The organism is Maritalea porphyrae (genome assembly GCF_030159895.1).
Classification (GTDB): Bacteria; Pseudomonadota; Alphaproteobacteria; order Rhizobiales; family Devosiaceae; genus Maritalea; species Maritalea porphyrae.
In genome coordinates this window covers 406,523-518,154 of record NZ_BSNI01000001.1, presented here as the reverse complement: position 1 = coordinate 518,154, position 111,632 = coordinate 406,523, and the positions used below count along the sequence as shown (strand labels likewise).

Below are 111,632 nucleotides of genomic sequence, written 5' to 3'. Positions count from 1 at the left end.
ACGCGCTGTGCGCGAGGGGGAATTGACAGAAGAGGATGCGCAATCAGAAGAGCGCCGCGTCGAGCTTAATACCAAGATGGCAGACAAAGACGTGCCGATGTGGGATGCGCTGCCGGCTGAAATGCGCGCGTTGATCGACAAAGCGGATTCTTTAAACAAGCGTATTCAAGCACTTGATGCGATGGAACGCGGCGGTGCGGTGGCCGAAGAAGAAAAGCTTAACCCAGTAAATAGCCACCTTGCGCGTTTGCGCAGTGCGTTTGGGGCTAAGACTGAAAGCTAGTTGATTTAGCACGTCAGAATGGACAACAAAAAACCCGGCCAATGAGCCGGGTTTTTCAATTCTATAGAAAAGCAAAGCTTTGGGTCTATTAACCCAAGATGCCTTTATACTTGTCTTTAAAGCGAGACACGCGGCCGCCACGGTCCATCAACTGACCTGAACCACCAGTCCAAGCTGGGTGAGTTTTTGGGTCAATATCAAGTTGCATTGTGTCGCCTTCAGAACCCCAAGTTGAACGTGTTTGGTATTCTGTGCCGTCTGTCATAACCACTTTGATCATGTGGTAATCTGGATGAATGTCTTTTTTCATCTGGTTGCGCCTTCAATTCAAAAAACTAAGATTGGGCAATCAAAAGGCATAGAAAACCTACTTGTTGCCCACCTCATGGAAAACAGTTGGGCGGGTTCTACCCGACTTTTCCTTAAACTGCAAGTGTTCAAAGCATTTGGTGAAATGAATCTGGGCGATTGTGCATAGCGCCTATTGAGTTCATTGGTGTCAGTACCTATTTTAGCGCAACGATTTGCCGTTCAAAGGTTTCCAATATGTCAGATTTGTCCAGCCCCGAGGTGAAGGACGCAAAGGCACGCGATAACAAATCGCGTCTTGAAAAAGTCATTCTTACCTCAGACCGAGAGGGCGGGACCAAGTCGTCGGAGCCTTTGAAGGCGCTTCTGCCGTTTTTGCTGAAATATCCATATCGATTGGGCTTCACTGCACTGTTTTTGTTGGTTGCGGCTTTTGCAGCTTTGGCGATTCCGTTTTTTGCTGGCAACATCATTGATGAAGGATTTGTCACCCAAAATTTAGGCGTCGTGAATTCTTATTCTCTGGCGATCATTGCAATTGCAGGTGTCTTGGCTGTTGCGTCCGCTGCACGGTTCTATTTCATCTCGGTCATTGGCATGCGGGTGATCACCGATATTCGGCGTGCCGTATTTGATCATTTGATGAATATGGATGTGGTGTTTTTTGACACCAACCGCACCGGTGAATTAATTTCGCGCATCACATCTGATGTGTCGATTGTGCGGGGCGCGCTTGATAGTTCGCTACCCGTCGTGTTGCGCTCTGGCGTGATGTTGGCAGGCGCGGTGATCATGATGTTTGTCACCTCATTCTATCTGGCTTCTGCGGTTGTTATCATCATCCCAGTTTTGGTATTCCCAGTTGTTTGGCTTGGCAAATATATCCGTGGATTATCGCGCAAGCAGCAAGACAAAATTGCCGATCTGGCCGCGCTTGCAACCGAGACTTTTGGTGCGATTAAGACCATCAAAGCCTTCACGCGCGAAGATCAACGAAACGAAGAATATGGCGAATATGCCGAAGCGAGCTACCAATCAGAAGCATCGCGGCTTTTGGTGCGCGCTGGCATGATTGCCTTTGTGATTTTCCTTACCGCCTCTGGAATTGTTGGTCTGATTTGGTTGGGTACTCAGCTCGTCTCAAGCGGTCAGATTACGGTTGGCGAGCTTGGTCAATTCCTAATCTATGCAATGATGGCGACGGGTACGCTGACGGGTATTTCTGAAATTCTTGGCACGTTACAAACGGTTGCAGGGGCAACGGAGCGGATCACCGAGATTTTGGCCACCGAGCCCAGCATCGATGCGGCTGAAAATCCAATTGCGCTGCCTGTGCCAAGTCCTGCAACCGTAACTTTCGATGATGTGCATTTCCAGTATCTCACCCGCGAAGATGAGGCAGTGCTAAATGGGATCAGCTTTGATGTGAAGTCGGGCGAAACCATTGCGCTGGTTGGCCCATCGGGTGCAGGCAAGTCGACAGTGTTTTCGCTGTTGCAGCGTTTCTACGATGTTAGTGGCGGCTCGATCCGCGTGGACGGCGTTGATGTGCGCGAAGCTGAATTTACCGAGTTGCGCAAGCGCTTCGCCTATGTGGAACAAGATGCGATCATGTTCTCTGGAACCATTGCTGAAAACATTCGGTTCGGCAAACCAGACGCCAGCGACGAAGAGGTTAAAGAAGCAGCCCGCATTGCATTGGTGGACGAGTTCGTACAACGCCTAGAACATGGCTATGAGAGCATTGTTGGGGAGCGCGGTGTGATGTTGTCTGGTGGGCAGAAGCAACGCGTAGCGATAGCGCGTGCGCTGCTCAAAGATGCGCCCATCTTGTTGCTCGACGAAGCGACAAGTGCGCTGGATGCGGAAAGCGAAACCAAAGTGCAGCAAGCGCTGGAACGGTTGATGGTTGGCCGCACCACTTTGGTTGTGGCGCACCGCCTAGCAACGATCAAAAATGCTGACCGGATTTTGGTGCTTGAAGGCGGCAAAGTGATTGACGAAGGCACCCACGATCAGCTTGTTGAAAAAGGTGGACGATACGCCGAACTGGCGAAACTCCAGTTTCAGCAGTAGGTTCTGACCTTGCCTGGCCCCGCATCAAGTGCGGGGCGGTGCAGTGCGATTCTTTCTCTTGAATTCCTGTTGATGCGATCCTTGGCTTGACGACACAAGCTTGCTTGGTCGCGCACCAAGCGCAGCACCCGTATCGACGTTTCGCCTAGGCATTTACTGATGCGGCGTTTGGATTGACGGTCTTTGTTACCCCCTCGCACCATCCCGGACTTGATCCGGGATCACTATGTGGCGCGCGTTGGGTTGTGTCGCAATCAATAAGCTACAAATCAATCGGTCAACTTAAACTCAATCCGGCGGTTGCGGCGATAGGCTTCGTCGGTATCGCCATTGTCGATGGGCTGGAACTCACCGAAACCTGCCGCCACGAGGCGTGTGGGTGAAATGCCTTGATCCACCAAATATTTCGCCACTGAAATGGCGCGGCTGGCCGACAATTCCCAGTTGGATGGGAAGCGCGGTGTGTTGATCGGGCGTTTATCGGTGTGCCCTTCGATTTGAAGGACCCATGGAATTTCTGGTGGAATTTGAGTTTCAAGCTGTTTGATGGCATTTGCCAATGCTTCAAGGTCGGCCAACCCGGCACCCGCAATTTCTGCGTCGCCCGCGCTGAACAGAACTTCTGACTGGAATACAAAGCGGTCGCCTACAATGCGGATATCGTCACGGTCGGCCAAGATCTCACGCAACTGCCCAAAGAAATCCGAACGGTATCGGGACAAATCTTGCACACGCTGGGCCAATGCCAAATTGAGGCGGCGGCCCAGGTCGGCGATGCGGGTGCGGCTTTCAGAATCGCGAGCTTCGGAGGCACCAAGCGCTGCTTCAAGCGCTGCGATTTGTGAGCGCAGGGCAGATAATTGCTGGTTCAATAGTGCAACTTGCGCAGCCGCTTCAGCGCTGATTTCTTTTTCAGATGCCAAGTCATTCGATAGTTGAGCGATTTGGCTGTCTTTTTCGGACGTGCCAACGCCCAATCCTGCAAGTTGTTGCGAGAGGCTGTCACGCTGGGCTTCTGCGCCCGCTAGGGTGGCAGAAAGAGATGCGATAGTGGTTTCTAAATCTTCTGAGTTGGCGCGTTCGAGTTGCAGCAATTCTGTAAGTTCGGCGATTTGGCTGTTTAGGCGCGTCAGCGCGCTATCCTTGCCTAATATCTCTTGGCTGAGGAAAAACTGCGCCAGCATAAACACTGACAAAAGGAAAATGATCACCAGCAGCAAACTGGCCATGGCATCTACGAAGCCGGGCCAATAGTCTTGCCGTGCCTGCCGTCTTGCGCGCGCCATATGTTATTTGCCCTTGCCGGTTTTTGGCTTGTCCGGCCCGTCGTCATGTTCAACACTGTTGAGAAGTGCATCCACCAGTTCACGCATCTTTTGGTTGTTTGCCGCTTGGTCGGTAATGTGGGTGCGCAAATCGTCTTGCTGTGTGCGGATCAGCTTGGTCAATCCATCCAAACCATGTGCAAGTTCGGCCATGGCGCGAATTGCGTTTTGGGACGACGAGGAATTTTGCATGGTGGCACCCAACTGGGCGACCATTTCTTGCATGCCCGCGCCATCAACGCCCATTTGATCCACCTGCATTTGGGTCATCGGGTGGTCAAGTTCGGTCATTGAAGACATCCAGTCTTCCAAATCGGTGAAAAAGGCATTTTGCGCTTGGCTAGCCTGCAGGTCCAAAAAGCCCAAGATCAAAGAGCCGGATAGACCAAAAAGCGATGAAGCAAACGCGGTGCCCATGCCAGAAAGCGGGGCTTCCAATCCCTCTTTGAGGTTGGTGAATAGGTTGCCTGTGTCCCCAGCGGTAATGTCGAGCGATTGGATCACATCGCCCACCGAACTAACGGTCTGCAGAAGGCCATAGAATGTGCCCAACAGGCCAAGGAACACCAAAAGACCTGTGAGGTAGCGTGACGTGTCTTTGGCTTCGTCTAGGCGATTCCCCACCGAATCAAGGATGGAGCGCAACGAAGCAGGGGTGATCATTGTCTCCCCCAAATTGTCGCGCAAGATAACAGCCACTGGCAGAAGCATTGTTGGTTGGCGCACATTGGCGTCGATATTGCCAGATTGTAGCGAATTTACCCATTTCACTTCCGGGAACAATCGCATTACTTGCAGGAACGACAAGATGATGCCGATGCCCAAGGCGCCAAGGATCACGATGTTGATGAACGGGTTCGCCCAAAATGCTTCGATAAGTTGTGGGGCGATGATAACGGCCACCATGCCAACGATGATCAGGAAGATGATCATCTTCACAAGATAAACGGTTGGACTTGCAAGATGATATGGATCGTATGACTGCGCCATTAACGAGTTGTCCCTCAAAAAATCGTTTGCTCCCAAAATCTGATTCTAGTCAGAGCAATTGAGTGTGACAATATTTAAATCAAATTGTTGTGGTGATCATGTGGCGGGGGTGAGAAGCGATTTCATATTTTGAGTTTGGACAACGTCAATGTGGATTTGGTTTTAAACGTCAAAATGGAGTTGTCATCTGCGTGCGGCTGCAGAATCTCCTTGAGCTCATTGTCAAACTCTTCAAGGCGCTGTCCTAGCTTTGATATGGCAAATGTGTCACGAGAATGCTGGCAAGCTATGAAGTCATCTATCGATTGTGTGAATGGCTCTGAGATAATTTCAATCTCTTCAATCAAGTGAACATGGTGTTGGTAGCGTGTCATGAACTCGCGGTGGCCTTCAACAAATTGTTTGCCCGTTACTGCCGGTACCCATTTTTCTAAAAATGAAATCTCGCTTGTTCGCCAAGGAGGATTGTAGGCGTCATCGCCTTCAATGACTGCAAAAAGGTGGTTTGGGCTAACATGTTCGGCTAGCCGCACAAACAGTTTTTCATGATCCATCCAGTGGACGCTCAAAGCTGCTGTGATGAGGTCAAACTTGCCTTTAAGTGGTGTTGTTTCGGCCAACCCTTCTAACCAGCGAAGGTTTTTGGCGTTACCGTTTTGCAAAGATTGTCCAAGTTCAATCATGCGTTTGGACGGGTCAACGGCGAGGACTTCGGAGAATTGATCAACAAGATACCGCGCAATCTTGCCATGCCGCATCCGAGGTCCAGAAGCCGGTTGTAGGCGGGAGCTTTTTCAATCAGAAGATCATAGAGCTTTGTGGGGTAAGGCGGGCGATAATTGTAATGATCCACCGTCTCCGCGTTCTCAAATGAAGTCCCAATTCGATCATTCATGTCGTTTTCCTTCCCAACCACGTTTTTTGTAATATTGGCCGGACAGCTGTGACTTCAATAGACATGCAAAAGCAACCTCGGTATGGCCGCCGAGGCTTTTGTGATTTGTTCGATCTGGGGCTTAATTCGCTTTGATCGCTTCTTGGCATTTTGTAAGGGGCGTGTCCCCTTTGGTTGCCTGCCAATACAACAGCTTCTCACCAAGGGCCGTGAAACTCACCGTCCTGATCAACGCGGGCAAAGCCGTGTGCGCCAAAGAAGTCGCGTTGGCCCTGGATCATATTGGCGGTGCCGCGAGGTTGTCGGATTTCATCATACCATGACACGGCAGAGGAGAGCGCTGGCACGGGCAAGCCTGCCAATGTGGCGGTTGCCACCACACGGCGAAGTGCGCCGATATGGGTTTTTAGAAGAGTTGCGAAGTGATTGGAAAGGATCAACCTGCCGTGGGGCAGGTCGCTTTTGAATGCTGTTGAGATATCGTCGAGCATCGCTGAGCGGATGATGCAACCGGCGCGCCAAACTTCGGCAATTTTTGAATATTCAAGGTTCCAATCGAATTCGTCGGAAGCAGCTTTTAGAATGCGAAAGCCTTGCGCATAGCTTAGGGCGCGGCCCACCAGCAATGCAGATTCTAGGTCACTTTCTTCAAACGCTATTCCCTCGGGCACGTCGCTGCCCAGAATGTCGCCAGCAGCTTGGCGCACTGTGCGTTCAGAAGAGAGAACTCGTGCGCCGACCGCAGCCTCAATAATTGATGCAGACTGGCCCATTTTGATCGCTTCAATCACTGTCCAACGGCCAGTGCCTTTTTGGCCTGCTTGGTCAACGATGACATCGAGCATCGGCTTGCCTGTTTCTGGGTCAACGGCGTCTAGAACCTTTGCGGATATCTCGACCAAATAGCTTTGTAATGGGCCTTCATTCCATTTGTGAAACAGTGGCGCAATTTGCGCTGGCGTGCGGCCTTGGGCGTCGCGCAGCAGGCCATAGATTTCGGCGATCATCTGCATGTCGGCATATTCAATGCCGTTATGTACGGTTTTTACAAAGTGTCCGGCGCCGTCTGGTCCTAAATGAGCAACGCAAGGCTCACCATTGAACTTCGCTGCTATAGCTTCGAAGATGGGGCGAATGGGCTCCCACGCAGTGGGAGAACCGCCGACCATCATAGAGGGGCCATGGCGAGCGCCATCTTCGCCGCCGCTGACGCCGACGCCAAGATATTGCAGGCCCTCTGCTTCCACGCGTTTGGTGCGCTGTTGAGTGTCTTTAAAGTCAGAGTTGCCCCCATCAATGATGGTGTCGCCGGGCTCAAGATGCTTCACCAATTCGTCGATGGTAATGTCAACCGGCGCACCAGCTGGCACCAACAAAATGATGGCACGTGGTGGTTTCAGCGCTTCTACGAGTTCTTTAATGTCCAGCGTTTTGCTTAGACGTGGCGCCAATTCGCCAGCACGGTCAATCAGCTCATCGATGGTTGTTGGGTCAAGATTGTAAAGGGCTATGTCATGGCCATTTTCAGCAATGTTGAGCGCTAGTGCGCTGCCCATTGTGCCAACGCCGATCAATCCAATTGATGCAATGTCCATGTTTTCTCGCCTTCAGTGTAATCCATTTCAGCGCTAGATCACCTTTTTTGCGCCCAAAGGCAAGTGGGCTCGCCAAATTGTCAGACGAACATGCGAAAAAGCCCCGGCATTTCTGCCGAGGCTTTTTGAGAATCAGTCGATTTTAGTTTTTTCAAAAGCATTTCGTCATTGAAACCGTTCGGTGAGCTTGGTTTTCCGGCTAAAAATGATGAATGAATCTAACGCGAGCAAGGCCGGTGGTAAATAAACTGGCAGTGCTGCAAAAATCTCGCCCATCCACATTGTCTCTTCTATGCGGCCCAAAACTCCAACCGCGATCATAGTGGTCATTATCAACCACCAGAATTTTAGTTGGAAGGAATTGTAGCCGGCCTTGAATAAGATAATTGTGGCTCCAACAGCTGCTGCATCCATGATAATCCAGTCATAAGCTTTCAGTCTTGGATTTAAGATTACAGCGACGATTACCCCAACAAAGACCAGGAATTCGAAGCGGAGCCGTTCGTCGTCGATTATGTGTGCGAGCTTTCTTGTAGCGAAAAGGGTAAATCCGGCAAATGGTAAAAGCAAAGCAAAGTGCAAAAGGACAGCGCTAACACGCGGAAGTCCAGCAACTGTTCCGAGATAGTAGTAAAGCCCACGGCCAACATCTCGTCCGGCACCTGCCAGTTCATTTGTCCCTATTGCTTGAGTTTTCAGAGCAGATAGGAATTGGCCAACAAGGTCCGGCATTGCAAGATATTGTAAGGCAAACAGAATAACGGGTACACCGGCTGAAATGCCAGTCATTGTTATCAGTCGAATGCTGATAATCTGGAAAAAAAAGGGCACAACCAAATAGGCGAGATAATAGGGCTTGATCAATGACGCGATGGCGACAATCACAAGAAATGGGATCAGGTTCTCCCCCTTGTTTGTGTGCAGCAGGGCGAAAATGATTAGGATATGCAACGGTGCCGTAATGTTCCCGGTTTGAAACGCATAGAACTGCGGAATTTGTGGGGAAATGAAAACAGCGGTTGAAATAGCAAGACCCCAAAATAGATTATGCATACCGCGATGGGCGAAACTCAATAGAGCCCCAAAAATCAAACCACACAAGATGATGCTAAGGTATGGTCCAAATATAGCCATAGCCGTCAATATCAGCGGCGGATATACGAATTTTAGCCCATCAATATCTGTGTAGGCATTGCCGCCATTCAAATGTATGTCGACCGCGCTTTGATAGACGGCGAGGTCCCAAAATACGGTCCGATCAAAAGTCACATAAATAAGGTTTAAGCATAGGAGCGCTAAGCCCACATACAGGGGCCATCGGATAGAGTTATTCATATTTTAAGCTTCTTAAAAATCGGTTCAGGAATTGCGCAAATGATCAGCATAATAAGCCGCCAAATGGGCCGAACAAAGATGACGTTCCTTTTCCGCTCAGTGGCGCGCCAGATTGCCTGAGCAACCTCTTCTGGTTGTGCGGTTAGCTTTTCAGGCAAGTCCAAGCCTTCAGTCATGCGGGTGGCCACAAAACCGGGGAGGACAGTAAGCACGTGAACGTTTTTGGATGCCAGTCTGTTGCGCAAGCCAGACAAGAATGCAGTGAACCCAGCTTTTGCGGACCCATATACATAATTGGTAGCGCGCCCACGGTTCCCTGCGACCGAGCTTATGCCGACCAATGTGCCATGGCCCCTCTCTTCAAACAGATTTGCAAAGGCGGATAGCAACAAGGATGGGCCCTCAAAATTGGTCCGCATGACGGTGCTGGCACTTGAAAGTTCTAATTCGTTCGTTACTTGATCGCCCATAAACCCAACAGCGCACACAACAATGTCAGGCAGCGGGCTTAGGCCTTTCGCAAATCCTTCAATTTGCTTCGTGTCAAGGATATCAAGCTGTTGAGTTGTAACCTCTGTCTCGTATCGCACGGCGATATCTGACTTGTTTGTTTCAAGGTCGGCGGTGTCTCGCGCCGCTAGAACGATGTTGTAGCCAGCTTTGGCAAATTGGTGTGCCGTTGCGTTTGCAATGTCAGAGGTTGCCCCAACGATTAGGATTGTCTTTTTTGTCACAGGCCCAGCCTTTGTGATTGCACGGATTGAAATGTTGTATTCAGGCCATTTTCGGCCCGCCATGTAGCGAAGTGTTTGCTGCGATTGTCTGAACTGTCCAATGTTGCCGCACTCATCCGGCTGTCTTTGGCCAGATAGAACCGTCCGCCATATTTCAGCGTAATCTCATCGAGTTGTGACATGAGTTCAATGGTCTTCTTGCTAACGGGAAAATCAAGGGCGAGCGTATAGCCTTCCATCGGAAAAGAGATGCCCCCTTCCTGCGCGCCAAATCGCTTAAGAACGGATAAAAATGACCCTGAACCAGTTGACGAGATTTTGCCGAGAATTTCGTGCAAGGCTTCACGCGAACTGGCCAGCGGGAGTGTGCATTGGAACTGCATGAAGCCCTTTCGGCCATAAATCTTGTTCCAGCCGTTTATGGCATCTAGCGGATAGAAATACTTATCCCAGCTCAGCAACTGTTCGCCGATTTGCCACTTGAGATTTCGGAAATAAACACTGTTGAAAGCGCGAACTGAAAACTGGTTTAGCACCCAGCTGGGGAAATGAAACGGTACCGATAGTTTGCCCTTTGTTGCTAGAGCATGCGGCCGGCGACGGGTTTTGTCGTCCAAATCGTTCATTGATGCATGCTCGCCCAACATGATCACAGATCGCCCCGCTTTGTCGGCAGTACTCAGACAATCGATCCACGCGACAGAGTAGCTGGCGTCGCTGTTGTCCTCAAATATGTCGATTGCGGCATCAATGTTTTCTGCAACGATTGTGCGCTGTTTTATCCAACCTGATTCAACCGGCCGAAGACGGATTGCAGCGCGCACAATTATGCCTGTGAGCCCCATGCCGCCAACTGTCCAGCCAAAAAGCTCTTCATTTTGCGTTGGTGAGCAGCGCACAATCTCACCAGAGGGGCCCATAACCTCAAGCCAATCGACGAAATTGCGCAAACTGCCATCTTTGTGGTGGTTTTTGCCATGAACATCTGCAGCAATTATGCCGCCAACGGACACATATTTGGTCCCAGGTGTTACATAAGGGAACCAGCCTCGGGGCAAGAAAGCATCAATGATATCGCTCAAAAGCACGCCGGCTTCCGTTTCAAGAACACCGGTTTGGGCGTTGAACGCAATCATATGGTTGAAGTGGCGCATATTGATGGTGGTGTTGCTGCCAATTGCGCTGTCGCCATAGGCGCGACCGTTGCCGCGTGCGATAGCATTGCCATCGTGCACTGCATCTACAAGCTGTGTGATAGACCTTGGGGCAACAAGTCGTGTTTCGTGTGAGGGGAAACCACCCCAACCGGACAATTTCATTTTTGGCTCTCCTGGGAGAAGTCCGTAAAGACAAAGCGCCGATCAAGGTTGTATTTCACAATATAGCCGATGGCTAAACCAACAATGGCACCGATTTCGCGAAGGATATCCGACTTCCAAATCAGCCAAAATGCGGTTTCGGTTCCCCAAAATATGAGTGTGGTTACGATTCCCATAATTGAATATAGGATGAATTGTTTCCCGTTGGTCCTAACGCCTTTGGAATTATCAAAAAATATCCAATATTTATCGAGATAGAACTTGATCGCGAGCCCGACCAATGTGCCTACACCAAGTGCTGCAACAAACCCGGCCGTGTTGTTGTCGATTGACAACACAAGGCGTTGCGCCAATAGATTTGCGAGTGTTGCGATGATGGCGAAACAGGTGTAGCGCAAGATCAGGGTCTTTTTTGTCAAATGATTGCCCCACCGACAACGATTAGCAGTATCAAGCCAAAACAAACCTGACTGGCCCGGTCAGTTACAGCAAAGACCAAAGGGTCGTCATGCATTTGCCCACGCTGCGTGACCATGACCATTTTGGTTATCCAATATAGTAGAATGGGGCAGATCCCCCACAGGGCGATGGGCGATTTATATAGAACCAAGATTGCCGGCGAATTAACATAAAGCGCCATCACCAGCACCGACAAAAATCCTGAACTGATGGAGATTTGCGACATGAGGTTCAAATCATCAACATGGTAGCCTCTGCCGGTTGCTGCCAATTCGTTTCGGTTCTTCAAGTCGACGAGTTCGGCTTGGCGCTTGATGGCAGCGAGTGAGAAAAAGAAGAAAATTGAGAATGCCAACAGCCAAACAGATAGTGGAATTTGCGTGGCAGCTCCGCCTGCAATTATGCGGAGCGTATAAAGACCAGCAAGCACGCATATGTCGATGATGACACGGCGTTTAAGGTCGAGGGAATAGGCAAAGGTGACAGTTAGATAGAGCACCATGACCGCAAGGAAAGTGGTGCCCAATTGTAGGGACACCAAAAAACCAGCACACAACAGTCCAATCGACAGCAATGTACCGTGACTTAATGGTATGCTCCCCGATGCGAAGGGACGCGATCGTTTTCGTGGGTGAGAGCGGTCCGCGCTCAGGTCGAGCAAGTCATTGGTGATGTAGACACTTGAAGCTATCAGGCTGAACGCAACAAATGCCGCGATTGCAGAAAATATGTTCTGAACAGAAAAACTCTGTGATGCAAGAATTGGGATGAAGACCAAGCAGTTCTTTAGCCACTGATGCGGACGCAGTGCTTTAACATATGACTTTGTGTCAGCTTTGGCTGTGCCAATGTGTAAGGCAGTGCCAATTTCTTCAACTTTGCGCTTCAGAGACGTGCTTGCGTTTATAGTGATTATGTCGCTCGCTTCGCGCCAAACCGATAGGTCAGCATGTGAATCGCCAACATAGGCGAAACCGTTTTCACCAAACCGTTCTCTTAGGAAATTTGCCTTTGTGATCCCCTTTAAGTTCGCTTCGCCATTTGAGCCGTGAGTTTCATCAAATAGTCCAAGATGCTCAGCGATCTCCTTGGTGACTTTCTCGTCCGATGCTGAAACGAGCGCAGTTTGCCCACCTTTGGCGCGCCAGTCTTTTATGTATTGGAGAACGTCTTGATTGTAGGGGAGCGTGCTCACATCAACAAATGAGTGATCAACCAGCCATCGTTTTAGTCGCGCTTTTCCCCCAAGAGCAGCCGACACTGCCATGAAGACATTTGTCCACTTAGTGGAAACAGAATTCCAGAATGTCTCAAAAAGCATGTCAGATTTTAAAAGCGTATCGTCAAGATCAACGATTAAAATTGGCATTTTGCCATGAACGGGCGGCATACGAATTCCAAAATGTGAGTATGTGTAGTTCTTGCATATCAGACCAACACAATGTGGCAAGTGACAACAGAACCGAGTTTGCTTTTTGGCGAACTGGCGTCCGGAAAAATATAGCCGTTCTATCAAAAAAGCCCCGGCAAATTGCCAGGGCTTTTTAAGAAGTTTTCATTTTGAAATCTGCAGTGTTTATATCGCTTTTAGCTCTTTTAGGAGTTTGGCGTGCACTTTTTCATTGCCCGCTAGCACAGAGCCGCTCTCGGGTTTGATTTCTTTGCCTTTGATGTCGGTGATCAAGCCACCGGCTTCACGGATCATCAACATGCCTGCGGCAATGTCCCACGGCTGAAGGCCGATTTCCCACATCAGATCAAAGCGTCCGGCGGCGACCCAAGCCAAGTCAAGCGCAGCGGAACCGGTGCGGCGGATGCCGGCTAGTGTGTTGTTCAGCTTGGCGACTTGAGCAATTGTTTTGGTGTCGGCAGCAACATCGCTGGTTTGCTTGATGCCGGTAACCGCCACGCAATCTGCAAGGTGATTGCGGCCCGCAACGCGCAAGCGACGGTTGTTGACATACGCACCGGATCCACGTTCTGCGGTAAACAGTTCTTCGGTGATTGGGTTGTAGATAACACCCGCGACCATCACGCCATTGCGCTCAAGGCCGATGGATACAGCGAAGGCTGGAATGGAGTGCAAGAAGTTGGTGGTGCCATCAAGCGGATCAATGATCCAACGGTGCTGGCCGTCAGTGCCTTCAATCGCGCCGCGTTCTTCCATCAGGAAAGAATAGGTCGGGCGCGATTTGTGCAGCTCTTCAAAAATCACTTCTTCAGCGCGTTGGTCGGCAGCAGATACAAAATCCGCTGGGCCTTTGCGCGAGACTTGTAAGTTTTCTACTTCACCAAAATCGCGTTTGAGCGAGCGCGCAGCCTTGCGAGCCGCAGCGGTCATGATGGTCAAAAGGGCAGATTGTGCCATGACATTTTTGCCTTAAAATTGGTGCGGATTAGTCAGCGCGTTTTGAATAGGTGACTTCGGTGGTGTCGACGACGATTTTTTCACCTTCGCCAACAAATGGGGGCACCATAACTTTGATGCCGTTTTCCAAAATTGCTGGTTTGAATGAGTTCGCAGCGGTTTGGCCCTTAACAACAGGCTCAGTTTCCTTGACCTCAAGTGTCACGAACTGTGGCAACTTAACGCCCAAAGGCTTGCCTTCGTAGCTTTCAACTTCCACCATCATGCCGTCTTGCAAAAATGCGACGCGGTCGCCCACAAAGTCAGCCTGCAGTTCAAGCTGCTCGTAGCTTTCCATGTCCATGAACACCAAATCATCGCCTTGTGCATAAAGGAACTGATATTCCTTCTGCTCAAGCTGAACACGTTCAACGGTTTCGGCAGCGCGGAAGCGTTCGTTTAGCTTGGTGCCAGAAACAATGTCTTTAAGTTCAACTTGGGCAAAGGCGCCGCCTTTACCAGGTTTTACGCTTTGTACTTTCACTGCAACCCAAAGGCTGTCTTTGTGCAAAATTACATTGCCGGGGCGGATTTCGTTGCCGTTCAGTTTCATTTTCGTTCGATCTTTCCGGATTGGTCGTGTTTCAAAAGCGCGCTTTTGGGCAAAGCGTTGCGCGTTCAAAATGCTGTTGCGGTGCCTTTTGCCTCAATATTGCGCCAAGCGCAAGACTATTGGGCGTTTGCGGCACTGTTTGCATCGCTCATGATTAATCGAGGAGTGGATTTTCTGGCCAACTACTGGCGCGCTGTTCGGCCTCTCGTAGGTCTTCTGGCGACAAGCCAAGCAGCATTTCGCCAAGTAGCTTGTCATCAAGCCCTTGCTTGCGCGCCAGCGCACGCCACTTGGCCGCCTCGATCAAGTCTTTTTTCACCCCTGCGCCAGTGGCGAGTAAACGACCAAACCTTGCTTGCCCAACCGGGTTGCCCAGTTCGGCGGCTTTTTCGTACCATTGTGCAGCGGTTACAAGGTCAAGCGGAACACCTTTGCCTTGGGCAAGAAAGGTTGCATATTCCACCATCGCAGCAACGTTTCCGTTGGTGGCCGCAAGGCCGATATAGTAGACACCATCTTCAATGTTCGGGGCCACGCCCGCACCAGCGATCAACACATTGCCATAGTCATATTGTGCGTCCGCTATGTTAGCGTCCGCCGCTTGTTTAAACAGTTTTGCAGCAAGACCTAAATTGGGCTCTACGTAACGCCCTTCAACGTGCAATTGCGCCAAATTATAGACCGCGGCCATGATGCCGCCATCGGCCGCTTTTTTTGTAAGTTCAGCGGCCTTTTGTCGGTTCTTTGGCACGCCTAGACCATTTTGATAGAGCAATGCCAATTGGAACGTGGCGTTTAGATCGCCGTTTTTGTCGGCCAACGCGTACCAGGACGAAGCGCGCGCGTAGCTTTGTGCAACGCCCAACCCGTTGGCATAGAGTTCTGCGATCAAAGTTTGCGCTGCGGCATCATCGTTTTGAGCACGGGGCAGGGCCAATTGCAGAGCGGTCAGATAATAGCCTGTTTGAAAGGCACCATAGGCTTCATCAATCGGGCGTTTTGGGCCAAGGACGGAGCGGGCAATTTCGGCGGCTTCTCTTGCCTGTTGTTCGGCAGATGCATCTTGGGCGTATGATGAGATTGGGCCAAGCACAACACAAGCGCTCGACAAAAGGAGCGTTGGCAAGAACTTTGTGATGTGTCGGCGTTTAATCATCTAGCTGTTGCCTTTGGCGATGATGGCAAGCGTTTGGGCCGGCTGATCCGATTGCCAGACCTGCTCACGCAGCGCGCGGAATTCAAACTTGGTATTTAGGTCCGTGTTTTCTTGATCAAAGCAGACGGCAGGCACTTCAAAAGTCTCTGCCCACCAAATGGCAAGCTCTTCGGCTGAAAACTCGTCGTCGGTTTTGCCCAAAGGCAAATGGCCAAAGAAAACATAATCGACGTTCAGCTCGCCTTTGGTCATGGCATCGTGCTTTGAATGAATGCCGCCCGCACCAACGATTGAGTTGGGCTTCAGGTCTTTGACCACCTTCGCAATGTCCTTTGCAGCGCTAGTCATATGCACGCCATCGGCGTTTGTTCTCTTTACCGCTTCTGGCATATTGTCGAGCAGGGCGGCAGCACCTGCCTTTTGGGCAATCGGAATTAGCGCATTGGCCACGTCCACATAAGCGTCATCTTCGCGCTCGCCGCGTTGAATTAGAACCGCCGCCACTTCTGTCGTTGCAAGGACTTGGCCAAGCGTGTGGGCAAAGTCCGGTCCAACATCGGGTGGGGTAATGAGATAGAGCTGCGCGTTCATGACGTTCCTTGAAGTTTTGCCATTAGGCTAATCGCCTGTAATTTGGGCAGAAAATAGATGCCGCGCAAGTTTTTGCAATTAAAAAAGCAAAAACGGCGCATCGGGAGACCAATACGCCGTTTGAAAATGAAGTGTTGTCTGTCGTCTTAACTAGCCAACTTTTGGATCAAGCTCGCCGCTTGCATAGCGATTGGCCATGTCTGCCAATGGGATGATACGGCCGATTTTGCCAGCTTGGCCGGCTGTGTTGAACTGCTCTAGGCGCTCAATGCACAACTTGGTCATCGCTTCGCGCGCCGGCTTTAGATATTTGCGCGGATCAAATTCACCGGGGTGCTCTTGCAGGATGCGCCGGATCTGGCCGGTCATTGCCATACGGTTATCTGTGTCGATGTTGATCTTGCGCACGCCGTTTTTGATGCCGCGCTGGATTTCTTCGACAGGCACGCCCCAAGTTTGTGGCATTTCGCCGCCAAACTGGTTGATGATGTCCTGTAGTTCTTGCGGCACGGAAGATGAGCCGTGCATCACAAGGTGAGTGCTTGGCAAGCGACGGTGGATTTCTTCGATCACGTTCATCGCCAAAATATCGCCATCTGGCTGGCGGGTAAATTTGTACGCGCCGTGTGATGTGCCCATCGCTATAGCAAGTGCATCAACTTTGGTTTCTTGCACGAATTTTACGGCTTCGTCTGGATCAGTAAGAAGCTGTTCCGTAGACAATTTGCCGTCAAAACCGTGGCCGTCTTCTTTTTCACCTTCGCCGGTTTCGAGTGAGCCAAGAACGCCCAATTCGCCTTCAACAGAGATACCACCTAGGTGCGCTGTGTCGGTCACTGTTTTGGTGACGCCCACATTGTAATCCCAATCGGCAGGTGTTTTTCCATCTTCTTCGAGCGAGCCGTCCATCATCACGGAGGTGAAGCCAGCTTGGATCGCGGTCATGCAAGTTGCAGGGCCATTGCCGTGGTCAAGGTGAATACAAACAGGGATGTGCGGATAGATTTCAATGATCGCGTCCATCATGCGCTTAAGCATCACATCGTGCGCATATGAGCGCGCGCCGCGCGATGCTTGGATGATAACAGGAGAATCTGTTTTGTCGGCCGCCTCGGCGATCGCCAAAGCCTGTTCCATATTGTTGATGTTGAACGCTGGAACGCCATAGCTGTGCTCGGCTGCATGGTCGAGCAATTGACGAAGGGTAATGCGGGCCATTTGAAATGTCTCCAAAAATGCTTGTGATTTACCCGGTTTCTGGCCCTTAGAGCGATTTTTGTCGAGTTAGACTTTGGGGTGACAAAGGTATGTTTTTGGTATTTATAATTCTCGTTATCATGTTGAAATATAACAATTTAAATTGCAGACCTGTCGCTAACCATAGTTGTGGAATGTGTGGATGATGGCGTGGCTAGGACGCTTAGAGACGATTTCAAGGGCTTGAATTGAAGCAATTGCCCCCAATTTCAATTGTACGACAAATTCTGCGATTAAAATGCCATTGTGCAATGGTGCTTTTTTGGAGGGGCAAATGGGCGACAAAATGCAAGCGATGACCAGCCGTGAATATGGCGGTCCCGAGATTATGAAACTTGAAGAACTGGATCGACCTGTTCCTAAGGACGATCAGGTATTGATAAAGGTCGCCTATACTTCGGTTAACCCCTTCGAATGGCACCATCTGCGCGGCGAACCGTGGTTGATGCGTATGGCGAACAAAGCACTGCTTAAGCCCCATGTGCATATTTTGGGCGCCGATGTGTCTGGCGTCGTGGAAGCCGTTGGTGCAAAGGTTACCCGGTTTAACCCTGGCGATGAGGTGTTTGGTGACATTGGTTTTGGTGCTTTTGCGCAATATGCGGTGGGCGCTGAAAAGAAGTTGGCACACAAACCCAATGATGTGAGCTTTCAAGATGTCGGTGTTGTTGGCATTGCGGGCCTGACTGCATTGCAGGCGGTGCGCGATTGGGGCGAAGTCAAGCCAGGGCAGAAAGTGCTAATCAACGGCGCTTCTGGCGGTGTCGGGACTTATGCGGTTCAAATCGCAAAAGTTTTCGGGGCAGAAGTCACTGCCGTTTGCAGTGGCAAAAATGCTGAACTTGTCAAAGGTTTGGGCGCTGACCATGTGATCGACTACAAGAAGGAAGATTTCACCCAAAACGGCAAGACCTATGATGTGATCATCGACCTAGCTGCCAGCAGATCAATCAAGGAGACAAAGCGCGCAATGGCGCCGGTATCACGTTGGGTGCATGTGGGCTTTAACTTCAAGAATATGATTTTGGGCGGCCTGTTTGGGCGTTGGCTGTTTTCTGATTCAGGCAAGTCGCTTGTGTTGAAAATAGCGGACGTCAACGTGGATGATTTAACAACTCTGGGCGACATGTTGGCTTCTGGAAAAATACGTTCCGTAATTGACCGGACCTATGAGCTGAAAGACACTTCGATTGCGGTGGAGTATGTGGAAACCATGCGCGCCAAAGGCAAGGTGGCGATTGAGGTTAATTGAAAAAGCCCGCCAATTTGGCGGGCTTAAGATCGGAACTACTCGGCGAGTTTAGAACGCCATTTTTCTAAGTTCACGCCTTTAAATAAGAACCAAATCGCAAGGCCAAGTTCGCCCACCGCGGAAGCGCCAAGCAGTATGTTGGTTGTAAGCGAATAGGGCGCGAGTTCCATCAGCCCGAAAATGCGACCAAAACTATCAAACGCGTAGCTTGGGCTGCCAATGATCAACGCAAGGCCGATAAAGCGGGGCAGGTAAGTGGAGTTGAAAACCAAGATACCAAGCAGCAGCATGTGCAGGGCAAAGAACAGTTGCCACGCAACGGTGCCAAAATTGTGCGTTTGGAAGAAGAACAATGCCAAGCTGTCTAACTGATCGGCGCTAAAGCTAGCGAGATAATTTGCGCCGCTTGCTGCTTCGGCCATCATCAATAGCGGTAGTAGATTGATCGCCATCACAACTGTCATCGCCAATCGGGCAAAGCTGGCCATTAGTGTGGTGGCGTGGCCTGCAGGTTTCATCAAAACATATAGTAGGCCGGTCAGCACAATCTCGGTGAAGATGATCACCACTTGCGCAACAACGCCGAGGTAGAATGTACCAGAATTGGTGCGCATATTCTGTGCGGTTTGCGTGGCGTCACCGGCAACAACAATCTGCTCGGGCATATACATCAACCCGATGGGGCCAGCGACAAGTAATATGACATAGCATAGGGCCGCAATGATGGTGAGTTGACGTGGATTATTCAAATAGGACGTTGCCATTTTACTCTCCTGAAAGTTGGGTGATGGCGTTTTTGAGACGGTGCAACTGTTCCCAAAGCCCTAAATGAGCTTCTAGGGCCGTTGCACATAGATTGATGAATGGCTTCAGGCTCATTGCTCGTTCCATTCTTGCGGGTGGATTACGATGCACCCTTCGCGGACCTTGTTTTCATAGGCCCAAGCCGCATCAATCGCCTGGTTCATGGGATAAGTGTGCGAAACGATTGGCTTTAGACTGCCATCTGCAAGTCGCGTGGCAATTTCAGCAAGCTTGTCGTCTGACGCCGGGGCCAGGACACAAAGCTGTTGTTTGCCGCCTTTGCCTTTGGTTTGTTTTTGCTTCCACAAATGAGAGAAGCCGAACATGGCCAATAGGTGACGCCCTTTAGGTGTCAGCACAGGTTCCACTTTGTGCCAAGGCAAAAAGCCCGCGCAATCGATGATCACATCGTATTTCTTGCCGTGCTTTGTGAAGTCGGTCTTTCGATAGTCGATGGTCTCGTCTGCGCCTAGTTTTTTCACCAAGTCTTGGTTTTGCGCAGAGCATGTGCCAGTGACATGTGCGCCGAGCGCTTTGGCCAATTGAGTGGCAACGCGACCAATGCCGCCTGATGCGCCATTGATCAGCACTTTCGTGCCAGAACCAATTTGAGCCGTGCGCACAAAATGCATCGCTGTTTGCGCATTGGAGCCACCAATGGCCGCGCCAGCGTCGAAAGAAACATCGTCGGGCAGCAGCGCAATTGGCGCAGTTTCTGGCAAACTGACAAACTGGGCATGGGCACCAAACTGCATGTCGGTGAAGCCAAACACGCGGTCGCCAACCTTATACTTGGTCACCTTGGCGCCAACGTGCTCAACAATGCCGGAAAACTCACCACCGGGAATTTTGAGCTTTGGTTTGAAAAAGCCCATCATGATTTTGGCTGGCAATTTCATCAAAGGCCAAGGTGAGTTGCCGGTGCGGGCCACTTGGTCACCATTGCCCATATGGGCCGACATTACCTTGATCAGTACTTCGTTTTCCTTAGGTGAGGGGACGGGCAGATCGCGCAGTTGCAGCACTTCTGGCCCGCCGAAATTCTCTTGGTATAGTGCTTTCATTGTTTGCTTTGTCATTTCAATTCTCATTCTGCTGGTTTTTGGGCCGCGATGAAGGCGCGGCAATCTTGGTCTGGTTCGTTTTGCGCACCCAGGATTTTGAAACTGCGGTGCTCAAGTTCAGCGTTTGGTTCGCCAAATTTGTAGACGTGAATAAAGGGGGCTAGCCGCAAGGCGCTTGCTGCAAGGATCAGTTGGCGTTTCCACCAGGTAAACTCGCCAAGGCATGGGGTTTCGACAAATAACATGCCGCCTGGTTTTAGAAGTGATTTGATCCGGTGGATCACCTCATCATGATCGTGCACCAAATGCAGCACATTGAAGGCGAGGACCGCATCAAAACTCTCTGGCTCCAATCGGGCGTCAAAAATGTCGGTTGCGAGGAAGCTTGCATTGTTGATGCCGCGCTTGTTCGCTTTTTCCGTCGCAATGCGGATCATTTCTGATGCGGGATCGATGCCCTCAATTGAATTGACGCGCGCTGCAATATCCAACGCAATCTCGCCTGAGGCACAGCCAAAATCGAGCACGTTTGCATCTCGATGCAATAGCTGTGTGATCTGGGTCAATCGCATTTCATAGCGTTGATCGTGATCGGAAATCGCTTTGTCGTAGCGGGTTGCTTGCCGGTTCCAAAAACTACTCTGCTGGGGCATGACGCAGTGCCTTTCTAGGTATGTAGTGGCTGCGCAGGATCATCTCCCCGATAATGACGTTGATTAAAAAACCAGCCCAAACGCCGATTTCGATCATAAGTATGCTCATTTCGCCGGTAGCGAAGTAGATTGGGAGTATAAGCAGGCGCTGCGTGGCCGGGCCGAGCCCGATCATTACCGCGCGCATCATCCATTCATTGTGGCATTTCACGTCGCGCTTCAAAATTGCGCGTAGGCCCAAGATAAGTGATGCCATCATGCCGAATGAGAAGATCAGCACCGCTGCATATTTCCACCCCGTGCCGAAGGCTGGGAAATATTGGTTCATATACATTCCAGTGCCAGCAGCACCCAAGCCTGCAACAAATAGCAGACGGCCGGACCAACGGTGAAATTGCGGGGCGCGTTTGCGAAAGCCGGGGACGAATTGTAGCGGCGCCATAATGTTGAAAAAGATACCGCACACGATATGGGCCACCACGGGCAGGGGCGTGATCAAATATTGTGGGGACGTCATTTCACTGATTGAGCCATCGGCCGCAGGTCCGGCTGCAATGGTGGTAAGTTGGATCGTGCCAAAGGCGATGTTGACCAACCCGAAAAGGAACAAGAACAGCGGCACGCGCCAGTTCGAAATTCTTGGTTTGCTTTGAATTTTGGGCATAGGAATAGCGCTTTCAATCTTGAGGTTTTCAAGTGAATTCAAAAGAAGTTTTGGATTTTGGGGGTGAGGCGCAGCCCTTGGTTGCGCCTCGATGCTATTTCTTGGGCGGAGCTGGTGTGTAGCTAAACACTTCCTCTAGTGGCGTTTCAAAAACATTGGCAATGAGAAACGCCAGTTCCAACGATGGGGAGTATTTGGCTGCCTCAATGGCGACAATGGTCTGTCGCGATACACCCACCGCTTCGGCTAAGGCCTTTTGGCTCATTTCATTATGGTGAAACCGCAGCGTCCGAATATTGTTTTCAAGCTGTCCTTTGGGTTTGGCCATGATTAAAAGCCCATCCGGTATAGATAAAGACGCACAACGCTTTCAATGATGGATGAAAACCACATCGCATAGATCATCCCGACAAGTGCCAGCGCTGGGGTGAGGCCAAACATCAGCCACAAGAAAATGCTGATGAACATCACTGAGAAAGCAATAAAGGCCACCTTCATGCCGATCAGGTCGATCTGCTTGTCGCGCTCATCGCTTGTGTCCACATCAGTTTCTTTTGTGATGATTGCATTAATGATGGTGACGATGATGGTCACGATAATGGTGGCGATGATGGAGCCGCCGATGAGTTTGATAACACTCCAGCCAATTGTTGGGCCGGCATCTGGTCCCTCTAGCAGGCCGGCTTCGATGATGCCTTGCATATTGAGGGTATAGACCGCCATCACGATGATGCCGGTGATGACGTAAACAACGATGTTTCGTTCGTGGTAAGACATGTTTGCCTCGCTTCTCTTGTCGTAAATCTAATAAACTTGGTCGTGTTTGTTGTACACTATGTAATGTATATACGACGATGTGTCAATTATTTTTGACACATAGACAAGCTAAGGCGACATGGTGGTTAAAATTGTGGACATGCTAACGCGTATCCTTTGGCTCCGCCGTAGGTCGCTCGATCCACTAAATTGTTGATATAAATGGCGTTTAGGAAACTTTGATCACAACTTTGCCGTGGGCATTTTGATCACCCACATGTTGCAATGCCTCAGGCGTTTGTTCAAAGGGAAAGATCTTGCCGACATGTATTTTGATTTTTTTGTCGATCACCAATTGCGCTAAATCGAGTAAATCCTTGTGGTTGACGCTCCACATAAGGATTTGGAATTTCTGAACTTCATCGGCATTTTTCCGGCTCGCCATGAAGGCGCCGATAATTGCGCGCATTTTGCCGCCCATCATTACAAATGTGCCGGTTGGGCTTAGAACGCGCCGATAGGTTGAGGGCCATTTGTGCGCCACAGCATCGATGATCACATCAAATTTTTGATCAAGCTTTGTATAGTCGGTTTGCTTATAGTCATAAACATGATCAGCGCCAAAACTGCGCATGGTATCTTGCTTTGCCGCGCTATCGACGCCGGTGACTTCTGCCCCGTCTAGTTTAGCAACTTGGCAGGCGAACATGCCCGCGCCGCCACCTGCGCCATTTATCAAAACCTTGTCGCCGGGTTTGACTTTGCCAAAGGTGCGCACGCCTTGATAGCCAAGCATCCCCGCTTGTGGAATGCAGGCTGCTTGTTCAAACGTTAGTTCCGCTGGTTTTTTGCAAAAGTCTTCTGCCTTGCCGCACACAAATTCTGCAAAACCGCCCCAGCCACTATCGGACACGTCGCCAAAAACCTCATCACCAACTTCGAAGTTGGTCACTTCTGTGCCGACTGCTTCAACTGTGCCGGATAAATCTGCCCCAAGGATTTTGTAAGGAGGGCTAAACGGACCGATCATTCGGATGATTGGTGCGCCTTTCATGATGTCCCAGTCCCAGCTGTTCACGGAAACGGCTTTGACCTTGATGAGGATTTCATTTGGCTTAGGGGAGGGTTTTGCAATCTCTTGCAGCGTCAGTCGATCGGCATTGCCATATTTGGTGCATATGAACGCGCGCATATTGTTCCCCTTTGTCCCTTGGACGCTGAAAGTGGGGCGCATAGCTTACAATTTCAAGCTCTGTCTTTTAGCTTATGCCCAACTTCAACGATGGCTTGAAGCGCTGGGATTAGCTCGCGCCCAATGTCGGTGAGCTGATATTCTACCGATGGCGGTGAGGTCGGTTTGACTTCGCGCACAATAATCCCGCGTTCCTGCAATTCCTTAAGCCGGGCGGACAACACTTTCGAGGACACCGGCGGGATGTCGATTTTTAACTCGTTGAATCGCCGCGGTCCGGCGCGCAAATGCCAAATCACGTTTGGGGCCCAAGCGCCAGCCAGCATCGACATACATTCGGTCAAATCGCAGCCAATCGGTGGGGCAGGGCTTTTGTTTTTCGTGACTTTAAGCGCCATGCTTTGTTTTCTCTTCTTGTTGTAGATTGCAACGCCGGAAATCATTTTGTGATCGTACGATCTAGAGAATGCACTCACCCGCCACGTTTGCCGGTTTCTCCAAGGTAACCCAATAGTGAAGGTTACGGATGGTAACTTGCTTGCTATTGGAAATCAATTGAATAGGTTTGGGTGCGAGTGGTTGCTGCAAATTTCTTAGGAGAAGTAAATGAGTGCGCAAATTGAAATTGATCAACAGGGGACGGGTTTTGCCGGTTCGTCGGCAACGACGCGCGAAGATTTTTCAGGTGTGGTGAGTGTCGTCCATCAATATTTGGATGGGCTTTATCAATGTGACGTTGAAACATTCAAACAAGTTTTTCACCCGCAAGCGATCTACGCGACAGCCGATGAGGCGCCGCTTTTGTATCGACAAATGGATGAGTATTTTTCGATTATCGCGAAGCGCCAATCACCGGCATCGCGGGGCGAAGTGCGCAACGAAGCGATTGATGATCTTCAGTTTGCCGGTGAGAATACAGCCTTTGCGCGGGTCCGCTGCGCGATTGCCGAAACCCAATTTGTTGATTTTCTGACCCTCGTTCGCACGAACGGGCGTTGGCAGATCATGTCCAAAATCTTCCAAATCAAACAGGGAAATTAAGCAATGCCATATGTGAACATCAAGGTGACTGACGAGGGTGTAACGCGCGAGCAGAAAGCTAAACTGATAAAGGGTGTCACAGATCTTTTGGTTGATGTGCTTAATAAGGACCCCAAAACGACCCATATCGTGATTGATGAGGTGCCATTGGAAAATTGGGGCTTTGATGCCATCCCAACCGATGTGCATCGCGCCAAACAATCTGCATAGTTCTTGCCCCGGCGCTATGGCGTCGGGGCTTTTTGACCAAAATGCCTACGATGTGAGGTCTTGCGCCAGCATCATCGCGTTGCCGTCCGGGTCGTAAAATGTCGCGGTTGAGACCATGCCTTCTACCGTGTCGGTTGGGCCGTCAAACTTTACACCTGCGCCTTCAAGCGCCGCCCTGGCACTAGCAATATCTGCAATGCCAAACACAGGCACGCTGTTGCCAGGTTGCGGCTCCGCCTGTTCGCCCAAGCCTAGAGTTACACTTTCGGTTTTGGTGCTTAGCTCGCTCCAACCCGCTTCGTCCGCATGGTAGATAATTTCGAACCCCAGCATTTCCTCATACCATTTTGCACTGGCATGACGGTCTTTGACGGAGATCGCCAAAGTAATCGTATTTTCTAGTGAAACAACTGACATAAATCTTTCCTTTGTCAAAAATATTAGTTACTATACTTTATGGACATAGAAGAGATTGTCAAGCTGTCAGCGAAAAGCTGGTCGATAAAAATTTTAGCGTTGATGCATTCGGGTGTGCCGGGAAGGCAAGCGCCGCTGCTGGCGGCATCTGGTGCTGGGCGCACAGCTTTTGGCCAGAGCCTTCAATATCTAATTGAAATTGGCATGGCGGAACGTAATCCCGGCCATGGTCATCCGCTGCGGCCAGAGTTTAGATTGACCAAAAAGGGGATAATCGCGGCAAAAACGGCGGCGGATGTTCTAAATTGTTTGGATGAAAATGACGATGGTTTTGCGCTGATGCGCAAAACATGGACGTTGCCTGTGGTGGCGCTGATTGGCAAACCCAAAAGATTTTCTGAGATCAAGTCGATGTTGCCTTCAATTACTGATCGGGCGCTGTCTCAATCCTTGTTGCAACTTGAGGAAAGCGGCTGGCTGCAACGCGAGATTGTTATTGAAGGTCGTCACCCTTATCCCAGTTACCAAGCGAGCGGCATCGGCATAAAAATTGAGCAAGTGCTCAACCAGCAATTTTAGAGATGCTTCATCTAATCCAGTGACAATATTGCCAAATTGGCCCGAAACTTTTAGTGTGAAGTACAATTTTCAATTGAATTCATCTAATAGTCGGCTGTTGTTTCACTATGCAGTTGCAAAAATGAAAGTGGAACTATGAAGTCGAATTTTGTTCGCGCAGCCGCGGTATTCGCAATTGCGACAATGAGTACACAAGCCTTTGCATCATCGTGCAACGAACTGGTGATTGATCTGCAGATGCCAGGCTGGCGCATTGTTGGTGCCTTTGTTGGCAGCGATGATTGCGAACATGGTGAAATCACCAACATCACGCCGAATGGGGCGACATTGGACGCTGCTTATCTTCATGGACCTGATTGCGAGTTGACATTTGCCGGTCCAAATCCGGGTGATAGAGCGCAGGTTCGCTTCCAGCAAAACTATTGCGCAATGGCGGCAGGAAATATCACCGTTGAAAGCATCACGGGCAATGTTCCAATTACCCGCGTACAAAAAGGCGCCTGGGTTGGCGACCGTCAGGGCACTGTCCTAGTTACTGGGTTCGAATAGTCACTATTCAGAATATTCGTTCCGTCATAAACAGACATGAAAAACCCCGGTGCAGTTCGCACCGGGGTTTTTTATTTGTGAATTCGATTGTTGGCTAGCTCTTGATCGCTTGAACGCCCGGCAATGGCTTGCCTTCCATCCACTCAAGGAATGCGCCGCCTGCAGTTGATACGTAGGTGAAGTCGTTCACAACCTTGGCTTTTGCAAGCGCTGCAACCGTGTCGCCACCCCCTGCAACGGAGGTCAGCTTGCCATCCAAAGTGCGCTTGGCCGCATATTTCGCCACTTCAATAGTGCCTTTGCCGAATGGATCGAGTTCAAACGCACCCAGAGGGCCGTTCCAAATCAAGGTTTTGGCTTCGTCAATTGCACCTTTGATGCGCTCAATCGAGTGATCTCCCACATCGAGCATCATGCCAGTTTGGTCCATGGCTTCAACGCCATAGGTGCGGTTTGGGGCATTGGCTTCAAAGTGCCAAGCGACCACACCGTCAATTGGCAAAATGATTGCACAATTGGCATCTGCGGCTTTGTCGTAGATGCGGCGGGCAGTTTCTGCGAGGTCTTTTTCGCAAAGCGATTTGCCCACATCAATACCCTGCGAGTGTAGAAAAGTGTTGGCCATGCCACCACCAATCACTAGGGCTTCGACTTTGTGGATGAGGTTTTCGAGAAGGTCGAGCTTGGTTGAAACCTTTGCGCCACCAACCAATGCGATCACGGGTTTCTTTGGTTTACCCAATCCTGCTTCAAGGGCAGACATTTCCATTTCCATGGCGCGGCCAGCGCCAGACGGCAATTGACGTGCCAGTGCTTCGGTTGAAGCATGTGCTCGGTGCGCGGCAGAAAACGCATCATTGAGATAAATGTTGCCAAGGCTGGCCATGCGTGCCGCCAGTTCGGCATCATTTGCTTCTTCACCGGGGTGGAAACGGGTGTTTTCCATGATGTAGATTGTGCCTTTGGCGCCCGCCTCAAGCTGTGCTTTGGCGGCGTCTACATTTGTCCAGTCGGTTTTGACAAATTCTACAGGCTGGCCAAATGCGCTTTTGACAGCGTCGACGATAAACTCAAGTGAAAACTCGGCGTTCACTTGACCCTTTGGGCGACCAAAATGCGACAGCAAAACGGGTGTGCCGCCATGCTCAATGATGTGGCTCATGGTTGGGCCAAGACGCACGATGCGCGTATTGTCGGTAACTTTGCCATCGGCCACTGGCACGTTAAGGTCAGCACGTACCAAGACGCGCTTGCCGTTAAAATCGAAATCTTCGAGTTTCTTGAAACTGCTCATCGGTTCATTCCGTTCTTGCCGCCCGATTGGGCGAAAAAGGAGTTGTATTCTCTTATAGCTCAAAAATAAGGGGCCCCAAAGAGCCCCTTACAAAATTCGGTTCGCTTTTGGACGCGAAACTTACAAAGTTTTGCCAATCACAACTGCAACGTCTGACATGCGGTTTGAGAAACCCCACTCATTGTCGTACCAGCTCATGACAGAAACGAAGTTGCCGTCCATGACTTTGGTTTGCTGTGCAGCAAAGTTTGAAGAGTGTGGGTCGTGGTTGAAGTCGATTGAAACTTTGCTTTCTGGATCAAAATCAAGAACGCCTTTCAATTCACCTTCTGCTGCTGCTTTGACAACCGCATTCACTTCTTCTGCTGTGGTGTCGCGTGACGCCACAAATTTCAAGTCAACAACAGAAACGTTTGGTGTTGGTACACGTACTGACATGCCGTCCAATTTGCCGTTTAGCTCAGGCAAGACAAGGCCAACAGCTTTGGCTGCACCTGTTGATGTTGGGATCATGGACATTGCTGCTGCGCGCGCGCGGTAAAGGTCGCCATGCATCGTGTCCAAAGTCGGCTGATCGCCAGTGTATGAGTGAATGGTGTTCATCATACCTTTTTCGATGCCGATTTCGCGGTGCAATACTTTAGCCAATGGTGCCAAGCAGTTTGTTGTGCAAGATGCGTTCGAGATCACTTTGTGGTCGGCTGTGATGTCTTCGTGGTTCACGCCGTAAACTGTAGTGATGTCAGCATCTTTGCCAGGTGCTGAAATCAATACGCGTTTTGCGCCTGCATCTAGGTGGAACTGAGCTTTATCACGCGCTGTGAAAATGCCTGTACATTCCATCGCGATGTCAATGTCCAACTCACCCCAAGGCAATTCCTTCGGATCACGGATCGCGTAAACTTTCATTGGGCCACGGCCAACGTCGATTGTGTCGCCGTCAACAGTTACTGTGCCTGGGAATTTGCCGTGCACGCTATCATAGCGGATCAAGTGTGCATTGGTTTCAACTGGGCCAAGATCGTTAATTGCCACAACTTCAATATCGGTACGGCCTGATTCAATGATTGCGCGCAAAACATTGCGGCCAATGCGACCAAAACCGTTAATAGCTACCCGTACTGCCATTTTTCATCTCCAAGGGGGTGAGAATTAAAGAAGGGGCAGAAAACGCCCCTTCATATTGATTGCTAAATTATAGTTGAGATTTTGCGGCTTCAACCACGACTTTCGCCGTAATGCCGAAATGCTCAAACAATTGTGCGCCAGGGGCGGAAGCACCGAACGAACTCATGCCCACAAACTTGCCATTTGGCCCAATATATTGTTGCCAACCCATCTCAATGCCAGCTTCCACTGCCACGTAAGATTTGGCATTGCCAATAACTTCTTGGCGATAGTCCGCGTCTTGCTTTTCAAAAAGCTCCATACAAGGCACAGATACAACGCGAACGCTGTTTTTGTCTTTTTCAAGCTCTTTGGCAGCATCCATTGCCACTGAAACTTCAGAGCCTGATGCGAACAAAACAATATCGGCGTCATTTTCGCCATAAAGTGTGTACCCGCCTTTGGCACAGCGGTTGGTTTCAGTTGCGTCGTGACGCAATGCTGGAACGCCTTGACGGGTTAGCGCAAGGATTGATGGGGTCTTTTTAGATTTGAGCGACAATTCCCAACATTCAACTGTTTCCATCGCATCCGCTGGACGGAACACGTTGAGGTTTGGAATGGCGCGCAGTGCAGCCAAATGCTCAACCGGTTGGTGAGTTGGGCCATCTTCGCCAAGCCCGATTGAATCGTGGGTCATTACATAGATAGAGCGGATGCCCATAAGCGCTGAAAGGCGAATTGAAGGGCGGCAATAGTCTGTAAAGACCATGAATGTGCCGCCATATGGGGCCAAACCGCCATGCAGTGCGATACCGTTCATGGCCGCGGCCATGCCGTGTTCGCGAATGCCATAATAGACATAAGAGCCAGAACGATCTTCAGCGGTAAAGGCTTTCTGCTCGCCAGACTTGGTGTTGTTTGAGCCTGTCAAATCGGCGGAACCGCCAAACATTTCTGGCAATACGCCATTGATCACGTTCAACGATTTTTGCGAAGCAACACGTGTTGCCCATTTTGGCTTTTCTTCGGCCAATTCGCGTTTGAACTCAGCAATTGCTTTTTTGAAGCTGGTTGGCAGTGAGCCGTTTTCGCGACGATCAAACTCTGCTTTGAACTCTGCGCCTTTGGCTTCTAGGCGTTCTTCCCAAGCCGTGCGGTGCTTGGTTGAGCGGTTACCCGCCAGGCGCCATGCGTCAACAACATCGTTTGGCAACACAAACGGCGCATGTGGCCAACCAAGTGCTTCGCGTGCGCCAGCAATTTCTTCTTCGCCAAGTGGTGCGCCGTGGGCAGCTGATGTGCCCGCTTTTGTCGGCGCGCCAAAACCGATAACGGTTTTTGCAGCGATCATTGTTGGCTTGTCAGATTTTTGTGCTTCCAAAATCGCTTTTTCAATTGCGTCTTGGTCGTGGCCATCCACAGAAAGTGTGTTCCAGCCTGATGCTTTGAAGCGCGCATGCTGATCTGTCGAATCAGACAAGGACACTGCGCCATCGATGGTGATGTCGTTATCGTCCCAGATCACGATCAATTTGTTCAGCTTTAGGTGACCTGCCAAAGCGATTGCTTCTTGGGAGATACCCTCCATCAAGCAGCCATCACCAGCAATGGCATATGTGTAGTGGTCAACAAGGTCAGAACCATAGTCCGCAGCAAGCTTTGCTTCGGCCATCGCCATACCAACCGCATTGGCAATGCCTTGACCCAAAGGACCAGTTGTTGTTTCGATGCCTGAGGCGTGACCATATTCTGGGTGACCAGCGGTCTTTGCACCTAACTGACGGAAATCTTTGATGTCTTCCATCGTCATGTCTTCGTAGCCGAGCAGATGCAGCGCGGAATAGAGCAACATGGAGCCGTGGCCAGCTGACAGAACGAAGCGATCCCGATCAGGCCAGTTTGGCGCTTTAGGATCAAATTTCATGATTTTGGTGAAAAGCACTGTGGCGATATCAGCAGCGCCCATTGGCATGCCGGGGTGGCCGATATTGGCTTTTTGCACGGCGTCCATAGTTAGCGCGCGAATTGCATTGGCCATTGCGCTGGTTTTGGCTTGATCTGTCATCAAAGTCCTGCCCGAATTGATTTGCCCCGATAAACGGGATTGAAGTGGCGACAATTGCTGGCGATGTCATATCAGGTCCGGTTTTTGAGTCAATTCCCCCATTTTCGCCAAATTTATGCTAATTGCTGGTTGCAATTGGGGTAACGGATCAGGTTATCTGCATATATAACAGAGAATCAAAGTAAAGTTCGCGTTGGGAATAGCTGCGCATCGAGGGACGTCTGGCTGATTTGATGGTTGAAAAAAGTTTGGATTTAGACGGTGCCAATGCGCGGCTGGATAGCGCTTTGGACCGGTTGGAACGTCAATTGCGCGAAACGCGCCAGCAATTGGGCACAGCGTCTGAATTGGAACTTAAGGTGCAACACTTATCCAAAGAGCGTTCTCGGCTTGCTGACGAGTTGGAAAAAACAACCGCCCGCGCCACCGATATCGAAAAATCTGCAAAACAAGTTTCACTGCGCATTATGGGCGCCATGGAAAAAGTGCAAATGGCACTAAATGGCGAGAGCGAGGCGTCGTAGATTTCAATGGCAGAGATTAGTGTTGAAATTGATGGGCGCAAATATCGCATGGCCTGCGAAGATGGTCAGGAAGCGCACGTACGCGATTTGGCCACGCGGTTTTCCAACTATGTGGAAGGTCTTAAGGGTGAATTCGGTGAAGCCGGGGACACACGCCTGACCGTGATGGCCGCGCTTACGGTGATGGATGATCTCAAAGCTGTGCAAGACGAGTTGGCCAGCGCAAAAGATGCGTTAGACCAGTTGGCGTTCAAATCGAACAAGTTGGTGGAAGAGCGCGACGCGCTGGAAGAAGATTTCGCCAAGCAGATCATTATGGTCTCTGAACGGGTGGAGCTATTGGCCGCCCAGCTTGAAAATGCATCTCAGCCGAAGACTGCATCGGTCGACGACCAAGGCTAAGTAGTTTTTTCTTTAAAACTGATCACTTTCGCACTATATGTGCACCTCGCTGCCCGGTTCGTGCCGGATATTTTGTATTCCCGGGGCCTTACCGATCCTTTAGGGAGCTGTCCCTGTTTAAGCTCGTGGGTTTTTACATACGGCGCCCACCTACTTTTGTAGGTTCCCAGGATCAAAAACATTCCGACGGCCAGGGCGGCACCTTCATTATTGTGGTTTAGAAAGACCAAGCGACTTGAGCGAAACAACTACAAACGCGGAACAAAAATCTCTTTTGCGCGAAAAAGCACATCAACGCCGCGCCGCTCTTTCTCCCGCATTTCGCAAAGAAGCCGCTATTGCCGCTGCCGAAACTTTTGCCGCCGCTGTGCCTATCAAAGAGGGTCAAGTGGTTTCCCTTTATTGGGCCATTCGCGACGAATTGGCGACAGAACCATTGCTGGTGCAGTTGATGGATGAGGGCCATCAGGTCTGTTTGCCAGTAGTGTTGGGACGAGATCAACCGCTAGAATTTCGACTTTGGCAGCCCGGGCAGCCATTGGCGCCATCCGGATTTGGCACGCTTGCCCCGCAATTGGGCGCGCCGGTTGTGACGCCTGATATTATGGTGTTGCCCATGCTTGGGTTCGACAAACATGGCAATCGGCTAGGATATGGCGCGGGTCATTATGACCGCTCAATTGACGGCATAGACAAACCTGTGATGCTTGTGGGCTATGCGTTTGCTGCGCAGGAACTTGATGCTATGCCAGCTGAGCCGCACGACAAACCATTGGATATGGTTGTCACCGAAGCGGGTGTTAAACGGCTTAGAAAAGAAGAGGCAGTTTCGTGAGAATTTTATTCTTGGGCGATGTGATGGGCCGCTGCGGCCGTGATGGCGTGCAGCGCTATCTGCCTCAATTGCGCCGCGACTATAATTTTGATTTTGTCATTGTGAACGGCGAAAACGCTTCGCATGGCCGTGGCATAACCGAAAAGCATTATCGCGAGTTACTGGACGCAGGCGCGGACGTGATCACCTTAGGCGATCATGCGTTTGACCAAAAAGAAACACTAAGCACCATTGCGCGCGAAGATACGATGTTGCGCCCAATCAATATGTCCGACGCCGCACCGGGGCGCGGCGCCATGATGTATGAAAGCCAAGGCGGGCAACGCGTATTGGTGATCAATGCGCTTGGGCGTGTGTTTATGAACCCGATTAACGACCCGTTCGCGGCGGTCGATGATGCGCTTAACGCTTGCCCGATGGGCGATGTGGCCGATGCGGCAATTGTTGATTTTCACGCTGAAGCAACGTCAGAAATGCAAGGCATGGGCCATTTTTGTGATGGCCGCGCGTCGCTTGTGGTCGGCACCCACACCCATATTCCAACCGCCGATCATCGGATATTGTCCGGCGGCACCGCCATAATGTCCGATGCGGGTATGTGCGGCGATTATGACAGCGTAATCGGCATGCAAGCCGAAGAACCAGTCAATCGTTTCGTCACCGGCATGCCCAAAGAACGCTTCACCCCCGCCGAAGGCAACCCCAGCGTGTGTGGCGTCGCCATTGAAACCGGCGCTGACGGCTTATGCACCTATGTGGCACCTTTACGGATTGGTGGCAGTATTTCTGAGGCTTTGCCTTTTTAGTTTTTCGCGCCGCCGTTGGGCGCGTCTGCGAAATATTGGAAGAGCCTTCGTATTCTAACGTTTTGGCCATTCCCACGCTTCGGGAGTAAGACCTTGAACGATTGTTTCTCCCGTGTCTTTTTCAAGGTGGTGTGTGACCATTTCGTCAGCGTTTAAAGCGTCGGCGAGGGCTTGATTGTGCGAAATAAGCAATATCTGACTTTCTTTGGAAACGATTGAAATTAAACGTGCGAGCGGTGGGATTAGGTCTGGATGCAGGCTCGTTTCAGGTTCATTCAAGACCATAAGACTGGGAGGGCGTGGTGTTAGAAGCGCTGCCACGAGCATCAGGTAGCGCAGCGTTCCGTCAGATAACTCCGAAGCAGTAAGTGGCCGCAATACGCCGCGCTGCCGCATGTTGAGTGTAAAGACACCTTCATTGATTGTTACCTCAACAACACTATTTGGAAACGCATCCAAAATCATTTCATCAAATGCATCTGCATCCCCGATTTCTCGGATGGTCTGAACCGCAGCGGCGAGGTCTGCGCCATCACTTGAAAGTACTGGCGTTCTAGTGCCTATTTGTTGTTTTCGCGCAGGTGCATCACGGTCGGTACGAAGCTGGTCATAAAAGCGCCAGTTTCGCATCCGGTCTCTTAGGTGTAGCAACTCCGGCGCGTTTCTTGGATCAGCTGCATGCGTCATCATGCTGTCAAATGGCAATAGGGAAGTGGTTGCCTGAGACCATGTTCCGTCTTTGGTGCGTATACGGACACCGGGGCCTCGCCGTTCTGCAAGAACGTTGTTTCGGCGTATCTTTTCGCCAATCCACACGGCTTCGGCTTTGATTTCTGGATCGTTGGCGAAAGCCGTGCGTTCTGGTGGCAGTCCAAGGTCTACCGCGTAACCATAATCTTTTGACGCGAAACCAAGTTTTAGTCCAACGCGATTGCGGCGGCTCGTCCCCGTGATTTCTACTTGGCCGGACTTCATTGCTCGAGAAATTGTCTCTGGCCCTGCCCAAATTGTGGAATTTAATCCCCCTTCCGACGCTAAAGAGGCGATTGCCCGGCCTTGGGAGACTTCGCCAAGTAATCTGAGTGAACGATATAGCGACGATTTGCCGGCACCGTTCGCGCCAGTAATAACCGTTAGAGGGGCTAGAGGCAGGATAAGGCTGCGAAGCGATCTATAGCCCGATATGGCAACGGTTAGTATCATAAATCTGTTTCTAAAGTGGCGAAGTAAGTTCGTAATTTATCATGTGGTGGACGTTATGTCTGCTTTGGAAAGAGGGATATTTTTTCGCTTGTTACGCCGTCAATTGTCCTCTTGAAGTTTGGTTTCTAGCGGATTGACGGTCAAACTTATCCCCGCTCTCTGACCTTGTGCGATGATGTTCTCACCTTTTCTTGAAACCGCTCAGGGCATTGACGAATGTCGGGCGGTGAGGGTTGTTGGTGTTGCGTTGGGGTTTCTCTTTCGTCATGCTCGGGCTTGACCCGAGCATCCATGTTGCGGTGCTGCGTGGTAAAGCCGCTGCAAAGCTAATGTTTCTTTGCCACTTGTCCGCTCATCATGGACCCTCGGCTCAAGCCCGAGGGTGACGATAGGAGAGTTGAGCTAACGGCGCCAATAGGTCCCGCATCAGCCTCTCGTGGTGTGAACGCCACTTAGTTGCCCAAGGATGACGGGAGAGTTTGTGGCCCGTGTTCTCTCCAAATTTGGTGTTTTGCACCAATTGGCGGGGGTGCCGGGGAAGCAGCCGAAAGGCTGCGACGGCGGCGCGTAAAGAGCATCCTTCAAAGAAAAGGGGATGGTTGAAAGGCAAGACGTTTGCCTTTCGCTTGAAAGTAAATGTCCAGTCTGACGCCGAAGGCAGATGTAAGTCATTAGTGGGTTGGTTCCCATTGAATCAGCAATGATCTGCAATCTGGAGCAGCAATGCTCAGAACCACGGATTGTGATGCATTTAAAGAGGATAGACGGGTGAGCACCTCGGGGCATTATCTTTTCAAGCAGCAAGCCATTTGCGCGAGGCGTTTTACGTCTCATTTTTTGAACTAACACAAGACGAGACCTAAAACGCCTCGCGCCCTGAACTTAAAAATGATAACTCGGTGAGCAAGGCTCAGCCGAGCTTTTGTGCTGGAAAATTCAAAATGGGGAAACAAGTATGGCCGACTATTACGTGATCGTGGACGTGCAGATTGATGATGCAGAAGAGTACAAGAAGTACATGGCGCTTGCGCGGCCATTGGCGGAAAGCCATGGTGGCGAGTATTTGGTGCGCGGCGGTGAATTTCAGGTCAAAGAAGGTACGTATTTCGCGCCACGTCGCCTAGTGCTCCTCAGGTTTCCCTCAAAGCAAGATTTTGATGCATTTTATGCAAGTGAGGAATATCAAAAAGCCCGCGATATTCGGCTGCCTGCTGGCGACATGGTGATGATTGGCGTTGAAGGATTTGAAGGGTAATATCATCACCAGAGGCATGGGTGAACTCTGAACGAAAGGATTGAAGCTGATGCGTCAGATTTGGATTTTTCTTGGTTTAACGTTTGCCTTTAGTTGGGGATTTTGGTGGCCCGAAGTTGTCGTGGTCAATGGCGGCACTTTGCCTTTCGGTTTGACGGACTATTTTGCGCAACCGGGAAGCCCTGCAGCATGGGGGCCGTTGATTGGTGCAGTTCTGTCGGCATTGATCGTTGGTGGCTGGGGCGCGGTTGGCGCTTTGTTGAAGCGTGGCATAATGGCTCGCTTTGCATGGGTCTATTACGCTGTAATTTTTTTGACGTTTCCGATTTTGATTGGTGGCGCGATGGCGTTGGCCATGATTATGGGCGAGGCGATGCCACAAAGCGAAGGGCTGCAAGACCCTGCAGTGCTGCCCATTGCATTTCTTTTCATTTTGTTTCTGGGTGGTCCGTTACAGGAGGAGTTTGGTTGGCGCGGGGTTTTGCTACCAAAACTACTTGAGCGGTTTGGGCCTTCGGCTTCAAGTATCATGGTTGGGTTGGTTTGGGGTCTGTGGCATTTGCCGCTGTTTTATTTGCCTAGCCAAGCATTTTATTACGAACGCCCAGTTTGGGGGTTGGTCCTATCCACCGTGTTGATTTCGTTCATTTTCACTTGGCTCTATCGGCGCACTGGGGGCTCGATTTGGGCAATGTTGCTTTTGCACACGATGTTCAACTTCACCCATTACGTGGTGCCGACATTGCAGAATGATCTGGCCGCAACAATACTCTGGGGCACCCAACTGGCGGCGGTAGCATGGATCGTTTGGGATTGGCGAAGAGAGAATGCGTGATAGTTGGATCGAGAATTCGATTTGCTTGATCCAGCGCAAAGTGTGGGCCATCACTCCCTTCTACAAACAAGCCAACGAAGGCTTTATTTTCGACTGGTGACGCAATATAAGGTGCGAAATCAGTTCAACTAACCATGAGGGATGACCGAAGACATGGCCGGCCATTCACAGTTTAAAAACATTATGCACCGCAAGGGACGCCAAGACAAAGTGCGTTCCAAGCTGTTTTCAAAGCTTTCAAAAGAAATCACCGTTGCTGCGAAAAGCGGCATGCCAGACCCAGATATGAACCCGCGTTTGCGCTTGGCTGTTCAAAACGCCAAATCGCAATCAATGCCAAAAGACAATATTGAGCGTGCAATCAAAAAAGCGGTTGGCGGTGAAGGCGATGCCTATGACGAAATCCGCTATGAGGGGTATGGTCCCGGCGGCGTTGCAGTTATCGTTGAAACGCTTACGGACAACAAAAACCGCACAGCTTCCACTGTGCGTTCGACCTTTTCAAAGAATGGCGGCGCTTTGGGTGAAACCGGCTCAGTTGGCTTTATGTTCGACCGTGTTGGCGAGATCTCTTATGACCCAGAAGCGGGTGATGCGGATAGCGTGATGGAAGCAGCGATTGAAGCCGGTGCTGAAGATTGCGAATCTGATGAGAACGGTCACACGATCATTTGCGCGTTTGAAGATTTGAACGATGTATCCACAGCGCTTGAAAAAGCATTGGGCGAACCAAAATCGGTGAACCCGATTTGGAAGCCACAAAACAATGTGCCTGTGGATGCGGATAAGGGCGCGACATTGATGAAGCTTATCGAAACGTTGGAAGACGATGATGATGTGCAGAACGTTTACGCCAATTTTGAAATGTCGGACGAGGTGATGGCGCAGCTTTCAGCTGGCGAGTAGCGCTTATCCGATAAGGAACGAAAATGATGTTGGGCCACTGGCTTGGAAAATTGAGGGAAATATTGCGGTTGTCGCGCGCGGAACGTGCGTTGACGCTAGCGATTTTCTTGCTGTTCCAGGCCATGTTGCCCAGCTATGCCAATGCGTTGTCCAATTGGTCTGGGGAAGACCGGTTGGTGCTATGTACATCGCATGGGCTAATCACCGTTGATACAAAAACGGGTGATGAAACCGTACTTGAGGGCGAGACCATGTGTCTCGTCGCTCAGTCTGCTGCAGCGGATTTGGCGCAAGCGCCGGCCCTGCCGCATTTCCAAGCGCCTCCGGGGGACGTTTCTCCTTTGGTCCCTGAAGGGTTGCTTGATCATCGGCGTGGTTTGCACCTTTCGCCACATGCGCCAAGGGCGCCTCCTGTATTGTCCTGAAAATTCCAATTCCTTCTAAGCGCATAATGCGCAATTCCAGATTTCAGGACCCCAAAAAATGAACAATTTTATCCTCGCGCTCGTGAGCGCTGTTATGCTTGTCGCTGGCACTTTTGCGGCGCAAGCCGATATGAAACACACATCGCCTATGGCAGGCGACATTCACATTGAAAATGCTTGGACTCGTGCCACACCAAATGGTGCGCCAGCAGGCGGCGCATTTGTTACTTTGACCAACAACGGCAAAATGGCTGATCGTTTGATCGGTGCGTCTTCTGATGTCGCGAAGGTTGTTGAAGTGCACGAAATGAGCATGGACAATGGCGTGATGAAAATGGCGCACCTCAAAGACGGTTTGGTGATTGAGCCGGGCGCTACAGTTGAATTGAAGCCAGGCAGCTTTCACCTAATGATGATTGGTTTGCACAAGGCGATCGCCAAGGGCGATATGGTGAAGATCATACTTGAGTTTGAACATGCTGGGCAAGTTGAAATGATGTTTCCTGCGGCTCAGTTGGGCGCGCCGGGCATGGATCACGCCAACCATTAATTGGCGACGCAGTCTTGCGTACAGAACAAGAACATGTTCAAAGAAGAGGTGCGGGAAACTGCACCTCTTTTTATTTGGCATAGCGATAGATGAGCAGTTCAACAATACGCATTTTGGGCATTGATCCGGGGCTCCGCAATACGGGCTGGGGCATAATCGATCAAATCGGCAACCGCCTGACCTATGTGGCGTCCGGCGTAGTGCAACCACCAATCAAGGATGATTTGCCGGTGCGCTTGCTTGGCTTGCACGAAGGCATCAAAGAATTAATCGCCAAACATAAGCCTGATGAAGCTGCAGTTGAAGAAACATTTGTCAATGCAGGGCCGCGCTCGGCACTGCTTTTGGGCCAAGCGCGGGGCGTGTGTTTGATGACCCCTTCGGCTTGCGGGCTGCGGGTTGGAGAATATTCCGCCAACAAGGTGAAAAAGTCAGTGGTTGGCGCAGGCCACGCGGACAAGAACCAAGTGCAATTGATGATCAATATTTTGCTGCCCACGGCAAAGTTTGAAAGCGCAGACGCGGCGGATGCTCTAGCGATTGCGATTACCCACGCGCACCATCGCGGCAGTTTAAACCAGAAGGCAAGTGCATAAATGATCGGCAAACTCAAAGGCCTTGTTGAGGCGCTCGAAGATGATAGCGTTCTGATTGATGTGAATGGGGTGTGCTATGTGGCCCATTGCTCTGGCCGCACCTTGGGTAATTTGCCTTCGATTGGCGAAGCAACAGAATTGTTTATAGAAACATATGTGCGCGAAGATCAGCTCAAGTTGTTTGGTTTCGGCACCCAGGCTGAAAAGCAATGGTTTTTGTTGCTGATGACGGTGCAAGGGGTTGGTGCGAAAGTGGCGCTGGCGATTTTGTCGACGCTGTCGGTTTCTGAGATTTCAAGTTCGATTGCTTTGCAAGATAAAGCCATGGTTGGCCGCGCACCAGGCGTTGGCCCTAAGGTGGCGCAGCGCATTGTCACCGAGCTTAAAGGCAAAGTACCTGCCCTGGGCGCGCTGGACCCAGGTGTTCAGGGCTTGCAAGAAGCTATTGGCGAAGGTGTGGCCACTTCAAACGTCGCCGATGCGGTTTCAGCGCTGATCAATTTGGGCTATTCGCAAATGCAAGCCTCTGGCGCATTGGCAAAAATCGTAGCCAAAGAAGGTGATGATGTTTCGACAGAAAAACTCATCCGCATGGGGCTGAAGGAGTTGAGTAGTTGAACAACGTTCTAAAATTTGATCCAGAAAAGAAGCGTAAGCCGGAGCCGGAACAACAAAAGCCGCAAAATGAGGCGGTGCGATTTGTATGGATCAGCGCCATTGTTGGGCCGTTGGGTAGCGCATTTTTGTTGATGGCTCTATTCGGCTTCTCTGACATTTGGGCGGCGATCACCAACCCTCTGGTTGGTGGCTATTGGGCGCAGGTGGGCAAGCTGTTTGGCTTTGCGATTATCCTCGGCGTTGGGGCCATCCCGTTCAGCCTTGGCGCATTGGTGCCTTATGCCATGGCGGTGGAAAAAGGCTTTGTCTTGTTGCAATCCATTTATGTGCGCCGCGCGGTGATCGCTGGCGGCATATATGGCGTAGTTGTGGTTTTGGCGATGAGCTATGTGGTGGCGTCGGGCCTTAGCGCATTTGGTTTGGGGCAAATGGCTGCTGGCGTTGCAATCGGAGGTGTCGCAGGCGTGATGGTATCGTTCTTCTGGGCTCATGTATGCTGGATTATTGGCGGTGAAAAACTGTCACCCAGAACCAATGATAATAGGTAGATAATGAAAGCCACCAATTGGTTCATAAAGATTTGTGACGAATGATTATGATCAAGCTAGTTGCGAAGGGGTCTCGAGGAAAGAACTTCCTGCTATTGTCAGTGGTACTATGGCCTGCCCTAGCAATCGGAATGTTTCTTTACTTCGCAAGCCAGCTGGGCGTTGTTACGAAGAGCAAACCACTGAGTTATCTGTGGGAAACACTAGAATTGACGCCGCTAGGCAGCTTTGTCTCGACGACAGCCGTACTTGTTATGCTGATGATGTTTCACGCAGCCACAATGTGGTTCGGAACAAAGGTGCTAGTTGGTAATGGGAGTATGGGGAGACAGACATATCTCTTTCTTTGTGGTGTTTCTGGGTATTCGGCGACACTGGTGGCGGCAGTTTACATGCTTGCATGCTTTCCTCCCCCTGAATTGGCAAACATACCGTGGTTTGCTTATCTACTGTTAGGAGCACAGGCCCTGCTATACCCGTTGCTGTTTTCTATGCCTATGTCACTATTTTCCGCCATGTTTCTCTGGGACGGCGTGGGTCGTTTCACACTATTGGATAAGGTTTCTACTCAATGACTGACATAACCGACAGCAATATTGGTCGTGATGGTGAGATTGATGTCAGTCTGCGCCCGTCCTTGTTTGACGATTTTGTGGGCCAAGAAAAGGCGCGCGAAAACCTGCAAGTTTTCATTGATGCGGCGAAGAAGCGTGGATCGGCGCTTGACCATGTTTTGTTTGTTGGCCCGCCGGGCTTGGGCAAAACAACCTTGGCGCAAATTGTTGCTAAAGAGTTGGGCGTTGGCTTCCGCGCAACTTCTGGCCCTGTGATCACCAAGGCAGGTGATTTGGCGGCATTGCTGACCAATCTTGAAGAGCGCGATGTGCTGTTCATTGATGAAATTCACCGCCTCAACCCGCAGGTTGAAGAAGTGCTCTATCCAGCGATGGAGGACTTTCAGCTCGATTTGATTATCGGTGAGGGCCCGGCGGCGCGCTCGGTGCGGATTGATTTGGCCAAGTTTACCTTGGTGGCGGCAACGACGCGGGCTGGTTTGTTGACCACGCCATTGCGCGACCGTTTTGGTATCCCGGTGCGGTTGCAATTTTATACGCCAGAAGAGTTGGTGAAAATTGTTCGGCGTGGCGCGCGGTTGATGGGCGTTGGCATGAGCGATGATGGTGCGATGGAAATCGCTCGACGTTCACGGGGCACTCCACGTATTGCCGGGCGCTTGTTGCGCCGAGTTGCTGACTTTGCGCAAGTGGACGACGTGGCCGAAATCAATAAGGCGGTGGCGGATAAGGCGCTTGGGCGCTTGGATGTGGACAATAAAGGGCTCGATCAAGTTGATCGGCGCTATTTAGGTACCATTGCTACAAATTATGGTGGCGGGCCGGTTGGCATTGAAACCATTGCGGCTGCCTTGTCTGAACCACGAGATGCGGTGGAAGAGATCATTGAGCCATATTTGATCCAACAAGGATTTATTCAACGCACACCGCGTGGGCGGATGCTGACGGCTATGGCATTTCAACATATGGGAATGGGTGTGCCGCAAGGATTTTTGGGTGTGCAAGCCAGCTTGTTTGAAGAAGAGGCGGGCGAAGAATAGCGGCCTGATTTGCGCCGTAATCTTGAAACAAGTTGAGTGCTTTTGGAGCACTTTGGTTTGGTCTCACGTCGCACATTTTTAAAGCTTTTTGGTGCCGCGTTAGTCGGTGGCGTCGGTGTTGTTGCTTATGCCTTTGGTTTGGAGCCGCTGGTGCGTCTCAGCATTACAAAGAACCAAGTTAAAACGCCAAAATGGCGTTATGGCCCGCCGCTTCGAATTGCTGCTTTAGCAGATTTTCATGCATGTGAGCCGTGGATGAATGCGCACCGTGTGCGGCAAATCGTTGCGAAAACCAATGCGCTGAAACCGGATGTAATTTTGCTACTTGGCGATTACCTCTCTGGCATGCGCATGGTGTTTCGCAGCCTGCCTAATGATGAATTGGCGGCGGCGCTTTCGCACCTTTCCGCGCCGCTTGGCGTACATGCTATCCTTGGAAATCACGATTGGTGGGAAGACGAAGCAGCGCAGCTTCGTGGCGGTGGCCCTACGGCCATTGGTGATGCGATGAAAAAGGTCGGGATATCAGTCTTTGAAAATGATGTGTTGCGGTTGGAAAAGGCTGGGCAGCCGTTTTGGCTTGCTGGTCTTGCTGATCAATGGGCGCTGTTTCCGAACAAAGGTTTGACGCGAGGTCGTCATGTTGGCTTAGACGACTTGGATGGCACGCTTGAACAGATTGACGATGATGCACCCGTGATTTTGATGGCGCATGAACCAGATATTTTTCCACGTGTGCCTGACCGTGTGGCATTAACTTTGAGCGGGCATACGCATGGCGGCCAAATCAGGCTAGGGGGGTACTCGCCGGTGGTTCCGTCAAAGTATGGCAACAAATACGCATATGGTCATATCCAAGAAAATGGCCGCGACCTCCTTGTTTCGGGTGGCTTGGGATGTTCTATGATACCGGTGCGATTTGGCGTGCCACCTGAAATAAACCTAATCGAAATATCCTGACTTAAAGAATTTGGACAATTGAATGAGCAATCTCACCTTTGATGAAGGCATTAACCGCGTAAATGTGCGCACGGCGGGGATTATCCGGCGTGATGGCCATGTGCTGGTGGTGCGCGAAGATGATGATGATTTTGTGTGTTTGCCAGGTGGGCGTGTGCAGCGCGGCGAAAGTTCGTTGGCCGCCATTCATCGCGAGATGATGGAAGAGTTAAACGCTGAAATTGAGGCGCCGCAGCTGAAATATGTGATTGAGAATTTCTTCTGGCGATATGGCAAAAGGTTTCACGAATTTGCCTTTTATTATGAAGTAGAACCACCAGCCCATGTGCCATTCGTAATTGATGGTGTTTGTCAAAAAGGCGAGGATGACGGCAAAGAGCTGAGCTTTGAGTGGGTGCCGTTTTCGGCCAATCATTTATGCCGGGTGAACTTGCATCCCATCGCTATGCGGACGCGTATTCTATCGCTACCTGAAGCATTTGAGCATCACACTGTGGTTGATCCGGAATATTGAGATTATGGGCATAGATTTAAGTTTTAAGTCTCCCGGCGCGCGGTTTAACGTGCGCTGCGCAGCGATCATCAAGCATGAAGGGCATATCCTTTGTGACAATGAGCGAGGGGTTGATTTTAGCTTTCTGCCCGGCGGCCGGATCAAGCGCGGCGAACTAAGCGCCGATGCGCTACAGCGTGAATTGTCTGAAGAATTGAATGCAGAAATTGTGGTGCGAAAACCTCTCATTGTAGCTGAGAGTTTCTTTTCGCTTGGGTCTGAGCGGTTCCACGAATTGGCGTTTTATTTTGAAGTTTCGCGGCCGAAAAACATCCCATTTGTCTTGGACAAAGACTGTCATCGACACGATGAGGGGGATAGTTCGTTTTTCTTTCGCTGGGTGGAAACATCGCCAGATGCGATGGCACAAGTTGACTTAAAACCGGGGCCTTTGCACAAGCATTTTGTTGACCTGCCAAAAGCGCCGCTGCATGTTATCCTAGAAGAATAGATTTGAGGTTTTGGGAGGAACATATGAAAAAGCTACTGTTGATTTTGGCATTGATATCGGGGTTTGCGCCAGCTGCAGCGACTGCGCAAGAAATGCCAGATGTGTCGATGTTTAAAATGATGCTTGAGGGCAACAAGAATTCTGGCTGGGTTTCATTCCGCGAATATGATGGACATCAATGGGTTTATTTCAGCGCGCTTGTGACCTTGCGTTGTCGGTTGAAAGAGGTGCGCTATTCGATCAATTCTGATGCCTTGGATGAGCAGTTTGATATGGTGCCGTGTATTCCGGCACTTCCTTTCGCATTGCCAAGTGATGCGCCCTGGGACGCAACGCTTATTCGGCTAGCGCCGCAAACGGCCAAAACGCTGACGGTTCAAGTGGTGTTTGATGACGATACGGAAAGTGAGATCGTCACTTTTGCGCCTTGTGAAGGCGTGGGCGATATGACTTGCGCAAGGGTTGTCAATTAGCGTGAACAATCAAGATTTTCAATTTGGTGGGCAACTCACCAGCGACGGGGGACATTTGTTCCCCGTGCGCATTTATTATGAAGACACAGACTTCACCGGCAATGTTTATCACGCAGCCTATTTGAAGTTTTTTGAACGGGCGCGCACTGAATTTTTGCGGGCGCGCAATGTGGATCATCAGACTTTGTTGGCTGAAGATGGTGTTGCGTTTGCGGTGCGCTCGATCAATATCGATTATGAAAAAGCAGCGCGGATTGATGATGTGTTGGAAGTCAGCACATCAGTTAAAGAATTGCGCGGGCCGAAATTGATATTAGAACAAGAGTTGCGGCGAGATATCGAGGTGATTACTCGTGCGCAAGTTGTGGTGGTGACCATCAAGCCAGACGGGCGGCCTACGCGTATGCCGCAGCGGTTGCGAAAAGCGTTCGAATAGCAAGATTGTTCATCTACAATTCAGCAAGAGTTCATTAACCCTAAAATTACCGGATCAGCCTATGGATCGGCGATCTAGATTTTCTGGGGCTTTTTGGCTATTGCGCTCTTAAATTTGACAAAATTGCGCGTCATGTCGGGTGCTAAGCTGGTTGGAAAAGCGAAATGGCCCGTGGGCGGCATTTTAGGGGAAGATAAATGGAAGTAGAACTTACCAGTGCGGCCGCAGAAGTGGACTTTTCACTGTTTGCGCTGTTTTGGGCTGCTGATTGGGTTGTAAAAGCGGTCATGATTGGCTTGCTGGTTGCCTCAGTTTGGAGCTGGGCAATCATTGTCGACAAGACCATGCTTTATGGCCGCTCGCGCCGCGCGATGAACAAGTTTGAGAAAAACTTTTGGTCCGGGCAAAGCCTTGAAGAGCTTTATCAGCAACTCAGCGACACCGAAACACGCGGCATGGCCTCAGTATTTGTTGCGGCGATGAAAGAATGGAAGCGCAGCCACGAGCAGGGCGCATCTTCTTACATTGGCGTGCAGCAACGTTTGGACAAGGTCTTGGACCTCACCATTGGCCGCGAAAGCGATAAGCTTGAAGCACGTCTGACCTTTTTGGCAACAGTTGGTTCTGCGGCTCCGTTTGTTGGTTTGTTCGGTACGGTTTGGGGCATCATGAATTCGTTCCAATCAATCGCAGCTTCAAAAAGTACCAACCTTGCGGTTGTGGCGCCTGGTATTGCCGAAGCCTTGTTTGCGACAGCGCTTGGCCTATTGGCGGCGATCCCTGCGGTTATTGCCTACAACAAGCTTTCAAGTGATGCGAACAAGTTGAACGCGCGGCTTGAAGGGTTTGCTGATGAGTTCTCTGCCATTTTGACCCGTCAACTTGAAAGCCGAGGTCAGTAATGGGGATGAGCGTAGGCGGACGCGGCGGCGGTCGACGTCGCGGACGACGCGGCAAGAGCCAACCGATGAGCGAAATCAACGTTACGCCATTGGTGGACGTGATGTTGGTATTGTTGATTGTTTTTATGGTGGCGGCGCCGCTGCTTACTGTTGGTGTGCCGATTGACCTGCCTGAAAGCCAAGCCAAATCTCTGAACACAGAAAGCAAGCCGATCACCGTTTCTGTGACCTCGGAAGGCGATGTCTATGTAGGTGAGAACAAAGTTGACCCGGCTGATCTGATCACAACCATTGAGGCGCAAGCGCCAAACGGCACTGAAGAGCGGATTTATGTTCGTGGCGACACGGTGGCTGACTATGGTTCCGTCATGAAGATCATGGGGCAATTGTCGGGTGCTGGTTTTACCAAAATCGGCCTGATCACCGAGCAAGAGCAATAGCCACATGCGGATCGGTCTAGGCATTTCAGTTGTATCACATGCGGCGCTTTTGGCCGTCGGGCTGATGTCGCTCGGCGGGCCGGAGCCGTTTGATCCAACTGAAATTGAAGCGATACCGATTGAATTGGTGCCGATTGATAGCATTTCAAACGTACGGTTTGGCTCGCTCGATAGCAACGTGATTGAAACCGAAGCGCCTTCGGCGGTGGATGCGGAAAAGCCTGCAGAAATTGCTGAGCCAACGGGCAATACGGAAGAAAACCAGCCAACGCCTGAAGAAACAGAAAACGTTACCCCTGCGCCCACCGATCAAACCGCGCCAGAGCCCCAGCCAGAGCCAGTGGTGGAGCCAACGCCGGTTGAAACAATACCAGAGCGGCCGCAGCCAGAAGTTACACCCGAGCCTGAACCAACGCCGCCAACACCACCTGCGCCAGCCCCGCAGCCTGAGCCAGAACCTGTTGTGGAGCCAACGCCAGCAACGCCTGATCCAATTCAAGAAGTAATCGCTGCAAATGACACGGCAGCGGAGCCTGAGGTGCAAGCACCTATGCCGCCGACATTGACTGCTGCGCTTGACCGAGCGCGGTCGCAGGCTGCGCCTAAACCTGCACAAAGTTCAAAGACCACCGACAATACGGAAAAAGCGGATAAGATTTCCGATATCATCAACAAAGAAGACAGCCGCGGCGCGACAACGGGCAGCGGCGGCACCAAGACCGCAGGCAAGACAACAGGAACGTCAGCGCGTTTGAGCCAATCGGAAAAAGCGGCACTCGCTGCGAAAATGCGCGAATGCTTCTTCCCGCCACTTTCGGCACGGAATGCTGATGGTCTGTTTGTGCGTTTGCTGATCGATATGAACCGCGACGGATCTGTCGCGGGTACACCGCAGGTTTTGGAGATTTCTATTCAGAACAGTGTTGGTGTGGCCACAGCAAGCGCGGCGCAACGCGCAGTGCGCAAATGTGCGCCTTACAATGACATTCTCAAGCCTGAGAGTTTTGATGAATGGCGGCAAATTGAAGTTAAATTTGATCCCAAAGACGCGCTTTAGTAGTGTTTGTTTTGGGTAGAGTTATTGTTAGGGAAACCCATGATTGATTTGACGAGACGACAAGCGATAAAACTGGGCATGGCCGGTGCTGGCGTTGCCGCATTTACTTCGCCCGCGAGCGCGTTGGTGAAAATCGTTGTGTCTGGCGGGGACTTTGAACCCTTGCCGATTGGCATTCCAACTTTCTCATCTGCCGACCCACAACTGGCAGCTGAGATAACTTCAATCATTGTCGCGGATTTGAAACGCTCTGGCTTGTTTGCCCCAATTGCTGAAAGCGCAATGCCGCTTAAACAAGGTGATGTGAACGCAAGCCCAGAATTTGGGGCTTGGCGTAATGCCAAAGCTGATGCCCTTGTAATGGGCAGCGTTAACCAGGTTGGTGGGCAGATTCGGGCCGATGTTCGGCTTTGGGACGTCATTGACGGCGCACAAGTTTTTGGTGAGAGCTTCGCAGCGGACCGGAAAACCATTCGCCGTGTTGCGCACATTGTGGCTGATGCGATCTATCAGAAGCTCACAGGTGAAGCGGGATATTTTGATACGCGCATTGTTTATGTAGCGGAAAGCGGTCCAAAGGCTAATCGTGTCAAACGGCTTGCGATCATGGATCAGGACGGTGCAAATGTTCAATATTTGACGCGTGGCGATAGCATTGTGCTGACGCCGCGCTATTCACCGCAAGGCAATTTGCTTTCCTATATGAACTTTGCTGGCGATGTGCCGCAAATTTATTTGCTCGATCTCAATACAGGACGCCAGCAACGGGTAGCAGATTTTGGCAAAATGACATTGTCTCCACGCTTTTCACCCGACGGACAGAATTTGGCGTTTAGCGTCACTAGCGGGGCAAACACAAATATTTACATGATGAATTTGCAGGCGCGTAAGCCAGCAGCTTTGACCAGTGGCGCTGCCATTGACACTGGGCCGAGCTTCTCGCCGGATGGCGCGCGTATTGCATTTGAATCTGATCGCGGTGGGTCGCAACAGATTTATGTAATGAGTGCTGGCGGTGGCGGTGCGCAACGTATTAGTTTTGGCGAAGGGCGGTATTCAACGCCTGTGTGGTCGCCAAAAGGGGATCTGATTGCCTTCACCAAGCAAAATGAAGGTCAGTTTCATATTGGCACGATGAAGCCGGATGGCTCTGGCGAACGCATTCTTTCTTCAAGCTATTTGATGGAAGGGCCGACCTGGGCGCCAAACGGCCGTGTGATCATGTTCTTTAAGGACCCAGGTGGCGATAGCGGCCCGCAACTCTATACGATAGATATTTGGGGCCGTAACGAATTGCGCATTCCAACAGAGACCTTTGCGTCAGACCCGACGTGGTCGCCCTTGTTGAGCTAGAACATAGTCACAAAATTGTGCGTACTTGATTGTCAAACAGTGGCTCCCTAGCTTCTTCGCTATCCTTCAAATCTGAGGGACGAAAGAAGTGAAGGTGCTACGCCATGCCAAAAATTGTCAGTTTTGAGAAGCTGTTGGACCAGCTAAAGCCCAGCCCCAAAATGCCGGCGGTGTTTTTAGGCCATGGCAATCCAATGTATGCAATAACAGACAATGAGTTTGCGGCGAATTGGCGTAAGTTGGGTGATCGATTGCCGACGCCGCAGGCAATTCTTTGTGTTTCAGCACATTGGGAAACGCGTGACACCACCCTTGTGCAGGTGACAGGGCAACCAAGAACGATCCACGATTTTTATGGGTTTCCGCAAGAACTGTTCGATGTTCAATATGCTGCGAGCGGCGCGCCGGACGTGGCGCGCAATGCGGCAGCGTTATTGAAGGACCATGCAGCCCACGAGACCATGGAGTGGGGATTGGACCATGGTGCGTGGTCGGTTTTGCGGCATCTATTTCCCAAAGCCGATGTGCCCGTTTTTCAGCTCTCCATCAATATGAGCATGAGTTTGATTGAACAATATGAACTGGCGCAACAGCTTCAGCCCTTGCGCGAACAAGGTGTGCTGATATTAGGTTCCGGCAATGTGGTGCACAATTTGCGCAAGATTCGGCAAGATGGCGAGCATCATGATTGGGCGCTTGAGTTCGATCAGTTGGTCGCAGACAAGCTCGAAAAAGGGGACCACAACAGCTTGAAGCGGTTGCAGTCACAAAATGGTTTGTTTCGACTGGCGCACCCGACCTCTGAGCACTTTGCACCAACGATATATGTTGCTGCAGTGACGCAAAAAGACGATCAGCTTTCGTTCTTTAACGATCAGATCGACATGGGCAGTTTGTCTATGCGTTCATTTGTTTATTTCTAAAATTTGGCAATTCGCCGTGTTTGGCGCATTATTAGCCATATTGTAGCCCGATTAGCGGCGCATTAACCTTCTTTGAGAACCCGGTTTTAAGATAACGGGGGGTAAAGATTGGCGTTAGAATTTTCCCTATTTTGGAGCAAAGACCATGCAAATGGGTCATAAAATCACAAGCCTTATGAAAGGCATTTTGATTGTTGCGCTCGTTGCGGTTGTGGCAGCTTGTGCGCGTACACCAAACGGTGGTGTTGGCAATCTAGGACCAGGGCAAGCGGCGCCTGGCACACAACAAGAGTTTTTGGTGTCAGTTGGTGACCGTGTGTTCTTTACAACGGATAGTTCTGTGTTGACTGACGAAGCCAAGGTGACATTGGACAAGCAAGCCACTTGGTTGGCGCGCTATCCAAAATATCGGGTGATGATTGAAGGTCACGCTGACGAACGCGGCACACGTGAATACAACATTGCGTTGGGCGCACGTCGTGGATCGGCTGTTGTGAATTACTTGGTAAGCCGAGGCGTTAACTCGAACCGGATCACCACAAAGTCGTTTGGTAAAGAACGTCCTGTTGCGGTTTGTAACGACATTTCATGTTGGTCGCAAAACCGCCGCGCGGTAACTGTGTTGCTGCCGTAACTGGCAATTGAAAATCCTCTACTGGAGGCGGGCGCCGGGTATCGCAATGCGAGCCCGGCGTTTTTTTGTCGTAATTTTGTTTTACCTCGGTGTCCAATAGACATTAAAAGAGATTGGGCTGCGCTTTTGCGCATCCACAATTGAGTTTGGCGAGGAGTAGCCATGAGAGACAAAAACACTTTGCGATTGCGACTAGCGTTGATGGCTGGCGGTGCGATTGTTGCGGGGATGGTCAGTGTTTCGGCATTTGCCGGTATGTCAGACCCCAATTCAGTCAGTTCACGCATCGATGCGTTGACCCTACAATCAAATCAACTAAGCCAGCAGCTTTTTGAAATGCAATCTGGCTTGGGAAATGGGGCTAATATTACGCCGCCTCAGCCGATCAAAATGGCGCATAGCAGTCAAACCGGCGCGATCAATGTTCGGCTGGATCAGATTGAAAACCAAATGCGGGTTCTCAATGGTCAAGTGGAGGGATTGCAATTCCAAATCACCCAAATGCAAACGCTTCTCGAGCGTATGCAAGAGGATTATGAATTCCGTTTTCAAGAACTGGAAGGCGGTTCTTTGGGAAAAACTAGTGCGGCACCTCAACCAGACAGCGCGACGCCGTCTGAGAGGCTGCCGCAGACCCAAACCGATAATGCACAAACCAGCGATGAAACGCTGCAATCAACTGTAAACACATTGGGTACTTTGAGCGTGGACCAAAATGGTCAACCGCTTGATCTCAATTTCAACCCGGGCACCACCCTTTCTGAAGCAGATGGTGATGCGCAATATGAAGCGGGATATGAGGCGATCGTGCGTGGCGACTATTTGTTTGCCCAAGACCAATTCTCTCAGTTTGTTGCGCTTTACCCAAGCCACCCCAATGCAGCTGATGCGCACCATTGGCTGGGCGAAGCTTTGATGCAAAATGGGGAAACAGAAGAAGCAGCGGAAGTCTTCTTGGAAGGTTACGAGCGTTTCCCAACTGCTGCGCGCGCGCCAGACATGGTGCTAAAACTTGGCATTGTGTTGGCCAAAAACGGTGAACGCGAAACAGCTTGCCGCACCTTTGTTGAGGTTTTGCGCAAGTTCCCTGAATTGCCGAAGTCTTTCAAAACACGCGTGCAAAAGGAACAAAGACAGTCGCAATGCTAGATGGCCCGCTCTCCGACTTGCCTTTGGAGGACCCAGATCGACTAAATCTGTTGTTTGCGCCGGTGCAGGGCGAAAGACAATTGGGGCTGGCGGTTTCAGGCGGCGTTGATAGCCTTTCTTTGATGATGCTCGCAGCGCGTTGGACCGCGCTACATGAAACACCGCCTCAGGTTCGTGTTTTCACAGTGAACCACGGCTTGCGCAAAGAAGCTAAATCCGAAACAGAATTTGTTGCGTCACTTGCCGCTGAGCTTGGTTTCGAAGTTGATATTCTTGAAGGTGAAATCAAAGATCCAGAAAGCCGTTTGCAAGAGAAAGCGCGTGCCCTGCGCTATCAGCTAATTGGTGAAGCGATGGACGAGCAGGGGATAACCTGCTTGTTGACCGGCCATCATTGTGACGATCAGGCTGAAACGGTTTTGATGCGGCTGGCCAAAGGCAGTGGGGTCGGTGGGCTCGGCGGTATGTCAAAGATTAGCGTACGCCAAGGTTTATTTGTGTTCCGGCCCTTCTTGGAAGTTAGGCGCAGCGAGTTGGAAGAGTTCATTGACCGGCAAGAGACGAGCGCGGTTGATGATCCGTCGAACCAAAACAAGAAATTTGAGCGCGTGCGATGGCGCCAGTTTATGCCGCAACTCAACAAGGCTGGCCTGAGCAGCGAAATGATTGGTTTGTCGGCTATGCGACTTCGACGTGCAGACCAAGCGCTTAACGAACTAACTGAACGCATCTATGACGACTTGTTTGTCATTGATCCATTTGGCTGCTTGTTTTTTGACTTGGCAGAGTTGAGCAAGCAGCCGGCTGAAATTGCCATTCGTTTGCTGGCGCGTGCGTTGGATGATGCTGGCGGGGATGGTCAAGCGCCGACATTGTTGCAAGTCGAGGCGCTATTCGATCACCTGCAGTCGGGGGTATTTGCATTCAAAGGGCTTACGCTTGGTGGATGCGGTATCAAAGAGAAGGATGGCATTGGCCAGATATTTCGCGAAGCTGGACGATTGGGTGAAGCAACAATAAATGTTGATCCTGGGCGATCGGTGCGATGGGATAGTCGTTTTCAGATTATTGCCGCACAGGATCTAACATCACCGCTTTGTGTTGTGCCTGCGATTGATATGACGCGCAATATGTTGGACAATATCTTGCCCGGCTTGCCTTATGTACCCATGCAAGCTGTGCATTCAGCGCCACTCGTGTTTGTTGAAGATCAGATCATGGCGCTTGGAGAACATGTTTTGGCCGAGGGTGTCGATGTGTTTCGAAGTTTTGGTCCAAATGCGCTGATCTAACGTTAACACATTTAATGTTAGTTTTGATCAACGAATTGTAATGTGAAGTGAGGTGAAACGCCCCTTGTATCTTAAGGGGTTGGTGCCTACATTCGCGATAACTCTTATCCAAATAGGTTTCGCGCACGCGCGGGACAAAAATCCAAGGCAGGATTAATGAACGGCAATTTTAGAAACTTCGCCATTTGGATCGTGATATTGGTCCTATTGCTGGGCCTGTTTCAGGTCTTTAACACCTCAACTCAAACAGCCAGCGTAGGTAAACGTACCTATTCTGAATTTGTTGCTGAGGTTGATGCTGGCAATGTCAACTCGGTGGTCATCACCGACAATACGCTACGCGGCACACTGAAAAGTGGCGGCACATTTGAAACCAGCTTACCGCAAGGGGTTGATGTTGTGTCGCGCCTTGAAGCACGTGGCGTTGATATTGAAGCGCGTGAGGCTGAATCGAGCCCCTTCTGGACGATATTGTTGTCCTCATGGTTGCCATTTATCGTGATCATTGCTGTTTGGTTCTTCTTCATTCGGCAGATGCAGGGTGGCGGCAAAGGCGGTGCGATGGGCTTCGGCAAATCGCGAGCAAAGCTTTTGACCGAAGCATCTGGCAAAATCACATTTGAAGATGTGGCTGGCGTTGACGAAGCGAAGCAAGACCTTGAAGAGATCGTTGAATACTTGCGCGATCCGGGCAAGTTCCAGCGATTGGGCGGTAAAATTCCGCGTGGCGTTTTGTTGGTGGGCCCTCCAGGTACAGGTAAAACTTTGCTCGCACGCTCAGTCGCCGGTGAAGCCAATGTGCCGTTTTTTACCATTTCAGGTTCTGACTTTGTTGAGATGTTTGTTGGTGTGGGCGCAAGCCGTGTGCGCGACATGTTCGAACAGGCCAAGAAGAATTCGCCTTGTATCATCTTTATTGACGAGATTGATGCGGTGGGCCGCTCACGCGGTGCCGGCATTGGCGGTGGCAATGATGAGCGCGAACAAACATTGAACCAGTTGCTGGTTGAAATGGATGGTTTTGAAGAAAACGAAAGCATCATTTTGATTGCTGCAACCAACCGTCCTGACGTTCTGGACCCTGCGCTATTGCGTCCAGGCCGTTTTGACCGTCAGGTTGTGGTGCCTAACCCAGATGTGGGCGGTCGCGAGAAGATTTTGAAAGTTCACGTACGCAAAGTGCCATTGGCGCCAGATGTGGACTTGAAAATTCTTGCGCGCGGTACGCCGGGCTTTTCCGGTGCTGAGTTGATGAATTTGGTAAACGAGAGCGCATTGTTGGCTGCGCGTCGCAATAAGCGTTTTGTGACGATGTCTGAGTTTGAGGACGCCAAAGACAAGATCATGATGGGCGCTGAGCGTCGCACCATGGCGATGAAGGAGGACGAGAAAAAGAATACTGCCTATCACGAGGCTGGTCACGCGTTGATCTCCTTGTTGATGCCAGACGTTCTTGATCCGATCCACAAAGCAACAATCATTCCGCGTGGTCGTGCATTGGGCATGGTGATGAGCCTGCCTGAGTCTGATCAATATTCTTTCTCGAAAGAGAAAGCGTTGGCCCAACTGGTTATGGCTTTTGGTGGTCGTGAAGCGGAAATCCACAAGTTTGGCCCGATCAAAGTGACCTCTGGAGCAGCTGGCGATATTCAGGGCGCAACCAAATTGGCCACTTCAATGGTGACCGAATGGGGCATGAGCGACAAGCTTGGTCGCGTGCTTTTGAAGTCTGATCCAAACGGGTTCTATGGTGCTGCAAGCGCAGAGATTTCGGATGATACTGCGCGCCTGATCGATGAAGAAGTGCGCAGCCTAATTGAAGAGGCTGAAACCAAAGCGCGCAAGATGATCAAAGACAATGAGGATTTGTTTGAAAACATCGCGCAATCTCTGCTTGAGTTTGAAACGCTTACGGGCGACGAACTCCGCGCATTGATGGAAGGCAAGCGTCCTGATCGTAAAGATGATGATGATGCGGATAAGCCTAAAATCTCTGCCGTGCCTAAAGCAGGTAAATCTGCACCGAAGAAAAAGGGTGATGATTTAGCTGGTGGCGATGCAGAGCCACAGCCTGAAGGCTAATTTAGCCTCAACAAGTATTCAAAGGGCTGTCTTAACAGACGGCCCTTTTTGATTCATACTATGCGCCTGCTTTGAAAGGTTCCTGAGATGCCAAGTTTTGAAATATTGCTCGCTTTTTTCATTACAACGTCGCTGTTTGCCTACATGCCGGGTCCTGCCATGATTTATGTGTCGGCTCAAACGTTGGCACGAGGAAAGCAGGCTGGTTTGACGGCGTCGCTAGGCGTTCATTTGGGTGGCTATTTTCACGTTATTGCGGCCGCTTTTGGCTTGGCCGCATTGTTGGCGCTGGTGCCACAGGTTTATTTTGTAATCAAGCTTGCGGGTGCGCTCTACCTTATCTTTCTTGGCGTAATGATGATCAAAAATCGTCATGAGAAAATGGAGCAAGTCGAGGGTAAGCAAAAAGACGCAAGGCAAGCATTTGTTGAGAGCATTATTGTTGAGGTTTTGAACCCCAAAACAGCCATCTTTTTTGTGGCGTTTTTGCCGCAATTTGTGGATGTAGCCGCTGCTTGGCCGGTTTGGGTGCAAATGGTGGTGCTGGGCACAATCGTGAATCTATTGTTCTCTTCCGCTGATCTTTTTTGTGTCGTTTTCGCCAGTGTGATGGTGAAGCGTTTGCGTCAATCAAACACTGGTGCGAAATGGGCAAAGATGGCAGGCGGATCGTTTTTGGTGATGCTGGGTGGCAAGCTGGCAATGGATCGTTAATCTAACACTCAGTTTTTACCCTGTGTCATCATGAGAATGCTCGAAATTGGCCATATTTTAGGTATTGTTTGGTCTATATAGAAGGCAATGGCGTCGCGCTTGTGCGTCGATTTCGTCAATTCGGGGACAAAATGACAAAGAAGTATTTCGGGACCGATGGTATTCGCGGCCTGGCCAACGGCCACAAGCTTACCTCTGAACTCGCATTGAAGGTTGGGCAGGCGGCTGGTCTCATCTTTCAACAAGGCAACCACCGCCATCGCGTGGTTATCGGCAAGGATACGCGCCGGTCTGGCTATATGATCGAATACGCGTTGACTGCCGGGTTTAACTCGGTGGGCATGGATGTGTTTTTGCTCGGTCCGATGCCAACCCCTGCTGTTGCGATGCTGACACGATCATTGCGCGCGGATTTGGGCGTGATGATATCCGCGTCACATAATCCGTATGATGATAATGGTATTAAGCTTTTTCAGCCGGACGGGTTTAAACTCACCGATGAAATGGAAGCCCAAATTGAAGAGCTTCTGAACAGCGAATTGGCCGATGAACTGGTGCGTGGACGTGAAATTGGTCGGGCGCACCGGATCGAAGAAGCGCGTGGTCGGTATTCTGAATATGCGAAACGCACATTGCCGCGACTCACTGAGTTTAACGGTTTGCGCGTTGTTGTGGATTGCGCCAATGGGGCTGCCTACAAGTCTGCACCTGAGGTGCTTTGGGAGCTTGGCGCGGACGTGATAACCATTGGTGTGTCGCCAGACGGCTACAATATCAATGAAGGCTGTGGGTCTACTGCGCCGCATCTTCTGCAACAAAAAGTGCGCGAAACGCGCGCCGACATAGGCATTGCCTTGGATGGTGATGCTGATCGTGTGGTACTTGTTGATGAAAAAGGCGACATCGTTGATGGCGATCAGCTGATGGCTGCGCTTGGTACATTTTGGAAAGATCAAGGCAAGTTGACCGGCGGCGGTGTGGTGGCGACGGTGATGTCCAATCTAGGGTTGGAACGATATCTGCAAGGTCAGGACTTAACGCTTGAACGCACGAAAGTGGGTGACCGCTATGTGCTTGAGCGCATGCGTGAAGGCGGCTTCAATGTGGGTGGCGAGCAATCGGGCCACATTATTCTAAGTGACCATACAACAACAGGCGATGGTTTGGTGTCCGCGCTGCAAATCATGGCGTTGGTGCAGCAAAAAAACAAACCAGTTTCTGAAGTCTGTCAATTGTTTGAAACTGTGCCACAACTGCTGACCAATGTGCGGTATGAAAGCGGCAAGCCACTTGAAGATGAGCGCGTGAAAAAAGCGATTGCCGCGGGCGAAGAAAAAATGGGCGACAGCGGTCGTTTGGTCATCCGGGCGTCAGGCACCGAGCCACTTATTCGCGTGATGGGCGAATGTGACGACGAAAAACTAGTGCATGATGTTGTTGGCGACATTGCAGAAGTGATCGGGCAAGTCGCTTAATTTCAGTTTTTCTATTCGCTTTTAAGCGGGCGGCGTCGGCAATCGACGCCGCTTTTTGCGTTTCAGGATACCTTCAGCGATCAGAATGCCGAAAATGATGGCAAAGAAGCCAACCAGTTGGATCGGGGAGAGTTGCTCACCAAAGATCAGCGCGCCAAGCGCAACCGCTACTATCGGGATCAAATAGCTTGTCTGTGAGCAGAAGGCGACAGAGGTCTTATCAACTAGGCGGTAGTACACAACCGTGCCTGCCCATGTTGAAAATACGGCCAGATAGGCAGCGCCACCAAAGGCCGGCAGTGTCATGCTGGTCGGCAATGGTTCAAATAGTATTGCACCCAAAATGGCAACGACGCTTGAAACCAATATGGCACCGTAGGATTTTGTCATTGCTGGCATATCGATCATGCGGCGGGAGATGATGCCATTGGTGGCATATCCGGTGGTGGCAAGTATGAGCAGTACAAATGGCAAGAGTGCCAAATTGTCCGCAGAAGCAAATTTTTCACTGCCGAAAATGACCAGAGCTACACCAACAAACCCAATCACTAGGCTAAGAATGCGCACCGGCGTTGCCTTTTCCTCGGGCAAGAACACGAGCGAGAAAAGCAATATCTGAAACGGGATGGTGGCCATCATCAAGCCAGCAATTGCTGAAGGGACATCGGGTGCTGCATATGAGATCAGAATAAAGGGAATTGCTGTGCCGATTGATCCCAAGAAGATCATCGCACGCCATTCTCGCCAGCCCTGTGGTAGGCGGATGTTTTGCCATTTTGCAAAGGCGATCATTAGGGCCGATGCCATAATCATTCTGATTGCAACCAGCCACAAAGGTGTGATCGTTTCAACGGCCACTTTGATGGCGATAAAGGCGCTGCCCCACATCAAAACGAGGCTGGCAAGCCAAATCCAATCAGACGCTGTGCGTTGTTGTTGATCCATGATGTGCTCTATCAATTCGCGCCAAATTGGCAGGTGGGAACTTAAAGTGATTGTTGAATTGTTAGGGTTAATTATTGAGGTTAAGCGCCTTTTAACAAAAAGCGTCAATAATGCCCAGCGAGAAGTCACAGAAAATGGCTTGCGTAACGAGGATTAGAATGATGCTAAAATGGACAATGGCCGCCTCACTGGCTGTTGCAACCATGTTCGGTAGCAGCGTATTGGCCGCCGACATGATTGTGCCTGAACCTGAATATCCAGAATATCCTGAATTGCCAGAGGTGGACTATGGGCTAGGTGGCTCATTCTACTTGCGTGGTTCTGTTGCTGGTAACGCGCTTTGGGCGCGAAATGTTGTGATCTGTTGTACAGACTACGGCGTGACCGACATGGGCTGGGGTTACAGCTACGGTGTGGGCGCTGGTTATGAGTTTGGCGACGGTTGGCGCACAGATTTAACCTTTGACATGCTGCACAATAGTGGCCTGACGGCAAACGGCTACACAGCGACATTGCGTTCGACAGTGGCATTGGCAAACGTTTATTACGATTTCAGCCTTGATGGTCTTGGTCACTCCGCAGAAGGCGGCTGGACTGGTTATGTGGGTGCTGGTTTGGGTAAAGCTTGGAGCTATACTTCAGCAACGCATGCGACGAACCCAGATTTGGTTGAAGGCGCAGGCGCGCGCTCTTGGGCTGGCGCTGGCATGATCGGTGTTGGCTACGACATGGGCAACATGGTTGCTGATGTTGGCTACCGCGCACTGTGGCTCAAAGGTTTCTCTACCTCAGGTGGCACAGACTTCTGGGCACAAGATGCGATCGCGCACGAAATCCGCGCAAGTTTGCGGTACCGCTTCCACTAGGCTTGATCAGAGCATAGTTTGAATTTTGAACCCCGTTTCAGCGATGATGCGGGGTTTTTCTTTGTCTGACAATTGCGACGAATTTACCCCGAGCAAAGTTTTCGTTTGCTTTTCTGTTTGCGAATCTCTATTCCGGTCAGTGGGCCACCCCTCCCCAACGAGGGGCGCCTATCTGAAAGGGTAGTCACATGACAGATATTTCGAAACCGGACCTCCGTCCGGTAAATCCGCGTTTTTCTAGCGGTCCATGCACTAAACGTCCGGGTTGGACGCCTACTTTCCTTGAAAACACACATCTTGGTCGCTCGCATCGTGCGAAACCAGCAAAAGCACGCATTCAGCTCGCAATTGACCTGACGCGCGAACTGCTTGGTGTTCCAGATGATTATCGGATCGGCATTGTGCCAGGTTCTGATACCGGCGCTGTTGAGATGGCATTGTGGTCCATGTTGGGCGCGCGCGGCGTTGATATGCTCGCTTGGGAAAGCTTTGGCGCTGGTTGGGTGACCGATGTGGTTAAACAGCTTAAGCTCGATGATGTGCGCGTAATGGAAGCTGATTACGGGCAATTGCCAGGCCTTTCCGCTGTCGATTGGACACGCGATGTGGTCTTTACTTGGAACGGTACCACCTCTGGTGTACGGGTTCCAAATGCGGATTGGATTGCGGCTGACCGAGAGGGCTTGGCCATTTGCGATGCGACTTCTGCAGCATTTGCACAAGATCTCGATTTCCAAAAACTTGATGTTGTGACTTTCTCTTGGCAAAAAGTTTTGGGCGGCGAGGGCGCACATGGCGTAATCATCTTGTCTCCAAAGGCGGTCGAGCGGCTTGAAACTTATGCGCCGGATCGTCCATTGCCGAAGATCTTCCGTCTGACGAAGGGCGGCAAGCTGATCGAAGGCATTTTCCAAGCAGCGACCATCAACACCCCATCCTTGATGGTGATCGAAGATGTGATTGATGCAATGGAATGGGCTAAAGACCTTGGTCCAAACGCATTGCGTGATCGAGCCGATGCAAACCACAAAGTGTTGGCTGATTGGGTTGCAAAAACAGCTTGGGTCGCCAATTTGGCCGATGATCCAGCGACAGAGTCAAACACATCGGTATGTCTAAAGATTGTTGATGCGGATGTCGCTGGACTTGATGCAGACGGACAAGCGGCTTTTGCAAAAGCGATTGCGACACGTCTTGATCAAGAAGGCATTGCCTATGACATTGGCGCCTATCGTGACGCACCTGCAGGTTTGCGCATTTGGGCTGGCTCTACAGTTGAAGCGTCTGATTTACAAGCGTTGACGGCTTGGCTTGATTGGGCATTTGCGACTGAAAAAGCTGCATTGGTTCAGCCCGCTTAACAGCGCACAAGAGAATTTATGCTGGCGGATTGCCGCCAGCCGTTTCCCCAGATTTTAAATTGATGGAGGCTTTCATGCCTAAAGTACTTGTATCTGACAAGTTGAGCGAAACCGCGGTTCAAATTTTCCGCGACAATGGTGTTGAAGTAGATTTTTTGCCAGACGTTGGCAAAGATAAAGAAAAGCTACTTGAAATTATTGGCCAATATGATGGCTTGGCCATCCGTTCCGCAACCAAAGTAACTGAAAAGATTATCGCCGCTGCAACCAACCTTAAAGTTATTGGTCGTGCAGGTATTGGCGTTGACAATGTGGACATTCCAAAAGCCACTGCCAAAGGCATTATTGTGATGAATACGCCGTTCGGCAATTCTATCACCACTGCCGAGCATGCTATTTCTCTGTTGCTTTCTACCGCCCGTCAAATCCCTGCAGCTGATGCATCAACTCGCGCGAGCAAGTGGGAAAAGTCCAAATTTATGGGCGTCGAAGTGACAGCCAAAACACTGGGCATTATCGGTTGCGGCAATATCGGTGCTATCGTTGCGGACCGGGCCCAAGGCCTTAAGATGAAAGTGATTGCTTTCGATCCGTTTTTGACCCCTGAACGTGCGCTTGACTTGGGCGTTGAAAAAGTTGAATTGGACGAATTGCTGGCACGAGCAGACTTCATCTCCTTGCACACACCATTGACGGATGCGACCCGCGGTATTTTGGGTGCGGAAGCATTTGCGAAGATGAAAAATGGCGTTCGTATTGTGAACTGCGCGCGTGGCGGTTTGATCGATGAGGCTGCGCTGAAAGTTGCGCTTGAAAGCGGTAAAGTCGCTGGCGCGGCGTTGGACGTTTTTGAAGTAGAGCCTGCAAAAGACAATCCAATCTTTGATGCGCCAAATATTATTTGTACACCACACCTTGGTGCTTCTACGACAGAAGCGCAGGAAAATGTTGCGTTGCAAGTTGCAGAGCAGATGAGCGCATATTTGATGCATGGCGCGATTTCAAACGCTTTGAACTTCCCTTCAATTTCTGCAGAAGAAGCGCCAAAACTAATGCCATTTGTGAAATTGGCTGAGATTTTGGGCAGCTTTGCGGGTCAATTGACTGAAACAGGCATCACTGGCGTTAAAATTGAGTTTGAAGGTCACGTGGCAGACCTGAACACCAAGCCTATGGTGTCTGCATTGCTGACCGGTGTGCTTAAGCCGTTACTTGGTGATGTGAACATGGTGTCTGCGCCTGTCTTGGCAAAAGACCGCGGCATGAATGTTGAAACCACGAACCGTGAACAACAGGGCGTATATGAGAACTATATCCGCCTAACCATCGTAACTGAACGTCAAGAGCGTTCTGTTGCAGGTACGGTGTTTGCCGACGGTAAGCCGCGCTTGATCCAAGTGAAGGGCGTAAACATGGAAGCGGAAGTAACGCCATCCATGCTCTACATCACAAACGAAGATAAGCCTGGCTTTGTCGGCCGTCTGGGCATGTTGTTGGGTGACGAGGGCATCAATATTGCGAACTTCAATCTGGGTCGCGTGCAAGAAGGCGGTGATGCGATTGCCTTGATTAATATTGATGGCAAACTGTCTGACGCGCAACTTGCCAATATCTCCGCTCTTGAAGGCGTTCAGCAGGCCAAGCCTATCTATTTTGACGCCACATAAGGGTTTTTAAAACGAAGTAGCAGGCTGCAGCCTGTTTGTTGAAAGGGCCGGCCCGATGGGACTGGCCCTTTTTTGCGTTTTGACATCATTCAGCCTTGACGGATGCGGATAAAGATGATCGATTTGTAATCGATTACATGATGCTTGGATGGAGTTTGAGATGAAGCAAGAAATGGGCAAGGTTCCTTTTGCATTGGCGGGGATCGACCACATCGTGTTCATTGTCGATGACATGCAAGCGGCAATGGATTTTTATCTGAATGTTTTGGGGTGTCAGCCTGGCTATGCCTATCCAGAACTGGGCATGGAGCAGGTATGGGCAGGTAACGCACTCATCGTCTTGTGGGATCACACGCACCCCGGTGGTGCTGGTGCAAAACCGCCAGTTGCCGGCGGACGCAATGTTGATCATGTGTGCCTTGCAGCGGGACCCTTCGATCATGACGCGTTACGGGCGCATTTGGCGGCGCACGGCGTTGAGATTGAGCGCGAGGCGATGCATGGTGGCGCACGCGGACTTGGCAATTCGTTCTATTTCCGAGACCCATTTGGCAACAAAATTGAACTCAAGGGCCCGCCGCCACATCCGGATGCTTGATCCTAGTAGTGGGGTGGACGTTCAACGATTTCGCCACCGCCGGAGGTGTCGATTTGCTCTAGCTCGGCGTGCAGTTTGGTAATCTCGCGTTGCAATTTTTCAAACTGCGACCATTGTTCGGTAATTGCCTTGTTCAAATCTTCAATGGTTTGATCTTGATAGGCGACTTGGGTTTCTAACGCTTCAATGCGAGACAAAAGTTCATTGGTATCAGGCATTGTCTTTTACCCCTTCTTTGCTGCGTGCCGCATACTCGGCCATGGTTATGCCCGCAACAATAAATATCGCTGCGATAAGATGAAAGCTTTGCAGTGGTTCTGCCAATATCAATACCGACAGGATAGCACCGAAAAGTGGCAAAGCATTGATGAATAGGCTTGCCCGGTTTGCACCAATAAGCTCTACGCCGCGCGCATAGAAGAGTTGCGAGATGATTGAAGGGAACAGGCCCGTATAGAGCACCAGCAACCAACCGGTAGTAGTGACGGTAGCAAAACTTGCAATCATTGTTGGTAGCCCGCCGACAAGCAATTCGAATAGCAAAGTTGAAAGTGTGGCGAACAGGAAAGTCGTTGCTAGGAAACTCATCCAATGAATTTTTGGGCGATAGCGCAGAAGAACAGAATAGGCGGCGTAAATAACGCATGCGATCAAAATCAAACCATCGCCGACGTTTATATCTAAGGTGAGCAACCGCATCGGGTTGCCCGCCGTTGCAACAAACAGCACGCCGAAAATTGTGGCAATAACGCCAACTATTTGCGGCAATTTTGTACGTTCCCCGTAGAAGGCAAAGTTGGCCAGCATCACCATCATGGGGATTGAAGCTTGTTCAATTGCGCCATTCACTGCGGTTGTGTATTGCGCGCCAAGATATAGAAACAAGTTAAAGCCTGCAAAACCAACACCGCCTGCAAAGGCCAAGAACAACAGGTTCTTTCGAATTGCGGGCCAGTCTGTTTTGAAGTGCGGCAGCGCAAAAGGCAAAATCACCAAGAAGCCCAAAAGGAATCGCCCAGCGACGAGATTTGTTGGCGCAATTTCCCCCACAGCCATTTTGCCTGCCACCATATTTCCGCCCCAAAACAGCGCTGTAAGCACGAGAAGCAGAATGGGACGATTAAATAGTTGAATTAGTGGGTTTTTGGCCCTTTTTTCGGCGGATTGTTGTTTTGTCATCAGTTCACTTTTGCTATACCAGCGACGCTTAACAGGTTTTGGCGGTGCCCGATATACCAAACAACACGGGTATTGTTGTCAGTTTTGAGCGTTTTGTCGGGGCGAGACGGGGTAAATGGCCCGTTCAAAATGGCTAAAACGTTCGGTCTCAAGGAGAACATTTTAATGGCGAATGTGGTGGTTGTCGGCTCCCAGTGGGGGGACGAGGGTAAAGGCAAGATTGTTGATTGGCTTTCAGAACGTGCGGATGTTGTTGTGCGTTTCCAAGGCGGTCACAATGCTGGCCATACATTGGTGATTGATGGTGTTACCTACAAAACTGCTTTGCTGCCTTCAGGTGTTGTGCGCCCGGGCAAGTTCTCTGTAATCGGTAATGGTGTTGTGGTTGACCCGCATCACTTTGTTGAAGAGCTTGCTTTGTTGCGTGGCCAAGGCGTTGAAATCTCTCCAGAGAATTTGATGGTTGCAGACAATGCATGTCTAATCCTGTCGCTGCACCGCGAGCTTGATAGCTTCCGCGAAAATTCAAATGCCGGCTTGAAAATCGGCACCACAAAACGTGGCATGGGCCCAGCCTATGAAGACAAGGTTGGTCGGCGCGCGATCCGCGTTTGCGACTTGGCGGACCCTGAAAGCTTGATGCCGAAAATCGAACGCAACCTGCGCCACCACAATGCGCTTCGTCGTGGTTTGGGCATTGATGAAGTTAAAGCGCAAGCGATCTATGATGAGCTGATGGCTGTAGCAGATGAGATTTTGCCATTTGCTGGCCGTGTTTGGGAAAAGCTCAACAATATGCGCCGCGATGGCAAGCGCATTTTGTTTGAAGGTGCGCAAGGCGCGTTGCTGGATATCGAACATGGTACATATCCGTTTGTGACAAGCTCGAACACCATTGGTGGACAAGCGGCAAACGGCTCAGGCTTGGGCCCAGGCGCGTTGGACTATGTGTTGGGGATTACTAAGGCCTACACAACACGTGTGGGTGAGGGACCGTTCCCAACTGAACAGCTTAATGACATTGGCGAGTATCTTGGCAAAACGGGTCATGAGTGGGGCGTGAACACTGGCCGTAAGCGTCGTTGTGGTTGGTTTGATGCCGTATTGGTGAAGCAAACCGTACAAGTCTCTGGCATCAATGGAATCGCATTGACCAAACTTGATGTGCTTGATGGCATGGAAGAAATTAAGGTTTGCGTGGCATATGAACTTGATGGCGAGCGGATTGACTATTTGCCTTCGACCATGAAAGGTCAGGCCAATGTGAAACCGATCTATGAAACGCTTGCTGGCTGGAGTGGCACAACCGCGGGCGCGCGTAGTTGGGCAGATTTGCCAGCAGAAGCGGTGAAATATGTGCGCCGAATTGAAGAATTAATTGGGACGCCAGTTGCTGTCTTGTCCACATCTCCGGAACGTTTGGACAGCATTTTGGTAACAGACCCTTTCCAAGACTAAGTTTTTTTCGTTACAACAGGTAACGGGGAGCATGTTTGAGTAGCTGATGGCTGACTATCGAGAGCTTTTGCGTCGGGCGGTTGACGCCCTTCCAGAGAATAATGGCACGTCACGACGCGCCGTTTACGAAAAGGCGCGTGAAGCGCTGGTAACGCAATTGCGTGCGATTGAGCCGCCGCTGCCTGCGCGTGAAATCACGCAGCATCGGTTGACTCTTGAAGACTGCATTCGTCAGGTTGAGCAAGAAGCAACCGAAGCTCTGCTGCAAGGTTTAAAGCAAGAAACGGAAGCACCCAGTGCGCCCGTTGCTCCACCAGCGCCTGAGCCAGTTGACGAACCTGAAGTTGTTGAGGATCCTATCGTTGAGGCCGCGGCACCTGTCGAGGAGACGATTGAGCCGGAGCCTGAACCTGAAGACGCGCCTGTTGAAGAAGACATTCAGCAAGATGCAGAGGACATCGCCGACGAGCCGGATGTTTCCGAAGAGACTGCTGATGTTCAAGATGGCCAAACCGTTGATGCACCGGCAGAGGATGAAGCTGCAGGAGCAGCTGATGACGTTCAATCTGAACCTGAAGAAGAGGCCGCAAGCGCCGAATCTGAGGTAGAAGAAGCTCTTGCTGAGGAAGCGCTAACTGACGAAGTTGTGTCTGAAGATGTTGACGCGGTCAGCGAAGAAGCTGAGGGGACGCATTCGGAACTAGGTGACGAAGACAAAGTTGACCACGAACCCGCAGAAGAAGCCGTTTCTGTTGAGGTGGACGCTGAGGAAACGGCACAAGAACCTGAAGACGTCAAAGCACCAACCAACCCCGTAGATGAAGTTATTGCCGCAGCGCAAGCCGCTTCATCGGCTGCTGCGATCAAAGCGCCGAAGGTCGATTTGGACAGTAAGTCTGCACAGGCCGAAATAGATGCACCGACGGTTGCGCCTGCATTGTCGAGCGTTCGCGAAGTTGATGTGGATGAGAAATTGCCAGAAGTCGCCATTAGTGTTGGCGGCGATGAGCCACAGGCAACTATTGATCGCGCGATTAAGGCGCTTGATCTTGAAGCAGAAGGCAAGAATGGCGGCGAACTGATTTCAGGTGACGAGACCGCAAAGGCCGAAAATGCTGCCGAAACAGCTAAATCTAGCGTTTCTGCTTTGGCCATGGAAGAAGCTGATGTTGCATCGGTGGTTTCAGAAGAAGAAAATGGCGGCAATGGGCTGACAGTGTTCTTGCTGTTGGTAATTCTGTTGTTGGCAGGCGCAGGCGGTGGCGCTTATTGGGCGTGGAAAGAAGGCTATGTTGACCTTAACCCGCTAATGGCGCAATTGGGCCTTTCTGATCAGACAACACCATCTTCAGAAACCACAACAACGCCAGCTGACACAAATACGGCTGATGCGGATGTCCCAGAGCAAAGCAATGTGCGCAATGTGACACCTGCGACGACGGTTTCTGATTTGACGGCAACAACGCCAGTTGTGGAAGAGGCGACGCCGACACCTGTTGAAGAAGAACGTTTGACGCCTGAACCAACCGCTGATGAACCAACTCCTGTGGTAGAAGAGACCACGCCACCAACGACTGAAGTGGCAGAAGCACCAGTGGCTTCCGAAGAGACAACGGCACCGACTGATGATCGCCTGACCGCTGAAGAACCAACAACTGATGGTGATCAGCCGAAATTGAATGTGGGTGATACCAGCGACGCGGTTGCCGAAGTTGGTTCACGGTCCTTGCTGATTGAAGAGCAGCTGACAGGCAGTGGCGGCGCTGTACCATTTTCAGGATCAACTGAATGGTCGCGTGATGTTGATGAGCTTGGTGCGCCTGTGATTAAGGCACGCGTGTCCATTCCGGCTCGCAATTTAGCCGTTGACGTATTGTTCCGCAAAAATGGTGATGCGGCATTGCCCGCTAGTCATTTGGTTGAGGTCAATTTCTCCGTGACGGAGAGCTTCTTGGGCGGCGGCATTGCTAGCTTACCTGGCATCCTGCTGAAGGATCAAGAATTGGCACAGGGCAATCCGCTTGTTGGGGCATCTGCCCGGATTTTTGACAATTCGTTCTTGTTCGCACTAAGCGCGGCGGAAGCAGATTTGGCGAAAAACCTTGATTTGATCGCGGCGCGCGGTTGGATTGACTTGCCGGTTGTTTATTCAACTGGTCGCAAAGCCATTGTGACTTTGGAAAAGGGCAAAGAAGGCGGCGCAATCTTTGAAGCCGTGTTGGCGGCATGGGCGACCGAATAGGTTAGCTCAATTCGCTTAGTTGTCCGTTTTCAAGCTGCATCGTACGATTTGCTAGTGCATCAAAGTCTGCTCTATGGTGGCTGACCAAAATAGCGTGCCATTTGTTTTTGATCACCAATTGTTTCACTAGGTCACGCATTTGATTGGCTGTGTCGCCATCAAGGGCTGAAAACGGTTCGTCGAGCAGCAGAATTGGTTGATTGCGCGCCAATGTGCGGGCCAGTGCAACTCGTTGCTGCTGACCGCCGGAGAGGGATGCACATTTTTGTCCCTCAAACCCGGTTAATCCGACTTCTGCCAATTTTTCAGCGGCATCGATATCTTCTGCACTGCCGAGCTGTACGTTTTCTGCCGCAGTGAGGTGTGCGAAGACATTGTCTTTCTGAAACAAAATCGAAACTGGCCGCGCTTCTGGCGCAAGTCCATCAATCGATTGGCTATCAAGGAAAATCTCGCCACCCTGAGGCGATTGAAATCCAGCGACTAAATCGAGCAAAGTCGATTTGCCTGATCCACTCTTGCCGGCAATCCCAATAATCTCACCTGCTTCAACATTGAGATTGAATAGATAGGGCGTTGTTTTTGGATAAGCGAATTGGACGTTATTGAGCGTGAGCATTGTCACGACCTCCCAAGAGTTTGGGGAATAGGTAAAAACTAAGGACGGCAACAATCAACAACATGGCCGCAAGCATCGCTGCATCGTTAGAACGGTAAGCGCCCAATGCGCGATACATCATCCATGGCAGGGTTGAAAACTCGTCTGTGCCAAACAGTGCAATAACGCCTAAATCACCGAACGAATAGCTAAAACCTAATGCAAAGACATAGGCGCATTCTTTTCGAATGAGTGGCAATTCAACATATCGAAAACGCCGCCAGCCGTGAATATTGAGGCTCTTGACCAAGCGATAGGATTTGTTGGCGATTTTCTCTACTGGTGGGCCCAGGGTGGCATTCGCTAGAGGAAGGGCCAGCAAGGCATTTGCGAGAATGACCACATAGATACCAACTTTGCTTGTGTCCAAACCTGCCACACGCGCAAGTAAGAAAAACCCAAGCGCCAGCACAATGGCTGGAGTGGCAAGATATGCGAAAATTGGGGCGCTAATGATGGTGCGCAGCAAGCTGGTTTGTGCCTTGCTGGCATTTCTGTAAATCAGTTCTGCGCGCGCAAAAGCCAGCAACATGGCGGCGCCTAGCGCGATCGATGCGCTTGCCAAAGCAATTGTGCACGAAGTGATCAACGCGTTGATGAATTTAGTCGATGAAACAAGCGTGAAGAATCTAACGTCGAACCCTTCGACCAAAATAATGAGTAGCGGGCTGGCATAGGCGAGCAATAGCACGAACAAAACAAAAGCCACTGTCCATTTGGTCCATCCGGTCGCCTGCCAAACATGGCGTTGCTGCGCACCAATGAGTACCGAACTGGATTTTAAGCCCGCCGTTGGAATGATGATGAGAAGACAAAACCCCAACTGTGTCGCTGCCAAAATGGCCGCGCGATGAAGATCGAAGTCGAGTTTGACCGCTTCAAATATCGCCACTTCAAATGTGGCGTTGGCAGGGCCGCCGCCTAACAGCAATACGATTGAGAATGAAGTGAAGCACATCAAAAATATGGTGGCGCCAAGTCCAGGCATTGCGCTTCTGATCACTGGCCAATCAAGGATACGAATTCGCTGCCATTCGCTCAACCCGAGGGATTGGCCAAGCTTTAGACTGGCGGTTGGAAGCGCCTGCAGACGATCATAGAATATGCGCGCGGCAAAGGATCCATTGAGGATCGTGTGGGCGGCCAAGATGCCTTGCAGGCCGAAAATGGTGAAGGGCAATTTGCCCAAGCCAACGGCTTGGCTGATATCATTGATGAGGCCGGCGCGGCCCCAAATGGCCAAAAGCCCAAAGGCGACAACTAAGGTGGGTAGCACTAAACCAGCGGATAGAATGGCCAATGCCAGTGGTTTGCCGAAAAAGCTTAGTCGCGTCAGCGCAATGGCGACAATGCCACCCGTGATAAATGCCAATAGGACTGACAGTCCGGCTTGGATGGCGGACATGCGCAATAGATGCAATAGGTTAGCAGAGGTGGTTTGCTCGTTGCCGAACAGGTCGGCGGCTTGCCAAATGATGGCAATCAATTCGCAGATAAGTGCGCCAACGGCCAATGCTATAAGGAGCCCGACCAACAAGCGTGGCGTGCGCCAAAAGGGGATGGCCCCGCCCTGAGGGCGAGACCATTTGACGTTACTTGATGCCGGCAAAGAAGGCATCAATATAGGCTTTGGTGTTGGCCGCAACGGTCTCATCGTCCAAAAGCAATGTTTGCTCTTTGCTCAATGGAGTTGCAAAGCCTTCAGGCAATCCGCCCTCCAACTCAATGACTGGGAACATCCAGTTGGTTGTTGGGATGATTTTTTGCGCCTCTTGGCTGACCAAATAGCTCATGAAGCTTTGCGCAAGTTCTTGCTGTTTTGACGATTTTAGAATGCCAGCCAACTCAACTTGTGCGTAGTGGCCTTCTTCAAAGATCGCAGCGGCGTAGTTGTCATCGCCCTCAGCAATTTTATGGTAGCTAGGCGACGTTGTGTAGCTCAAAACCATATCGGCTTCGCCATCTAGGAACAGGCTGTAGGCTTCTGACCAACCTTTGGTAACGGTAAGAATGTATGGCGCCAGATCCGGCCACATTTCTTCTGTGTCGCTGCCATATACGGCCTTCGCCCACAAGATAAGACCCAGACCAGGTGTTGAAGAACGAGGATCTTGAATGACGATTTTGAAATCTTCATCTGCCATGTCCAGATCTTCAAATGAAGTCGGCGCTTCTGGGAAATCTGATTTACGATAAACAAAGGCAAAATACCCATAGTCGAACGGTACAAATTGCTCAGATGTATAGTCGATCGGCAGTTTTACAGCTGATAGATCCGTATGGTGATTGGCAAAAAGATCGGTGCTTTTTGCTTCAGCCGCAACGCTTGTATCAAGGCCAAGGATGATATCAGCCTTTGTGCTGTCGCCTTCAAGTTGGGCTTTGCGCAACGCGCTGATCGCATCTTCAGCGCCAACAAAATCAACAACGCAATTGCAGTTGGCTTCAAAGCCCGCTTTGATTTGTGGGCCCGGGCCCCAATCGGATGCAAAGCTGTCATAGGTGTAAATGGTGAGAGTTGGCTTATCTTCTGCCATTGCGGATGATGCAAGTGGTGCAATCGAGAAAAGCGCCGCAATCGTTAGGTTTTTCAAAGACATGATATGTCCCTTTTACAATCAAACAATGTGCGGTCGTGCATAAAAGGGGAAATGACAAGCTTTTGGATGTTTCACTCTTGTCATCTCGGTCTCCCTCCGCCAGCATGACCTGGTTCAGGTTATATGGGTTTATTCTCAGCTCCCTTCGGAGCACCCCAGCGAGATGGCGCTAATTTAGTGAATTTGATGTGATATGCAAGACCTCATTAAGTCTCATGAGAACAAGGTTCAACTCTCGTTTGCTTCGCCTGTTATTGTGCTGGGCGGCGGCGATTTTTCGCCTGAACAATTGCGTGAGTTTGTTTCCAAAGGTTATCCGCTGATCGCAGCGGATGGCGCTGCGGACGCGGCACTGGCACTTGGGATGAACATTGCAGCGGTCATTGGAGATTTTGATTCAATTCAAGATCGGCAGGCTTTTTCAGCCGATGTCAAACTCATCGAATTGGGCGAGCAAGAAACGACTGATTTTGAAAAGTGCCTTTATTCGGTCGATGCGCCGCTGTTCGTATGTTTTGGCATGTTGGGCAAGCGGGTAGACCATACATTGGCTGCGTTTCACACGATCGCGCGATATGGCGGACACAAGAACATTGTGCTGATGGATCAAGTTGACCTTACGTTTGGGGTAGCAGGTGATTTTGAAATTGATCTGCCCTTAGAAACGCGGTTTTCAATTTATCCACTGCGTCCTATCAGTTTTGAGAAGTCGGTTGGGCTAAAATATCCGCTAGATGTGTTGCAGCTTGGTGTTGGCGATCGAATTGGCACGTCAAATGAAACAGACCAATCACGTGTTCGATTAACGGTCGCGGCAAATCAGCCCGAACCATATCTTGTGATCTTGCCAAGAACACATTTTGAGGCAATCGTGAAATTGATTAGCCAAAAATGACGTTTAGGATTGTTTATGTACCAACCCCCCGCCTTTAAAGAGACACGCAGAGACGTTTTGTTGGAAGCTATTGCAAAGCATCCGCTGGCGACTTTGGTGTGTAATACGGCGGACGGGATCACGGCAAACCATTTGCCAATGGTGGTCGATGGGGACAAAACGCAATTGCATGCACATTTGTCGCGTGGAAATGACCTTTATCAGCAATGTGAGGACGGTGTTGAGGCGCTTGCAATCTTTCAGGGCCCCGCTGCCTATATTTCAGCTGATTGGTATCCTGGCAAACAAGAGCATGGCAAGGAAGTGCCAACGTACAATTATGTGGTGGTTCATGTGCGCGGCAAGCTGCATTTCAGGCACGAGGCGAGCTGGAAGCTCCACCATCTGAAATCTCTTACTGATATGATGGAATATGGGCGCGCGACGCCTTGGTCATTATCTGATGCGCCCGCTGATTATGTGGCGCGACAGCTCAAAGGTCTATATGGGCTGGAGCTTGAAATCACGGAGATGGCAGGCAAATGGAAAATGAGCCAGAACCGCAAGGATGCTGACAAGCTGGCGGTCGCAGAAAAGCTAAATCAAGAAGGTGACGCAACAGCTGTCGATGTGGCTGCGATTATCAAGAAAGATCTTTAGTACGTGTTTTTATTGCATAATCCGGCCTTTTGGGTCGGGTTTAACAATGGGCATATTATCGCCCACATCTGTCCGATACATTTTTGTGGCTAGATGATTTGAGATTACTTTAGGAGGTAATATGAAACACTGCATATTGCGTGGTGCCGCAGCTATATTGCTTTTGTACGGGCTTTCAGTTGGGAATGTGGTCGCTGAATCCATTGAGTGCAAAACGCCAATTTCACAAAAGATTTGTTACACGCTTGGTGGCGACACGCGCGAGTGTATCGACCCGCCAACAGAGTTGACTCACTACAAATTGGGCGAACAGATCGAACTGATTTACTCGATTGCGCCACCAACAATGCAACGCGCTATGTGCGCTCTGGACCATCTTTTCATTTCAGAAGAAATTCACGAGCACGCAGCAGGCATACAGCTGGCAACTGAAATTCATTTAAGTTGGTATGCTATCCACTTGTTTCATGAATCTATGGAGAGCTTTATAGAAGGCGAGTTTTCTCGATATGCTACCGGGGCGACATTTGCTGGGCTTGAAAAAGGTTATGACCCGCAAGATTTACGGCTAACTGACGCGCATTTGTTGCGCTATGAAGTCGCGTACACCAAAGGACGTATTGAGGGGTTGAACTACCCGCTGGCCTATTTACTTTTTCATGAGTTGGCGCACTTTTTGGAAAAACACCCAAGGTTCAACAATCACCATAGTTTCGGATATTTTTCTTGTAATTCGCAATATCAGGCTGCCAATAATTACCGTTTACATGCCTTGGACAGGCGCATAAAGGGCTATGCGATGGTTTTGGATCAGCATCCGAAAATTGGTCAGGATAGTGCTATTTTGCAAGAATTGGAGGATGACAATTACGCCACTTTTTATGCGTTGGCGAATGCAGGTGAGGACTTTGCCGAGCTCGTGGCGGAGTACATTATGCATCAGCATCTGGGCGTGAACTATCGCGTTATGAAAGGCGATGAAGTTTTGTTTGAACGGGCTAAGCAGTTCAAAAATAACAAAATTCAGCCGAAGCTGGAAGTTGTGAAACTCGCGCTAGCGTTTCCTGAAATGAGCAGAAAGCAAAAACGCGAAGTTCGAAAAGACCGTCGACTGTGCCGTGGCGTCTTTGATCCTAGATTAATGACAGTGTTACCCTAAGGCACGACCAGTTTAAATTGCCCGGGTTAGGCAGGCTCACCAGCTTTTTCGAGCATTTGCTTTTTGACTTCGATCTGAACTTTTTCAAATGCACGGACCTCAATCTGGCGAATGCGTTCCCGAGAAACTTCAAACTTTTGCGCTAGCTCTTCCAAAGTTAGTGCAGGCTCGCGCAAGCGTCGCGCCTTGAAAATCTCTTGTTCGCGATCGTTCAGCACGCCCATGGCGTTTTTAAGCAACGTCATGCGTTCATCATATTCTTGCGCATCGCCCAAGGCAGTTTCTTGGTCGGGTTCTTCGTCCACCAACCAATCCTGCCATTGTGACGCGCCTTCATCTGATTTCATTGGGGCGTTTAATGAAGCATCGCCAGTTAGGCGTTGGTTCATCGAGACCACATCATCTTCGGACACTTTTAGCGTTGTGGCGATTTGCTTGATCTGGTCTGGGTGCAGGGCGCCATCGTCCAAAGCGGCAATTTGGCCCTTAATTTTGCGCAAGTTGAAGAATAGACGTTTTTGCGCAGCTGTCGTGCCGATTTTGACAAGTGACCATGAGCGCAACACATATTCCTGAATTGATGCACGGATCCACCACATTGCGTAGGTCGCTAGGCGGAAGCCCTTATCCGGTTCGAAGCGTTTTACCGCCTGCATCAAACCCACATTGCCTTCTGAGATAACTTCAGAAATGGGCAATCCATAGCCGCGGTAGCCCATGGCAATTTTGGCGACGAGGCGCAAATGTGAGGTGATTAGTTTCTGCGCCGCTTCGGGATCTTCATGTTCTTTATAGCGTTTGGCGAGCATGAACTCTTCGTCCGGCTCCAGCATTGGGAATTTGCGGATTTCCTGCAAATAGCGCGATAGGCCATTGTCTGACGACAAGGTTGGCAAATTTGTTTGGGCCATAAAGCACCCCCTCATTCCCTAGCTGCGTCGCAATAAACTGCATGCCGACACAAATCTGATGCTCCTAACAGGCAGCACCGCCTACAATCATCTCGTTAGTTGGACATTATATAGGGCTGATATATGTCATTTCACCCCTTTGGGTGAGAAAAAATGTACAAAAAACGATAAAGGAAGCGAAACTTGGCCTAAGAATCAGCGGTTTGCAAGCAGTTTTCAAGATTTGCCATGTCCGCGGGCAAAGGTGAAGAAAAATGCATTTCTTCATTTGAAACGGGGTGTGCGATGGTCAAATCTACCGCATGCAGTGCTTGGCGCGCCAGCGATTTTAGCGATTTTTGGACCGTCATAGGCAGATTGCGCTCGCGACTTTCAAAGCCGATGCCATAGGTGGGATCACCCAACAGTGCGTACCCAATGTGGGACAAATGCACGCGAATTTGGTGCGTGCGACCGGTTTCGAGTTGGCAAGCGATTTTGCTCACCGTCCATTTGTCGCCGCCATATGCATTCAGGGTTTTGTAGTGAGTGATGGCATGGCGGCCATTGTTTTCAACAATTGCTTGTCTGGTGCGGTTGTGTGGAGAACGCCCGATCATGGCATCAATAGTGCCTTTTTCAGGCGAGGGCACGCCCCACACAAATGCGTTATAGGTGCGACGCAGTGGTCCGTTTTTACCGTGGTCGGCAAACTGAGCAGAAAGCGATTGGTGAGCCTCGTCAGTTTTTGCCGCGATCATGACACCCGACGTGTCTTTGTCTAACCGGTGCACAATGCCGGGACGCTTCACCCCGCCAATTCCTTTTAGGCTATCACCGCAGTGAAACAGCAATGCGTTGACCAATGTGTCGCGTTCAACGCCAGATGCTGGATGCACTACCATGCCCGCGGGTTTGTTGATGACAATAATCGCGTCATCCTCAAACAGAACTTCTAACGGAATGTCTTGAGGTTCTGGATCGGCGTCAACAGGGTCTGGTTCGACAAAACAAAGTTGCTGATCTTGTTTGACGCGGTATTTCGGCTCGCTTATGGTCGCGCCGTCTATTGAGAGCGCGCCAGACTTGATGAGCGCTTGGCATCTTGATCGGGAATGTCCGTCAAGCAGCGAAGCCAATACAATGTCCAAGCGCTTGCCGTGATCATCGGCGCTGACCAAAAATGTAACCAATTCGCTTTCGGAGCCCAAGTGCATGAGTGCTGATCAACCTTCAAATTCTACTGACGAGAATAATGAACTAACACCAGAAGCCGAAGCGGTAATAAACCGGGCGCGGCGCTCGTTTGGCGTCAGTGTGCTTATTCTTATGGTTGGGTTTATGGCTGTTGCGGGCGCACTTGTCTATCGTTTGAACCAAAAGTCGAGCGATGAGCAATATCAGGCACAATCAATTGGCTTGCCACAAGGTGCGTCGGTCGTTTCTGCAGTTGCGCAAGATGGGCTAATAACCGTGACCTACAAGGTAGGTGAAGCCACAACTATTCGCATTGTAAATGCCAAATCCGGCGATGTTGTTCGCGATATTGCTATTGGTGCAGAAGTGCCGCTGAACTAGTTGGATGTCTTTTTAAGGGCATCCATACGGTCGGCAACGCGACCAATAATGTTTTCGTCCGCTGTTGGCTCAAGCACGGCTTCGTCTAAGCCATCGTCCGCATATTTGCGCACGCGATCAAACAAGCTTTCTTCGCCGTCGGCGCCGCCGGTTGTATCTTGTGCGTAGATGATGTGGCTCACGTCTATTGCAATGTTTTCCATGCGTTCGCGCAAATCATCAACATTGCCGGTCTCATGTGAGAAGCGTTCCAATATGTCTTCTTCGAGCGCGAGGATGCGTGCACCAACATCTTCCAACTCGTCCTCTACCATTAGCTCTTCGGCGAGGCTCGTGGTGGGCGCAGGGGTGACATACTCAGTGTCGGCAAGTTCAGCAGGGGCTTGCGTGATTTGAAGCTCTTCTTGGGGTTCTTCCGCTTGCTTATTTGCTTTTTCTTGATCGTTCAAAAGCGCGTTGAAGCGCTCGGCCGCGATGGCAATATGCGCTTCGGCGTCATCCAACAGGTCAGGGATGTTTTTGGTAAGTGATTTGTCAGGCGTGGTCCGGACTTTTGATTTTAGCTCCTGCACCCGTGCCATTGAAGCGCGCAATTGTTCTTCCAAGAAGTTGTTGCGTTTGCGCTCTGCCGCAAGCGATTTCGCCAGTTTTTTGGCGTCGCCTTCATATTCGCTTAGGTCGATATCATCATCGTAGTTCTGGACGACGGCTGACGCTGCGATGTTGGCCACCGACCTTGCTTGATCCAACTCTTCAATTTTTGCCGCTAGATCGCGTTCGCGAAAGCGCAGTTTTTGATTGAGGTTAGTTAGCTCAATTTCGTAGCTGCGGACTTGGTCCTGCAGTTCCTGATTGCGCTCTGTGAGTTCGGCAGCAATGCTTTGAGCGCCATCTTGCTCGTGAACGGCCATTTCCTGAGACTGGCGGAGTTGGGTGAGTTCGCGCAATTGCGCGGCGCGTTTCTTTCGCAAATCTTCAAGTTGCAATTCCAGTTTGCGCAGTTTGAGCGCGTTTTGTGCGCGCAACTGATCTTTTTCGGCGCGAAATTCTGAAAGGGTAACCGGGGTGGTTGCGGCAATTCGTTTTTTGGTCAAACGAACGGCGCGGCGCCAAATGCTGGGTAGAACAAGCAAAGCAAGAATGATGGCGCACAAGAAGCCCAGTGCGTAAAACATCATTAGCTCAATGATCATTCCAAACTCCCAAATCTGACACCTAATTGCTAGAGCACAATTGGCGCAAAAGAAAGGCCTTGCTGCGTTTGTATTTACAAATGGTTAATAACACAAACCCAGCAGTTTGGTCACGCGACAATGATGTTTGTTGTTAATGCTTTACTAGAATTGTTGATCAAAAGATCAAAACGGGTTCCAGGTTGGGTTTTGGGTGAATTTGAGGTAACCCACATTGATGCCCAGACGCGCGCCTACACCAGAGCGAATAGGCACAATATAGATGTCTTTATATTTCATCACGGTCATACCAACACCGCCAACCACATAAGCGGAGCCATCTACGCCAGGGTAGCGGCCATAAATGGAATCTGTTGAGGGAAGGTTGTAAACCAGCATCATCACCTGACTGCCATCAGCGCCAATGTCGAAGCCAAGTGTTGGCCCTTGCCAATAAAGGATGTGGTTGCCAGCGTTCTTTGTATAAAGCTCACCATCACCATATCGCACGCCACCAAAAAATGCGCCCGAACCTTCTTGGCCTAGAATGTAACCGTTTGGCAGTCCGTAGTTTGAGATCGCGCGTTCGACAACCGACGCGAGTCCTTGAGAAACTTTGCCAAAGAACTGTCCACCAGCTTGAACCAATTCGTTTGCGGTGTAGCGATCGGAAACCGTGTCCTGTGCGGTTGCAAGTCCTGTGACTGCAAACGATAAGAACAGAGCAATAAACAGGGTGCGGATTTGGGAAAACATTGGCCTCATTTCCTTGTCATTTTGGTGACCGCCGAAGCGACAATTGACTGTTAACAAACAAGATATCTCTTTTTGTTAGTCTGATCGCTGTTCGCTACACGAAGTACTGCGTAAACAAGGCGATGATGCGGCAATTGAGTAAACAAAGATTAACTATTTTCCAGCTTGGCGCACTTTGTTTGCTGCTCGGGGCAGTTTTTTGCCTGACCTTGCCCGCGCGCGCCGAAACGAACCGGCATTTTCTAGAGATGTATGTTACTGATCCGCTTTCTGGCTCCGCCATCGAAGGTATGGATCCGGTGAGTTATTTCACTGAGCCTGAACCACTTATGGGCAAGGCTGAATATGAATATCACTGGAAGGGCGTTTCGTGGTTTTTTGCGACCGAAGCAAATCGCGAAGTGTTCCGCGCAGCACCAGAAGCCTACGTGCCCCAGTTTGGCGGCTATGGTCTTGCAGGTATCGCGCGTGGTTATTTGTCTAATGGCAATCCACGTATCTACGCTGTGTACAATCGGCGGCTATACTTGTTTTACTCAGCAGGCAATCGCGAAGCGTTTATGCTTGAAAAAGCAGCGATGGTGAACTTTGCCTTCGACAATTGGCTCGAATTGCGGGACCAGCTGGCACGGCAATAGGCATTTCCTATTTGTACGGATTGTCGTTTTCTCATTCAAAGCGGGATAAAAGGGGTAGACCTTCGCTGAAGTCTTGCTCAGCGGCGGCTTCGGGCTAAACTACATCCAACTTGATTCGGTTGGTGGGGCTTGTTCCTGCACCAGCCATAAGCACTTTAAGGGAATGCAATGGCGGAACTTGTTGAAATTAATGGGACTGATTTGGCGGCCATGTTGTGCTCGCGCGTGTGTCACGATCTGATCAGCCCGGTTGGGGCAATTGGCAACGGTTTGGAAGTTCTGGCGGACCCTGAACAAGCTGAGATGGCTGAGTTTGCGCAAGAATTGATCAACAATTCTGCCAAGCAAGCCCGTGCAAAACTTGAATTTGCGCGATTGGCATTTGGTGCATCTTCGACCCAAGGCACTGAGATCGATACACGCGAAGCTGAAAAAGTGGCGCAAAGCTACATGGCGGGAGAGAAAGCCGATCTTGATTGGAAGATCGAGCCCATCTTGTTGCCGAAAAACAAAGTCAAAATGATCTTGAATTTGCTGTTGATTGCAGCTGGCTCTGTGCCTCGTGGCGGTACCGTAAGCGTTGAACTTGACGGTGCTGAAATGGGCAAAGAAGGTGTCATTCTTAAATCAAGCGGCAAGAAGACATTGATCCCGCATTTGGTTGGCCCTTTGCTTGCCGGAAAGCCTGAAGATGGCCGGATCGATGCGCAAGTTATTCAACCATATTACGCGGGCCTTCTGGCGCGCGATTGCGGCCTGGATGTGACCATTGAAATGGTCGATGATGTGGTCATCATTAAAGCGGTAGGCAGCGCTTAAAAATCGCACTACGCATTGCCCCCTAGGTGCGAATACGCACCGGTTGGTTTTGCAATGACTCGTTAACGAATGCACCCGCAAGGTGGCGTCATACTTTTGGTCTGGCGTTTCTTGCGGGTATATTTTTGGGCGAGCAAATGGATGAGCTTTTAAGCGATTTTTTGACGGAGACGACAGAAAGCATTGAGCAGGTCGATGCCGAGTTGGTGGATTTTGAAAAACACCCTGACGATCAAGAAATCCTGCGTCGCATCTTCAGACTTGTTCACACCATCAAGGGCACTTGTGGGTTCCTTGGCTTGCCACGCCTTGAAGCGTTGACGCATGCCGCCGAAAATCTCATGGGCAAATATCGCGACGGTGCGCCGGTTGTCGGAGATGGCGTTGAGACCATTCTCAATTCGATTGACCGGGTGAAATTGCATTTAGATGTTTTGGCGTCGACAGGCGCAGAACCAGATGGTGACGATGAAGACCTTATTGACGCGCTCAACGCCCTTGCAAGTGGGCCAATTGAAACTGACCGGTTTGATGAGGAACCGCACGAAACTGCGAAACCGGCTTTGGACCCATTAGAAGCGGCGTTTCTGGCGGCACCGGGACCCGAAGACAATGTTCCTGAAACAGACGCCATTAATTCGGCTAAGCCAAAAACAGTGACGTCGAAAACCTCAGGCAACACGGCACCTCAAGCGATCCGAGTGCAATTGCCCGTGCTGGAAGGTTTGATGACGATGGTGAGCGAGTTGGTGCTCACGCGCAACCAGCTCATGGCGATTTCGCGCGGACGAGAGGAAAGTGAGTTCAACGCGCCATTACAGCGCTTGTGTTCGGTGACGGCTGAGCTGCAAGATGGCGTGATGAAAACCCGCATGCAACCGATTTCCGCTGCTTGGCAGAAAATGCCGCGATTGATCCGCGACCTTTCTAAGGAATTGGGCAAAGAGATTTTGCTTGAAATGTCTGGCGAAGACACTGAACTAGACCGTCAGATATTGGAGCAGATCAAAGACCCGCTGACCCATATGGTGCGTAACGCGGCGGACCATGGCTTGGAAGATGCGGCCTCGCGTCAGGCATCTGGCAAGACGCCTTCTGGGGTTGTCCGGCTCAATGCTTTTCATGAAGGTGGGCAGATCGTTATCGAAATCGCGGATGATGGTCGGGGCCTTGATACTGAGCGGCTAAAGCACAAAGCGCGCGAAAAAAGCATTGTAAGCGATGCTGAACTGGATGGCATGACCGAAGGTCAAATCCAGCAGTTGATTTTTCACCCTGGATTTTCCACGGCAAGTGAAGTGACCAGCGTTTCAGGGCGCGGCGTTGGCATGGATGTGGTGCGCTCAAATGTCGAGTTAATTGGCGGCACAATCGACCTCAAGTCCCAAAAGGGCGTTGGCACTACGGTCAGTTTGAAAATCCCACTTACCCTTGCGATTGTTCCGGCGCTTATTATTGCGGTGGGTCAAGAACGTTTCGCGCTGCCGCAGCGGGCGGTCCGCGAATTGGTTCGGGTCAACAAAAAAGCAAATCGAATTGAGCACTTAAATGGCAGTCTGGTTCTGCAATTGCGCGACCATTTGCTGCCGGTTGTCGGGATGAGCGATCTCTTAGGCGTCAGCCCCGGTGCGGTGCCTGAAGAGGGGTATGTTGTGGTGACTGAAGTGGGCCAATATTGCTTTGGGCTGTTGGTTGATGAGGTTTTTCACACCGAAGAGATAGTGGTGAAGCCGATGATGGGTGCGTTGCAGGGGCTCAAGCATTTTTCTGGCACCACCATTTTGGGCGATGGTAGTGTGATCATGATTATGGACCCATCAGGACTAGCGAGTTCTGTGGCGCAAACTGAAATGGGCGATCTGGCACGCACCGCCCAAACGCCTGAAGAAGTTGATGATGGTGAACACAGCACTGAATTGCTTGTGTTTGAAGCGCGAGGCGGTGCCCGCCAAGCGGTGCCGCTTGCTCTGGTTAATCGACTTGAGACAGTAAAACAGTGCGAACTTGAACACGTCGATGGCCGATATTTACTGCAATATCGTGAGGCATTGATGCCGATACAGTTTCTGTGTGACCCGCCGACTTATGCGGAGCGGAAAATGTCGATGCTTGTCTTTGAGGACCGCGGCTATCGGCTCGGGATTGTCGTGGCGCAAGTTTTGGATATTGTCGCAGATCGGTTGGAAATTGACGTGGAGTCAAAAAGCCAAGGCTATTTGGGTACCGCGATTATCAAAGGACGGGCGACAGAAATATTGGATATGGCGCACTTTATGGCGGTTGAACATCCAAAATCTTTTGATCGGCAGGCCGATTATGCTCAAAGCGCGCGCCGCCGGATGCTTTATGCGGAGGACAGTGCGTTCTACCGCAATATGTTGGTACCAATCTTCAAGAGTGCTGGTTTTGATGTCACGGTGTGTGAAGACGGGCAGGCTGCATTTCAAGTGCTTAATGAGGGCGGCTATTTTGACTTGATTGTTACCGACATTGAAATGCCGGGCATGGATGGATTTTCGCTTGCGCAGTCAATTCAGCAATTGCCAAATGCGGCGCAAACGCCGGTGATTGCCTTGTCTGCTTATGATGGCCCGAACGCAAAGAGCCGCGCGCAAGAAGTTGGGCTGTTTGATTTTGTGGCCAAAGGTGATCGCGAGCATTTGACCAAAGCGGTAAGCAGGGCAATCAGTTTGCGCGGATTGGAGGCAGCTTAATGGATGATCAGCCACAATCAACAAACATGATCCAATTGGTGACCCTGCGCATTGGCGGGCAATTGTTTGCGATCAATCTTGAATTGGTAGATGACGTGTTCAAACCCGAACAGTTTACACCCATTCCGTCGGTACGGCCCGAGATTGCCGGCATTTTGAATCTGCGCGGGCGGATTATTGTTGCGATCAATACCGACCTATTGTTGGGGTTGCCGCCGGTTGATGCGCCAATAGTTGGGCGACAGATGGTGAATATAAAATATTTAAACGAATCTTATGGACTTTTGGCTGATAGTGTTGGGGATGTGGTGGCATTTTGCGCCACTGAAATTAAACCAAACCCGATCAATCTTGATGGGAATTTAGCGATCTATAGCCAAGGGATCTTGCGGCTCAATGGTGAGTTGATGACGGTCCTAATGGCAGACAAAATTATCGCCCAAGTTCTAAATCAAGAGGCTGCATAGGGCCGAAGTTGAAATGCATTTGAAGGAGAAAATGCGATGAAAACCTGTCTAATTGTTGACGACAGCAGTGTCATTCGCAAAGTCGCGCGCCGCATAATCGAGGACATTGGCTATGAAGTCGATGAAGCCGAAGATGGCCGTGAAGCTTTTGAAAAATGCACGCAAAGCATGCCGGACGCCATTTTGGTGGATTGGAATATGCCTGTGATGACTGGGCTCGAGTTCGTTAAAGAGCTGCGCAGCTATATTGGTGGCGAATCCCCGAAGATATTGTTTTGTACGACAGAAAATGATGTGGGGCACATCGCTATGGCGCTCAAAGCTGGCGCCAACGAATATATGATGAAGCCATTTGATCGGGAAATCATGGAAAGCAAATTCCGAGATCTCGACCAAAAGTAAATTGGGTCGAAAGGAGCGTCCTTATGGAGGCGCGAAATGTGCCCGGGGCCATTGCCTCGCCGGTGCGGGTGATGCTTGTGGACGATTCTGCGGTTATTCGCGGCATTATGCGCCGCTGGATTGACGCTGAACGAGGCTTGGACGTGGTTGCAAGTGCGATCAATGGGCAAGAAGCGATTGCGAAAGCCAAGCGGGTTCAGCCTGACATCATAATCCTTGATTTGGAAATGCCGGTTATGTCCGGTATGGAAGCGCTGCCTGAATTGCGCAAGGTCTGCGCTGGTGCCAAGATTCTGATTGCATCGACATTGACGACCCGCAATGCGCGCGCTTCTCTTGCAGCGATGCGCGCTGGGGCGACAGACTATTTGGCAAAGCCAGACGTTGCCACATCTCGTGATGCATTTCGTTTGCATTTGGTTGAAAAACTTCGTGCCCTTGGCGGTGACGCAAACGCAATGTGCGCTGTTGAAAGCGGCAATGTTGTTGGCCTGTCACAAACGAAAAAGTGGCGTGGTAGTATGAAGGCGCTGGCTGTTGGTGCGTCAACGGGTGGACCGCAAGCAATCAATGAAGTGTTTGGCACACTATCTGGAAAATTTGATGATTGCGCGGTGTTCGTCACCCAGCACATGCCCGCCCATTTTACCAAGCTTTTGGGCGAAGACCTCGCCCAGCGGATTGGTCTGCCGGGCGGTGAAGCCGTCGAAGGTGAACCGGTATTACCGGGGCGGCTGTATATGGCGCCAGGCGGATTTCATATGCGGGTCGTAGATAATGGCGGGAAGTTGCGGATCGAGTTGGGTGATGAAGCAGCGATCAATTTCTGCAAACCCTCGGTTGACCCTACATTCTTTTCCGTGGCGCGCCATTACCAGGGCGACTGTGCTGCGGTCATGTTGACGGGCATGGGCCACGATGGGGCCCGGGGTGCAAAAGCCATTCACGATGGGGGAGGTGTTGTGTTGGCGCAGGATCAGGCGACGAGTGCTGTGTGGGGAATGCCGGGTGCAGCTATTGCCGCGAACGCCGTTGATCGAGTTCTGCAGTTGCAGAAAATCGGACCTGAGTTGTTGCGGCTAAAGGGATGAGTGAGATGGGGATGCAGCAACAAACCTACAACGCGATCGCGCGCTTTGTGGCGCAGGAAAGCGGCATTAAGCTTTCTGATGGCAAAGCCTATATGATGGAAAGCCGTTTGACGCCTGTGATGTCAGAATTTGGCATTTCGAGTTTTGAGCATTTGGCGACGCAGCTGATGGCGGCAACCAGCGAATTGCGACAAGCGGTGGTTGATGCCATGACCACCAATGAAAGCTTCTTTTTCCGGGACCGCACGCCTTTTGACCTGTTCTCAAATGTAATGTTGCCGCGCGTTGCCGAGGCGAAACGGGCTAATGGGCAGCCCTTGCGCATCTGGTGCGCGGCGGCAGCCACCGGTCAAGAGCCATATTCGCTTGCGATCTCTGTATTGGAAAACCAAACGGTGCTGGACGGCTTGGATGTTTCAATATTGGCTACAGATATTTCGCAAGCTGCATTGGGGACGGCCGAAAGTGGGCGATATACACAATTTGAAGTGCAGCGCGGCTTGAGTGCGCAGCGTCTCATCACTCATTTTGATCAGGAGGGGGGCGCTTGGCGTGTCAAACCGCATTTGCGTGAACTTATTGAGTTCAAAGAGCTAAACCTGTTGAAATCACTGCATCAGGTAGGCAAGGTCGACATTGTTTTTTGTCGCAATGTGCTGATCTATTTTGATGTCGAGACCAAAGCCCAAGTGCTGGGCAATATCAGAAAACAAATGAGTAATACTGGCTATTTGATGCTTGGGGCAGCTGAAACCCTTGTTGGGGTCACCGATCACTTTTTGCCGACAGCCGAGCATCAAAACTTGTTTCAACCCACAAGTTAAACCTGCGGTTTTCGCAATCTACTGTTCCGCGTGCTAGACTGCGCCAATATTTTAGACATATTGGAGGCGCGCGATGCCGTTATCCGTTGGCAATATCACTATGCATTTGGGGCCACAAAACATTGGTGGGCCAGATGATTTGGAAGCGGCGATAATTGAATTTATCGAAGCGGCCACTAAGAGCCTTTACATTTCCGTCCAAGAACTCGATCACAAACCCATCGCCGATGCGATTGTTGCGGCCAAATTGCGTGGCATTCAGGTGCATATGGTGATGGAGCAGGATTATTTAAAAGAGAGCCATCCACCAGCGGCGGATTCTTTAGGTGAATTGGAGGTGAACCGTGAACTGCTGATGCGCATATTACGGCATGGTATTGATGCAAAGGCGGACTACAACCCATCAATCTTTCACCAAAAGTTTATTGTGCGCGATGGCGAGGCGGTGCTGACTGGGTCGACAAATTTCACCACCACGGGGGTGCGCAAAAATCTCAACCACATTGTGGTCGTCAAAGACAAATTGGTCGCGCGTGAATATACGCGCGAGTTCAGATCAATCCGCAAAGGTATTTTTGGCAAACGCAGCTTGGATCGCTCGCGCAAACCGCTTGAAGACCATTATGTTGGGGATGTGCGGGTGAAGCCGCTTTTTGCGCCAGATCATATGCCGGAGATGGAGTTCATCAAACATATGAACAAAGCGCGTGATCGGATCGATTTTGCGATTTTTACCTTCTCGAAATCCTCAGGCATTGATGATGCGATGGTATTGTCTCAATTGGCCGGCGTTTCTGTGCGTGGTGTTTTGGACCGAAGGGCTGCAAACCAAAAATGGGCGGCGAAGGACACACTTAAGAATGGTGGCATCACCCTATTTCAGAATAAAACCGGGACGGGGGTGCGAAAGGTCCATCACAAATTGATGACGATTGATGACCAGCTCACGATTGTTGGGAGCTTTAATTATACTGGTCCTGCAAACCTCACCAATGATGAGAATATCATGGTGCTTGGGGATTTGGACGAAACTGACCCTGCCAAACGCGATGCCCAGAGCCAGCTTGCTCTATATGCCCGCAACGAAATTGTGCGGATCATCGAGCATCAAAGCGAAGAGATTTGAGCCGCTAATTCTGCAAAATTTCCACCGGTATCCCTCTTGAAAGGGAATTGCTTGCCATACAGGAGGCTTTTGCACGATTAATCAGCTCTTTTGGATTTGATCCATCTTCTAAGGTGCATTGGACTTCGAGTTTTGCTGCCTTCGTTAGGATTGGAGTTCCTTCGAGTTCCAATTCCACACTTACAGCAATGCTTTGAATTTGAATTCCCATTTCCTCAGCAACATATCTTAGGTCGTTGCAAAAGCAGCCTCCAATTGTGAGACCTAGCAGTTGCGCTCCATTGAAACCGATACCCCTGCCACCGGCACTTCCCTCTGGCCGATCAACCACCACAGTGTGCTGACCAGCGATCCCAAGAGCAGCCTGCTTGCCTTCAATGCTATGCAATTCTACGGTAACTTTGCCCATGGTCGTTGCCCTTTGGCAGAACATTAATTGTAGTTCCTACACTGAAATTTTGTCCCGTTCTTGATCAGTATGCAAGGTCAAAAAAAAGCCCCGCCAAAATGGTAGGGCTTTGAAATTCGTAATCATCGTTGAATAGCGTTATGCGCTTTCAGACAATTCATTTTCATCAGGTTCGCGCAGAACATAGCCACGGCCCCATACGGTTTCGATATAATTCTTGCCGCCAGTTGCTGTGGAAAGCTTTTTGCGAAGCTTACAGATAAATACGTCGATGATTTTAAGCTCTGGCTCGTCCATGCCGCCATATAGGTGGTTGAGGAACATTTCTTTGGTGAGGGTCGTGCCCTTACGCAAAGAGAGTAGTTCGAGCATTTGATATTCTTTGCCAGTGAGGTGAACGCGTTGACCGCCAACTTCCACTGTTTTTGTGTCAAGGTTCACAGAAAGGTCGCCAGTATTGATGACCGATTGAGCGTGACCTTTTGAGCGACGAACCACTGCGTGAATGCGGGCAACCAATTCATCCTTATGGAATGGCTTGGTCATGTAGTCGTCAGCGCCGAAGCCCAGGCCGCGAACTTTATCTTCAATGCCTGCAAGGCCAGAAAGAATAAGGATCGGGGTTTGAACTTTTGCCACACGCAAGGTGCGCAACACTTCATATCCGCTCATGTCTGGTAGGTTAAGATCAAGCAAGATGATGTCATAATCATAAAGCTTGCCAAGATCTACGCCTTCTTCGCCCAGATCGGTTGTGTACACATTGAAACTTTCAGATTTGAGCATCAGCTCAATACTCTGCGCGGTTGCGCTGTCGTCCTCAATCAGGAGTACCCGCATGTCGTTCCCCTTGTCCTTGTTCCGTCATGGAACCTACGTGGTGCAGCCCAACATCAGCGCACCAGTTAATGAATCCTACTGGATATGAATCAACCCTAGTGAGAAATAGTTAACAAAGTTTAATTCGGTTCTGCAATATGCATTGAACAACTTTCTTCATTTATGTTAACACATTGAAATAATTGAATAAAATGGTGGTTACCAACTTAATAATTTAGTTTAAGAAAAGGTTTCAACCGACTCTTTAGACTCAGTGAATTGCAGGTCACTGAATGTGTTTTGAATTAGAAGCGGGAGAAGATTTTTTTTAGCTTGAACTGTGAAATTAGTGCGTTTCCGTAAAGGAATCGTTAGCATTAACCGAATCAAAAGGATTGAAGACGCTTTGGAATCATTAATTGCCGACATTGATGCGATGGACGCCGTGGAGGTGTTTGGCCGTGTAAAGACGGTGCAGGGCTTGCTTGTTGAAGTCATTGGGCCTGTACGCGAGTTGCGTGTGGGCGGTCGTGTGGCAATTGAAACCCGTCTTGGCAACAATTTGATGTGCGAGATTGTTGGCTTTGAGAATGACCATGCGCTTTGTTTGCCATTCGGGCCGCTAGAAGGTGTTCGCTTGGGGTGCAAAGCGATCTTTTATTCGCATGGCGGCACGGCGCAGCCATCGGATGATTGGCTTGGTCGGGTGATCAACGCCAATGGCGAACCGATTGATGGTGGCCAGCCAATTCTAAAAGGTGCCGATCATTATCCGTTGCGAGCGTCGCCACCGCCAGCCCATGAGCGGGCGCGGGTTGGGCCGCCAATCGATTTGGGCGTTAAGGTTCTCAACACATTCACCACCTGTTGCGATGGGCAGCGGATGGGTATTTTTGCTGGTTCCGGCGTTGGTAAATCTGTGCTGATGTCGATGTTGGCGCGCAATACTGGTGTTGATGTGGCAATTATTGGGCTGATTGGTGAGCGGGGCCGGGAGGTTCAAGAGTTTATTGAAGATAATCTTGGGCCCGAAGGGCTCAAGCGTGCGGTGATTGTGGTGGCAACATCTGATGAGCCAGCCCTAATGCGTCGACAAGCTGCCTATATGACCCTGACACTGGCTGAATATTTCCGCGATAAAGGAAAGCGCGTATTGTGCATGATGGACAGTTTGACCCGTTTTGCTATGGCGCAGCGCGAAATCGGTTTGGCGACGGGCGAACCGCCCACGGCAAAAGGCTATCCACCAACAGTTTTCACTGAATTGCCAAGATTATTGGAAAGAGCGGGCCCAGGATTAAAAAATTCTGGATCTGTTACCGGACTTTTTACCGTTTTAGTGGAAGGTGATGATCATAATGAGCCAATTGCTGATGCCGTTCGCGGTATTTTGGATGGGCACATTGTAATGGAAAGGGCAATCGCTGAGCGGGGACGTTATCCGGCGGTGAATGTTTTAAGGTCCATTTCGCGCACTATGCCGGGCTGTGTTCCGGCTGAGTATCGGCCAGTTTTGCTGAAGGCGCGCGAATATATGTCAGTGTTTGCTGACATGGAGGAGCTGATCCGCTTGGGGGCCTATAGGTCTGGGTCAGATCCGAAAGTGGACACTGCAATTTCCATTGCGCCGCAACTGGACGCGTTTTTGTCTCAGTTGCAAGACGAGCGGGTGACCCTTGATGAAGGTTATCGCCAGCTTGAACAAATTGTCGCCAGTGTAGAAGGCGGCGGGGAATGACGACTTGGTTGGGTAAGGAGTACAAGTCATGAAATCACGCAATGAGTCTCTCATTCGCTTGAGAAAATTTACGGTGGACGAAAAACGTCGCGCTGTAACACAGATTGAAATGATGGTTGCCGATTTTGAACGTATGGCGGCCGAATTGGATCAGCAAATCGAAATCGAGCACCAAAAAACTGGCATCACGGATGTGGGTCACTTTGCTTATTCAACATTTGCTAAGGCGGCAGCCGATCGCCGTGACAACCTCAACGCGTCAGCCGATGAGATGCGCGGCAAGCTTGAAGCAGCGCAAGACGAGTTGGCCGAAGCGGTCGAAGAGTTGAAAAAGATCGAGTTGCTCGATGCGCGTGAAAACGCACGTGAGCAAGCAGAAGAGACCAAGCGCGAACAGGCGGAAATGGACGAAATCGCCCTAATGCGCCGTCATCGCAAATAAGGTTTGAGCTGAGTTTTCAGCTTAATTCTCTTACCCGAGATTTTTTTAGAGGTTGCATGCCAAACAGGTGTGCGGCCTTTTTGGGGTGTGCGTCATTGCTCGCTAAAATGTCCGTTTACAACTGCTGCCAGTTGTTTCCCGGTGCTCGTGTCGCTGATCACTATCTTGCCGATGCCTTGCGCGTTCGCCGCTTTGCAATATATGCCGATCGCTATGTTGGCTTTTTGATTGTCATTCAGCGCCATCCATTTTTCTTTTGATGCTTCCCACGGGCCATTCTTTTTGATGACCCCGGCGGAAGTTGCCTCATTCACATAAGCTTGCATCACTGAACTGTTCGTTATGCATTTGCGCCACGCTGACCTATGCACACCTGGCTCGCATCCCATGAGAGCGAAAAGAATGATAATAGAGACCAGCAGGTTTGGCATGTGATCGTCCTTAAAATCAGCTGGGTCCATATCTTACCAAAACAGCAAAATTGAGTTCTAGCCCATTGCGCAATAGTTTGGGCTATTTAGCGGACTGGAGATAGCTTGGCAAAAATTCCTTCTCTGGTTGAAGCTAAGGCCCATAAACCTTTCCGTCTATTAAGTCAGTTGCGCGCAAGGGCTCGAATCGTTTTAAAACGTTTGTAGCTTGATTTACTTTAAGGAATTTGAAATGAGAGACATACTAATTGCGGCGACGTTGGTACTAGGAGTTTTTTCGACTCCCGTGATGGCGGATCAAAAATCTGCAGACTACATTGTGAGCCAGACGGTAACTCGAGAGATGTTTGAGGGGGCAATTGCCGCACAAAGATCCTTGATATTGAGCGCTATTCAACACGACCTAAAACAAAAGAACGTAACACTACCAAATCCAGATCGCTTTTTCGACCTTTTGATGGAAGAGTTTTTGGATGAGTTTACTGAATCCATGCAAGCACAAAGTGCACAGGTGTTTTTGGATGCTTTCACAAGTGAGCAGCTGGTTGAAATTGCTTCATTTTTTGCAACTGATGCTGGTCAGGCATATATCGCTGCGACACCTACACTGATGATGGAAGGCGCACGGATGGGTCAAATCGCGGGGCAAAAAGCCGGTGCAAATGCTGGGAAACGACTTGCAAATCGAATTGAGGATGAAGGTTTAATAGTAGTAGACGACCCAGGATTGTTGGAACGTTTGTTGGACGCATTGAAGTAGGATTCAGCGCGACCATATTTTGCAAGCCGTTACCAAAGGTTGGTCTTAAGTATAGATTTGATTAGAGTGGCGTTAGAACGAAGCAGCAAACCAACGCGTGCAATAAATCGCGCGCGGTTGGGTGACGTCTAATGTATTACGGCCACTGTACTTATGCGCATCAATGATCAAATCACCATTGCCGACTGGGAGCTGACTGAACAGTTTACGCGCGCGTCTGGCCCTGGTGGGCAGAATGTGAATAAGGTCAGCACGGCGGTTGAGTTGCGATTTGAGGCGGCGGCGTCACCAAACTTATCCGAAGCGATCAAAAAGCGGTTGAAGAGATTGGCCGGGCGGCGTTGGACGCAAGATGGAGCGATTGTGCTTTTTGTGCAGGAGACGCGCTCGCAGGCGCGAAACCGGGAGATTGCGCGCGAACGACTCGCTGAATTGATCCTGAGGGCCACTGAGAAGCCAAAATTTCGCGTGAAGACCAAACCAACGCGTGGGTCGATCAAGCGGCGACTGGACGCGAAGAAAGAACGTAGTGCAACCAAGAAGTTGCGCGGTAGGGTCGAAGACTAGCCTAGCCCTTTTCAAAAATCATTGTGTGAATGTAACGCGGGTCGCAAGTTTGATCTGCGATGTGTGTTGTTGACTTTCTAAACGATTCGATATATCTAGAATTATAGAAATAATAATTGGAGCGTGAAATGGCGCAGAATGAAACAGATTTTACAGAAGCCGCGCAGGCATTTGCGGCAATGGGGTCAGAACCACGATTAGAGGTGCTGATGTGTCTGGTGAGAGCCGGCGATGCTGGCTTGTTGGTTGGTGATATTCAAGATCGCACCAACATACCTGCGTCAACGCTCAACCATCATCTGAAGTTTTTAACCGCTGCTGGCATCGTTACCCAGGAAAAACAGGGGCGCACAATTATCAATCGTGCCCAGTTTGACGCGCTCGAGGCGCTGGCTAGCTTCATTCTTAAGCAATGTTGTATCGACGTTCCAACAAATGTTGGGCAGTCGAGTTCAGTATCACAAAATGAGGGGGCATAAATGTCCGACATTACGCAGGGCCAAAGCTTGCGGCCAAAAATCAAGCTCAGCAAAATTATCAAGAGCGTCCCATTTGCCATCGCAATTATGCTCTTAGGTGTCGCGGTGTTGGATGTAGCGCAACTGCTCGCGGTCATTCAGTTTGCTGTGCGTGCCTTTTTGGGCACATTGCCATTCATTCTGTTTGCCGTTTTGATGATTGGCTATTTGAAAGCCACCGGTTCTGAAAGCATGATCGGCAAAGCGTTTGAAGGGCGCGAAACCCAAGCAATTTTCTTGGCGGCGCTGATTGGTGGTATTGCACCATTTTGCTCATGTGAAGTGATCCCCTTTATTGCCGGGTTGCTCGCTGTTGGTGCGCCACTTTCTGCCGTAATGGCGTTTTGGCTGGCTTCGCCCTTAATTGATCCGCCAACCTTTATTATCACCGTTTCTGAACTGGGTTTGCCATTCGCACTTTCCCGCGCCGCATTCGCTGTTGCTCTTGGTCTGCTTGGTGGTTTTGTGGTCAAAATGATCGGCAAACGTGGCGCCGTTGGCGATCCGTTGCGCGAAGACTACAAAGCCTCAACTTGCGGTGCGAACAAGTTCAAAGGCAAACCAAAATGGGCGTTTTGGAGTGAAGCGGATCGCGTATCGGTGTTCCGCAAAGAAAGCGTGAACAACCTTATCTTTCTTGGTCAATGGTTGGCGCTGGCCTATGTCATTGAAGCATTGTTCGTCACTTACGTGCCGGCTGAATTGGTTGCCAATGTGCTCGGCGGCGAAGGCATCCTAACCATTGGATTGGCAGCACTTGTTGGCGCACCAGCTTATCTGAACGGATATGCCGCAATCCCATTGATTGATGGGCTTCTGGATCAAGGTATGAGCCTTGGCGCGGCAATGGCCTTTATGATTGCTGGGCCTGTGACATCAATCCCAGCGATGATGGCTGTGGTCTCTTTGGTGAAGCGCCAGGTGTTTGCGATCTATTTGGTGATGGCCATTGTTGGAGCCGTGTTGTTTGGCTTGATCTTTCAATATGCAAACGGATTTGTTGGCTAGTTCCTAACCCCCAAAGAAAAGCCAATTTCTAAGGTGCGTCTCCAACTTGTTGGGGGCGCATTTTGTTTATCTGCTTTGTGGCGTTATCATTGTTGCAAAAGGGGAGAATTCTAATGGATGTTAGTCAGTTCATCGCTCAGCTGTTAGGGCCGATATACTTGGCACTTGGTGTTGGCGGGTTTGTGAACCGCAAACACTTCATGACGCTCATTGAAGGTTTCAAAGCGAGTTACGCTGTTATTCTGATTTCAGGGGTGGTGGCGTTGTTCATTGGCGTTTTGATGGTTAGGTTTCACAATGTTTGGGTCGTTGACTGGCGCGTGATTATCACCATTTTCAGTTGGATTGCTTTGCTCAAAGGGCTGACATTGTTGGTCTTGCCTGTTCGTGTGGGCGAGGGCATAGCCAATAGTTTTGTGAAACGGCCGCAATTGATCAATCTGATGCTTGGTTTTTGCATTCTCATTGGCGCGGTATTTTCCTATTTCGGGTATCTGGTTTAGTTCCTTTTCGGCCTTAAAACCAAAGTCGAACCATTCGCTCCACTTATTCCTTTGCTATATGGGGCCATCCTCGCTAATCCTGTTGTCAGATCGGGGTTCAAAACCCACAAACGACAACCGATGGAAGTAAACCCAAAAGAGGATTGCGGCATCGAAAAGGGGATATAGCGCATGTTTGTCAGCGTGTTTGAAATCTTTAAGGTCTCGATTGGGCCTTCGTCTTCGCACACCATGGGACCAATGGTGGCCGCCAATCGCTTCATCGAGCATCTTGCCAAAAACAAAGGGCGTTTCGACCGAGGGGATCGGTGTTCGGTGCAATGCAAATTGCAAGGATCGCTCGCCTTTACCGGCAAGGGCCATGCCACCGACCAAGCCGTTTTGTTTGGACTTTGCGGCTTTTCGCCAGAAACGTTTGACCGTGAGGAAGCCGAGGACCGAATGGTCAAATTGCGCATTGGCAAATCTATTGAGATTGCGGATGAGTTTGAAGCAAGTTTAGACCCCGAGACAGGCATTATCTTTGACTATGACACAAAGGAAATGCCTCATCCCAACACGATGACTATCTCGTTAGTTGGGCCGGATGGAGACGCGCGGTTTGAAGAAACCTATCTCTCGATTGGGGGCGGTTTCGTGCTCACCAAGGAAGAGCATTACAACGTCGACAAGCTTGAGAAAAAAGTTGAAGCAATCGCCATTCCCTTCCCCTTTCACAGCGCGAAAGAAATGCTGGAAATGGGCAGGGAACATGGCAAATCGATTGCTGAAATGAAACGCGCCAACGAATTGACGCGGATGAATGAGACTGACTTAAACATCGGTTTGAAAAAGCTTTGGGCGGTGATGGATGACTGTGTAGAGCGCGGTCTTGACGGCACCGGCATTTTGCCTGGCGGGTTGAAAGTTCGACGGCGCGCTGCAGATGTGCGCGCGAAGTTGTTGGACCAGCGCGGCAAAAATCAACAGATGCCGCATGTGGCAAATGACTGGATATCGCTTTATGCGATGGCGGTGAACGAAGAAAATGCCGCTGGAGGTCAGGTCGTTACTTCGCCAACAAATGGCGCCGCAGGGGTTTTTCCAGCGGTCATCAAATACTACTTGAACCACGTGCCAGGAGCTACACTAGCCAAAGCGCATGAAATGCTTTTGGTGGGAGCTGCTGTTGGTGGGTTGATTAAGCACAATGCCTCAATTTCTGGTGCCGAGGTTGGTTGCCAAGGTGAAATCGGTTCGGCCTCTGCCATGGCTGCTGCCGCTTTCTGTGCCGCATTAGGGGGGACAAATGAACAAGCGGAAAACGCTGCTGAGATCGCGCTGGAACACCATTTGGGCATGACCTGCGACCCAATTGCTGGGCTGGTGCAAGTGCCTTGTATTGAACGCAACGGGATGGGGGCAATCAAGGCAATTGCTGCGGCTTCGCTGGCGCTAAATGGTGATGGCGAGCATATTGTGGCGCTCGATACATGCATCAAGACCATGTATGAGACCGGCAGAGATATGGACAGTCGCTACAAAGAAACGTCGCTTGGTGGGTTGAGCGTTAATCAGCCAGCGTGTTGATTTGAAGAACAATCCATCGTAGCTGTTGCCGATGGAACAATCGCAAGCAATAGAAATGGTCGATGCGGAAATCGTTCGCATCGAAGGTGGTGTCGTCGCCATGCGCGACGACAGAGTCCAACGTCAGTGGCAGACCGAACTCAAACCATTTTGCATGTCGAGATTTCAAGTCACCCAAGACATATATTCAGCGGTGGTTGGCACGAATCCAGCAACATTTGACGGGACAAGAAACCCCATTGAGAATGTATCGTGGTATGAGGCGATCGCGTTTTGCAACTTGTTGTCAGTAGCAGCGGGCCTTGATCCCAGCTACTTAGTCGGCGTCAACAAAGATGATGTTGTGGTCAACAAAAATGCAAACGGCTATCGGCTGCCAAGCGATGCTGAGTGGCAGTTTGCAGCGCTTGGGGGCTTGGCCCAGCCGCGCTATGGCGAGATCGACCAAATCGCATGGTATAAAGCCAATTCAGGTGCTCAAACCCATCAAGTGGGACTGAAGTCTGCAAACCAATATGGCCTTTTTGATATGCTTGGGAATGTCTGGGAGTGGTGCTTTGACATCTATGATGCAGAAGTTTATGGCACGTACCGAGTGTTTCGAGGTGGTGGATGGAACGATCCTGAACGGGGGTGCCTGGCCACAAACCGACGGCGCAGCCACCCGACCTATGGCATCGATGATGTTGGATTTCGATTGGCCAGAAACGCTTAACCCGATGAAGCGTCTTCCTCTGTAAATTTTGTTTGCGGATCTTCTATGAAAAAGCTCCAACTCTCTGCGCCATCAAACAAACGCACTGGGACACCATAAATGTGCTCAAGCTCCGCCATGTTTAAGTTTAGGGCCATGCGGCCTTCACCTGGTGTTTCAAGCGATTGCCAAAGGATTGATGTGCCACATCCTTTGCAGGTGCGGAAATCAAGTTCCATGTCGCCGTGCGAATAGCTGACGGTTGTCGTGTCATTTATGCCGTTCAAAGCAATATTGGACGCATCCGAATAAATCCAAAGTGTCCCTAAGCGGCGGCAAATCGAGCAATTGCAGCGTATAGCGTATTCTGGTTGGTCATCAAATTCGTATGAGACTTTGCCGCAGTGGCATTTGCCCTTGATCATTTCACATCGTCCTTGTCATCAAGTCGGTCCAAAAAAGCAATCGATCGCTCAAGACATAGTTTGGTTGCATCTTTATCAAAATCGCTGATGGCGCGATCAAGAAAAAAATGGCCGACTTTGTCATAACGAAATATGCTTAGATTTTGCGTGGGGGCATCCGTTTGCCATTCATTGAAATAGGCTTCATCGTCGAATGGATCAGGCTTAGCGATATGTGCTTGAACTGGTAAGTCGCGGGGCAACTCCTTGGCCCATTCTGCGGCACCCGCAAAAAGCAATGCACCCCGCATTTTCGGGCGATCCGCCCATAGGCTGCTCACCATGCCTGCGCCAAAAGAAATGCCGCTTAGAACCGCGTTCTCGGGCACGGACTTTAGGGCATCACGCGCTCGATCCACCAATTGATCGCGATCAAACATGCGAAATAGAGCAAACCCGTCATCATAATTTTCGGCAGTTTTGCCGTCAAAAAGGTCTGGCAAGTAGGTGGTGTGCCCGGCTTTTTCAAAGGTGTTTGCTATTTCCCTTTCAGCCGCGCGACATCCCAGGATTGAGTGAAACAAAACAATGTGTGTCATCTGCGCGCTTTCAAAAAAGTGATATTGCTGAGCTTAGCGCGATGTGGAGGCGATGCAAGAGCCAACTAAACGGGGATCAAACACTGCCAATGGTTTTGAGTTTAGCGCGCGGGTGAATTTCGTTTTGGCTCATCACGACGGTTTGCGGGCGGAAGCGCTCAATAATGGCACGCACGTGCGGTCGAATTGGCGGTGATGTAATAAGCACTGGCAATTCGCCCATTTGCGCGGCGCTTTCGAAGGCATTTTGGACCTCTTGAATGAATTCATGCAAGCGCGAAGGTGCCATAGCCAAGTGCCGTTCTGCGCCTTCGCCGTGTAGGCTTTCAGAGAAATCTCGTTCCCAATCGGGTGAAAGGGTTATTATCGGCAGGTTACCGTCTGGTGCAGAATTTGCAGCGCATAGTTGTCGCGCCATGCGTGTGCGCACATGCTCAGCGATTAGTTTGGCTGAGCTCATGCCACCGGCAACCTCAGCAATACCCTCCAAGATTGTTGCCAAATCGCGGATTGAAATGCGCTCCGCCAACAAGATTTGTAGGACGCGTTGGATACCAGAAACCGTGATTAGGTTTGGCACCATATCGTCGATGAGCTTTTGCTGCTCTGCAGGTAGGTTGTTGAGCAACTCTTGCACGTTTGCGTAGCTGAGGAGATCCGCAATGTTGGTTTTCAAGATCTCTGTGAGATGGGTTGAAATTACAGAGGACGGGTCAACGATGGTATAGCCCTTCACTTCAGCTTCATCGCGCAAACCGGCATCAACCCAAGTGGCTGGTAGACCGAAAGTGGGCTCAATTGTGTGCTGTCCGGGCAGATCAATTTGCCCACCCATCGGGTCCATAACCATATATTGGTCGGGGAACACATTGCCGTGGCCCGATTCAACTTCCTTGATGCGCACCATGTAATCGTTGGGCTGGAGCTGCATATTATCAAGGATGCGCACTGAAGGCATGATGATGCCCATGTCGGTGGCCAATTGTCGGCGCAGCGCTTTGATCTGCTCGGTTAGGCGATCATTGCCTTGGTCATCTTCTTTCACCAACGACAATAGTCCGTAACCAAGTTCGAGCTTGAGCTCGTCCATTTTGAGCGCATCAGTGATTGGCGGATCTTTCGGCGGCGCTTCTTTGGCGATTTTTTCAGCGGCCTTCTTGGCCAAATCATTGTCAGCTTTTTGCGACTTATCTCTAGAAAATTTGTAGGCGAGGTAGCCAGAACCGCCAGCCAAAGCCAAGAAAGGCAAAGCAGGCATGCCAGGCAAAATCGCAAGGATGCACATGACCGCAGCGGTCATGCCCAAGGCACGAGGATATCCCGAAAACTGCTCGGCCAAAGCTTGGTTGGCAGAGCCGGTCACGCCAGCCTTCGACACCAAAAGGCCAGCCGCCGTTGAAACGATGAGCGCTGGCACTTGAGAGACAAGCCCATCGCCTACAGTCAGCAAAGTGTAGTTATTTGCCGCATCGCCCAATGACATTTGCTGTTGGCCGACGCCGATAATAATGCCGGCCGCAATATTGATAAAGGTGATCAACAGGCCCGCAATCGCATCACCGCGCACAAATTTTGATGCACCGTCCATGGCGCCAAAGAACGAACTTTCGTCTTCAAGGTTTTTGCGACGGGTGCGAGCTGTTTCTTCGTCGATCATGCCAGCGGACAAATCCGCATCAATAGCCATTTGCTTGCCCGGCATCGCATCCAAGGTGAAGCGGGCCGCAACTTCAGCGATACGGCCAGAGCCTTTGGTGATCACGATGAAGTTCACGATGATCAGGATCGCAAACACGATAATCCCGATCACGAAATTGCCTTGCATGACAAAGTTGCCAAAGGCCTCAATCACATTGCCAGCGGCATTTGTGCCAAGGTGACCATTGGCCAAGATCAAGCGGGTCGATGCCAGGTTCAGCGCAAGTCGCATCATCGCAGCGATCAGCAGCACCGTTGGAAAAGCGGAAAACTCAAGTGGTGTCCGAATGAACAGGGTGGTCATCAAAATCAGCACGGAGAAAACGATCGAAATCGCTAGCAACATGTCCAGCATAATTGCTGGCATGGGCATTATGAGCACCATCAGAATTGATATGACGCCAACGGCCAAAGCAATATCGCCTTGGCGCAACATGTCGAACATGCTGCCAAGGGATGGGAATCCGGAAGACGGTCTAACTGTTTTTGGCTGTGGTGCTTGTGATGTGTCGCTCATCTAGTGAGTGTCGCCTTTCACGCTGCGCCTGACGAGCGATTTTCACCGGGTGCGGGAATCTGTTCACCACTTTGTGCATATTGGTTGAGTTTATTGCGCAAAGTGCGGATCGAAATGCCTAAAATGTTCGAGGCATGGGTGCGATTGCCCAGACAATGGTCAAGTGTATCTAGAATCAGTTCTTTTTCGACATCAGCTACCGTGCGTCCAACCATGGCGCGTGAGATACTTTCAGCGGTTGAAGCTGCTTGTGCGGCAACTGAACTGCCTTGCGGCGCAGCACCAAGCCCGGAACCATCCGGCATGCTTATGGATGCAGCGTCGATCTCGTCGCCTGTGGCAAGTAGTACCGCGCGGTGCAATGTGTTTTCCAATTCACGGACGTTGCCCGGCCATTGGGCCTGTACCAGTTGCTTTTTCGCGTCTTCACCAAGTGGGCGTTCAGGCACGCCGTTTGCTTCAGCGTATTTTTTGATGAAGTGTTCGGCCAGTGCAATGATGTCGCCAGGGCGTTCACGCAGCGCCGGAATTTTTAGGTTCACCACATTTAGGCGGAACAGCAAATCCTCTCGGAACTCGCCATTTTTGACGCTCTCATCCAAGTTGCGGTTTGACGTTGCGAGAATGCGAATGTCGACTGGAACGGGCTTCGTGCCACCGACGCGATCAATAATCCGCTCTTGAATTGCTCGCAGCAATTTCGCCTGCAAGCGGATATCCATCTCAGATATCTCATCGAGCAGCAAGGTGCCGCCATTTGCTTCTTCAAATTTGCCGATACGACGTGCAACAGCGCCAGTAAAGGCGCCTTTTTCGTGACCGAACAGCTCACTCTCTAGCAGATTATCGGGGATCGCTGCGCAGTTGATTGAGATAAATGGCTTTGATGCCCGTTTTGAACGCGCATGTACATATTTTGCAATGACTTCCTTGCCTGATCCACTTTCTCCCGTGATCAAGACGCTCGCTTCAGATGGTGCAATTTGATCCGCCAGCTTGACCATCTGTGCCATTACTGGATCGCGATATAAGAAGTCGCTGCTTTCGCGTGCGACAGCGGCAATAATGGCCGCAATTAGCTCGGCGTCTGGTGGTAGCGGAATATACTCTTTTGCGCCAGCGCGGATTGCGTTGACCGCCGCGGCTGCGTTTGTTTCTGTGCCGCAAGCAACAACTGGAATGTGGATACGTTCGGCCTCTAGTGCCGCGAGCAGCCCTGGAATGTCAGCCATCACATCGGCTAGAAGCAGATCCGCACCGCGGCCCGCGCGCAAGCTAGCCAATGCCACGTCGATAGTGTCGGCGTGGGCGACCTTTGCGCCGCCATCCATTGCCAGCTTTGTGGCTTGGCTGAGTTGGCCTTCAAGTGCACCGATGATCAATAAACGCATATCTTATTCCTTGCTGACTTTTGGTTTTGGCTTAGCCAGCCTTAATTATCTCGGTCATGGTGATGCCCAGCTTATCTTCTACAAGCACAATTTCGCCACGGGCCACCAGGCGTGAATTCACATAGATATCAATCGCTTCACCCACTTGCCGGTCAAGCTCGACAACAGAGCCAGCGTCCATTTCCAACAGCTCGGAAACCGGCATTTTGGTGCGGCCCAGTACGGCAGAAATGCGAACAGGAACGTCAAAAACGGCCTCCAGATCGTCAGCGGATTTATCGCCGCTTTCACCGGATGGCTTCTTTTCTTTGGCTTCCATTTCTTCAAGACCATCCAGCATGGAAGTTAGGCCACCATCTGGCATGTCGACGGTAGGATCGTCTGTGTCGCTCATTGGACTTCCTCAGGGTTATTCTGCGTGTCAGCAGTTTCCTGTTGTGGTTCGGTGAGTGGTTCAACCGGTGCAACAGGAGGAGATTTCAGGCGCACAAATTGCGCTACTTTTTGATCAATTTCAGCCGCTAGGTTTTCAAAGCTCCGGGCCAAGCCACCGTCTGACCACTCAATGCGACAGTCACCAAGCGGAATATCGGGTTCACCCATAATGATAAGACGGCCTTCATAGCCTGCTTGATGGGCAAATTGTTCTGCGATCGGCTTCACTTGGTCGGATAGTTGTTCATTGCATCGGATTACCAGGTGGGCTGTGCCGCTCAATGAAGCCAGGCAATCTTCCAATAGTGCAGCAATTTCTGGCGTTGGGTTAGAGTCTACCAAATGAGCCGCCAGCTTGTGGCCAACAACAGATGCCAGTTTGGTGGACTGAACCAAATGGTGCTGCTGTGCGTGGTCGAGTGTTTGCAAGAAATTGTTTCCAAGTGCCGCAACTTGTTCTGCCGCCGCAGCTATTTGCTGGCTTGTTTGACTTACGACAGAGCTTTGCCCGGCTTCCAAACCTTCATTATAGCCTTGCTCACGCGCTTGCGAAATCAAGAGATCGAGGTCCTCTTGTTCCATCATTTTGGTCTTGCGCGATGTTTGCGCAAGGTCCAGATCAAACGTGAATTTTGCAGGCTGGGTCATCAACCAATCATTTCTTCATCAGAGCCATTTTTGGTGATCACGATTTCACCTTTGGCTGCAAGGTCTTTTGCCAAATTCACCATGGATGACTGTGCTTCATCCACATCTTTAAGCCGCACAGGTCCCATAGCTTCCATATCGTCTTTGAGCATCTTGGCCGCACGTGCAGACATGTTGGCCAAGAACAATTCTTTGGTCTCGTCGGAAGCACCTTTGAGGCCCAGTGTAAGCATTGGTTTTTCCACCGCTTGCAGAACAGTTTGAATGGCAGTGCCGTCCAAATTGCCCAAGTCGTCGAATGTAAACATCAACGCTTTAATGCGTTCCGCCGCTTCGATGTCACGTTCTTCCAAATTGGTGAGGAAGCGCGCTTCGGTTTGCCGGTCGAATGAGTTGAAGATGTCAGCCATTTGTTCGTGGCTGTCGCGCCGACGCGTGTGTGAGAGCGTTGACATAAACTCTTTGCGCAGCGTGTCTTCGATTTTTTCTACGATTTCTTTTTGCACAGGCTCGATTGCCAACATTCGCTGTACCACGTCCATGGCCAGCTCTTCGGGCAAAGTCGCCAGCACGCGTGAGGCGTGGTCAGTTTCAAGCTTGGTCAAAACCACTGAGATGGTCTGCGGATACTCGTTCTTTAGGAAAGAAGCGAGAATATCTTCCTGAACATTTGAGAGCTTTTCCCAAATGTTGCGTCCAGCCGGCCCACGAATTTCTTCCATTATCATTTCCACCCGATCTTTGGGCAAGAATGATAGGAGCAGGCGTTCAGTAGAATCGACGCCACCATTCAAATCGCCATTGGTGGTCACACCCATCACAAATTGGGCAAAAATTTTGTCGAGCATGTCTTGGGTGACCGCACCCATATTGGACATGGCACGTGATAGTTGACGAATCTCTATATCGTCCAACTCTTCAAAAATGGGTTTGCCGTATCCAGGACCGAGGGCCATCATAATAACGGCTGCGCGCTCATCACCTTTAAGCTCGCGCTCTTGTGCAGCTTCACCAACTTCGAGTTGGCTACCCACGCCATTGCTGTTCTGTGTTGCGACTTCATTTGCCATTGATTATGCCGCCTCCAAGAGCCAGTTGCGGATGATCATAGAGGCCTGTTTTGGGTTCTCTTGTACAAGCGTTCCGACGCGTTCAATGGCTTCAATCTGTGCTGCGCCTAGGCTGCGGGCTTCATCAAGCCATTTCTCGCGGGCTTCTTCTTCGGGCGACGCGGGGTCTGAAGCACTTACTGGATTTCCGGCTGCATCTACTGCCTCTTGCGCGGTCACTAACATTGGCTGCTCATCTGGCTCCAAGACTTTCTTGATGAGCGGACGCATCACGAAGAACACTAGGGCCAGAGCAATTAGAAGAGTGACAGCCATTTCTATGGCGGCGAACATGTCGTCGCGGGTGAAGTCAAACAAACCAGCTTCCGATGGTTCAAAGCTTAGGTCAGGGCGCTCTGCAAATTGCATGTTTAGCACTTCAACTTGGTCGCCACGTGTTTGGTCGTAACCGATAGCTGTGTTGACCAAGGCGCGAATTTGTTCGATTTCAGCAGCAGAGCGAGGGGTATATTCTGCAACACCATCAGCGTTGGTGACATAAAGGCCGTCAACCACCACAGCCACGGACAACCGCTTGATTGCGCCCGCTTCAATCACCTCAGTTTGGGTTGTTTTTGAAATCTCATAGTTGATGGTTTCTTCGGTTGTCGCTGATTGCTCGCTGGCGCCAGTGCCGTCGCCCTGATTGGCTGAAGCGCCTGGCAATTCGTTTGCAACGCTGACTTGGCCGCCATTTGCTGCGCCTTTTGAGTTGTTGCTCAACTCACGTGTTTGCGCTGAGCGTACAACCTGACCGTTCGGGTCGAAGCTCTCAGATGTGCGGGTGAAGCGGTTCATATCGAGTTCAGCGCTTACTTGAACGCGCGCCCGGCCAGCACCAACTACATTTGATAGCAAGTCTTCAAGGCGACTGCGCAAGCGGCTTTCAATGGCCAATGTGCGCTCTTCACCAATGGTGGTGAGCATGTTTTCTTCACCGTCTGAGCCTGAGGCCAACAATTGGCCTGCGCTATCAACGATGGAGACCATGTTTGGGGAAAGGCTATCGACAGCTGAAGCAACCAAGTGTTGAACAGAGCGAATTTCGCCAACTGACAAAGCGCCACGAACCTCAAGTACGATAGAGGCGGAAGGTTGCTTTGCTTCACGGCGGAAAAGCTCTCGTTCAGGCAGGACAAGGTGAACGCGCGCCGACTTAACGCGGGAGAGGGAAGAAATGGTGCGGGCCAGTTCGCCTTCAAGGGCGCGCAAATGATTGAGGTTTTGCACAAAGCTTGTCGCGCCAAGTGTGTTTTGCTGATCAAAAATCTCGTAACCAACTTGGCCTTTGTTTGGCAGGCCGCTTTCAGCAAGGCTCATGCGGATCGAAGTAATTTGATCGCGCGGCACCAAAATGCTTTCGCCATCGCCTTTGATTTCAAATTGAACACCCATCGTGCGCAATTCTTTTACGATTGCAGCAGAGTCTTCAAAATCTAATCCGGAATAAACGGGGGCCATTTGCGGGGAAGTGACTCTGAAAATCAGAAACGCAAAGAATCCAACCATCAGAATTGCTGTTACGGCCATGGCGGCAACCCGAGCTATGCCCAATCGCGCCAGAAACTCACCTAATCCGTTCACACTTCCACCCAACTCAAAATTTGATTCCCAATCGAAAGCGCGGGAAAACTTCCCGCTAGGCAAAAATTACCTAGAGGGTGGTAAACATAATGTTAATGACCGGTGCAATAAGGGGTAATTAGTGGGGAAAAAATTGCCGAACGCAAAAAAGCCCACCAAAAAAGGCGGGCTTCTTAAGATTTTGTAAAAATTATTGACAGTTCAGCGGTTTAGCTGTCGCGGTAATGCTGAACCCAAGTTGTGCGTAATCCGGCAAGACCATGTTTATCGATGGCGGCTTGCCAGTTAAGAAATTCATCAACACTTAATGTGTAGCGGGTGCAAGCCTCTTCAAGGCTCAACAATCCTCCACGCACTGCGGCGACGACTTCTGCCTTGCGGCGAATTACCCATCTTCTGGTATTTGTTGGCGGCAGATCAGCAATCGTTAGAGGGCTGCCATCTGGGCCGATTACGTATTTTACACGTGGACGCATTTGTGCGGTCATTTTACTCACTACTAAAAACTTGACCAATAGTAGGCTTAACCTAAACCACCAGCCTTAAAATTTGCTAAAGCCAATGGTTAGAATTGGTTAAGTGTATTTATTAAGTAAGTAAGCTAAGGAACTAGATGTTGCCAACGCACTTCGGTAAGGCCATGATTTGGTAGGGAGACATTTGCATGCCAATGATCACAGATATTGAAGACTATTTCACCAAAGGCTGCGGTCGCTGCAAGCGTTTTGATACGCCACAATGTTCCGCACAAATCTGGCGCGATGGTGTGGTGGCCCTGCGTAAGCTTTGTTTGGCTGCGGGGTTAGAAGAAACCGTGAAGTGGGCGCACCCGACTTACATGCATAAAGACCGCAATATCGCGATGATTGGCGCGTTTCAGGGGGATTTCCGATTTAGCTTTCTCAACGCATCGTTGTTGAAAGACCCCGAGGGCGTGTTGGAAAAGGCAGGGCCGAACGCACAGGTGCCGAGCGTTTTGCGTTTTGACAGCGTTCAAAAAGTGAATGAGTTTGCGCCCATCATAAATGCCTATCTTGCTGAAGCTATGTCTTATGCTGAGAAGGGGATAAAGCCGGTTAAAATCGTTCGCGAAATTGAAATGCCTGAAGAGTTAACCGAAGCACTTGCGGCTGACCCAGAATTGTCTGAAGCGTTTGATGCTTTAACCCCCGGGCGGCAAAAAAGTTACGCCTTTGCGCTCAACAATGCGAAGAAAAGTGAAACCCGGATTGCTCGCATTGCCAAATACCGGGACAAAATCATTGCTGGCAAAGGCGCACTGGATCGGTGAGGCGGTTTAACTCTTCGAAGCCCGCTTCATTGCTTTTTCAAGAGTCTTAAAAATTTTTGGGTCACTCATTTGTGCCACGTTGAAGCGCAGATGGCTGTTGGCTGTTTGATTGGCGCTGAAAGCGTTGCCGGGCGCAAGCATCATATTGTCTTCAAGCGCATTTTTGGCCACTTGTACCGCATCAAGTTGGTCCGGCAATTCGCACCACAAAAACATGCCTGCATTTGGTTTGGTCCAAATCGATAGACCAAGGCCCTCCAGCTTTGGAATGGTCGTACTCATTGCTCCGGCAAGTTTTTCCCGTAGGCCGTTCACATGTCTTCGATAGGCGCCATCTTTGAGTAGGTGCAGTGCGATTTGCTGAGAGAATGCACCGGCGCCAAAGGACGTTGCTAGCTTAAGGTTTGTGATTTCGGGCACCCAGTCACTTTTTGTGGCGATATATCCACAGCGAATGGATGCGGACAGTGTTTTTGAGAAACTGCCGATTTGCACAACGCGGTCAAATCCATCAAATGCCGCCAGTCTTGGGGCTGCGCCATGCTCGAGATCGGCAAAAATATCGTCTTCAATGATCGTTAAATCGTGTTGCTCAGCGAGCTTGAGCACACGATGCGCATTCACTGGGCTCAGTGTGGCACCGGTAGGATTTTGTAAGCCTGAATTTGTAATGTAAAGCCGAGGTTTGTGTTCGATTAGAGCTTCTTCAAACGCTTTCAAATCTGGCCCGCTTGGGGTGAACGGTACACCAACCACCTGCACGCGATGGGCGCGCAAAAGCGCGTGAAAATTGAAATAGCACGGGTCATCAAGGATCACCACGTCATCTGGCTTCAGGAAAAAGCGACAAAGTAGGTCGACAGAATGGGTGCCGGATTCGGTGAGAATAATCTGATCTGGTGTGGCATCGATAGAGCGATCCATCAGTTTGCGAGACAGCCGTTGACGCAATGCCGGCAGCCCCTGCGGAGTGCTGTAGTCAACAAGGTTTGCTTGGCCCGGTCGCGCATGAGCGCGCAAAGCGCGCTGGATTTCAGGCTCGGGCATCCATGATGGCGGTAACCATCCACATCCGGGTTTTAGAAGCTGCTCATCCGCCGCCAGCGATTGGCGTGTCATCCAAACGGGGTCAACATCGCGTTCGAGTGTAGGGCTATTTTCCATGATCGAAAGAGGGGGTAAATGTCCAGCAATGTAAAAGCCGGAGCCGGGCCGTGAAGCCACTTCGCCTTCTGCTACCAAGCGTTCATAGGCTTCAACCACTGTCGACTTAGAAATCTTCAGTTGTTGGGTGAGGGCGCGTATCGAAGGCAAACGGACACCGCTGGTCGCTTGTCTTGATCTGATGCGTTTGCGGATGGCGGTCATGGCCATTTCCACTCGCGTTTCAGCCGTTTTTTCCTTTGGGAAATGATCCACGTTCCGCGTCCCATGCTGATTGTATTGAAATCATATCAGTACAGTTTGTCAAAATTGTACCCAATTGTTTCTGGTTGGGCCAGCCTATTTCGCGGATCATGACAACGAAATGAGGAGTAGTTATGGATCAGCGCACTTGCGGTTGGGTTTTCGGTTTTATCGGCGTTGCAATTTTCAGCGGTTCGCTGGTGGCAACACGCGCGGCAGTTGAGGGATTTGACCCTTTATTCTTGACCGCAGTGCGCGCCGTTCTTGCGGCATTGGCAGGCGGAGTTGCTTTGCTGGTTTTTGCCAAGGCACGTCCGGAGCGCGAAGATGTCGTTCCACTTTTGATTGTGGCTGGCGGTGTGGTCGTCGGCTTTCCTTTGCTCACCGCATTGGCGTTGCAGCAGGTAACTTCCGCGCACTCCACTGTATTTATTGGGTTATTGCCCTTGGCCACGGCCATTTTTGGGGTGCTGCGCGCTGGTGATAGAACGCATCCGCTATTTTGGTTGTTTTCTGGTTTGGGTAGTTTGGTAGTCGTCGGGTTTGCGTTAAGCCAGGGCGCTCGGGGCACAATCGGTGCAGACATTATGATGTTGGCGGCAATTGTTGCTTGCGGGTTGGGCTATGCTGAAGGGGCGAAGCTGTCGCGCAAATTTGGCGGTTGGCAGGTGATCAGTTGGGCGCTTCTTTTGTCGTTGCCAGTGAGTTTTCCAGCGGCCTTGATTACGCTGCCCGACGGTTTCGCCGACGTGCCAGTGACATCGTGGATTGCGTTGTTTTATGTGTCGATGTTTTCAATGCTCATCGGTTTTGTGTTCTGGTATCGTGGTTTGGCACAAGGCGGCATTGCCGCGGTTAGTCAATTGCAGCTTCTTCAACCCTTTATGGGGCTAGTGTTGGCCGCCATTTTGCTAAGAGAACATGTGAGTGTACCAATGCTTCTGGCAAGTTCGATGGTGGTGCTGTGTGTTGCGGGCTCGAAGCGTTTTGCTCATGCGCCAAACTCGGGGCCTGTAATTGTACGCTAGCTCGCTAAGCCAACTTTAGCGACTGATGATAGTTTCACTTTGTTGCCGTTGATCACCAGAATTGGCTCTTCGCCAGCAAAGTCCACAGTTTCCACAATGCCTTTGGTCATGGTGTAATTGTCGATGATTTTGCCATCAGCGTTCTTGGCTTCAATGTCGATGCTATATTGGCCTTCGGGAAGTTGAACGCCATCGGCGCTTTTTCCGTCCCATGTGTAGGTATGCTCACCTTGCGTCAGCGCCGTTTCTTCTGTGAACACCACAGCGCCTGCAGCATTTTTGATCGTGATTTTGCTTTCTGGCGCGTCTGCGGTCAGCCCGTATGTCCATTCAGCGTTGCCATCTTTCATTTGCGAAGACGAGCCAAACGCGGTGACGGCCTTGCCAATATAGGACACAGCTTGGGAGGCGAACGAACCCTCATTCGCTTTGATCAGTGCTTCTAGGTACTCGTTGGTTTTGAGCTGTTGCTCGACGCCGGTAAATTCCACCATTTGTGAGGTGAATTGGTTCGTATCCAGCGGATCAAGCGGATTTTGGTTCTTGAGCTGCGTGGTCAAGATGCTCAAAAATGTATCGAAGTTCTCCGCAATGGTTTTGCGTGAACTTGTAAGGTCCGATTGGGTGGCAGAAAGGCCGCTTGCTGGTGCGAGTTGTACCATTTTATGCTCCTAAGCCCACATATTGAGCCCGCCGGGTCCGGCGGTGCCACGATAGGTGGTTGTTGTGCCCAATTGGGTTTCGTCTTCTAGTTGCTGGTCGCTATTAGCGGTTTTTGAACCGTCATTATCGCGCCCGCCATTTTCAAAATTCGGGCTTGAATTTTGCCCATCCTGTTTCAGTGAAAACTGCAGGTTCGCACGCTCGGCATTCAGCCCTGCTTGCTGCAAAGCACGTTCAAGCGCGCGGGCGTCGCGTTGTAGCAAATCTAGTGTTTCAGCGCGCTCCACAACCATGCGGGCAGTGACGTTGTTGCCTTCCACTTCCATGCGAACGTCGATGCGCCCCATTTCGGGTGGATCAAGGCGCACTTCAAATCGCTGCATGCCTGCGCGGAACTGGCGGACAATTTCGAATGCTACGCCAGGGATGTTCACTTGGCGTTGTCCAGCTTGTGCTTTGGCGGCTTCAATATGGTTTGTTTGCTGCTGGAAAGTCTCAATTTTGTGCTGCGCGAGCAGTTTTTCGGTGCCTGTTTCAACGCTATCGAGATCAGATGGAAGCGGCGCAGTGGCAGTAGCCGTCAACGTCGCTTTTTGCGTTGCGGGATAAGCATTTGCCGTCTGTAGATGTGCTTCGCGGGTTACTTGCGCAAAAGTCATCCGGGGTGTTGAAGTGTCCGCGTTTTCTGCAGCAGCGGCATCAGCGAAGCTGCCGGATGGCGCGAAGGAACGATCGATTTTCTTTGCTTCTGCGCTTTGTTGCTGACCCAAATTTGCCAATTGCGCCAATATGTCGGGTTCAGCGCCTTCAGGGGCGGCAGCTGTCGCTGCTGCTGTTTGTTGCTGAGGATTAGGCTGCTGAGCATTGGGGCTTCCCGGCTTTGCTGTCTCAGAGCCATTGGCCAGTGCGCCTTGTGTTTGAGCACCAGGTTGAGTGCCTGCTTTTTGCTCTAACGCAAGATCAGCGTTGCCAAATGGGTTTGCGGTTGCAGGCTGCTGATTGGTTTGCGCTTGAACAATTGAATTGCCAAACGGCTGTTGCGCCTTCAGTTGTGCCTCAAATTGGGCTGGGAGTGTTGGCAGCTTCTCGGCCAGATTGTTCAGCCGATCAATCATTTGGTGGATGTTGAGAGAAGCTTTTTCGCCAATATTTTGTTGTGCTTGCGGTGCAGTGCCCGCCATCTGGCTCAGAATTTTGTCGAGCCGCTCCATTAAATTGCCAACCTTGGCAAAGTCGCTAGCGCCTTCTTTACCAGCGTCGATCCCAGCCTGACGCAATTGAGATAATTGTGCAGCGAATGCGCCAATAGGGCCTTTCATCGTTAATTCGGGGCGATTGGGGTGAGCATTGATGCTTTCTACCAATTTGCCCAACGCGTTACGCGCTTGATCTAATTGTTCTGATGTTGGAATTTGCAAATTGTCGAACGCATTGGCCAGCGGCACCAACGCCTCGGCCATGCCTGCCAGTGCATCAATAATTTCTTGGGTTTCAGGCGTCACGCCTTCAAGTTTAAGCTCTTCAATGTTCAATTCGGTTTTCTGATTGCCGTTCCCAGCCACCAATGCCGCCAATAGCGCTTCAAATCCCGTGCTGCCTTCGCCTGGCTGACCAGAATTGATGCTGCCCGTATCGGACTTGATATCGCCTGCCAGTTCAAAGCCTGGAAAACTTACCGCTGCTGATAATCCAAATTGCACGTTTTTTACCCACTCATCGAAACTTGTGACATGTGTCCACTCACATTTATGCAAGTAGCGGGCCAGTTTTTGGTCGGCAAATAATATTAGTAAAATCAACTAGTTGCCTGATAATCCATTTGTATCTGTTTAGGAAAATTGTGCTGACGGGGCACAAATTGCGGGGTGAAGGGCAGAATGTGCCCATATGAGTTTTACGCAACGGGTTCGGTTTTTGATTGTCATTTTTGCTCATAATTGTTAGATCGCGCTCATCCGTTGGCCCTTAACCCCAATTTGGATGGAGAAAAAATGAATTCGCTTGGTATTAACAAGCGCCCAGAAGACACCCGCGTTGTGGTGGCGATGTCTGGTGGCGTGGACAGTTCGGTTGTGGCTGGACTTATGGCGCGCGAGGGATATGAAACCCTTGGCGTTACTCTTCAACTTTACGATCATGGTGAAGCGATGCACCGCAAAGGTGCATGTTGTGCTGGGCAGGATATTCACGATGCCCGCCGCGTGGCCGCAGCCATTGGTATTCCGCATTATGTCTTGGACTATGAAAGCCGTTTCCGTGAAGCGGTGATTGATGATTTTGCTGAAAGCTATGTGCGTGGCGAAACACCAATTCCTTGCGTGAAATGCAATCAAACTGTGAAGTTTGTTGATTTGATGCGCGTATCCAAAGAGCTTGGCGCGGACGTTTTGGTGACCGGCCATTACATTCAATCGCTTGAGAAGGATGGCCGCTGGGGCATGTTCCGCCCGAACGATCATGGTCGCGACCAAAGCTATTTCTTGTTTGCCACTGAACAAGAGCAATTGGATTATTTGCGCTTTCCGCTTGGCGGCATGACCAAGGAAGAAGTGCGCGACATTGCGCGCGAAATGGGCTTGGTGGTTGCTGAGAAGAGCGACAGCCAAGACATTTGCTTTGTGCCCAATGGTAATTACGCGCAAATTATCACCAAGCTGAAGCCTGAAGCGGCTGACCCTGGCGAGATTGTGCATATGGACGGTCGCGTGCTGGGTGAGCATAAAGGCATCATCCATTATACGATTGGTCAGCGTCGTGGATTGGGCATTTCTGCGCCTGATCCTTTGTATGTGGTCAAACTTGATCCCGACACTAAGCAAGTGATCGTTGGGCCATATGAAGCTTTGGCCACGCGCTCGGTGCGCCTGAAGCAAGTGAATTGGCTTGGGTCGAAATCGCTTTCCGATATTGAACGAGATGGGCCAATTGAAATCGAAGCCAAAGTCCGTTCTACACGTCCGCCACAACCAGCACGCCTTAGCGTTGTTGACGGTGTGGTTGAGGTGGAACTGATCGGCGGTGAACATGGCGTTTCTCCGGGACAAGCCTGTGTGTTTTACGCTGACGACAGCCCCAACACCGAAGTGCTTGGCGGTGGTTGGATTGCTGAGGCGGTAAGCGCGAAGGCGGCTTAGCCACTATCACCCCACCCTTAATCCCTCCCCATCAAGGGGAGGGAGATTACGCGGCTCTTTTCTGCGTTCACGCCGCGCATGCTGGCTCAGCACTTCCAACACAGTATTTCCCTCTCTCGTCTCCCTTGGGCTTGACCCGAGGGTCCATGATGAATCTGCCGGAGGCATTGCAGAAGTGCTTTTGCCAACACCCACAAATGTGGACATGCCTCATGGATACTCGCGTCTCATTTGCGCGCTCGCGCCGCCGTCGTGACCTTGGCGCTTCCCCGGCCACACCCTCTCCCGTCATCCCCGCGTAGGCGGGGATCCAGGCAAGAATGTCAAAAGTACCAAAGCGCTTCATTTCAACCGACAGTCAGACCTAGATTCCCGCCTTCGCGGGAATGACAGCAGTACGTAATAGATGCGTTATCCTTTCCGGTTGCCTTTCTTCAACCGCCAATATCTCCGCCATGTTTCCATGCGAAGTTCGACCGTTTGCGATAGCGCGAGACAATGAATGCCTCTGTAGTTGCGCAAAAAGTAAGTAGAGACAAACAATGTCTCGCGCTCAGCCAAATGCTGCTTAGCTTT

At 50.6% G+C, this 111,632-nt stretch carries 119 protein-coding genes, 1 other RNA gene and 1 riboswitch (1 of these 121 cut by a window edge); of the genes, 67 read left to right on the top strand and 53 right to left on the bottom strand.

The features are described 5' to 3' along the window. A protein-coding gene (rcdA, locus tag QQL65_RS02615) for a protease adaptor protein RcdA (RefSeq protein ID WP_284361819.1) crosses the window boundary here: on the top strand, nucleotides 1–283 show its 3' portion. It extends 242 nt beyond the left edge of the window; 283 of the gene's 525 nt are visible here — the last part of the coding sequence; the start codon falls outside the window, past its left edge; its stop codon occupies nucleotides 281–283. A gap of 88 nt (nucleotides 284–371) precedes the next feature. On the opposite strand, the gene rpmE is transcribed toward rcdA, so the two are convergent. Continuing rightward, the gene (rpmE, locus tag QQL65_RS02610) at nucleotides 372–593 is read right to left on the bottom strand and encodes a 50S ribosomal protein L31 (protein WP_284361817.1); all 222 of its coding nucleotides are present in this window, start codon (nucleotides 591–593) and stop codon (nucleotides 372–374) included. A 236-nt stretch (nucleotides 594–829) separates the two neighbouring features. Between rpmE and QQL65_RS02605 the strand changes: the two genes are divergently transcribed. After that, the gene (locus QQL65_RS02605) at nucleotides 830–2,668 is read left to right on the top strand and encodes an ABC transporter transmembrane domain-containing protein (RefSeq protein WP_284361815.1); all 1,839 of its coding nucleotides are present in this window, start codon (nucleotides 830–832) and stop codon (nucleotides 2,666–2,668) included. Between the two features lie 269 nt (nucleotides 2,669–2,937). On the opposite strand, the gene QQL65_RS02600 is transcribed toward QQL65_RS02605, so the two are convergent. From QQL65_RS02600 to fba, 14 genes are all read right to left on the bottom strand, one after another. Next, entirely contained in the window at nucleotides 2,938–3,954 is a 1,017-nt protein-coding gene (locus tag QQL65_RS02600; protein ID WP_284361813.1) for a peptidoglycan -binding protein, read from the bottom strand. 3 nt (nucleotides 3,955–3,957) lie between these two features. After that, entirely contained in the window at nucleotides 3,958–4,983 is a 1,026-nt protein-coding gene (locus QQL65_RS02595; RefSeq protein ID WP_284361811.1) for a flagellar motor protein MotA, read from the bottom strand. Nucleotides 4,984–5,105: 122 nt separating this feature from the next. Then, nucleotides 5,106–5,741 carry a class I SAM-dependent methyltransferase gene (locus QQL65_RS02590; RefSeq protein ID WP_284361809.1) on the bottom strand — a complete coding sequence of 212 codons (636 nt, stop codon included), beginning with the start codon at nucleotides 5,739–5,741 and terminating at the stop codon, nucleotides 5,106–5,108. 334 nt (nucleotides 5,742–6,075) lie between these two features. After that, nucleotides 6,076–7,473 carry an NADP-dependent phosphogluconate dehydrogenase gene (gene gndA, locus QQL65_RS02585; RefSeq protein WP_284361807.1) on the bottom strand — a complete coding sequence of 466 codons (1,398 nt, stop codon included), beginning with the start codon at nucleotides 7,471–7,473 and terminating at the stop codon, nucleotides 6,076–6,078. Between the two features lie 165 nt (nucleotides 7,474–7,638). Beyond that, entirely contained in the window at nucleotides 7,639–8,808 is a 1,170-nt protein-coding gene (locus QQL65_RS02580) for a hypothetical protein (protein WP_284361805.1), read from the bottom strand. Continuing rightward, entirely contained in the window at nucleotides 8,805–9,542 is a 738-nt protein-coding gene (locus QQL65_RS02575) for an SDR family oxidoreductase (protein WP_284361801.1), read from the bottom strand. The genes QQL65_RS02580 and QQL65_RS02575 overlap by 4 nt, the downstream gene beginning before the upstream one ends. Further along, entirely contained in the window at nucleotides 9,539–10,861 is a 1,323-nt protein-coding gene (locus tag QQL65_RS02570) for an FAD-binding oxidoreductase (RefSeq protein WP_284361799.1), read from the bottom strand. Before QQL65_RS02570 ends, QQL65_RS02575 begins: the two co-directional genes overlap by 4 nt. Continuing rightward, nucleotides 10,858–11,280: a GtrA family protein gene (locus QQL65_RS02565; RefSeq protein WP_284361797.1), complete on the bottom strand. Its 423-nt coding sequence runs from the start codon at nucleotides 11,278–11,280 to the stop codon at nucleotides 10,858–10,860. The genes QQL65_RS02570 and QQL65_RS02565 overlap by 4 nt, the downstream gene beginning before the upstream one ends. Beyond that, complete coding sequence (locus tag QQL65_RS02560) at nucleotides 11,277–12,689, bottom strand: UbiA family prenyltransferase (RefSeq protein ID WP_284361795.1); 1,413 nt, start codon at nucleotides 12,687–12,689, stop codon at nucleotides 11,277–11,279. Before QQL65_RS02560 ends, QQL65_RS02565 begins: the two co-directional genes overlap by 4 nt. A 207-nt stretch (nucleotides 12,690–12,896) precedes the next feature. Next, a complete protein-coding gene (locus tag QQL65_RS02555; RefSeq protein WP_284361793.1) occupies nucleotides 12,897–13,688 on the bottom strand; it encodes an inositol monophosphatase family protein in 792 nt (263 codons plus the stop codon). A gap of 28 nt (nucleotides 13,689–13,716) precedes the next feature. Next, a complete protein-coding gene (gene efp, locus QQL65_RS02550; protein WP_284361789.1) occupies nucleotides 13,717–14,280 on the bottom strand; it encodes an elongation factor P in 564 nt (187 codons plus the stop codon). Nucleotides 14,281–14,434: 154 nt separating this feature from the next. Beyond that, nucleotides 14,435–15,436 carry a tetratricopeptide repeat protein gene (locus QQL65_RS02545; RefSeq protein ID WP_284361787.1) on the bottom strand — a complete coding sequence of 334 codons (1,002 nt, stop codon included), beginning with the start codon at nucleotides 15,434–15,436 and terminating at the stop codon, nucleotides 14,435–14,437. Continuing rightward, complete coding sequence (locus QQL65_RS02540) at nucleotides 15,437–16,027, bottom strand: thiamine phosphate synthase (RefSeq protein WP_284361784.1); 591 nt, start codon at nucleotides 16,025–16,027, stop codon at nucleotides 15,437–15,439. 150 nt (nucleotides 16,028–16,177) lie between these two features. Then, nucleotides 16,178–17,245: a class II fructose-bisphosphate aldolase gene (fba, locus tag QQL65_RS02535; RefSeq protein ID WP_284361779.1), complete on the bottom strand. Its 1,068-nt coding sequence runs from the start codon at nucleotides 17,243–17,245 to the stop codon at nucleotides 16,178–16,180. A 313-nt stretch (nucleotides 17,246–17,558) separates the two neighbouring features. Between fba and QQL65_RS02530 the strand changes: the two genes are divergently transcribed. Continuing rightward, nucleotides 17,559–18,536 (top strand): NAD(P)-dependent alcohol dehydrogenase, encoded by a 978-nt coding sequence (locus QQL65_RS02530; protein ID WP_284361777.1) that lies wholly within the window; start codon nucleotides 17,559–17,561, stop codon nucleotides 18,534–18,536. A gap of 35 nt (nucleotides 18,537–18,571) precedes the next feature. On the opposite strand, the gene QQL65_RS02525 is transcribed toward QQL65_RS02530, so the two are convergent. From QQL65_RS02525 to QQL65_RS02490, 8 genes are all read right to left on the bottom strand, one after another. After that, nucleotides 18,572–19,300, bottom strand: a complete 729-nt coding sequence (locus tag QQL65_RS02525; RefSeq protein WP_284361772.1) for a DUF4386 domain-containing protein — start codon at nucleotides 19,298–19,300, stop codon at nucleotides 18,572–18,574. A gap of 111 nt (nucleotides 19,301–19,411) precedes the next feature. Next, complete coding sequence (locus tag QQL65_RS02520; protein ID WP_284361769.1) at nucleotides 19,412–20,419, bottom strand: NAD(P)-dependent alcohol dehydrogenase; 1,008 nt, start codon at nucleotides 20,417–20,419, stop codon at nucleotides 19,412–19,414. Nucleotides 20,420–20,427: 8 nt separating this feature from the next. Then, entirely contained in the window at nucleotides 20,428–21,057 is a 630-nt protein-coding gene (locus QQL65_RS02515) for a class I SAM-dependent methyltransferase (protein ID WP_284361767.1), read from the bottom strand. Continuing rightward, nucleotides 21,041–21,721, bottom strand: a complete 681-nt coding sequence (locus QQL65_RS02510; protein ID WP_284361766.1) for a DUF2306 domain-containing protein — start codon at nucleotides 21,719–21,721, stop codon at nucleotides 21,041–21,043. The genes QQL65_RS02515 and QQL65_RS02510 overlap by 17 nt, the downstream gene beginning before the upstream one ends. A 94-nt stretch (nucleotides 21,722–21,815) precedes the next feature. Beyond that, nucleotides 21,816–22,049: a helix-turn-helix transcriptional regulator gene (locus tag QQL65_RS02505; protein ID WP_379863100.1), complete on the bottom strand. Its 234-nt coding sequence runs from the start codon at nucleotides 22,047–22,049 to the stop codon at nucleotides 21,816–21,818. A gap of 2 nt (nucleotides 22,050–22,051) precedes the next feature. Continuing rightward, nucleotides 22,052–22,498, bottom strand: coding sequence for a hypothetical protein (locus QQL65_RS02500; RefSeq protein WP_284361764.1), 447 nt, complete (start codon nucleotides 22,496–22,498; stop codon nucleotides 22,052–22,054). Between the two features lie 208 nt (nucleotides 22,499–22,706). After that, nucleotides 22,707–23,669 (bottom strand): NAD(P)-dependent alcohol dehydrogenase, encoded by a 963-nt coding sequence (locus QQL65_RS02495; RefSeq protein ID WP_284361760.1) that lies wholly within the window; start codon nucleotides 23,667–23,669, stop codon nucleotides 22,707–22,709. A 53-nt stretch (nucleotides 23,670–23,722) separates the two neighbouring features. Then, nucleotides 23,723–24,067: a winged helix-turn-helix transcriptional regulator gene (locus tag QQL65_RS02490; protein ID WP_284361758.1), complete on the bottom strand. Its 345-nt coding sequence runs from the start codon at nucleotides 24,065–24,067 to the stop codon at nucleotides 23,723–23,725. Between the two features lie 208 nt (nucleotides 24,068–24,275). Here QQL65_RS02490 and QQL65_RS02485 point away from each other — a divergent pair, with 208 nt between their 5' ends. Both QQL65_RS02485 and QQL65_RS02480 read left to right on the top strand, forming a co-directional pair. Further along, nucleotides 24,276–24,710, top strand: coding sequence for a nuclear transport factor 2 family protein (locus tag QQL65_RS02485; RefSeq protein WP_284361754.1), 435 nt, complete (start codon nucleotides 24,276–24,278; stop codon nucleotides 24,708–24,710). A gap of 3 nt (nucleotides 24,711–24,713) precedes the next feature. Continuing rightward, the gene (locus QQL65_RS02480; RefSeq protein WP_284361752.1) at nucleotides 24,714–24,920 is read left to right on the top strand and encodes a tautomerase family protein; all 207 of its coding nucleotides are present in this window, start codon (nucleotides 24,714–24,716) and stop codon (nucleotides 24,918–24,920) included. Nucleotides 24,921–24,965: 45 nt separating this feature from the next. Here the strand turns inward: QQL65_RS02480 and QQL65_RS02475 are convergent, their stop codons facing one another. Then, the gene (locus QQL65_RS02475; RefSeq protein ID WP_284361750.1) at nucleotides 24,966–25,337 is read right to left on the bottom strand and encodes a VOC family protein; all 372 of its coding nucleotides are present in this window, start codon (nucleotides 25,335–25,337) and stop codon (nucleotides 24,966–24,968) included. Nucleotides 25,338–25,376: 39 nt separating this feature from the next. Between QQL65_RS02475 and QQL65_RS02470 the strand changes: the two genes are divergently transcribed. Further along, nucleotides 25,377–25,916, top strand: coding sequence for a winged helix-turn-helix transcriptional regulator (locus tag QQL65_RS02470; protein WP_284361748.1), 540 nt, complete (start codon nucleotides 25,377–25,379; stop codon nucleotides 25,914–25,916). A gap of 135 nt (nucleotides 25,917–26,051) precedes the next feature. Beyond that, a complete protein-coding gene (locus QQL65_RS02465; RefSeq protein ID WP_284361746.1) occupies nucleotides 26,052–26,465 on the top strand; it encodes a hypothetical protein in 414 nt (137 codons plus the stop codon). Between the two features lie 94 nt (nucleotides 26,466–26,559). On the opposite strand, the gene QQL65_RS02460 is transcribed toward QQL65_RS02465, so the two are convergent. The 3 genes from QQL65_RS02460 to tkt all read right to left on the bottom strand — a co-directional run bounded on the left by QQL65_RS02460 (nucleotide 26,560) and on the right by tkt (nucleotide 30,934). Beyond that, nucleotides 26,560–27,759: a phosphoglycerate kinase gene (locus QQL65_RS02460; RefSeq protein WP_284361742.1), complete on the bottom strand. Its 1,200-nt coding sequence runs from the start codon at nucleotides 27,757–27,759 to the stop codon at nucleotides 26,560–26,562. 120 nt (nucleotides 27,760–27,879) lie between these two features. Further along, on the bottom strand, nucleotides 27,880–28,887 hold the full coding sequence (gene gap, locus QQL65_RS02455; protein WP_284361740.1) for a type I glyceraldehyde-3-phosphate dehydrogenase: 1,008 nt from the start codon (nucleotides 28,885–28,887) through the stop codon (nucleotides 27,880–27,882). Between the two features lie 67 nt (nucleotides 28,888–28,954). Then, the gene (tkt, locus tag QQL65_RS02450) at nucleotides 28,955–30,934 is read right to left on the bottom strand and encodes a transketolase (RefSeq protein ID WP_284361738.1); all 1,980 of its coding nucleotides are present in this window, start codon (nucleotides 30,932–30,934) and stop codon (nucleotides 28,955–28,957) included. Nucleotides 30,935–31,167: 233 nt separating this feature from the next. Between tkt and QQL65_RS02445 the strand changes: the two genes are divergently transcribed. The 5 genes from QQL65_RS02445 to QQL65_RS02425 all read left to right on the top strand — a co-directional run bounded on the left by QQL65_RS02445 (nucleotide 31,168) and on the right by QQL65_RS02425 (nucleotide 33,501). Beyond that, nucleotides 31,168–31,458, top strand: coding sequence for a DUF4164 family protein (locus QQL65_RS02445; RefSeq protein WP_284361736.1), 291 nt, complete (start codon nucleotides 31,168–31,170; stop codon nucleotides 31,456–31,458). Nucleotides 31,459–31,464: 6 nt separating this feature from the next. Then, nucleotides 31,465–31,860: a cell division protein ZapA gene (locus QQL65_RS02440; RefSeq protein ID WP_284361733.1), complete on the top strand. Its 396-nt coding sequence runs from the start codon at nucleotides 31,465–31,467 to the stop codon at nucleotides 31,858–31,860. A gap of 43 nt (nucleotides 31,861–31,903) precedes the next feature. Continuing rightward, a non-coding RNA gene (ssrS, locus tag QQL65_RS02435) (6S RNA) lies at nucleotides 31,904–32,066 on the top strand. Between the two features lie 29 nt (nucleotides 32,067–32,095). Further along, nucleotides 32,096–32,695 carry a 5-formyltetrahydrofolate cyclo-ligase gene (locus QQL65_RS02430; protein WP_284361731.1) on the top strand — a complete coding sequence of 200 codons (600 nt, stop codon included), beginning with the start codon at nucleotides 32,096–32,098 and terminating at the stop codon, nucleotides 32,693–32,695. Further along, a complete protein-coding gene (locus tag QQL65_RS02425; protein WP_284361729.1) occupies nucleotides 32,692–33,501 on the top strand; it encodes a TIGR00282 family metallophosphoesterase in 810 nt (269 codons plus the stop codon). Before QQL65_RS02430 ends, QQL65_RS02425 begins: the two co-directional genes overlap by 4 nt. 54 nt (nucleotides 33,502–33,555) lie before the next feature. Here QQL65_RS02425 and QQL65_RS02420 read toward each other — a convergent pair whose 3' ends face one another. After that, nucleotides 33,556–34,704, bottom strand: a complete 1,149-nt coding sequence (locus tag QQL65_RS02420) for an AAA family ATPase (protein WP_284361727.1) — start codon at nucleotides 34,702–34,704, stop codon at nucleotides 33,556–33,558. Between the two features lie 955 nt (nucleotides 34,705–35,659). Between QQL65_RS02420 and QQL65_RS02415 the strand changes: the two genes are divergently transcribed. The 25 genes from QQL65_RS02415 (at nucleotide 35,660) to glmM (ending at nucleotide 56,946) form a co-directional block, all read left to right on the top strand. Continuing rightward, a complete protein-coding gene (locus tag QQL65_RS02415; RefSeq protein WP_284361725.1) occupies nucleotides 35,660–35,959 on the top strand; it encodes a DUF1330 domain-containing protein in 300 nt (99 codons plus the stop codon). A gap of 49 nt (nucleotides 35,960–36,008) precedes the next feature. Then, entirely contained in the window at nucleotides 36,009–36,794 is a 786-nt protein-coding gene (locus QQL65_RS02410) for a CPBP family intramembrane glutamic endopeptidase (protein WP_284361723.1), read from the top strand. Between the two features lie 153 nt (nucleotides 36,795–36,947). Further along, nucleotides 36,948–37,700: a YebC/PmpR family DNA-binding transcriptional regulator gene (locus QQL65_RS02405; protein ID WP_284362066.1), complete on the top strand. Its 753-nt coding sequence runs from the start codon at nucleotides 36,948–36,950 to the stop codon at nucleotides 37,698–37,700. 23 nt (nucleotides 37,701–37,723) lie between these two features. Continuing rightward, nucleotides 37,724–38,125: a DUF2946 family protein gene (locus tag QQL65_RS02400; RefSeq protein WP_284361720.1), complete on the top strand. Its 402-nt coding sequence runs from the start codon at nucleotides 37,724–37,726 to the stop codon at nucleotides 38,123–38,125. Nucleotides 38,126–38,183: 58 nt separating this feature from the next. Then, nucleotides 38,184–38,675, top strand: a complete 492-nt coding sequence (locus QQL65_RS02395) for a copper chaperone PCu(A)C (RefSeq protein ID WP_284361718.1) — start codon at nucleotides 38,184–38,186, stop codon at nucleotides 38,673–38,675. An 89-nt stretch (nucleotides 38,676–38,764) separates the two neighbouring features. Then, nucleotides 38,765–39,271 (top strand): crossover junction endodeoxyribonuclease RuvC, encoded by a 507-nt coding sequence (ruvC, locus tag QQL65_RS02390; protein WP_284361716.1) that lies wholly within the window; start codon nucleotides 38,765–38,767, stop codon nucleotides 39,269–39,271. Next, nucleotides 39,272–39,889, top strand: coding sequence for a Holliday junction branch migration protein RuvA (ruvA, locus tag QQL65_RS02385; RefSeq protein ID WP_284361714.1), 618 nt, complete (start codon nucleotides 39,272–39,274; stop codon nucleotides 39,887–39,889). It abuts the gene before it with no gap. Further along, nucleotides 39,886–40,437 (top strand): hypothetical protein, encoded by a 552-nt coding sequence (locus tag QQL65_RS02380; protein ID WP_284361712.1) that lies wholly within the window; start codon nucleotides 39,886–39,888, stop codon nucleotides 40,435–40,437. Before ruvA ends, QQL65_RS02380 begins: the two co-directional genes overlap by 4 nt. A gap of 571 nt (nucleotides 40,438–41,008) precedes the next feature. Continuing rightward, entirely contained in the window at nucleotides 41,009–42,052 is a 1,044-nt protein-coding gene (ruvB, locus tag QQL65_RS02375; RefSeq protein ID WP_284361709.1) for a Holliday junction branch migration DNA helicase RuvB, read from the top strand. A gap of 57 nt (nucleotides 42,053–42,109) precedes the next feature. After that, nucleotides 42,110–43,012, top strand: coding sequence for a metallophosphoesterase (locus QQL65_RS02370; RefSeq protein ID WP_284361706.1), 903 nt, complete (start codon nucleotides 42,110–42,112; stop codon nucleotides 43,010–43,012). A 22-nt stretch (nucleotides 43,013–43,034) separates the two neighbouring features. After that, nucleotides 43,035–43,526, top strand: coding sequence for an NUDIX hydrolase (locus QQL65_RS02365; protein ID WP_284361704.1), 492 nt, complete (start codon nucleotides 43,035–43,037; stop codon nucleotides 43,524–43,526). A gap of 4 nt (nucleotides 43,527–43,530) precedes the next feature. Beyond that, nucleotides 43,531–44,016: an NUDIX hydrolase gene (locus QQL65_RS02360; RefSeq protein ID WP_284361702.1), complete on the top strand. Its 486-nt coding sequence runs from the start codon at nucleotides 43,531–43,533 to the stop codon at nucleotides 44,014–44,016. A gap of 23 nt (nucleotides 44,017–44,039) precedes the next feature. Next, complete coding sequence (locus tag QQL65_RS02355; protein WP_284361700.1) at nucleotides 44,040–44,489, top strand: hypothetical protein; 450 nt, start codon at nucleotides 44,040–44,042, stop codon at nucleotides 44,487–44,489. Nucleotide 44,490: 1 nt separating this feature from the next. After that, nucleotides 44,491–44,925 carry a tol-pal system-associated acyl-CoA thioesterase gene (gene ybgC / locus QQL65_RS02350; RefSeq protein WP_284361699.1) on the top strand — a complete coding sequence of 145 codons (435 nt, stop codon included), beginning with the start codon at nucleotides 44,491–44,493 and terminating at the stop codon, nucleotides 44,923–44,925. Nucleotides 44,926–45,122: 197 nt separating this feature from the next. Continuing rightward, nucleotides 45,123–45,827, top strand: a complete 705-nt coding sequence (tolQ, locus tag QQL65_RS02345; protein WP_284361696.1) for a protein TolQ — start codon at nucleotides 45,123–45,125, stop codon at nucleotides 45,825–45,827. After that, a complete protein-coding gene (tolR, locus tag QQL65_RS02340; RefSeq protein WP_284361694.1) occupies nucleotides 45,827–46,267 on the top strand; it encodes a protein TolR in 441 nt (146 codons plus the stop codon). The genes tolQ and tolR overlap by 1 nt, the downstream gene beginning before the upstream one ends. 4 nt (nucleotides 46,268–46,271) lie before the next feature. Further along, nucleotides 46,272–47,324 (top strand): cell envelope integrity TolA family protein, encoded by a 1,053-nt coding sequence (locus QQL65_RS02335; protein ID WP_284361692.1) that lies wholly within the window; start codon nucleotides 46,272–46,274, stop codon nucleotides 47,322–47,324. 39 nt (nucleotides 47,325–47,363) lie between these two features. Further along, nucleotides 47,364–48,677 (top strand): Tol-Pal system beta propeller repeat protein TolB, encoded by a 1,314-nt coding sequence (gene tolB / locus QQL65_RS02330; RefSeq protein ID WP_284361689.1) that lies wholly within the window; start codon nucleotides 47,364–47,366, stop codon nucleotides 48,675–48,677. A gap of 104 nt (nucleotides 48,678–48,781) precedes the next feature. Then, nucleotides 48,782–49,600, top strand: coding sequence for a 4,5-DOPA-extradiol-dioxygenase (gene ygiD, locus QQL65_RS02325; protein WP_284361687.1), 819 nt, complete (start codon nucleotides 48,782–48,784; stop codon nucleotides 49,598–49,600). 145 nt (nucleotides 49,601–49,745) lie between these two features. Beyond that, nucleotides 49,746–50,234, top strand: coding sequence for a peptidoglycan-associated lipoprotein Pal (pal, locus tag QQL65_RS02320; RefSeq protein WP_379863093.1), 489 nt, complete (start codon nucleotides 49,746–49,748; stop codon nucleotides 50,232–50,234). Between the two features lie 162 nt (nucleotides 50,235–50,396). Beyond that, nucleotides 50,397–51,383 carry a tol-pal system protein YbgF gene (gene ybgF / locus QQL65_RS02315; RefSeq protein ID WP_284361685.1) on the top strand — a complete coding sequence of 329 codons (987 nt, stop codon included), beginning with the start codon at nucleotides 50,397–50,399 and terminating at the stop codon, nucleotides 51,381–51,383. Next, a complete protein-coding gene (tilS, locus tag QQL65_RS02310) occupies nucleotides 51,377–52,675 on the top strand; it encodes a tRNA lysidine(34) synthetase TilS (protein WP_284361683.1) in 1,299 nt (432 codons plus the stop codon). Before ybgF ends, tilS begins: the two co-directional genes overlap by 7 nt. Nucleotides 52,676–52,831: 156 nt before the next feature. After that, the gene (ftsH, locus tag QQL65_RS02305) at nucleotides 52,832–54,757 is read left to right on the top strand and encodes an ATP-dependent zinc metalloprotease FtsH (protein WP_284361681.1); all 1,926 of its coding nucleotides are present in this window, start codon (nucleotides 52,832–52,834) and stop codon (nucleotides 54,755–54,757) included. An 87-nt stretch (nucleotides 54,758–54,844) separates the two neighbouring features. Next, nucleotides 54,845–55,471: a LysE family translocator gene (locus QQL65_RS02300; protein WP_284361679.1), complete on the top strand. Its 627-nt coding sequence runs from the start codon at nucleotides 54,845–54,847 to the stop codon at nucleotides 55,469–55,471. Between the two features lie 131 nt (nucleotides 55,472–55,602). Next, complete coding sequence (glmM, locus tag QQL65_RS02295; protein ID WP_284361677.1) at nucleotides 55,603–56,946, top strand: phosphoglucosamine mutase; 1,344 nt, start codon at nucleotides 55,603–55,605, stop codon at nucleotides 56,944–56,946. A gap of 21 nt (nucleotides 56,947–56,967) precedes the next feature. Here glmM and QQL65_RS02290 read toward each other — a convergent pair whose 3' ends face one another. Beyond that, nucleotides 56,968–57,891, bottom strand: coding sequence for a DMT family transporter (locus QQL65_RS02290; RefSeq protein ID WP_284361675.1), 924 nt, complete (start codon nucleotides 57,889–57,891; stop codon nucleotides 56,968–56,970). Nucleotides 57,892–58,049: 158 nt separating this feature from the next. On the opposite strand from QQL65_RS02290, the gene QQL65_RS02285 reads away from it, so the two are divergent. From QQL65_RS02285 to QQL65_RS02270, 4 genes are all read left to right on the top strand, one after another. Then, nucleotides 58,050–58,757, top strand: coding sequence for an outer membrane protein (locus QQL65_RS02285; RefSeq protein WP_284361674.1), 708 nt, complete (start codon nucleotides 58,050–58,052; stop codon nucleotides 58,755–58,757). Between the two features lie 188 nt (nucleotides 58,758–58,945). Then, complete coding sequence (locus QQL65_RS02280) at nucleotides 58,946–60,118, top strand: phosphoserine transaminase (protein WP_284361673.1); 1,173 nt, start codon at nucleotides 58,946–58,948, stop codon at nucleotides 60,116–60,118. A 74-nt stretch (nucleotides 60,119–60,192) separates the two neighbouring features. Then, nucleotides 60,193–61,785, top strand: coding sequence for a phosphoglycerate dehydrogenase (gene serA, locus QQL65_RS02275; RefSeq protein ID WP_284361672.1), 1,593 nt, complete (start codon nucleotides 60,193–60,195; stop codon nucleotides 61,783–61,785). Nucleotides 61,786–61,945: 160 nt separating this feature from the next. Beyond that, a complete protein-coding gene (locus QQL65_RS02270; RefSeq protein WP_284361671.1) occupies nucleotides 61,946–62,383 on the top strand; it encodes a VOC family protein in 438 nt (145 codons plus the stop codon). Nucleotides 62,384–62,385: 2 nt separating this feature from the next. On the opposite strand, the gene QQL65_RS02265 is transcribed toward QQL65_RS02270, so the two are convergent. Both QQL65_RS02265 and QQL65_RS02260 read right to left on the bottom strand, forming a co-directional pair. Continuing rightward, nucleotides 62,386–62,601, bottom strand: coding sequence for a SlyX family protein (locus tag QQL65_RS02265; RefSeq protein WP_284361670.1), 216 nt, complete (start codon nucleotides 62,599–62,601; stop codon nucleotides 62,386–62,388). After that, a complete protein-coding gene (locus tag QQL65_RS02260) occupies nucleotides 62,594–63,562 on the bottom strand; it encodes a DMT family transporter (RefSeq protein WP_284361669.1) in 969 nt (322 codons plus the stop codon). The genes QQL65_RS02265 and QQL65_RS02260 overlap by 8 nt, the downstream gene beginning before the upstream one ends. Nucleotides 63,563–63,727: 165 nt before the next feature. On the opposite strand from QQL65_RS02260, the gene QQL65_RS02255 reads away from it, so the two are divergent. Both QQL65_RS02255 and QQL65_RS02250 read left to right on the top strand, forming a co-directional pair. After that, nucleotides 63,728–65,020, top strand: a complete 1,293-nt coding sequence (locus QQL65_RS02255) for an adenylosuccinate synthase (protein WP_284361668.1) — start codon at nucleotides 63,728–63,730, stop codon at nucleotides 65,018–65,020. A 46-nt stretch (nucleotides 65,021–65,066) separates the two neighbouring features. Then, nucleotides 65,067–67,262 carry a hypothetical protein gene (locus QQL65_RS02250; protein WP_284361666.1) on the top strand — a complete coding sequence of 732 codons (2,196 nt, stop codon included), beginning with the start codon at nucleotides 65,067–65,069 and terminating at the stop codon, nucleotides 67,260–67,262. Nucleotide 67,263: 1 nt separating this feature from the next. Here QQL65_RS02250 and QQL65_RS02245 read toward each other — a convergent pair whose 3' ends face one another. Genes QQL65_RS02245 through thiB form a run of 3 tightly spaced genes read right to left on the bottom strand, consistent with a single transcriptional unit; the run spans nucleotide 67,264 to nucleotide 70,520 of the window. Further along, entirely contained in the window at nucleotides 67,264–67,881 is a 618-nt protein-coding gene (locus QQL65_RS02245; RefSeq protein WP_284361663.1) for an ATP-binding cassette domain-containing protein, read from the bottom strand. Beyond that, nucleotides 67,865–69,538 carry an ABC transporter permease family protein gene (locus QQL65_RS02240; protein WP_284361661.1) on the bottom strand — a complete coding sequence of 558 codons (1,674 nt, stop codon included), beginning with the start codon at nucleotides 69,536–69,538 and terminating at the stop codon, nucleotides 67,865–67,867. The genes QQL65_RS02245 and QQL65_RS02240 overlap by 17 nt, the downstream gene beginning before the upstream one ends. Then, complete coding sequence (gene thiB / locus QQL65_RS02235; RefSeq protein WP_284361660.1) at nucleotides 69,513–70,520, bottom strand: thiamine ABC transporter substrate binding subunit; 1,008 nt, start codon at nucleotides 70,518–70,520, stop codon at nucleotides 69,513–69,515. The genes QQL65_RS02240 and thiB overlap by 26 nt, the downstream gene beginning before the upstream one ends. Nucleotides 70,521–70,592: 72 nt before the next feature. Beyond that, a riboswitch (TPP riboswitch) is annotated at nucleotides 70,593–70,688 on the bottom strand. 25 nt (nucleotides 70,689–70,713) lie between these two features. On the opposite strand from thiB, the gene QQL65_RS02230 reads away from it, so the two are divergent. The 3 genes from QQL65_RS02230 (at nucleotide 70,714) to QQL65_RS02220 (ending at nucleotide 73,213) form a co-directional block, all read left to right on the top strand. Beyond that, nucleotides 70,714–71,415 (top strand): thiamine diphosphokinase, encoded by a 702-nt coding sequence (locus QQL65_RS02230; RefSeq protein WP_284361658.1) that lies wholly within the window; start codon nucleotides 70,714–70,716, stop codon nucleotides 71,413–71,415. Between the two features lie 15 nt (nucleotides 71,416–71,430). Next, nucleotides 71,431–72,054 (top strand): FMN-binding negative transcriptional regulator, encoded by a 624-nt coding sequence (locus QQL65_RS02225; protein ID WP_284361656.1) that lies wholly within the window; start codon nucleotides 71,431–71,433, stop codon nucleotides 72,052–72,054. A gap of 121 nt (nucleotides 72,055–72,175) precedes the next feature. After that, on the top strand, nucleotides 72,176–73,213 hold the full coding sequence (locus QQL65_RS02220) for a putative zinc-binding metallopeptidase (RefSeq protein WP_284361653.1): 1,038 nt from the start codon (nucleotides 72,176–72,178) through the stop codon (nucleotides 73,211–73,213). Nucleotides 73,214–73,239: 26 nt separating this feature from the next. Here QQL65_RS02220 and rpoH read toward each other — a convergent pair whose 3' ends face one another. After that, complete coding sequence (gene rpoH, locus QQL65_RS02215) at nucleotides 73,240–74,124, bottom strand: RNA polymerase sigma factor RpoH (RefSeq protein ID WP_284361651.1); 885 nt, start codon at nucleotides 74,122–74,124, stop codon at nucleotides 73,240–73,242. A 188-nt stretch (nucleotides 74,125–74,312) separates the two neighbouring features. After that, nucleotides 74,313–75,320 carry an RluA family pseudouridine synthase gene (locus QQL65_RS02210; protein ID WP_284361649.1) on the bottom strand — a complete coding sequence of 336 codons (1,008 nt, stop codon included), beginning with the start codon at nucleotides 75,318–75,320 and terminating at the stop codon, nucleotides 74,313–74,315. Between QQL65_RS02210 and QQL65_RS02205 the strand changes: the two genes are divergently transcribed. Next, complete coding sequence (locus QQL65_RS02205; protein WP_284361647.1) at nucleotides 75,319–75,681, top strand: DUF6476 family protein; 363 nt, start codon at nucleotides 75,319–75,321, stop codon at nucleotides 75,679–75,681. The genes QQL65_RS02210 and QQL65_RS02205 overlap by 2 nt on opposite strands. On the opposite strand, the gene QQL65_RS02200 is transcribed toward QQL65_RS02205, so the two are convergent. Together QQL65_RS02200 and QQL65_RS02195 are read right to left on the bottom strand one after the other, a co-directional pair. Further along, on the bottom strand, nucleotides 75,678–76,874 hold the full coding sequence (locus QQL65_RS02200) for a coiled-coil domain-containing protein (protein WP_284361644.1): 1,197 nt from the start codon (nucleotides 76,872–76,874) through the stop codon (nucleotides 75,678–75,680). The genes QQL65_RS02205 and QQL65_RS02200 overlap by 4 nt on opposite strands. Nucleotides 76,875–77,039: 165 nt before the next feature. Then, complete coding sequence (locus QQL65_RS02195; protein ID WP_379863087.1) at nucleotides 77,040–77,618, bottom strand: DUF1134 domain-containing protein; 579 nt, start codon at nucleotides 77,616–77,618, stop codon at nucleotides 77,040–77,042. A 125-nt stretch (nucleotides 77,619–77,743) separates the two neighbouring features. On the opposite strand from QQL65_RS02195, the gene QQL65_RS02190 reads away from it, so the two are divergent. From QQL65_RS02190 to QQL65_RS02155, 8 genes are all read left to right on the top strand, one after another. Beyond that, nucleotides 77,744–78,247, top strand: a complete 504-nt coding sequence (locus QQL65_RS02190) for a YHS domain-containing (seleno)protein (protein WP_284361640.1) — start codon at nucleotides 77,744–77,746, stop codon at nucleotides 78,245–78,247. Between the two features lie 168 nt (nucleotides 78,248–78,415). Then, on the top strand, nucleotides 78,416–79,066 hold the full coding sequence (gene chpT / locus QQL65_RS02185; RefSeq protein WP_284361638.1) for a histidine phosphotransferase ChpT: 651 nt from the start codon (nucleotides 78,416–78,418) through the stop codon (nucleotides 79,064–79,066). 137 nt (nucleotides 79,067–79,203) lie between these two features. Continuing rightward, nucleotides 79,204–81,780 (top strand): hybrid sensor histidine kinase/response regulator, encoded by a 2,577-nt coding sequence (locus tag QQL65_RS02180; RefSeq protein WP_284361636.1) that lies wholly within the window; start codon nucleotides 79,204–79,206, stop codon nucleotides 81,778–81,780. Further along, nucleotides 81,780–82,247: a chemotaxis protein CheW gene (locus QQL65_RS02175; RefSeq protein ID WP_284361634.1), complete on the top strand. Its 468-nt coding sequence runs from the start codon at nucleotides 81,780–81,782 to the stop codon at nucleotides 82,245–82,247. The genes QQL65_RS02180 and QQL65_RS02175 overlap by 1 nt, the downstream gene beginning before the upstream one ends. 36 nt (nucleotides 82,248–82,283) lie before the next feature. Beyond that, nucleotides 82,284–82,649 carry a response regulator gene (locus QQL65_RS02170; RefSeq protein ID WP_284361632.1) on the top strand — a complete coding sequence of 122 codons (366 nt, stop codon included), beginning with the start codon at nucleotides 82,284–82,286 and terminating at the stop codon, nucleotides 82,647–82,649. 23 nt (nucleotides 82,650–82,672) lie between these two features. Then, nucleotides 82,673–83,740, top strand: coding sequence for a chemotaxis-specific protein-glutamate methyltransferase CheB (cheB, locus tag QQL65_RS02165; RefSeq protein ID WP_284361630.1), 1,068 nt, complete (start codon nucleotides 82,673–82,675; stop codon nucleotides 83,738–83,740). A gap of 11 nt (nucleotides 83,741–83,751) precedes the next feature. Further along, a complete protein-coding gene (locus QQL65_RS02160; protein ID WP_284361628.1) occupies nucleotides 83,752–84,564 on the top strand; it encodes a CheR family methyltransferase in 813 nt (270 codons plus the stop codon). Between the two features lie 73 nt (nucleotides 84,565–84,637). Beyond that, on the top strand, nucleotides 84,638–85,690 hold the full coding sequence (locus QQL65_RS02155) for a phospholipase D-like domain-containing protein (RefSeq protein WP_284361627.1): 1,053 nt from the start codon (nucleotides 84,638–84,640) through the stop codon (nucleotides 85,688–85,690). 4 nt (nucleotides 85,691–85,694) lie between these two features. Here the strand turns inward: QQL65_RS02155 and QQL65_RS02150 are convergent, their stop codons facing one another. Both QQL65_RS02150 and ctrA read right to left on the bottom strand, forming a co-directional pair. Continuing rightward, nucleotides 85,695–86,099, bottom strand: coding sequence for an OsmC family protein (locus QQL65_RS02150; protein ID WP_284361625.1), 405 nt, complete (start codon nucleotides 86,097–86,099; stop codon nucleotides 85,695–85,697). 138 nt (nucleotides 86,100–86,237) lie between these two features. Further along, nucleotides 86,238–86,939 carry a response regulator transcription factor CtrA gene (gene ctrA, locus QQL65_RS02145; protein ID WP_269394795.1) on the bottom strand — a complete coding sequence of 234 codons (702 nt, stop codon included), beginning with the start codon at nucleotides 86,937–86,939 and terminating at the stop codon, nucleotides 86,238–86,240. A 373-nt stretch (nucleotides 86,940–87,312) separates the two neighbouring features. Here ctrA and fliI point away from each other — a divergent pair, with 373 nt between their 5' ends. After that, nucleotides 87,313–88,656: a flagellar protein export ATPase FliI gene (gene fliI / locus QQL65_RS02140; protein WP_284362063.1), complete on the top strand. Its 1,344-nt coding sequence runs from the start codon at nucleotides 87,313–87,315 to the stop codon at nucleotides 88,654–88,656. A gap of 28 nt (nucleotides 88,657–88,684) precedes the next feature. Then, complete coding sequence (gene fliJ, locus QQL65_RS02135; RefSeq protein WP_284361620.1) at nucleotides 88,685–89,098, top strand: flagellar export protein FliJ; 414 nt, start codon at nucleotides 88,685–88,687, stop codon at nucleotides 89,096–89,098. Between the two features lie 92 nt (nucleotides 89,099–89,190). Here the strand turns inward: fliJ and QQL65_RS02130 are convergent, their stop codons facing one another. Beyond that, on the bottom strand, nucleotides 89,191–89,529 hold the full coding sequence (locus tag QQL65_RS02130; RefSeq protein WP_284361617.1) for a hypothetical protein: 339 nt from the start codon (nucleotides 89,527–89,529) through the stop codon (nucleotides 89,191–89,193). A gap of 232 nt (nucleotides 89,530–89,761) precedes the next feature. Between QQL65_RS02130 and QQL65_RS02125 the strand changes: the two genes are divergently transcribed. The 7 genes from QQL65_RS02125 (at nucleotide 89,762) to QQL65_RS02095 (ending at nucleotide 95,169) form a co-directional block, all read left to right on the top strand. Next, nucleotides 89,762–90,289: a DUF2059 domain-containing protein gene (locus QQL65_RS02125; RefSeq protein ID WP_284361614.1), complete on the top strand. Its 528-nt coding sequence runs from the start codon at nucleotides 89,762–89,764 to the stop codon at nucleotides 90,287–90,289. A 153-nt stretch (nucleotides 90,290–90,442) separates the two neighbouring features. Beyond that, entirely contained in the window at nucleotides 90,443–90,856 is a 414-nt protein-coding gene (gene arfB, locus QQL65_RS02120; RefSeq protein WP_284361612.1) for an alternative ribosome rescue aminoacyl-tRNA hydrolase ArfB, read from the top strand. A 128-nt stretch (nucleotides 90,857–90,984) separates the two neighbouring features. After that, the gene (locus QQL65_RS02115) at nucleotides 90,985–91,335 is read left to right on the top strand and encodes an ArsR/SmtB family transcription factor (protein ID WP_284361609.1); all 351 of its coding nucleotides are present in this window, start codon (nucleotides 90,985–90,987) and stop codon (nucleotides 91,333–91,335) included. Further along, nucleotides 91,336–92,382, top strand: a complete 1,047-nt coding sequence (locus QQL65_RS02110; RefSeq protein WP_284361606.1) for a permease — start codon at nucleotides 91,336–91,338, stop codon at nucleotides 92,380–92,382. It abuts the gene before it with no gap. Nucleotides 92,383–92,495: 113 nt separating this feature from the next. Then, on the top strand, nucleotides 92,496–92,885 hold the full coding sequence (locus QQL65_RS02105; RefSeq protein ID WP_284361604.1) for a hypothetical protein: 390 nt from the start codon (nucleotides 92,496–92,498) through the stop codon (nucleotides 92,883–92,885). A gap of 171 nt (nucleotides 92,886–93,056) precedes the next feature. Further along, nucleotides 93,057–94,454, top strand: coding sequence for an L-serine ammonia-lyase (locus tag QQL65_RS02100; RefSeq protein WP_284361601.1), 1,398 nt, complete (start codon nucleotides 93,057–93,059; stop codon nucleotides 94,452–94,454). Nucleotides 94,455–94,485: 31 nt separating this feature from the next. After that, the gene (locus tag QQL65_RS02095; RefSeq protein WP_284361598.1) at nucleotides 94,486–95,169 is read left to right on the top strand and encodes a formylglycine-generating enzyme family protein; all 684 of its coding nucleotides are present in this window, start codon (nucleotides 94,486–94,488) and stop codon (nucleotides 95,167–95,169) included. Here the strand turns inward: QQL65_RS02095 and QQL65_RS02090 are convergent. From QQL65_RS02090 to sciP, 9 genes are all read right to left on the bottom strand, one after another. Then, entirely contained in the window at nucleotides 95,166–95,573 is a 408-nt protein-coding gene (locus QQL65_RS02090) for a GFA family protein (RefSeq protein WP_284361595.1), read from the bottom strand. The genes QQL65_RS02095 and QQL65_RS02090 overlap by 4 nt on opposite strands. After that, nucleotides 95,570–96,151, bottom strand: a complete 582-nt coding sequence (locus QQL65_RS02085) for a dienelactone hydrolase family protein (RefSeq protein WP_284361593.1) — start codon at nucleotides 96,149–96,151, stop codon at nucleotides 95,570–95,572. Before QQL65_RS02085 ends, QQL65_RS02090 begins: the two co-directional genes overlap by 4 nt. A 76-nt stretch (nucleotides 96,152–96,227) precedes the next feature. Beyond that, a complete protein-coding gene (gene flhA / locus QQL65_RS02080; protein WP_284361590.1) occupies nucleotides 96,228–98,366 on the bottom strand; it encodes a flagellar biosynthesis protein FlhA in 2,139 nt (712 codons plus the stop codon). Nucleotides 98,367–98,383: 17 nt separating this feature from the next. Continuing rightward, the gene (gene flbD / locus QQL65_RS02075) at nucleotides 98,384–99,757 is read right to left on the bottom strand and encodes a sigma-54-dependent transcriptional regulator FlbD (protein ID WP_284361588.1); all 1,374 of its coding nucleotides are present in this window, start codon (nucleotides 99,755–99,757) and stop codon (nucleotides 98,384–98,386) included. 31 nt (nucleotides 99,758–99,788) lie between these two features. Continuing rightward, on the bottom strand, nucleotides 99,789–100,076 hold the full coding sequence (gene fliN, locus QQL65_RS02070) for a flagellar motor switch protein FliN (protein WP_284362061.1): 288 nt from the start codon (nucleotides 100,074–100,076) through the stop codon (nucleotides 99,789–99,791). Between the two features lie 71 nt (nucleotides 100,077–100,147). Continuing rightward, nucleotides 100,148–100,840 carry a FliH/SctL family protein gene (locus QQL65_RS02065; protein WP_284361585.1) on the bottom strand — a complete coding sequence of 231 codons (693 nt, stop codon included), beginning with the start codon at nucleotides 100,838–100,840 and terminating at the stop codon, nucleotides 100,148–100,150. Next, a complete protein-coding gene (gene fliG, locus QQL65_RS02060; protein ID WP_284361583.1) occupies nucleotides 100,840–101,910 on the bottom strand; it encodes a flagellar motor switch protein FliG in 1,071 nt (356 codons plus the stop codon). Before fliG ends, QQL65_RS02065 begins: the two co-directional genes overlap by 1 nt. A 3-nt stretch (nucleotides 101,911–101,913) precedes the next feature. Continuing rightward, nucleotides 101,914–103,533, bottom strand: coding sequence for a flagellar basal-body MS-ring/collar protein FliF (gene fliF / locus QQL65_RS02055; protein WP_284361581.1), 1,620 nt, complete (start codon nucleotides 103,531–103,533; stop codon nucleotides 101,914–101,916). A gap of 209 nt (nucleotides 103,534–103,742) precedes the next feature. Further along, nucleotides 103,743–104,021, bottom strand: a complete 279-nt coding sequence (gene sciP, locus QQL65_RS02050) for a CtrA inhibitor SciP (RefSeq protein ID WP_284361580.1) — start codon at nucleotides 104,019–104,021, stop codon at nucleotides 103,743–103,745. Between the two features lie 176 nt (nucleotides 104,022–104,197). Here sciP and QQL65_RS02045 point away from each other — a divergent pair, with 176 nt between their 5' ends. After that, nucleotides 104,198–104,824, top strand: a complete 627-nt coding sequence (locus QQL65_RS02045; RefSeq protein WP_348529118.1) for a YdeI/OmpD-associated family protein — start codon at nucleotides 104,198–104,200, stop codon at nucleotides 104,822–104,824. A gap of 6 nt (nucleotides 104,825–104,830) precedes the next feature. Here QQL65_RS02045 and QQL65_RS02040 read toward each other — a convergent pair whose 3' ends face one another. Then, nucleotides 104,831–106,192 (bottom strand): aminotransferase-like domain-containing protein, encoded by a 1,362-nt coding sequence (locus tag QQL65_RS02040; RefSeq protein WP_284361579.1) that lies wholly within the window; start codon nucleotides 106,190–106,192, stop codon nucleotides 104,831–104,833. Nucleotides 106,193–106,365: 173 nt separating this feature from the next. Here QQL65_RS02040 and QQL65_RS02035 point away from each other — a divergent pair, with 173 nt between their 5' ends. After that, nucleotides 106,366–107,259: a DMT family transporter gene (locus QQL65_RS02035; RefSeq protein ID WP_284361577.1), complete on the top strand. Its 894-nt coding sequence runs from the start codon at nucleotides 106,366–106,368 to the stop codon at nucleotides 107,257–107,259. Here the strand turns inward: QQL65_RS02035 and QQL65_RS02030 are convergent. Both QQL65_RS02030 and QQL65_RS02025 read right to left on the bottom strand, forming a co-directional pair. After that, a complete protein-coding gene (locus QQL65_RS02030; RefSeq protein WP_284361576.1) occupies nucleotides 107,256–107,921 on the bottom strand; it encodes a flagellar hook assembly protein FlgD in 666 nt (221 codons plus the stop codon). The two genes, QQL65_RS02035 and QQL65_RS02030, sit on opposite strands and share 4 nt — an antisense overlap. Nucleotides 107,922–107,930: 9 nt before the next feature. Then, nucleotides 107,931–109,622, bottom strand: a complete 1,692-nt coding sequence (locus QQL65_RS02025; RefSeq protein WP_284361573.1) for a flagellar hook-length control protein FliK — start codon at nucleotides 109,620–109,622, stop codon at nucleotides 107,931–107,933. Nucleotides 109,623–109,913: 291 nt separating this feature from the next. Between QQL65_RS02025 and mnmA the strand changes: the two genes are divergently transcribed. Further along, the gene (gene mnmA, locus QQL65_RS02020) at nucleotides 109,914–111,056 is read left to right on the top strand and encodes a tRNA 2-thiouridine(34) synthase MnmA (protein WP_284361571.1); all 1,143 of its coding nucleotides are present in this window, start codon (nucleotides 109,914–109,916) and stop codon (nucleotides 111,054–111,056) included. Nucleotides 111,057–111,632: the final 576 nt, after the last annotated feature.

Coding starts and splice junctions, on each gene's coding strand:
- rpmE (WP_284361817.1), bottom strand. CDS start 593: ATGAAAAAAGACATTCATCCAGATTACCACATGATCAAAGTGGTTATG.
- QQL65_RS02605 (WP_284361815.1), top strand. CDS start 830: ATGTCAGATTTGTCCAGCCCCGAGGTGAAGGACGCAAAGGCACGCGAT.
- QQL65_RS02600 (WP_284361813.1), bottom strand. CDS start 3,954: ATGGCGCGCGCAAGACGGCAGGCACGGCAAGACTATTGGCCCGGCTTC.
- QQL65_RS02595 (WP_284361811.1), bottom strand. CDS start 4,983: ATGGCGCAGTCATACGATCCATATCATCTTGCAAGTCCAACCGTTTAT.
- QQL65_RS02590 (WP_284361809.1), bottom strand. CDS start 5,741: ATGCGGCATGGCAAGATTGCGCGGTATCTTGTTGATCAATTCTCCGAA.
- gndA (WP_284361807.1), bottom strand. CDS start 7,473: ATGGACATTGCATCAATTGGATTGATCGGCGTTGGCACAATGGGCAGC.
- QQL65_RS02580 (WP_284361805.1), bottom strand. CDS start 8,808: ATGAATAACTCTATCCGATGGCCCCTGTATGTGGGCTTAGCGCTCCTA.
- QQL65_RS02570 (WP_284361799.1), bottom strand. CDS start 10,861: ATGAAATTGTCCGGTTGGGGTGGTTTCCCCTCACACGAAACACGACTT.
- QQL65_RS02560 (WP_284361795.1), bottom strand. CDS start 12,689: ATGCCAATTTTAATCGTTGATCTTGACGATACGCTTTTAAAATCTGAC.
- QQL65_RS02555 (WP_284361793.1), bottom strand. CDS start 13,688: ATGGCACAATCTGCCCTTTTGACCATCATGACCGCTGCGGCTCGCAAG.
- efp (WP_284361789.1), bottom strand. CDS start 14,280: ATGAAACTGAACGGCAACGAAATCCGCCCCGGCAATGTAATTTTGCAC.
- QQL65_RS02545 (WP_284361787.1), bottom strand. CDS start 15,436: ATGATTAAACGCCGACACATCACAAAGTTCTTGCCAACGCTCCTTTTG.
- QQL65_RS02540 (WP_284361784.1), bottom strand. CDS start 16,027: ATGAACGCGCAGCTCTATCTCATTACCCCACCCGATGTTGGACCGGAC.
- fba (WP_284361779.1), bottom strand. CDS start 17,245: ATGGCCCGCATTACCCTTCGTCAATTGCTCGACCATGCAGCCGAGCAC.
- QQL65_RS02530 (WP_284361777.1), top strand. CDS start 17,559: ATGGGCGACAAAATGCAAGCGATGACCAGCCGTGAATATGGCGGTCCC.
- QQL65_RS02525 (WP_284361772.1), bottom strand. CDS start 19,300: ATGGCAACGTCCTATTTGAATAATCCACGTCAACTCACCATCATTGCG.
- QQL65_RS02520 (WP_284361769.1), bottom strand. CDS start 20,419: ATGACAAAGCAAACAATGAAAGCACTATACCAAGAGAATTTCGGCGGG.
- QQL65_RS02515 (WP_284361767.1), bottom strand. CDS start 21,057: ATGCCCCAGCAGAGTAGTTTTTGGAACCGGCAAGCAACCCGCTACGAC.
- QQL65_RS02510 (WP_284361766.1), bottom strand. CDS start 21,721: ATGCCCAAAATTCAAAGCAAACCAAGAATTTCGAACTGGCGCGTGCCG.
- QQL65_RS02505 (WP_379863100.1), bottom strand. CDS start 22,049: ATGGCCAAACCCAAAGGACAGCTTGAAAACAATATTCGGACGCTGCGG.
- QQL65_RS02500 (WP_284361764.1), bottom strand. CDS start 22,498: ATGTCTTACCACGAACGAAACATCGTTGTTTACGTCATCACCGGCATC.
- QQL65_RS02495 (WP_284361760.1), bottom strand. CDS start 23,669: ATGCGCGCGTTCATATGCACCAAATATGGCAATGCCGATCGACTGACG.
- QQL65_RS02490 (WP_284361758.1), bottom strand. CDS start 24,067: ATGGCGCTTAAAGTCACGAAAAACAAAAGCCCTGCCCCACCGATTGGC.
- QQL65_RS02485 (WP_284361754.1), top strand. CDS start 24,276: ATGAGTGCGCAAATTGAAATTGATCAACAGGGGACGGGTTTTGCCGGT.
- QQL65_RS02480 (WP_284361752.1), top strand. CDS start 24,714: ATGCCATATGTGAACATCAAGGTGACTGACGAGGGTGTAACGCGCGAG.
- QQL65_RS02475 (WP_284361750.1), bottom strand. CDS start 25,337: ATGTCAGTTGTTTCACTAGAAAATACGATTACTTTGGCGATCTCCGTC.
- QQL65_RS02470 (WP_284361748.1), top strand. CDS start 25,377: ATGGACATAGAAGAGATTGTCAAGCTGTCAGCGAAAAGCTGGTCGATA.
- QQL65_RS02465 (WP_284361746.1), top strand. CDS start 26,052: ATGAAGTCGAATTTTGTTCGCGCAGCCGCGGTATTCGCAATTGCGACA.
- QQL65_RS02460 (WP_284361742.1), bottom strand. CDS start 27,759: ATGAGCAGTTTCAAGAAACTCGAAGATTTCGATTTTAACGGCAAGCGC.
- gap (WP_284361740.1), bottom strand. CDS start 28,887: ATGGCAGTACGGGTAGCTATTAACGGTTTTGGTCGCATTGGCCGCAAT.
- tkt (WP_284361738.1), bottom strand. CDS start 30,934: ATGACAGATCAAGCCAAAACCAGCGCAATGGCCAATGCAATTCGCGCG.
- QQL65_RS02445 (WP_284361736.1), top strand. CDS start 31,168: ATGGTTGAAAAAAGTTTGGATTTAGACGGTGCCAATGCGCGGCTGGAT.
- QQL65_RS02440 (WP_284361733.1), top strand. CDS start 31,465: ATGGCAGAGATTAGTGTTGAAATTGATGGGCGCAAATATCGCATGGCC.
- QQL65_RS02420 (WP_284361727.1), bottom strand. CDS start 34,704: ATGATACTAACCGTTGCCATATCGGGCTATAGATCGCTTCGCAGCCTT.
- QQL65_RS02415 (WP_284361725.1), top strand. CDS start 35,660: ATGGCCGACTATTACGTGATCGTGGACGTGCAGATTGATGATGCAGAA.
- QQL65_RS02410 (WP_284361723.1), top strand. CDS start 36,009: ATGCGTCAGATTTGGATTTTTCTTGGTTTAACGTTTGCCTTTAGTTGG.
- QQL65_RS02405 (WP_284362066.1), top strand. CDS start 36,948: ATGGCCGGCCATTCACAGTTTAAAAACATTATGCACCGCAAGGGACGC.
- QQL65_RS02400 (WP_284361720.1), top strand. CDS start 37,724: ATGATGTTGGGCCACTGGCTTGGAAAATTGAGGGAAATATTGCGGTTG.
- QQL65_RS02395 (WP_284361718.1), top strand. CDS start 38,184: ATGAACAATTTTATCCTCGCGCTCGTGAGCGCTGTTATGCTTGTCGCT.
- ruvC (WP_284361716.1), top strand. CDS start 38,765: ATGAGCAGTTCAACAATACGCATTTTGGGCATTGATCCGGGGCTCCGC.
- ruvA (WP_284361714.1), top strand. CDS start 39,272: ATGATCGGCAAACTCAAAGGCCTTGTTGAGGCGCTCGAAGATGATAGC.
- ruvB (WP_284361709.1), top strand. CDS start 41,009: ATGACTGACATAACCGACAGCAATATTGGTCGTGATGGTGAGATTGAT.
- QQL65_RS02365 (WP_284361704.1), top strand. CDS start 43,035: ATGAGCAATCTCACCTTTGATGAAGGCATTAACCGCGTAAATGTGCGC.
- QQL65_RS02360 (WP_284361702.1), top strand. CDS start 43,531: ATGGGCATAGATTTAAGTTTTAAGTCTCCCGGCGCGCGGTTTAACGTG.
- QQL65_RS02355 (WP_284361700.1), top strand. CDS start 44,040: ATGAAAAAGCTACTGTTGATTTTGGCATTGATATCGGGGTTTGCGCCA.
- tolQ (WP_284361696.1), top strand. CDS start 45,123: ATGGAAGTAGAACTTACCAGTGCGGCCGCAGAAGTGGACTTTTCACTG.
- tolR (WP_284361694.1), top strand. CDS start 45,827: ATGGGGATGAGCGTAGGCGGACGCGGCGGCGGTCGACGTCGCGGACGA.
- QQL65_RS02335 (WP_284361692.1), top strand. CDS start 46,272: ATGCGGATCGGTCTAGGCATTTCAGTTGTATCACATGCGGCGCTTTTG.
- tolB (WP_284361689.1), top strand. CDS start 47,364: ATGATTGATTTGACGAGACGACAAGCGATAAAACTGGGCATGGCCGGT.
- ygiD (WP_284361687.1), top strand. CDS start 48,782: ATGCCAAAAATTGTCAGTTTTGAGAAGCTGTTGGACCAGCTAAAGCCC.
- pal (WP_379863093.1), top strand. CDS start 49,746: ATGCAAATGGGTCATAAAATCACAAGCCTTATGAAAGGCATTTTGATT.
- ybgF (WP_284361685.1), top strand. CDS start 50,397: ATGAGAGACAAAAACACTTTGCGATTGCGACTAGCGTTGATGGCTGGC.
- tilS (WP_284361683.1), top strand. CDS start 51,377: ATGCTAGATGGCCCGCTCTCCGACTTGCCTTTGGAGGACCCAGATCGA.
- ftsH (WP_284361681.1), top strand. CDS start 52,832: ATGAACGGCAATTTTAGAAACTTCGCCATTTGGATCGTGATATTGGTC.
- QQL65_RS02300 (WP_284361679.1), top strand. CDS start 54,845: ATGCCAAGTTTTGAAATATTGCTCGCTTTTTTCATTACAACGTCGCTG.
- glmM (WP_284361677.1), top strand. CDS start 55,603: ATGACAAAGAAGTATTTCGGGACCGATGGTATTCGCGGCCTGGCCAAC.
- QQL65_RS02290 (WP_284361675.1), bottom strand. CDS start 57,891: ATGGATCAACAACAACGCACAGCGTCTGATTGGATTTGGCTTGCCAGC.
- QQL65_RS02285 (WP_284361674.1), top strand. CDS start 58,050: ATGATGCTAAAATGGACAATGGCCGCCTCACTGGCTGTTGCAACCATG.
- QQL65_RS02280 (WP_284361673.1), top strand. CDS start 58,946: ATGACAGATATTTCGAAACCGGACCTCCGTCCGGTAAATCCGCGTTTT.
- serA (WP_284361672.1), top strand. CDS start 60,193: ATGCCTAAAGTACTTGTATCTGACAAGTTGAGCGAAACCGCGGTTCAA.
- QQL65_RS02270 (WP_284361671.1), top strand. CDS start 61,946: ATGAAGCAAGAAATGGGCAAGGTTCCTTTTGCATTGGCGGGGATCGAC.
- QQL65_RS02265 (WP_284361670.1), bottom strand. CDS start 62,601: ATGCCTGATACCAATGAACTTTTGTCTCGCATTGAAGCGTTAGAAACC.
- QQL65_RS02260 (WP_284361669.1), bottom strand. CDS start 63,562: ATGACAAAACAACAATCCGCCGAAAAAAGGGCCAAAAACCCACTAATT.
- QQL65_RS02255 (WP_284361668.1), top strand. CDS start 63,728: ATGGCGAATGTGGTGGTTGTCGGCTCCCAGTGGGGGGACGAGGGTAAA.
- QQL65_RS02250 (WP_284361666.1), top strand. CDS start 65,067: ATGGCTGACTATCGAGAGCTTTTGCGTCGGGCGGTTGACGCCCTTCCA.
- QQL65_RS02245 (WP_284361663.1), bottom strand. CDS start 67,881: ATGCTCACGCTCAATAACGTCCAATTCGCTTATCCAAAAACAACGCCC.
- QQL65_RS02240 (WP_284361661.1), bottom strand. CDS start 69,538: ATGCCTTCTTTGCCGGCATCAAGTAACGTCAAATGGTCTCGCCCTCAG.
- thiB (WP_284361660.1), bottom strand. CDS start 70,520: ATGTCTTTGAAAAACCTAACGATTGCGGCGCTTTTCTCGATTGCACCA.
- QQL65_RS02230 (WP_284361658.1), top strand. CDS start 70,714: ATGCAAGACCTCATTAAGTCTCATGAGAACAAGGTTCAACTCTCGTTT.
- QQL65_RS02225 (WP_284361656.1), top strand. CDS start 71,431: ATGTACCAACCCCCCGCCTTTAAAGAGACACGCAGAGACGTTTTGTTG.
- QQL65_RS02220 (WP_284361653.1), top strand. CDS start 72,176: ATGAAACACTGCATATTGCGTGGTGCCGCAGCTATATTGCTTTTGTAC.
- rpoH (WP_284361651.1), bottom strand. CDS start 74,124: ATGGCCCAAACAAATTTGCCAACCTTGTCGTCAGACAATGGCCTATCG.
- QQL65_RS02205 (WP_284361647.1), top strand. CDS start 75,319: ATGAGTGCTGATCAACCTTCAAATTCTACTGACGAGAATAATGAACTA.
- QQL65_RS02210 (WP_284361649.1), bottom strand. CDS start 75,320: ATGCACTTGGGCTCCGAAAGCGAATTGGTTACATTTTTGGTCAGCGCC.
- QQL65_RS02200 (WP_284361644.1), bottom strand. CDS start 76,874: ATGATCATTGAGCTAATGATGTTTTACGCACTGGGCTTCTTGTGCGCC.
- QQL65_RS02195 (WP_379863087.1), bottom strand. CDS start 77,618: ATGAGGCCAATGTTTTCCCAAATCCGCACCCTGTTTATTGCTCTGTTC.
- chpT (WP_284361638.1), top strand. CDS start 78,416: ATGGCGGAACTTGTTGAAATTAATGGGACTGATTTGGCGGCCATGTTG.
- QQL65_RS02180 (WP_284361636.1), top strand. CDS start 79,204: ATGGATGAGCTTTTAAGCGATTTTTTGACGGAGACGACAGAAAGCATT.
- QQL65_RS02175 (WP_284361634.1), top strand. CDS start 81,780: ATGGATGATCAGCCACAATCAACAAACATGATCCAATTGGTGACCCTG.
- QQL65_RS02170 (WP_284361632.1), top strand. CDS start 82,284: ATGAAAACCTGTCTAATTGTTGACGACAGCAGTGTCATTCGCAAAGTC.
- cheB (WP_284361630.1), top strand. CDS start 82,673: ATGGAGGCGCGAAATGTGCCCGGGGCCATTGCCTCGCCGGTGCGGGTG.
- QQL65_RS02160 (WP_284361628.1), top strand. CDS start 83,752: ATGCAGCAACAAACCTACAACGCGATCGCGCGCTTTGTGGCGCAGGAA.
- QQL65_RS02155 (WP_284361627.1), top strand. CDS start 84,638: ATGCCGTTATCCGTTGGCAATATCACTATGCATTTGGGGCCACAAAAC.
- QQL65_RS02150 (WP_284361625.1), bottom strand. CDS start 86,099: ATGGGCAAAGTTACCGTAGAATTGCATAGCATTGAAGGCAAGCAGGCT.
- ctrA (WP_269394795.1), bottom strand. CDS start 86,939: ATGCGGGTACTCCTGATTGAGGACGACAGCGCAACCGCGCAGAGTATT.
- fliJ (WP_284361620.1), top strand. CDS start 88,685: ATGAAATCACGCAATGAGTCTCTCATTCGCTTGAGAAAATTTACGGTG.
- QQL65_RS02130 (WP_284361617.1), bottom strand. CDS start 89,529: ATGCCAAACCTGCTGGTCTCTATTATCATTCTTTTCGCTCTCATGGGA.
- QQL65_RS02125 (WP_284361614.1), top strand. CDS start 89,762: ATGAGAGACATACTAATTGCGGCGACGTTGGTACTAGGAGTTTTTTCG.
- arfB (WP_284361612.1), top strand. CDS start 90,443: ATGCGCATCAATGATCAAATCACCATTGCCGACTGGGAGCTGACTGAA.
- QQL65_RS02115 (WP_284361609.1), top strand. CDS start 90,985: ATGGCGCAGAATGAAACAGATTTTACAGAAGCCGCGCAGGCATTTGCG.
- QQL65_RS02110 (WP_284361606.1), top strand. CDS start 91,336: ATGTCCGACATTACGCAGGGCCAAAGCTTGCGGCCAAAAATCAAGCTC.
- QQL65_RS02105 (WP_284361604.1), top strand. CDS start 92,496: ATGGATGTTAGTCAGTTCATCGCTCAGCTGTTAGGGCCGATATACTTG.
- QQL65_RS02100 (WP_284361601.1), top strand. CDS start 93,057: ATGTTTGTCAGCGTGTTTGAAATCTTTAAGGTCTCGATTGGGCCTTCG.
- QQL65_RS02095 (WP_284361598.1), top strand. CDS start 94,486: ATGGAACAATCGCAAGCAATAGAAATGGTCGATGCGGAAATCGTTCGC.
- QQL65_RS02090 (WP_284361595.1), bottom strand. CDS start 95,573: ATGATCAAGGGCAAATGCCACTGCGGCAAAGTCTCATACGAATTTGAT.
- QQL65_RS02085 (WP_284361593.1), bottom strand. CDS start 96,151: ATGACACACATTGTTTTGTTTCACTCAATCCTGGGATGTCGCGCGGCT.
- flhA (WP_284361590.1), bottom strand. CDS start 98,366: ATGAGCGACACATCACAAGCACCACAGCCAAAAACAGTTAGACCGTCT.
- flbD (WP_284361588.1), bottom strand. CDS start 99,757: ATGCGTTTATTGATCATCGGTGCACTTGAAGGCCAACTCAGCCAAGCC.
- fliN (WP_284362061.1), bottom strand. CDS start 100,076: ATGGAAGCCAAAGAAAAGAAGCCATCCGGTGAAAGCGGCGATAAATCC.
- QQL65_RS02065 (WP_284361585.1), bottom strand. CDS start 100,840: ATGACCCAGCCTGCAAAATTCACGTTTGATCTGGACCTTGCGCAAACA.
- fliG (WP_284361583.1), bottom strand. CDS start 101,910: ATGGCAAATGAAGTCGCAACACAGAACAGCAATGGCGTGGGTAGCCAA.
- sciP (WP_284361580.1), bottom strand. CDS start 104,021: ATGACCGCACAAATGCGTCCACGTGTAAAATACGTAATCGGCCCAGAT.
- QQL65_RS02045 (WP_348529118.1), top strand. CDS start 104,198: ATGCCAATGATCACAGATATTGAAGACTATTTCACCAAAGGCTGCGGT.
- QQL65_RS02040 (WP_284361579.1), bottom strand. CDS start 106,192: ATGACCGCCATCCGCAAACGCATCAGATCAAGACAAGCGACCAGCGGT.
- QQL65_RS02035 (WP_284361577.1), top strand. CDS start 106,366: ATGGATCAGCGCACTTGCGGTTGGGTTTTCGGTTTTATCGGCGTTGCA.
- QQL65_RS02030 (WP_284361576.1), bottom strand. CDS start 107,921: ATGGTACAACTCGCACCAGCAAGCGGCCTTTCTGCCACCCAATCGGAC.
- mnmA (WP_284361571.1), top strand. CDS start 109,914: ATGAATTCGCTTGGTATTAACAAGCGCCCAGAAGACACCCGCGTTGTG.